The sequence below is a fragment of the Nocardia sp. 348MFTsu5.1 genome (assembly GCF_000383535.1).
Classification (GTDB): Bacteria; Actinomycetota; Actinomycetes; order Mycobacteriales; family Mycobacteriaceae; genus Williamsia; species Williamsia faeni.
Map to the genome: position 1 here is coordinate 173015 of NZ_KB911516.1, position 114049 is coordinate 287063.

The 114049-nt window shown below is 64.0% G+C and carries 112 protein-coding genes, 4 tRNA genes and 2 pseudogenes (1 of these 118 only partly in view); 77 read left to right on the top strand and 41 right to left on the bottom strand.

Translation table 11 applies throughout. From position 1 onward, the window contains the following. Positions 1-601: the 3' end of a DEAD/DEAH box helicase gene (locus tag H290_RS0116490; RefSeq protein WP_020107928.1), read on the top strand. It extends 2627 nt beyond the left edge of the window; 601 of the gene's 3228 nt are visible here — the last part of the coding sequence; its start codon lies off the left edge, out of view; it ends in the stop codon at positions 599-601. 83 nt (positions 602-684) lie between these two features. Here H290_RS0116490 and H290_RS0116495 read toward each other — a convergent pair whose 3' ends face one another. Further along, on the bottom strand, positions 685-1938 hold the full coding sequence (locus H290_RS0116495; protein WP_020107929.1) for a geranylgeranyl reductase family protein: 1254 nt from the start codon (positions 1936-1938) through the stop codon (positions 685-687). A gap of 53 nt (positions 1939-1991) precedes the next feature. On the opposite strand from H290_RS0116495, the gene H290_RS0116500 reads away from it, so the two are divergent. From H290_RS0116500 to H290_RS0116515, 4 genes are all read left to right on the top strand, one after another. Then, positions 1992-3002: a polyprenyl synthetase family protein gene (locus H290_RS0116500; protein WP_028463288.1), complete on the top strand. Its 1011-nt coding sequence runs from the start codon at positions 1992-1994 to the stop codon at positions 3000-3002. Between the two features lie 156 nt (positions 3003-3158). After that, positions 3159-4016: a zinc metalloprotease HtpX gene (htpX, locus tag H290_RS0116505; protein WP_020107931.1), complete on the top strand. Its 858-nt coding sequence runs from the start codon at positions 3159-3161 to the stop codon at positions 4014-4016. A 71-nt stretch (positions 4017-4087) separates the two neighbouring features. Next, complete coding sequence (locus H290_RS0116510; protein WP_028463289.1) at positions 4088-4987, top strand: ABC transporter ATP-binding protein; 900 nt, start codon at positions 4088-4090, stop codon at positions 4985-4987. After that, entirely contained in the window at positions 4984-6591 is a 1608-nt protein-coding gene (locus H290_RS0116515) for an ABC transporter permease (protein ID WP_020107933.1), read from the top strand. Before H290_RS0116510 ends, H290_RS0116515 begins: the two co-directional genes overlap by 4 nt. Before the next feature lie 95 nt (positions 6592-6686). On the opposite strand, the gene H290_RS0116520 is transcribed toward H290_RS0116515, so the two are convergent. Beyond that, entirely contained in the window at positions 6687-7178 is a 492-nt protein-coding gene (locus H290_RS0116520; RefSeq protein ID WP_020107934.1) for a YajQ family cyclic di-GMP-binding protein, read from the bottom strand. Positions 7179-7339: 161 nt separating this feature from the next. Between H290_RS0116520 and H290_RS0116525 the strand changes: the two genes are divergently transcribed. From H290_RS0116525 to H290_RS0116575, 11 genes are all read left to right on the top strand, one after another. Next, positions 7340-7420, top strand: a tRNA-Tyr gene (locus tag H290_RS0116525). A gap of 159 nt (positions 7421-7579) precedes the next feature. After that, positions 7580-7652: transfer RNA gene (locus tag H290_RS0116530), tRNA-Thr, on the top strand. A 65-nt stretch (positions 7653-7717) separates the two neighbouring features. Next, positions 7718-7794: transfer RNA gene (locus H290_RS0116535), tRNA-Met, on the top strand. A gap of 158 nt (positions 7795-7952) precedes the next feature. Next, complete coding sequence (rpmG, locus tag H290_RS0116540) at positions 7953-8120, top strand: 50S ribosomal protein L33 (protein WP_028463290.1); 168 nt, start codon at positions 7953-7955, stop codon at positions 8118-8120. Positions 8121-8280: 160 nt separating this feature from the next. After that, positions 8281-9366, top strand: coding sequence for a fused (3R)-hydroxyacyl-ACP dehydratase subunits HadA/HadB (locus H290_RS0116545; RefSeq protein WP_020107936.1), 1086 nt, complete (start codon positions 8281-8283; stop codon positions 9364-9366). A 214-nt stretch (positions 9367-9580) separates the two neighbouring features. Next, positions 9581-9653: transfer RNA gene (locus tag H290_RS0116550), tRNA-Trp, on the top strand. Between the two features lie 105 nt (positions 9654-9758). Beyond that, positions 9759-10238: a preprotein translocase subunit SecE gene (gene secE, locus H290_RS0116555; RefSeq protein WP_028463291.1), complete on the top strand. Its 480-nt coding sequence runs from the start codon at positions 9759-9761 to the stop codon at positions 10236-10238. 43 nt (positions 10239-10281) lie between these two features. Beyond that, positions 10282-11118: a transcription termination/antitermination protein NusG gene (gene nusG / locus H290_RS0116560; RefSeq protein ID WP_020107938.1), complete on the top strand. Its 837-nt coding sequence runs from the start codon at positions 10282-10284 to the stop codon at positions 11116-11118. Between the two features lie 104 nt (positions 11119-11222). Then, positions 11223-11657 (top strand): 50S ribosomal protein L11, encoded by a 435-nt coding sequence (rplK, locus tag H290_RS0116565; protein ID WP_020107939.1) that lies wholly within the window; start codon positions 11223-11225, stop codon positions 11655-11657. A gap of 116 nt (positions 11658-11773) precedes the next feature. After that, the gene (rplA, locus tag H290_RS0116570) at positions 11774-12487 is read left to right on the top strand and encodes a 50S ribosomal protein L1 (RefSeq protein WP_020107940.1); all 714 of its coding nucleotides are present in this window, start codon (positions 11774-11776) and stop codon (positions 12485-12487) included. 16 nt (positions 12488-12503) lie between these two features. Beyond that, positions 12504-12749 (top strand): hypothetical protein, encoded by a 246-nt coding sequence (locus H290_RS0116575; protein WP_020107941.1) that lies wholly within the window; start codon positions 12504-12506, stop codon positions 12747-12749. Here H290_RS0116575 and H290_RS0116580 read toward each other — a convergent pair. Then, positions 12715-13713: an LLM class flavin-dependent oxidoreductase gene (locus H290_RS0116580; protein ID WP_020107942.1), complete on the bottom strand. Its 999-nt coding sequence runs from the start codon at positions 13711-13713 to the stop codon at positions 12715-12717. The two genes, H290_RS0116575 and H290_RS0116580, sit on opposite strands and share 35 nt — an antisense overlap. A gap of 125 nt (positions 13714-13838) precedes the next feature. On the opposite strand from H290_RS0116580, the gene H290_RS0116585 reads away from it, so the two are divergent. Further along, positions 13839-14864, top strand: a complete 1026-nt coding sequence (locus H290_RS0116585; protein ID WP_020107943.1) for a phosphatidylinositol-specific phospholipase C — start codon at positions 13839-13841, stop codon at positions 14862-14864. 18 nt (positions 14865-14882) lie between these two features. Here H290_RS0116585 and H290_RS0116590 read toward each other — a convergent pair whose 3' ends face one another. Genes H290_RS0116590 through H290_RS31190 form a run of 3 tightly spaced genes read right to left on the bottom strand, consistent with a single transcriptional unit; the run spans position 14883 to position 16636 of the window. Beyond that, entirely contained in the window at positions 14883-15500 is a 618-nt protein-coding gene (locus H290_RS0116590; protein WP_020107944.1) for a flavin reductase family protein, read from the bottom strand. Continuing rightward, positions 15497-16048: a dihydrofolate reductase family protein gene (locus tag H290_RS0116595; RefSeq protein WP_020107945.1), complete on the bottom strand. Its 552-nt coding sequence runs from the start codon at positions 16046-16048 to the stop codon at positions 15497-15499. The genes H290_RS0116590 and H290_RS0116595 overlap by 4 nt, the downstream gene beginning before the upstream one ends. Positions 16049-16060: 12 nt before the next feature. After that, a complete protein-coding gene (locus tag H290_RS31190; RefSeq protein ID WP_020107946.1) occupies positions 16061-16636 on the bottom strand; it encodes a TetR/AcrR family transcriptional regulator in 576 nt (191 codons plus the stop codon). Between the two features lie 133 nt (positions 16637-16769). Between H290_RS31190 and H290_RS0116605 the strand changes: the two genes are divergently transcribed. Then, a complete protein-coding gene (locus H290_RS0116605; RefSeq protein WP_020107947.1) occupies positions 16770-17591 on the top strand; it encodes a DUF2786 domain-containing protein in 822 nt (273 codons plus the stop codon). A 10-nt stretch (positions 17592-17601) separates the two neighbouring features. After that, a complete protein-coding gene (locus tag H290_RS0116610) occupies positions 17602-18117 on the top strand; it encodes a TIGR04338 family metallohydrolase (RefSeq protein WP_028463292.1) in 516 nt (171 codons plus the stop codon). Positions 18118-18222: 105 nt separating this feature from the next. Here the strand turns inward: H290_RS0116610 and H290_RS0116615 are convergent, their stop codons facing one another. After that, positions 18223-20151 carry a CocE/NonD family hydrolase gene (locus tag H290_RS0116615; RefSeq protein WP_020107949.1) on the bottom strand — a complete coding sequence of 643 codons (1929 nt, stop codon included), beginning with the start codon at positions 20149-20151 and terminating at the stop codon, positions 18223-18225. 535 nt (positions 20152-20686) lie between these two features. Here H290_RS0116615 and rplJ point away from each other — a divergent pair. The 13 genes from rplJ to H290_RS30245 all read left to right on the top strand — a co-directional run bounded on the left by rplJ (position 20687) and on the right by H290_RS30245 (position 33685). Then, positions 20687-21226 (top strand): 50S ribosomal protein L10, encoded by a 540-nt coding sequence (rplJ, locus tag H290_RS0116620; protein ID WP_020107950.1) that lies wholly within the window; start codon positions 20687-20689, stop codon positions 21224-21226. A gap of 63 nt (positions 21227-21289) precedes the next feature. Beyond that, complete coding sequence (gene rplL, locus H290_RS0116625) at positions 21290-21673, top strand: 50S ribosomal protein L7/L12 (RefSeq protein ID WP_020107951.1); 384 nt, start codon at positions 21290-21292, stop codon at positions 21671-21673. A 318-nt stretch (positions 21674-21991) separates the two neighbouring features. Then, positions 21992-23215, top strand: a complete 1224-nt coding sequence (locus tag H290_RS28855; protein WP_020107952.1) for an ABC transporter ATP-binding protein — start codon at positions 21992-21994, stop codon at positions 23213-23215. Continuing rightward, complete coding sequence (locus H290_RS0116635; protein WP_020107953.1) at positions 23216-24022, top strand: ABC transporter permease; 807 nt, start codon at positions 23216-23218, stop codon at positions 24020-24022. It begins immediately after the preceding gene. Continuing rightward, positions 24019-24888 carry an ABC transporter permease gene (locus tag H290_RS0116640; protein ID WP_036519257.1) on the top strand — a complete coding sequence of 290 codons (870 nt, stop codon included), beginning with the start codon at positions 24019-24021 and terminating at the stop codon, positions 24886-24888. Before H290_RS0116635 ends, H290_RS0116640 begins: the two co-directional genes overlap by 4 nt. A gap of 4 nt (positions 24889-24892) precedes the next feature. Then, on the top strand, positions 24893-26242 hold the full coding sequence (locus H290_RS0116645; protein ID WP_020107955.1) for an MCE family protein: 1350 nt from the start codon (positions 24893-24895) through the stop codon (positions 26240-26242). Further along, positions 26239-27306: an MCE family protein gene (locus H290_RS0116650; protein ID WP_020107956.1), complete on the top strand. Its 1068-nt coding sequence runs from the start codon at positions 26239-26241 to the stop codon at positions 27304-27306. The genes H290_RS0116645 and H290_RS0116650 overlap by 4 nt, the downstream gene beginning before the upstream one ends. Positions 27307-27349: 43 nt before the next feature. Then, entirely contained in the window at positions 27350-28384 is a 1035-nt protein-coding gene (locus H290_RS0116655) for an MCE family protein (protein WP_028463293.1), read from the top strand. After that, positions 28384-29640 carry an MCE family protein gene (locus H290_RS0116660; protein ID WP_081631616.1) on the top strand — a complete coding sequence of 419 codons (1257 nt, stop codon included), beginning with the start codon at positions 28384-28386 and terminating at the stop codon, positions 29638-29640. The genes H290_RS0116655 and H290_RS0116660 overlap by 1 nt, the downstream gene beginning before the upstream one ends. Then, the gene (locus H290_RS0116665) at positions 29640-30956 is read left to right on the top strand and encodes an MCE family protein (protein ID WP_020107959.1); all 1317 of its coding nucleotides are present in this window, start codon (positions 29640-29642) and stop codon (positions 30954-30956) included. Before H290_RS0116660 ends, H290_RS0116665 begins: the two co-directional genes overlap by 1 nt. Further along, positions 30953-32194: an MCE family protein gene (locus H290_RS0116670; protein WP_020107960.1), complete on the top strand. Its 1242-nt coding sequence runs from the start codon at positions 30953-30955 to the stop codon at positions 32192-32194. The genes H290_RS0116665 and H290_RS0116670 overlap by 4 nt, the downstream gene beginning before the upstream one ends. 103 nt (positions 32195-32297) lie before the next feature. Then, positions 32298-32915, top strand: a complete 618-nt coding sequence (locus H290_RS0116680) for a hypothetical protein (RefSeq protein ID WP_028463294.1) — start codon at positions 32298-32300, stop codon at positions 32913-32915. After that, positions 32915-33685: a hypothetical protein gene (locus tag H290_RS30245; RefSeq protein ID WP_020107963.1), complete on the top strand. Its 771-nt coding sequence runs from the start codon at positions 32915-32917 to the stop codon at positions 33683-33685. Before H290_RS0116680 ends, H290_RS30245 begins: the two co-directional genes overlap by 1 nt. 73 nt (positions 33686-33758) lie before the next feature. On the opposite strand, the gene H290_RS0116690 is transcribed toward H290_RS30245, so the two are convergent. Next, entirely contained in the window at positions 33759-34472 is a 714-nt protein-coding gene (locus tag H290_RS0116690; protein WP_020107964.1) for a DUF4352 domain-containing protein, read from the bottom strand. Positions 34473-34794: 322 nt separating this feature from the next. Between H290_RS0116690 and H290_RS31195 the strand changes: the two genes are divergently transcribed. The 4 genes from H290_RS31195 to H290_RS28865 all read left to right on the top strand — a co-directional run bounded on the left by H290_RS31195 (position 34795) and on the right by H290_RS28865 (position 43872). Beyond that, complete coding sequence (locus H290_RS31195; RefSeq protein ID WP_155976885.1) at positions 34795-34938, top strand: hypothetical protein; 144 nt, start codon at positions 34795-34797, stop codon at positions 34936-34938. A 253-nt stretch (positions 34939-35191) separates the two neighbouring features. Then, the gene (locus H290_RS0116700; protein WP_028463295.1) at positions 35192-38680 is read left to right on the top strand and encodes a DNA-directed RNA polymerase subunit beta; all 3489 of its coding nucleotides are present in this window, start codon (positions 35192-35194) and stop codon (positions 38678-38680) included. 40 nt (positions 38681-38720) lie between these two features. Beyond that, positions 38721-42677, top strand: a complete 3957-nt coding sequence (locus H290_RS0116705; protein WP_020107967.1) for a DNA-directed RNA polymerase subunit beta' — start codon at positions 38721-38723, stop codon at positions 42675-42677. A 238-nt stretch (positions 42678-42915) separates the two neighbouring features. Further along, complete coding sequence (locus H290_RS28865) at positions 42916-43872, top strand: type IV toxin-antitoxin system AbiEi family antitoxin domain-containing protein (protein ID WP_036519260.1); 957 nt, start codon at positions 42916-42918, stop codon at positions 43870-43872. Positions 43873-44007: 135 nt separating this feature from the next. Here H290_RS28865 and H290_RS0116715 read toward each other — a convergent pair whose 3' ends face one another. Together H290_RS0116715 and H290_RS0116720 are read right to left on the bottom strand one after the other, a co-directional pair. Further along, positions 44008-45321 (bottom strand): glutamine synthetase family protein, encoded by a 1314-nt coding sequence (locus H290_RS0116715; RefSeq protein WP_020107969.1) that lies wholly within the window; start codon positions 45319-45321, stop codon positions 44008-44010. A gap of 56 nt (positions 45322-45377) precedes the next feature. Further along, positions 45378-45749: a VOC family protein gene (locus H290_RS0116720; RefSeq protein ID WP_020107970.1), complete on the bottom strand. Its 372-nt coding sequence runs from the start codon at positions 45747-45749 to the stop codon at positions 45378-45380. 110 nt (positions 45750-45859) lie between these two features. Here H290_RS0116720 and H290_RS0116725 point away from each other — a divergent pair, with 110 nt between their 5' ends. The 3 genes from H290_RS0116725 to H290_RS0116735 all read left to right on the top strand — a co-directional run bounded on the left by H290_RS0116725 (position 45860) and on the right by H290_RS0116735 (position 49330). Further along, on the top strand, positions 45860-47014 hold the full coding sequence (locus H290_RS0116725) for an NAD(P)/FAD-dependent oxidoreductase (protein ID WP_020107971.1): 1155 nt from the start codon (positions 45860-45862) through the stop codon (positions 47012-47014). Between the two features lie 107 nt (positions 47015-47121). Further along, positions 47122-48891, top strand: coding sequence for an amidohydrolase family protein (locus tag H290_RS28870; protein ID WP_020107972.1), 1770 nt, complete (start codon positions 47122-47124; stop codon positions 48889-48891). Further along, positions 48875-49330, top strand: a complete 456-nt coding sequence (locus H290_RS0116735; RefSeq protein WP_028463296.1) for a nuclear transport factor 2 family protein — start codon at positions 48875-48877, stop codon at positions 49328-49330. Before H290_RS28870 ends, H290_RS0116735 begins: the two co-directional genes overlap by 17 nt. Before the next feature lie 10 nt (positions 49331-49340). Here H290_RS0116735 and H290_RS31480 read toward each other — a convergent pair whose 3' ends face one another. From H290_RS31480 to H290_RS0116770, 7 genes are all read right to left on the bottom strand, one after another. After that, positions 49341-50138 (bottom strand): SDR family NAD(P)-dependent oxidoreductase, encoded by a 798-nt coding sequence (locus tag H290_RS31480; protein WP_020107974.1) that lies wholly within the window; start codon positions 50136-50138, stop codon positions 49341-49343. Beyond that, positions 50139-51356 carry an MFS transporter gene (locus tag H290_RS31485; protein WP_020107975.1) on the bottom strand — a complete coding sequence of 406 codons (1218 nt, stop codon included), beginning with the start codon at positions 51354-51356 and terminating at the stop codon, positions 50139-50141. It lies immediately after the preceding gene. Then, a complete protein-coding gene (locus H290_RS0116750) occupies positions 51353-52690 on the bottom strand; it encodes an LLM class flavin-dependent oxidoreductase (RefSeq protein ID WP_020107976.1) in 1338 nt (445 codons plus the stop codon). The genes H290_RS31485 and H290_RS0116750 overlap by 4 nt, the downstream gene beginning before the upstream one ends. A 30-nt stretch (positions 52691-52720) precedes the next feature. Continuing rightward, entirely contained in the window at positions 52721-53599 is an 879-nt protein-coding gene (locus H290_RS0116755) for an ABC transporter permease (RefSeq protein WP_020107977.1), read from the bottom strand. Next, a complete protein-coding gene (locus H290_RS0116760) occupies positions 53592-54398 on the bottom strand; it encodes an ABC transporter ATP-binding protein (protein ID WP_020107978.1) in 807 nt (268 codons plus the stop codon). Before H290_RS0116760 ends, H290_RS0116755 begins: the two co-directional genes overlap by 8 nt. Further along, positions 54395-55468: an ABC transporter substrate-binding protein gene (locus H290_RS0116765; RefSeq protein WP_020107979.1), complete on the bottom strand. Its 1074-nt coding sequence runs from the start codon at positions 55466-55468 to the stop codon at positions 54395-54397. The genes H290_RS0116760 and H290_RS0116765 overlap by 4 nt, the downstream gene beginning before the upstream one ends. Before the next feature lie 141 nt (positions 55469-55609). After that, entirely contained in the window at positions 55610-56359 is a 750-nt protein-coding gene (locus tag H290_RS0116770; protein ID WP_020107980.1) for an IclR family transcriptional regulator, read from the bottom strand. Positions 56360-56606: 247 nt separating this feature from the next. On the opposite strand from H290_RS0116770, the gene H290_RS0116775 reads away from it, so the two are divergent. The 5 genes from H290_RS0116775 to H290_RS0116795 all read left to right on the top strand — a co-directional run bounded on the left by H290_RS0116775 (position 56607) and on the right by H290_RS0116795 (position 61748). Next, complete coding sequence (locus H290_RS0116775) at positions 56607-57563, top strand: TauD/TfdA family dioxygenase (RefSeq protein ID WP_028463298.1); 957 nt, start codon at positions 56607-56609, stop codon at positions 57561-57563. 25 nt (positions 57564-57588) lie between these two features. Continuing rightward, positions 57589-58521 (top strand): TauD/TfdA family dioxygenase, encoded by a 933-nt coding sequence (locus H290_RS0116780; protein WP_020107982.1) that lies wholly within the window; start codon positions 57589-57591, stop codon positions 58519-58521. A 34-nt stretch (positions 58522-58555) separates the two neighbouring features. Further along, positions 58556-59611, top strand: coding sequence for an ABC transporter substrate-binding protein (locus tag H290_RS0116785; protein WP_020107983.1), 1056 nt, complete (start codon positions 58556-58558; stop codon positions 59609-59611). Positions 59612-59694: 83 nt separating this feature from the next. Then, positions 59695-60771: a DNA polymerase IV gene (locus H290_RS0116790; RefSeq protein ID WP_020107984.1), complete on the top strand. Its 1077-nt coding sequence runs from the start codon at positions 59695-59697 to the stop codon at positions 60769-60771. A 23-nt stretch (positions 60772-60794) separates the two neighbouring features. Next, positions 60795-61748: a triacylglycerol lipase gene (locus tag H290_RS0116795; protein WP_028463299.1), complete on the top strand. Its 954-nt coding sequence runs from the start codon at positions 60795-60797 to the stop codon at positions 61746-61748. 99 nt (positions 61749-61847) lie between these two features. Here H290_RS0116795 and H290_RS0116800 read toward each other — a convergent pair whose 3' ends face one another. Continuing rightward, positions 61848-62591, bottom strand: coding sequence for a type 1 glutamine amidotransferase (locus tag H290_RS0116800; RefSeq protein ID WP_020107986.1), 744 nt, complete (start codon positions 62589-62591; stop codon positions 61848-61850). A gap of 148 nt (positions 62592-62739) precedes the next feature. Between H290_RS0116800 and H290_RS0116805 the strand changes: the two genes are divergently transcribed. Both H290_RS0116805 and H290_RS31490 read left to right on the top strand, forming a co-directional pair. Continuing rightward, positions 62740-64359, top strand: coding sequence for an acyl-CoA dehydrogenase family protein (locus H290_RS0116805; protein ID WP_028463301.1), 1620 nt, complete (start codon positions 62740-62742; stop codon positions 64357-64359). Beyond that, positions 64277-64489 (top strand): annotated as a pseudogene (locus H290_RS31490) (hypothetical protein); the annotation flags it as partial. The gene H290_RS0116805 and the pseudogene H290_RS31490, both read left to right, overlap by 83 nt. Before the next feature lie 61 nt (positions 64490-64550). On the opposite strand, the gene H290_RS0116815 reads toward H290_RS31490, so the two are convergent. The 4 genes and pseudogenes from H290_RS0116815 to H290_RS0116830 form a co-directional block, all read right to left on the bottom strand. Beyond that, positions 64551-65015, bottom strand: a complete 465-nt coding sequence (locus H290_RS0116815) for a histidine phosphatase family protein (RefSeq protein WP_051122092.1) — start codon at positions 65013-65015, stop codon at positions 64551-64553. A gap of 62 nt (positions 65016-65077) precedes the next feature. Then, the gene (locus H290_RS0116820) at positions 65078-65392 is read right to left on the bottom strand and encodes a hypothetical protein (protein ID WP_231373719.1); all 315 of its coding nucleotides are present in this window, start codon (positions 65390-65392) and stop codon (positions 65078-65080) included. After that, positions 65389-65556: pseudogene (locus H290_RS31495) on the bottom strand (hypothetical protein); the annotation flags it as partial. The pseudogene H290_RS31495 and the gene H290_RS0116820, both read right to left, overlap by 4 nt. An 86-nt stretch (positions 65557-65642) precedes the next feature. Continuing rightward, the gene (locus tag H290_RS0116830) at positions 65643-68027 is read right to left on the bottom strand and encodes a phosphoketolase (protein ID WP_020107992.1); all 2385 of its coding nucleotides are present in this window, start codon (positions 68025-68027) and stop codon (positions 65643-65645) included. A gap of 175 nt (positions 68028-68202) precedes the next feature. On the opposite strand from H290_RS0116830, the gene H290_RS28885 reads away from it, so the two are divergent. Beyond that, positions 68203-69090 carry a DMT family transporter gene (locus H290_RS28885; protein WP_020107993.1) on the top strand — a complete coding sequence of 296 codons (888 nt, stop codon included), beginning with the start codon at positions 68203-68205 and terminating at the stop codon, positions 69088-69090. 51 nt (positions 69091-69141) lie between these two features. Next, a complete protein-coding gene (locus tag H290_RS0116840) occupies positions 69142-70503 on the top strand; it encodes an NAD(P)/FAD-dependent oxidoreductase (RefSeq protein ID WP_020107994.1) in 1362 nt (453 codons plus the stop codon). Between the two features lie 24 nt (positions 70504-70527). Here H290_RS0116840 and H290_RS0116845 read toward each other — a convergent pair whose 3' ends face one another. The 3 genes from H290_RS0116845 to H290_RS28890 all read right to left on the bottom strand — a co-directional run bounded on the left by H290_RS0116845 (position 70528) and on the right by H290_RS28890 (position 72306). Continuing rightward, positions 70528-71202: a hypothetical protein gene (locus H290_RS0116845; protein WP_020107995.1), complete on the bottom strand. Its 675-nt coding sequence runs from the start codon at positions 71200-71202 to the stop codon at positions 70528-70530. A 118-nt stretch (positions 71203-71320) separates the two neighbouring features. Beyond that, a complete protein-coding gene (locus H290_RS31690) occupies positions 71321-71626 on the bottom strand; it encodes a ketopantoate reductase C-terminal domain-containing protein (RefSeq protein WP_231373720.1) in 306 nt (101 codons plus the stop codon). After that, complete coding sequence (locus H290_RS28890; protein WP_231373721.1) at positions 71623-72306, bottom strand: ketopantoate reductase family protein; 684 nt, start codon at positions 72304-72306, stop codon at positions 71623-71625. Before H290_RS28890 ends, H290_RS31690 begins: the two co-directional genes overlap by 4 nt. A 196-nt stretch (positions 72307-72502) precedes the next feature. Here H290_RS28890 and H290_RS0116855 point away from each other — a divergent pair, with 196 nt between their 5' ends. The 3 genes from H290_RS0116855 (at position 72503) to H290_RS0116865 (ending at position 75580) form a co-directional block, all read left to right on the top strand. Beyond that, positions 72503-73432: a TauD/TfdA family dioxygenase gene (locus tag H290_RS0116855; protein WP_020107996.1), complete on the top strand. Its 930-nt coding sequence runs from the start codon at positions 72503-72505 to the stop codon at positions 73430-73432. Between the two features lie 51 nt (positions 73433-73483). Continuing rightward, positions 73484-74485 carry an aldo/keto reductase gene (locus tag H290_RS0116860; protein WP_020107997.1) on the top strand — a complete coding sequence of 334 codons (1002 nt, stop codon included), beginning with the start codon at positions 73484-73486 and terminating at the stop codon, positions 74483-74485. A gap of 174 nt (positions 74486-74659) precedes the next feature. After that, positions 74660-75580: a LysR family transcriptional regulator gene (locus H290_RS0116865; protein ID WP_028463303.1), complete on the top strand. Its 921-nt coding sequence runs from the start codon at positions 74660-74662 to the stop codon at positions 75578-75580. Between the two features lie 13 nt (positions 75581-75593). On the opposite strand, the gene H290_RS0116870 is transcribed toward H290_RS0116865, so the two are convergent. Further along, positions 75594-76964: an FAD-binding oxidoreductase gene (locus H290_RS0116870; protein WP_028463304.1), complete on the bottom strand. Its 1371-nt coding sequence runs from the start codon at positions 76962-76964 to the stop codon at positions 75594-75596. A gap of 31 nt (positions 76965-76995) precedes the next feature. After that, the gene (locus H290_RS0116875) at positions 76996-77445 is read right to left on the bottom strand and encodes a flavodoxin family protein (RefSeq protein ID WP_020108000.1); all 450 of its coding nucleotides are present in this window, start codon (positions 77443-77445) and stop codon (positions 76996-76998) included. A gap of 148 nt (positions 77446-77593) precedes the next feature. Between H290_RS0116875 and H290_RS0116880 the strand changes: the two genes are divergently transcribed. The 5 genes from H290_RS0116880 to mmsB all read left to right on the top strand — a co-directional run bounded on the left by H290_RS0116880 (position 77594) and on the right by mmsB (position 81943). Further along, on the top strand, positions 77594-78010 hold the full coding sequence (locus H290_RS0116880) for a toxin-antitoxin system YwqK family antitoxin (RefSeq protein ID WP_020108001.1): 417 nt from the start codon (positions 77594-77596) through the stop codon (positions 78008-78010). Between the two features lie 79 nt (positions 78011-78089). Next, on the top strand, positions 78090-78251 hold the full coding sequence (locus H290_RS31500) for a DUF5302 domain-containing protein (RefSeq protein WP_196809558.1): 162 nt from the start codon (positions 78090-78092) through the stop codon (positions 78249-78251). A 114-nt stretch (positions 78252-78365) separates the two neighbouring features. Further along, positions 78366-79886, top strand: coding sequence for a CoA-acylating methylmalonate-semialdehyde dehydrogenase (locus tag H290_RS0116890; protein WP_020108003.1), 1521 nt, complete (start codon positions 78366-78368; stop codon positions 79884-79886). 9 nt (positions 79887-79895) lie between these two features. Beyond that, positions 79896-81077: an acyl-CoA dehydrogenase family protein gene (locus tag H290_RS0116895; RefSeq protein ID WP_020108004.1), complete on the top strand. Its 1182-nt coding sequence runs from the start codon at positions 79896-79898 to the stop codon at positions 81075-81077. Further along, entirely contained in the window at positions 81074-81943 is an 870-nt protein-coding gene (mmsB, locus tag H290_RS0116900; RefSeq protein ID WP_020108005.1) for a 3-hydroxyisobutyrate dehydrogenase, read from the top strand. The genes H290_RS0116895 and mmsB overlap by 4 nt, the downstream gene beginning before the upstream one ends. A gap of 83 nt (positions 81944-82026) precedes the next feature. On the opposite strand, the gene H290_RS0116905 is transcribed toward mmsB, so the two are convergent. Further along, positions 82027-82929: a PfkB family carbohydrate kinase gene (locus tag H290_RS0116905; RefSeq protein ID WP_020108006.1), complete on the bottom strand. Its 903-nt coding sequence runs from the start codon at positions 82927-82929 to the stop codon at positions 82027-82029. A gap of 106 nt (positions 82930-83035) precedes the next feature. Here H290_RS0116905 and H290_RS0116910 point away from each other — a divergent pair, with 106 nt between their 5' ends. Next, positions 83036-84472, top strand: coding sequence for an aldehyde dehydrogenase family protein (locus H290_RS0116910; RefSeq protein ID WP_020108007.1), 1437 nt, complete (start codon positions 83036-83038; stop codon positions 84470-84472). A gap of 45 nt (positions 84473-84517) precedes the next feature. Here the strand turns inward: H290_RS0116910 and H290_RS0116915 are convergent, their stop codons facing one another. After that, positions 84518-85021, bottom strand: a complete 504-nt coding sequence (locus tag H290_RS0116915) for a MarR family winged helix-turn-helix transcriptional regulator (protein ID WP_020108008.1) — start codon at positions 85019-85021, stop codon at positions 84518-84520. Between the two features lie 145 nt (positions 85022-85166). Here H290_RS0116915 and H290_RS0116920 point away from each other — a divergent pair, with 145 nt between their 5' ends. Both H290_RS0116920 and H290_RS0116925 read left to right on the top strand, forming a co-directional pair. Then, a complete protein-coding gene (locus H290_RS0116920; protein ID WP_020108009.1) occupies positions 85167-86093 on the top strand; it encodes a diiron oxygenase in 927 nt (308 codons plus the stop codon). Further along, entirely contained in the window at positions 86090-86845 is a 756-nt protein-coding gene (locus H290_RS0116925; RefSeq protein WP_081631612.1) for a DUF4873 domain-containing protein, read from the top strand. The genes H290_RS0116920 and H290_RS0116925 overlap by 4 nt, the downstream gene beginning before the upstream one ends. A 15-nt stretch (positions 86846-86860) precedes the next feature. On the opposite strand, the gene H290_RS0116930 is transcribed toward H290_RS0116925, so the two are convergent. Next, positions 86861-87661 carry an alpha/beta fold hydrolase gene (locus H290_RS0116930; RefSeq protein WP_020108011.1) on the bottom strand — a complete coding sequence of 267 codons (801 nt, stop codon included), beginning with the start codon at positions 87659-87661 and terminating at the stop codon, positions 86861-86863. Positions 87662-87848: 187 nt separating this feature from the next. Here H290_RS0116930 and H290_RS0116940 point away from each other — a divergent pair, with 187 nt between their 5' ends. From H290_RS0116940 to H290_RS0116955, 4 genes are read left to right on the top strand one after another with little or no spacing between them, the layout of a single operon-like run. Further along, positions 87849-88046 carry a hypothetical protein gene (locus H290_RS0116940; protein WP_020108013.1) on the top strand — a complete coding sequence of 66 codons (198 nt, stop codon included), beginning with the start codon at positions 87849-87851 and terminating at the stop codon, positions 88044-88046. Between the two features lie 10 nt (positions 88047-88056). Beyond that, complete coding sequence (locus H290_RS32040) at positions 88057-88443, top strand: S4 domain-containing protein (RefSeq protein ID WP_020108014.1); 387 nt, start codon at positions 88057-88059, stop codon at positions 88441-88443. 42 nt (positions 88444-88485) lie between these two features. Then, positions 88486-89049, top strand: coding sequence for a DUF3558 domain-containing protein (locus tag H290_RS32045; RefSeq protein WP_369758830.1), 564 nt, complete (start codon positions 88486-88488; stop codon positions 89047-89049). After that, on the top strand, positions 89046-89612 hold the full coding sequence (locus H290_RS0116955) for a DUF3558 family protein (RefSeq protein ID WP_020108016.1): 567 nt from the start codon (positions 89046-89048) through the stop codon (positions 89610-89612). Before H290_RS32045 ends, H290_RS0116955 begins: the two co-directional genes overlap by 4 nt. Positions 89613-89624: 12 nt before the next feature. Here H290_RS0116955 and H290_RS0116960 read toward each other — a convergent pair whose 3' ends face one another. Next, a complete protein-coding gene (locus H290_RS0116960) occupies positions 89625-90434 on the bottom strand; it encodes an acyl-[acyl-carrier-protein] thioesterase (RefSeq protein ID WP_020108017.1) in 810 nt (269 codons plus the stop codon). Between the two features lie 281 nt (positions 90435-90715). Here H290_RS0116960 and H290_RS0116965 point away from each other — a divergent pair, with 281 nt between their 5' ends. The 4 genes from H290_RS0116965 to H290_RS28900 all read left to right on the top strand — a co-directional run bounded on the left by H290_RS0116965 (position 90716) and on the right by H290_RS28900 (position 95707). Continuing rightward, positions 90716-92434, top strand: a complete 1719-nt coding sequence (locus H290_RS0116965; protein WP_020108018.1) for an FAD-dependent oxidoreductase — start codon at positions 90716-90718, stop codon at positions 92432-92434. Between the two features lie 117 nt (positions 92435-92551). Continuing rightward, on the top strand, positions 92552-93859 hold the full coding sequence (locus H290_RS28895; protein ID WP_051122081.1) for a glycosyltransferase family 4 protein: 1308 nt from the start codon (positions 92552-92554) through the stop codon (positions 93857-93859). After that, complete coding sequence (locus H290_RS0116980; RefSeq protein WP_028463309.1) at positions 93860-94573, top strand: bifunctional 2-polyprenyl-6-hydroxyphenol methylase/3-demethylubiquinol 3-O-methyltransferase UbiG; 714 nt, start codon at positions 93860-93862, stop codon at positions 94571-94573. Between the two features lie 3 nt (positions 94574-94576). Then, the gene (locus H290_RS28900) at positions 94577-95707 is read left to right on the top strand and encodes a hypothetical protein (RefSeq protein WP_020108022.1); all 1131 of its coding nucleotides are present in this window, start codon (positions 94577-94579) and stop codon (positions 95705-95707) included. Positions 95708-95776: 69 nt separating this feature from the next. Here the strand turns inward: H290_RS28900 and H290_RS0116990 are convergent, their stop codons facing one another. Next, a complete protein-coding gene (locus H290_RS0116990; protein WP_020108023.1) occupies positions 95777-97030 on the bottom strand; it encodes a lipase family protein in 1254 nt (417 codons plus the stop codon). A 285-nt stretch (positions 97031-97315) separates the two neighbouring features. On the opposite strand from H290_RS0116990, the gene H290_RS0116995 reads away from it, so the two are divergent. Next, positions 97316-98176 (top strand): LLM class F420-dependent oxidoreductase, encoded by an 861-nt coding sequence (locus tag H290_RS0116995; RefSeq protein WP_020108024.1) that lies wholly within the window; start codon positions 97316-97318, stop codon positions 98174-98176. Here the strand turns inward: H290_RS0116995 and H290_RS31945 are convergent. Beyond that, on the bottom strand, positions 98173-98298 hold the full coding sequence (locus H290_RS31945) for a hypothetical protein (RefSeq protein ID WP_020108025.1): 126 nt from the start codon (positions 98296-98298) through the stop codon (positions 98173-98175). The two genes, H290_RS0116995 and H290_RS31945, sit on opposite strands and share 4 nt — an antisense overlap. 30 nt (positions 98299-98328) lie before the next feature. On the opposite strand from H290_RS31945, the gene H290_RS0117005 reads away from it, so the two are divergent. Beyond that, positions 98329-99381 (top strand): phosphotransferase, encoded by a 1053-nt coding sequence (locus H290_RS0117005; protein ID WP_020108026.1) that lies wholly within the window; start codon positions 98329-98331, stop codon positions 99379-99381. A gap of 15 nt (positions 99382-99396) precedes the next feature. On the opposite strand, the gene H290_RS0117010 is transcribed toward H290_RS0117005, so the two are convergent. Then, complete coding sequence (locus H290_RS0117010) at positions 99397-100002, bottom strand: TetR/AcrR family transcriptional regulator (protein ID WP_028463311.1); 606 nt, start codon at positions 100000-100002, stop codon at positions 99397-99399. Between the two features lie 100 nt (positions 100003-100102). Between H290_RS0117010 and H290_RS0117015 the strand changes: the two genes are divergently transcribed. The 3 genes from H290_RS0117015 to H290_RS28905 are packed head-to-tail and all read left to right on the top strand — an operon-like array spanning position 100103 to position 103310. Beyond that, the gene (locus tag H290_RS0117015) at positions 100103-101449 is read left to right on the top strand and encodes an NAD(P)/FAD-dependent oxidoreductase (protein ID WP_020108028.1); all 1347 of its coding nucleotides are present in this window, start codon (positions 100103-100105) and stop codon (positions 101447-101449) included. Then, the gene (locus H290_RS0117020; protein ID WP_081631617.1) at positions 101446-102411 is read left to right on the top strand and encodes an alpha/beta hydrolase; all 966 of its coding nucleotides are present in this window, start codon (positions 101446-101448) and stop codon (positions 102409-102411) included. The genes H290_RS0117015 and H290_RS0117020 overlap by 4 nt, the downstream gene beginning before the upstream one ends. After that, a complete protein-coding gene (locus H290_RS28905; RefSeq protein WP_020108030.1) occupies positions 102408-103310 on the top strand; it encodes an IclR family transcriptional regulator in 903 nt (300 codons plus the stop codon). The genes H290_RS0117020 and H290_RS28905 overlap by 4 nt, the downstream gene beginning before the upstream one ends. Positions 103311-103313: 3 nt before the next feature. Here the strand turns inward: H290_RS28905 and H290_RS0117030 are convergent, their stop codons facing one another. After that, positions 103314-104087, bottom strand: coding sequence for an SDR family NAD(P)-dependent oxidoreductase (locus H290_RS0117030; protein ID WP_020108031.1), 774 nt, complete (start codon positions 104085-104087; stop codon positions 103314-103316). A gap of 28 nt (positions 104088-104115) precedes the next feature. After that, entirely contained in the window at positions 104116-105099 is a 984-nt protein-coding gene (locus H290_RS0117035; RefSeq protein WP_020108032.1) for a zinc-binding dehydrogenase, read from the bottom strand. A 138-nt stretch (positions 105100-105237) separates the two neighbouring features. Here H290_RS0117035 and H290_RS0117040 point away from each other — a divergent pair, with 138 nt between their 5' ends. Genes H290_RS0117040 through H290_RS0117050 form a run of 3 tightly spaced genes read left to right on the top strand, consistent with a single transcriptional unit; the run spans position 105238 to position 108398 of the window. After that, complete coding sequence (locus H290_RS0117040; protein ID WP_155976887.1) at positions 105238-106110, top strand: alpha/beta fold hydrolase; 873 nt, start codon at positions 105238-105240, stop codon at positions 106108-106110. A 56-nt stretch (positions 106111-106166) separates the two neighbouring features. Then, positions 106167-107867, top strand: coding sequence for a class I adenylate-forming enzyme family protein (locus H290_RS0117045; protein WP_020108034.1), 1701 nt, complete (start codon positions 106167-106169; stop codon positions 107865-107867). A gap of 27 nt (positions 107868-107894) precedes the next feature. Beyond that, complete coding sequence (locus H290_RS0117050) at positions 107895-108398, top strand: metallophosphoesterase (protein WP_020108035.1); 504 nt, start codon at positions 107895-107897, stop codon at positions 108396-108398. 13 nt (positions 108399-108411) lie between these two features. Here the strand turns inward: H290_RS0117050 and H290_RS0117055 are convergent, their stop codons facing one another. Next, on the bottom strand, positions 108412-109101 hold the full coding sequence (locus H290_RS0117055) for a class I SAM-dependent methyltransferase (RefSeq protein WP_020108036.1): 690 nt from the start codon (positions 109099-109101) through the stop codon (positions 108412-108414). Positions 109102-109142: 41 nt separating this feature from the next. Between H290_RS0117055 and H290_RS0117060 the strand changes: the two genes are divergently transcribed. Together H290_RS0117060 and H290_RS0117065 are read left to right on the top strand one after the other, a co-directional pair. Beyond that, positions 109143-110111 (top strand): NADPH:quinone oxidoreductase family protein, encoded by a 969-nt coding sequence (locus tag H290_RS0117060; protein WP_020108037.1) that lies wholly within the window; start codon positions 109143-109145, stop codon positions 110109-110111. Between the two features lie 28 nt (positions 110112-110139). Then, positions 110140-110421: a DUF2277 domain-containing protein gene (locus tag H290_RS0117065; protein WP_020108038.1), complete on the top strand. Its 282-nt coding sequence runs from the start codon at positions 110140-110142 to the stop codon at positions 110419-110421. Here the strand turns inward: H290_RS0117065 and H290_RS0117070 are convergent, their stop codons facing one another. The 4 genes from H290_RS0117070 to H290_RS0117090 form a co-directional block, all read right to left on the bottom strand. After that, complete coding sequence (locus tag H290_RS0117070; protein WP_020108039.1) at positions 110422-111345, bottom strand: amidohydrolase family protein; 924 nt, start codon at positions 111343-111345, stop codon at positions 110422-110424. 246 nt (positions 111346-111591) lie between these two features. Beyond that, complete coding sequence (locus tag H290_RS0117080; RefSeq protein WP_020108041.1) at positions 111592-112806, bottom strand: HNH endonuclease signature motif containing protein; 1215 nt, start codon at positions 112804-112806, stop codon at positions 111592-111594. 225 nt (positions 112807-113031) lie between these two features. Beyond that, on the bottom strand, positions 113032-113304 hold the full coding sequence (locus tag H290_RS0117085; protein WP_155976888.1) for a hypothetical protein: 273 nt from the start codon (positions 113302-113304) through the stop codon (positions 113032-113034). A 9-nt stretch (positions 113305-113313) separates the two neighbouring features. Beyond that, the gene (locus H290_RS0117090; protein WP_020108043.1) at positions 113314-113574 is read right to left on the bottom strand and encodes a hypothetical protein; all 261 of its coding nucleotides are present in this window, start codon (positions 113572-113574) and stop codon (positions 113314-113316) included. Positions 113575-114049: the final 475 nt, after the last annotated feature.

Sequence of the window (114049 nt, forward strand, 5' to 3'; positions counted from 1 at the left end):
GAACCGCTTCCAGATCTTCCGCTCGCTGACGATGCTCCGGCAACTGAGTCTGCATGCGGGACTTGTCGACCCGGTCGACAATGACGTCGCTTCGGCCAAGGTCGAGTTCATCCGCGAACAACTTCCGGAACTGATCGCCGAAGGCCACAGCGCCCTCGTCTTCAGTCAGTTCACCGGGTTTCTCCGGATCCTGCGAAAGTCGTTGGAAGCGGACGGTATCCCGTACAGCTACCTCGACGGGTCGCTATCGGCAAAGGACCGGACGGTTGCCATCGAGAAGTTCACGTCGGGTGAAACGCAGGTCTTCCTGATCAGTCTCAAAGCCGGCGGATTCGGTCTCAACCTCACCGAGGCCGACTACTGCTTCGTCTGCGACCCGTGGTGGAATCCGGCCGCCGAGGCCCAGGCCATCGACCGCACGCACCGGATCGGCCAGACCCGCCCGGTGACCGTCTACCGACTGGTGTCCGCCGACACCATCGAAGCGAAGGTCGTCGACCTTCAGGAACGCAAACGTGCATTGTTCAACGCGGTGATCGACGACGGAGAGATGTTCTCGACAGCCGTCGAGGCCGACGACATCCGCAAGATGCTCGAGTAGAACCCATTTTGGTGAGTTTTGGTGAGGCCGACCTGCGGAAATGCTCGCCAAAACCTACCAAAATGGGCGGTCGGGGTCTGGGGTCAGGTGAAGGGCGGGCGGGTGTCTAGTTTGTTGCTGGTGAGGCCGGCGAGGTGCCAGGCGCGGGCGATCAGGTCGGAATCGTCTTCCGTGATCAGGTTGCCCATCACCCGGACCACCATCGACATCAGTGCGGCCGATCGGATACCTGGACGTCCGAGAATCGGGACCATCCGGGGGACCGTCAACACCGCGGCGAGGCGGCGGGCGGCTGAGAACGCCAATGCGTATTGCGACCGGAGAAGGTCCGGCCACAGCGTCGAAAAGTCGTTCTCACCAAGCACTTCCACGGCCAGCCGGGCGGTTTCCAGGGCGTAATCGATGCCCTCGCCGTTGAGGGGGTTCACACAGGCCGCGGCATCGCCGATCAACATCCAGTTCGCACCGGCCACCCCGGATACGGCCCCTCCCATCGGCAGGAGTGCCGACGCGATGCGCAGGGGCTTGCCGCGCAGTTGCCAGTCGTCGCGCTGGGAGTTGGTGTAGTGCTCGATGATCGGCCGCAGCGCCATGTGGGCCGGGCGCTTCTCGGTGGCGAGCGCACCGACCCCGATGTTCACCAGCCCGGACGCTCTGCCGAGCGGGAAGACCCAGCCGTATCCGGGCAGCAATTCGCCTGCGCCGTCGCGTAATTCGAGGTGCGATCCCATCCATGTGTCGTCGCAGCGGTCCGACTCCACGTAGGCCCGTGCTGCGACGCCGTAGGCGGTGGTCCGGTGCCAGCTACGGCCCAGCGACGTACCGAGCGCCGAGCGGACCCCGTCGGCGACGATCACCTTGCCGACCTCGATCTGCGCCGGACCGTCGGGCGTATTAACCTGTACCGCAGTCACTTTGCCGCCGATGATGGTGGCGCCGACGGCTTTGACCCCGGACACCATCAGGGCTCCCGCGTCGAGGGCGTGGTGCCGGATGCGGTCGTCGAGCTCGGTTCGGGTGACCGCGCTGCCGTACGCCGGGAAATGCCCGGACTTCTGTGGCCATCGCACCCGCTGGCGTCCGCCCCACCCCTGGAGGTCGAGGCCCTCGATCCGGGGGCCGCTGAAGGCGTCGCCGAGTCCGAGTCGGTCGAGTTCGGCAATAGCGCGTGGGGTCAGCCCGTCACCGCAGGTTTTGTCGCGCGGAAACACCGCCGAGTCGAGCAATGTGACCTCGCGGCCGGCGGACGCTGCGGCAGCGGCTGCCGCGGAACCTCCAGGACCTGCGCCGACGACCAGAACCTCGGTGCGCGCGGGAACGCGGATGGGTGCACTCACCCGGCAAGTATCCCGCACCATTAGGCTCTTGCTATGACGGGAGCAGGTCAGGCGTGAAGACAACGTTCGCAGGTCTTGAAATGGGATCCGAGGCTTTCGCCAAGGACGTGGCGCAGTCGCTGGAGAGTGTCGAGGAGCTGCTGCTCAAGGAACTCTCCTCCGGGGAGGATTTCCTGACCGAGGCCGCCACACATCTTGCGAAGGCCGGGGGCAAGCGGTTCCGCCCCATCTTCGCGATCTTGTCGGCGCACTTCGGTCCACAGCCGCACGCCGATGAGGTGATCACGTCGGCGACCGTTGTCGAGATGATCCACCTCGCGACGCTCTACCACGACGACGTGATGGATGAAGCCGAGCTGCGCCGCGGTGCGCTCAGCGCCAACAGCCGGTGGAGCAACAGCGTGGCAATCCTGGCCGGCGACTTCCTCTTCGCCCGTGCTTCGCGCCTGGTCTCGACACTGGGGCCGCATGCAGTCCTCATCATCGCCGACACCTTCGCTGAACTCGTGACCGGTCAGATGCGCGAAACCGTCGGTGCCCGTGGCAAGGCCGATCCGGTGGAGCACTACCTGCGGGTCGTGTGGGAGAAGACCGGGTCGCTGATCGCGGCCAGTGGCCGTTTCGGCGCCATGGCGTCGGGCGCGGACACCGAGCAGATCGAACGGCTCTCGCGTCTCGGCGACGCCGTCGGTGTGGCCTTCCAGGTCTCCGACGACATCATCGACATCAGCTCGGCAGCCGGCGACTCGGGCAAGAACCCGGGTACCGACCTGCGTGAAGGCGTGCACACGCTGCCCGTGCTCTACGCGCTGGCCGATCCGGCCGAGACCCGCCTGCGCGAGCTCGTGGTCGCCGCCGACGGCACTCCTCGCGCCCTCACCTCGGACGACGAGGTCGCCGAGGCCCTCGAACTGCTCAACAAGTCCGACGGTCTGGTGAAGGCGAAGGCCACCCTGCAGGGCTACGCCGATGCCGCCGACAAGGAATTGGCCCTCCTCCCGGAAGGTCCCGCCCACGACGCGATGAGCTCGCTGGTGCGCTACACGATCGCTCGCGTCGGCTAAGCCTCCCTGACCCGATGATGTGCCCTTCTGGCGGTGCTCACCTGGGGTTTTGTGCGCCAAAAGGCCACATCATCGGGGGGCGGCGGGCGCGCTTCGGGAACTGCCACGTGTGGTTCATTCGTTGACGGCTCTAGTGCGACGGAACAGGAGGGACCAATGGGCAGCCATGCCAACGGACTGAAGACGGTTCTGCTGCTGGGCCTGATGTCGGCGATCATCGTGGGTATCGGTGCGCTGTTCCAGAGTCCGGCGATTCTGCTGCTGTCCATCCTGTTGGCCATCGGCTTCAACGGGTACGTCTACTTCAACAGCGCCCGCATGGCGCTCAAGTCCATGCACGCGCAGCCGGTCACCGAAGTTCAGGCCCCGGTGCTCTATCGCATCGTGCGCGAACTGGCCACCACCGCACGTCAGCCGATGCCGGCGCTGTACATCAGCCCCACCGAGGCGCCCAACGCGTTTGCGACCGGTCGTAACCCCAAGAACGCGGCCGTCTGCTGCACATCCGGGATCCTCCAGATCCTCGACGAACGGGAACTCAGAGCCGTTCTCGGCCATGAACTCTCGCACGTGTACAACCGCGACATCCTGATCTCCTCCATCGCCGGCGCGATGGCAGCCGTGATCAGCGGTATCGCCAACTTTGCCTTCTTCTTCGGTGGCAACCGCGAGGGCGGCGCGAATCCCGTTGTGCTGTTGCTGATCACGATCCTCGGTCCGATCGCGGCGACGGTGGTCAAACTTGCGGTGTCCCGGTCACGGGAATACCAGGCTGATGCGTCCGGTGCCGAATTGACCGGTGATCCTTTGGCTTTGGCGTCGGCGCTGCGCAAGATCTCCGGTGGCGTCCAGAAGGCCCCGCTGCCCCCGAGCCCCGAGATCACCGCGCAGTCGCACCTGATGATCGCCAACCCATTTCGGACCGGCGAGAAAATGAGCAGGTTGTTCGCCACGCACCCGCCCATGGAGGACCGGATCAAGCGGCTCGAAGACATGTCCCGGGGACGCGGCTGACCCGTTTTGGTCACCTGCGGGGGATACGCTCACCATCGAAGTCTGAACTGCAGCGACTTTCGGAGGTGTTCATGGACAGTGTCATCGAGATCCGCGGATTGGTGAAACGATTCGGGCGGTTCACCGCGCTCGATCACCTCGATCTCGACGTCGCACCGGGAGAAGTGCACGGATTCCTCGGGCCGAACGGGGCCGGAAAATCCACCACGCTCCGAGTGCTGCTGGGGCTGCTGCGGGCGGACGAGGGAGCCGTCTCGATGCTCGGTGGGGATCCGTGGCGAGATGCCGCCGCGCTGCACACGAGGATCGCTTACGTTCCGGGCGATGTGAACCTGTGGCCGAACATGACCGGCGGTGAGGTGATCGATCTGTTCGGCCGTCTGCGTGGGGGAGTGGACCAGCGCAAGCGCGATGAGCTCATCGAACTGTTCGCGCTGGACCCGACCAAGCGGGCGCGGGCGTACTCGAAGGGTAATCGGCAGAAGGTCGCACTGGTCGCCGCACTGGCATCGGATGTGGAACTGCTGATCCTCGACGAACCCACCTCCGGCCTCGACCCGATCATGGAATCCAGATTCCAGGGGTTGGTCAACGATTTCCGGAACGCCGGTGGCAGTGTGTTGCTCTCGAGTCACATCCTCGCCGAGGTGGAACACCTGTGTGATCGGGTCACCATTATTCGTGACGGCAGGACGGTCGACACCGGAACCCTGTCAGAACTCCGGCACCTCACCAGAACGGCTGTGAGTGCTGAACTGGCAACTGCGCCGACGGATTTCGGAGACCGGGCGACGGTCGAAGACCTGGTGGTGGACGGCACCCGGATCAAGTTTCAGGTCGACGCCGATCAGCTGGGACCGGCCCTGGAGGTACTCGGTCAGTTCGGCATCCGCACACTGACGAGTTCGCCGCCCACACTCGAAGAACTGTTTTTGCGGCACTACGAAGATCCCGCCGGCGTGTCGTCATGAGCTCTGCTGCAACACTTTCGACTCCGTCGGTCACGGCCCACACCGGAACTCTGCTGCGCTTCCATCTCCGCCGCAACCGCACGATGGTGATGTGGTGGACCATCGGAATCGTTGCGCTCTACTATTCGACGGCCGCGGGCATCGAATCGCTGTATCCGACACAGGCGGACCTGGATTCGGCCGCCGCGACGATGGGCGCCAACAACGCATTCATCGCGATGGCCGGACCGGCGCGGGCGCTCAACACCGTTGGCGGGCAGACGGCTTGGCAGGCATCGGCATTCGGCGCGGTCGCCATGGGCTTGATGGCGATGTTCCTGGTCGGGCGTACCACCCGCGAGGACGAGGAACGCGGCCGAAGCGAGTTGGTGCTCGCGGCGCCGGTCGGGCGTCTGGCGACCGCCACGGCAGCCGCGATCCTGACCGCCGGTGCCACAGTGCTCGCCGGCGCATTGATCACCGCGAGTCTGGTGATCTTCGGGCTACCGGTTGCCGGATCGGTGTCGCTGGGACTGTCGGCCGCGCTCGCGGGCATGGTGTTCGGCTCGGCCACCGCAGTGATGGCGCAGGTCTTTCCGACCACCCGAGGCGTGTACGCCGCCTCGGGCGGGCTCATCGGTGCCGCCTACGTACTGCGCGCCATCGGCGACGTCGGCAACGGTGTGCTGTCGTGGCTCTCGCCGATCGGATGGGGCCAGGCGATGCGCCCCTATGCCGACGAGATCTGGTGGCCGGCGCTGCTGTCGGTGGCGGCGGTGGTCGTCTCAGCGGTGCTGGTGGTGCTGATGTTCGACCGGCGAGACGAAGGAGCCGGCCTCTGGACGCCGGGGCCCGGCCCGGCGAATGCCGGCAGAACACTGTCCGGGCCCGTCGGTTTCGCCTGGCGTCTGCAGCGGGGCTCGATCATCGGCTGGTCCTTCGGAATGCTGTTGGCCGGCTTCTCTTACGGGACCATCGGCGACGACGTGGAGCCGGTCATCGGCGATTCCGGTTATGCCAGTGACCTTTTCGGTGCAGCCGGACCGTCGCTGACAGACTCGTTCTATGCGTCGTCGGTGTTGATGCTGGCATTGATCGCCTCCGGGTTCGCGGTGTCGTCCGCGATGCGACCACATCGGGAAGAGAGCGAAGGCCGCACCGAGACGCTGCTCGCGACGAGACTCACCCGACTGCGATGGGCCGGCGCTCACGGACTGATGACCGTGATCGGTTCACTGCTGGCACTCGTGGCGACCGGAATCGGGCTCGCGCTCGGCTACGGGACGTTCACCGGGGATTGGTCCGGGACGGGGGAACTCGTCGGTGCCCCGATCACCTACCTGCCGGCGGTGCTCTGCCTCGCCGGTGTGGTCGCGGTGGTCTACGGCTGGGCGAATCGCTACACCCCGATCACCTGGATCGGACTGGTGTTCGCCGTCGCGATCTATGTCCTGGGACCGATCCTGCATTTCCCGGAATGGGTGACCAACATTTCACCGTTTTCACACGTGCCGCAGGTGCCCGCAGTCGACGTCGACCTGGTGCCGTTGTTGTGGCTCACGGCGGCGGTGGTGTTGCTCACCGCCGCCGGAGCCGTCGGGCTCAGGCGCCGCGATATGGATTGACGTCACTGACTGAACGCCGCCAACTTCAGTCCCGTGAGCACCCCTGCGGGGCAATATGCCCTCGACAGGCACTCAGGGGGACGAACTCGGGGGAGTCAGCGGTAGTTGACGAACTGCAGGGCGATCTCGAAGTCTTTGCCCTTGAGAAGGTTGATGACTTCCTGGAGATCGTCGCGCTTCTTGCTGGAGACGCGGAGCTCTTCGCCCTGGATCTGTGCCTTGACGCCCTTGGGGCCCTCGTCGCGGATGGCCTTGGTGATCTTCTTGGCCTTCTCCGAGTCGATGCCCTGGACCAGGGACCCGGTGATCTTGTAGGTCTTGCCCGAGCCCACCACGTCGCCGGCGTCGAACGCCTTGAGCGAGATGTCGCGGCGGATGAGCTTTTCTTTGAACACCTCGAGCCCGGCCTGGGCCCTCTCCTCGGCGTCGGAGGTGATCACGATGTTTTCTTCGCCGGACCACTCGATGGTGGTGTTGGTGCCGCGGAAGTCGTAGCGCTGAGACAGCTCTTTGGCGGCCTGGTTGAGTGCGTTGTCGACTTCCTGGCGGTCGAGTTTGCTGACCACGTCGAAACTGGAATCTGCCATAACCGACAAGGGTAGTCCGGTGCCTGTCCGAAACGTCGCATCCTGGCCCAAAGCGGTGAATTCAGTGCACCTGAGCAGCGCATTTGTGAATATGGGGGGTACTGGAGGTAATGTTTCCCGCGTTGCTTTCCGACGGTCCAAAAGACACCGGAAAGCGGCATGGCAGGTTGCCCGAGCGGCCAAAGGGAGCGGATTGTAAATCCGCCGCGCAAGCTACATAGGTTCGAATCCTATACCTGCCACTGCGCCACAAGACGGTCTCGAACTGGAAGTTTCAGTAAGAGGCCGTTTGGTGCGAAAAGGAGAGATGAACAGCGGATTTGGCACCAACCGGGCGCGCTGTGTAATCTCGATGAGGCCCTAACGCAAGGGTGCCGCAAGGCGCCGGAGCGAAGAGCCACGCCCCCTTAGCTCAGTCGGTAGAGCGTTTCCATGGTAAGGAAAAGGTCGACGGTTCGATTCCGTCAGGGGGCTCGCTGGACTCAGGATCGAGCGGTGGGACTGCGTACGCCGCCCCGCCGTCGTCGATTCCGGGCCATGGCGGTGTAGCTCAGTTGGTTAGAGCGAACGACTCATAATCGTTAGGTCGCCGGTTCGAGTCCGGCCATCGCTACCAGTGTCGCCTCCGGCAACGCGCTACAGAAGTGTCGCCTCCGGCAACGCGCTACAGAAGTGTCGCCTCCGGCAACGCGCTACCAGTATCGCTCCGGCGATGACCACCGAGTGTCTCCTTCCCCGGAGGCACACCAGACGATCCACCTGAAAGGCAATCCCGTGGCCTCCTCAACAGACGTGCGCCCCAAGATCACCTTGGCCTGCGAGGTTTGCAAACACCGCAACTACATCACCAAGAAGAATCGGCGTAACGACCCCGATCGTCTTGAGATCAAGAAGTTCTGCCCGAACTGCGGAACTCACCAGAACCACAAGGAATCGCGCTAGCCACCATCTGGTGGTCAGTCGCTGACTGCCTATTCGACCGGGGACGCGCAAGTGTTCCCGGTCTTTGGTGTTGAAGCAGAACGATCGGGCGGCGCCCACACGGCTCGACGGTCAGTCGCCGGCGCCCGAAAATTGATAGTCGAAAGTTGAGGTCGGTCGAGTGACGAATGTGAGCGAAACACAGGTCGGGCAGCGCGCCGAAGCGCTCCGGGACGTTCCGAAGCAAACTCCCGAACAGATCGCGGCGCACACCCAGACGATGGTCGGCTTCAAGTACACCGTCGACGACTACTACGAGGTCGGCCGCGAGAAGGTGCGCGAGCATGCCCGCGCCGTGCAGGACACCAACCCCGTGCACTGGAACGAGGAGAAGGCCCGTGAAATGGGTCACGACACCCTCGTCGCCGCCCCCACGTTCGTCTCGGTCCTCGGAATCATCGCTCAGCGCCGTCTGTTCGAAGACGTCGTCACCGGCTACGACCTCTGGCAGATCATGCAGAGCGATCAGCGGCTCGTCTTCCATCAGCCGATCAAGGTCGGCGACCAGCTCGTGTGCGACGTCTCCCTGGAGTCCTTCCGGCAGATGTCCGGCACCGACCTGATGGTGACCAAGAACGTCATCTGGAATCAGCGGGGCGAACCGGTGATGACCACCTTCACCAGCCTGGCCGCACGCGCCGCGGTGGAAGCGGATCCGGCGCTGGTCGACAAACTCGAGCACGTGATGATGCAGGAACCCGTGGGCATCGACCCGGGTAAGACGGTCGAGGGACCGTTCGCCCGGTACGACGAGCCGGACCCCACCACGTCCCCCCAGGCCTACGGTGCCATCAACTTCGATGAACTGACCGTCGGCCAGGAACTCCCGCCGCGGACCTTCAAGCTGACCCGCGGCAACCTGATCAACTATGCGGGCGTTGCAGGCGACCCCAACCCCATCCACTACAGTGATGAGGTCATCAAGGTCGCCGGCCTGGACGATGTGGTCGCCCACGGCATGCAATCGATGGGTCTCGGGGCAAGTTTCCTCGGAGAGTTCATCGGTGATCCAGCCGCGATCTGCGAGTACAACGTGCGCTTCACCAGCCCCGTGTACGTGCCCGCGGACGACTTCGCGGCCGTCGATTTCACCGGCAAGGTGAAGTCGCTCGATCCGGAAACCCGGCGCGGGCAGATCTCGATGGTGGCAAAACAAGGTGAGCGCAAGATCTTCGGACGCGCGCTCGCCACCGTGCAGTTCAACTGAATCTCTCGTACCGACCCGGGTAATTCACGGACAAAGCCCAGCTCACAGAGCTGGTTGGAGTTCGACCCACCTGGTGACGTACACTTCTAAAGTCTGAGATTTACTCAAACTTGCGCGCTGCCCTAAGGGTGGCGCGTTGGTTTTGTGTAGTCCAGACGCCGGGTCGACGAGGACTCGAGGGCCACACGTGGTCAGCGAAGCCGAGACGACCCAAAGGGGCGTAGCTCAACTGGCAGAGCAGCGGTCTCCAAAACCGCAGGTTGCAGGTTCAAGTCCTGTCGCCCCTGCCCTTGGCGGTGTGTTTCACACCGGAAGGGCAACCGATGTCAGTTGTTGTGTGGCAGGGCCCAGGCCCACACAGAGCAACGGACTTCAGCCACGAGAGGATCAAGTTGAGCAAGCGCGACCGTGCCGAACGCGCCAAGAACGCGGGCGAGTCGACCGATGAGGTCGAGCTCGACGCTTCTGTGGACTCCGCAACGGATTCGGTGGACGAAGCCGCCAGCGGTGACACCGCTACGCAGGCACGTCCTACGGGCAAGCGTTCGCCGCGTGGCAAACGAACCAACCTCACCAAGGACGACGACGCCGATTCCACGACTTCGGCCGTCTCAACCAAAGAGGCGGGTAAAGCCGAGAAGAAGGATGGCGCGCGCAAGCGGGCCAAGTCGGATGACAGCCGGAATCCGTTCAAGCGGCTCTATGTGTTCCTGACACAAGTTGTCGCTGAACTCAAGAAGGTCATCTGGCCGACGCAGAAGCAGTTGATCCAGTACACGATCATCGTGCTGATCTTCGTGGTCATCATGGTCACGTTGATCTCGGTACTGGACCTTGCCTTTGCAAAGGGAGTTTTGTGGTTGTTCGGGTAACCAACCCGAACGGCCGCTTCGATGAAAGGGAGCGTGGGCTGCAGTGAGCACCCCCGAGAACGACGCTGATTTCAGCGAGACCGAAACCGACACCATCGATCAGGCGGTCGGTGATTCGGGCGCTGTCGACAGCGGCATCTCCGACTCCGAACCGACCGACGAGGCCCCCGACGCCGAGGCGACCGACAGCGACGACGTCGCCGCCGAAGAGACCCTCGACGAGGCTGCCGACGCCGCTGAGGTTGTCGAGCCCGAGGAAGAAGAAGACCCGGTCGAGGCGCTGCGGAAGTCTCTCAAGAAGGCTGCTGGCGACTGGTACGTGATCCACTCTTACGCCGGGTACGAGAACAAGGTGAAAGCCAACCTCGAGACCCGCGTGCAGAACCTCGATGTCGGCGACTACATCTTCCAGGTCGAGGTTCCGACCGAAGAGGTCACCGAGATCAAGAACGGCCAGCCCAAGAAGGTCAACCGCAAGGTGCTGCCCGGCTACATCCTCGTCCGCATGGAACTCAACGACGAGTCGTGGGGCGCAGTGCGCAACACGCCCGGCGTCACCGGCTTCGTGGGACTGACCTCGCGTCCGTCCCCGTTGTCGATGGACGACGTGCTCAAGTTCCTGATGCCGCGCACCGAACCCAAGAAGGCTGCCAAAGCCGGCTCCGAAGGTGGAGCAGACCTGGCCGCGACCAATGCGCCGGTCATCGAGGTCGACTTCACCGTCGGCGAATCGGTCACCGTCATGGATGGACCGTTTGCAACGCTGCCGGCGTCGATCAGCGAGGTCAACGCAGAGCAGCGCAAGGTGAAGGTGCTGGTTTCGATCTTCGGTCGTGAGACCCCGGTCGAGCTCGCCTTCAACCAGGTCGAAAAGATTTAGCGGACGGTTCGCCGTCCCGACAACTTTCACGTCTCCAGCGGGCGTGAAACCGGGCTGAATCAAGATCACAGCCCAAGCGACATCAATCAGAAACAGGGAAAAGGATGCCCCCGAAGAAGAAAAAGAAGATCACCGGGATCATCAAGCTCCAGATCCAGGCAGGCGCCGCCAACCCGGCACCTCCCGTGGGTCCGGCACTTGGTCAGCACGGTGTGAACATCATGGAGTTCTGCAAGGCGTACAACGCCGCGACAGAAAGCCAGCGCGGCAATGTCGTGCCCGTGGAGATCTTCGTCTACGAAGATCGTTCCTTCGACTTCAAGTTGAAGACCCCGCCGGCCGCCAAGCTGCTGCTCAAGGCCGCCGGTCTGCAGAAGGGCTCGGGAGAGCCGCACAAGACCAAGGTCGGCAAGGTCACCATGGACCAGGTCCGTGAGATCGCAAAGACCAAGCAGGAAGATCTCAACGCCAACGACGTTGAGCAGGCTGCCAAGATCATCGCCGGAACTGCCCGCTCCATGGGCATCACCGTCGAGTGAGCTTGCGAACTCGCAAGCTCTGACAGTGGCCGATCTTATCTAATTCGAAATAGTGGGAGGGCCGGCTCGGTCCGCACCACCAAACCGCATGTGCTGCGGAGAAAGACAGAGCAACTATGAGCAAGAACAGCAAGGCATTCAAGGCCGCAGCTGAAAAGGTCGACAAGTCCAAGCTCTACAGTCCGCTGGAGGCTGCAAAGCTGGCCAAGGAGACCTCTTCGGCCAAGACCGACTCGACCGTTGAGGTTGCAGTCCGTCTCGGTGTCGATCCTCGTAAGGCCGACCAGATGGTGCGCGGCACCGTCAACCTTCCGCACGGCACCGGTAAGACCGCCCGTGTGATCGTTTTCGCCGCCGGCGACAAGGCCAATGAGGCCCTCGCCGCCGGAGCTGACGAGGTCGGCGCAGAGGACCTGATCGAGAAGATCCAGGGAGGCTGGCTCGAATTCGACGCCGCCATCGCCACCCCGGATCAGATGGCCAAGGTCGGCCGCATCGCCCGCGTCCTCGGACCGCGTGGCCTGATGCCGAACCCGAAGACGGGCACCGTCACCACTGACGTGACCAAGGCCGTCAACGAGATCAAGGGCGGAAAGATCAACTTCCGCGTCGACAAGGCTGCGAACCTGCACTTCGTCATCGGCAAGGCTTCCTTCGACGAGAAGAAGCTGGCCGAGAACTACGGTGCTGCGCTGGACGAGATCCTGCGTGCGAAGCCGTCTGCGGCCAAGGGCCGGTACCTGAAGAAGGTCACCGTTTCGACCACCTCCGGACCGGGCATCCAGGTGGATCCTTCGGTCAACCGCAACTACGTCGAAGAAGAAGCCTGAGCGCTTCTGATCTGACATGAGGCCGGGACTCCCTCAGGGGGTCCCGGCCTTTGTCATATCCGTCGAGCGGGCCCTAATCACCGCCGAGCGGGCCAACATCACCGTCGAGCGGGCCTCAATCACCGTCGAGCGTGCCGACATCACCGTCGAGCGGGCCTCAATCACCGTCGAGCGTGCCGAAATGCCCGCCGACCGTGCCGAACTGACGGTCGAGCGGGCCGAAGTCGTCAGACCTGAGCGGCTTTCATCGCGTCGGCGGTGAGTTCCAGTGAGCGCAAACGACCTTCGATGGTCACCGACTGATGGCAGACCATCAGTTCATCGGCCTGCGCGATCTCGGCGAAATTCTCCAGATAGCGCCGCGCATCGTCCCCGGTTCCGATCCCGGTGTACTTCATCATCGATGCGAGCTGATGGCCCTCGCGGGTGGTCAGGAACGCATCGATCTCTTCATCGCTGTAGTGGGGGGTCGCAGGCCCGCGGGAGATCAAGCTCCGCACCCGGATTCGTCGCAGCGCCTCGAAGTCTTCAGTGGCGACCGCCGGATCATCGGCGGCAACGATGTTCACACCGGCGATGACGTACGGCTCGGACAGTTGTTCCGACGGCTTGAAGTCGCGGCGGTAGAGGGTCGCCGCCTGCTGAAGGGCGTCGGGGGAGAAGTGTGAGGCAAATGCGTACGGCAGACCGAGGTGCGCGGCGAGCTGGGCTCCGAACAGCGACGAACCGAGGATGTACAGCGGCACGTGGGTGCCGGCGCCGGGGACCGCGCTGATCCCGGGAATCCGGGACTCGTCGCCCAGGAAACCCTGCAGTTCCAGGACATCCTGGGGAAAACGGTCGGCGGAGCTGTTGTCGCGGCGCAGGGCTCGCATCGTCGCCTGATCGCTACCGGGAGCGCGGCCCAATCCGAGGTCGATGCGCCCCGGATGCAGGGTTTCCAGCGTGCCGAACTGCTCGGCGATTGTCAGGGGCGCGTGGTTCGGGAGCATGATGCCGCCTGCGCCGAGACGGATGGATTCGGTATGGGCGGCGATGTGCGCGATCAGCACACTTGTCGCCGACGATGCGATTGTCGCCATGTTGTGGTGCTCGGCGTACCAGACGCGTTTGTAACCATGCCGTTCCGCGGCGCGGGCGAGTTTCACACTGCCTGCGAAACTTTCGCGAGCACTCTGCCCCGGGGCAATGGGGGCGAGGTCGAGCACGGACAACGTCACAGACATACAGGAGCCTTCTTCGTGGGGGGTCATGCTGACAGCGGTAGGCCAACGGGTTATATGGATGTCAACACGTTTCGACCCGGCTCCCTTCCCGGATCCCGAATCGATTTCTTAGAAGAAGGACAATTGTGAACACTGCCGGCATCGGCCGACGATCTGCGCTGCGCGCTCTGATCACACTTCCGGCAGTCGCATTGCTGCCGCTGACCGCGTCCTATACGGCGACTGCGATCACGACCGGGAGTACTGATGACCTGCCGACCGGCAGCGCAGGCGGCGATGACCTAGGGTCGCGGCCGGCGCCGGATTGGATGAAAGGCATCGCCGACGCGTGCTCGCTGACCGCGTTATCGGTTCCCGGAAGCCACGATACGATGGCATACCTCGGCACAATCCTCGCACAGACACAGAGCAGCGATCTGCCAACACAATTGGCGGCCGGTGTGCGTGCGATCGACATCCGGACCAGACATTTTCGGGACGGGTTTCCGATCCACCACGGGATCGAATATCTGCACACCGACTTCACGGACGTCGTCCGGCAGCTCTCGGTTTTCCTGCGGGCACACCCGGGAGAAGCGATCCTGATGCGGCTCAAGGAAGAAAGTACCCCGGCCGAAAACACGCGCTCCTACGAAGCGACCCTGAACTGGTACATCCACCAGAATCCTCAGACCCGGGATCTGCTGTCCGCATATCTGTGGAAACCGCCTACCGGATACGACGGAAGCATTCCGGCTCTCGGTGAGGTGCGCGGAAAAATCGTTGTCCTGCAGGATTTTTCCGCATCGAAAATTTACGGACCCCGGTGGGACGGCGCCCACATGGACATCCAGGATGACTACGAACTGGCGAGCCTGGCCGACGTGCCGTCGAAGTGGAACAGCGTGTCGCGTCAGTTCGATGCTGCTCGCGGGGGATCAGCGCAGACCCTGTTCATCAACCACCTCAGCGCCACCGGGACCGATCCGCTCGCGATCGCGCAGGGGACCGTCCCGGTGACCGTGGCGCGAGGCGCACCCGGGGTGGTCGGGATACTCGAGCGCACCCAGGGCCACCTGTCCTCCGATCCCACCGGACGAACCGGTGTGGTGATGGCCGACTACCCGACCACTGCAATCGTCGGAGCCGTCATCGCGCGAAACATGCCCTGACCCTGGCGGACCCGATGCTCAGGGGCGGGCGCGTTCGACGACTTCGCCGGGCAGGGCCCATTCGGTACGTCCGAGCCGTGCCAGCGGCGCCAGTTTGGCGAAATCGGGATGTCCGTCCGCGGCCGCGACACTGGTGGCGACACTGACCGCCACGACGCGTCCCATCACCACCTGCGAGTTCCCCACCTCGATGATCTGATGCAGAACGCATTCGATGGACACCGGGCTGTCCCTCACCCGTAGGCAGTCGACCACCGCAGCCGGCTCTGACGCCACACCCACCGCCTCGAACTCGTTGACATCCTCGTCGAATCCGGCGGACGTGGCGTTGACCAGGTCGATCATCGACTCGGTCGCGATGTTGATGACGAACTGACCGGTGGCCCTGGCGTTGTCGGAACTGTTCTTGAACCCGCCCACCGTGGTGAACTGCACGATCGGCGGATTCGTCGAACTGACCGAGAAGAAACTGAACGGCGCCAGATTGTCGACGCCGTCGGCGCTGCGTGAGGAAACCCACGCGATCGGCCGCGGCACCACCGATGCGGTGAGCAGTTTGTAGAACCCTCCCGCGGTGGTGTTGCTTTCGTCGAAGAGTGTCCGCTGCGCGGCGTTCGGGTCCAGGTCTCGATTCACCCTTCCAGCATGGCATCCGGGCTCACGCGGTACACGGACTGGACCAGACCCTTGCTGAGTGTGGTGGTTCGCTGGTGCTCGAGGAAGATGTCGTCGTTGATGAGCCCGAACAGGGGCAGCCCCGAACCGAGGATGACGGGAACCATCGTGATGGTGAGCTCGGTGATGAGTCCCCGATTCAAGAAACTGGTGATCAGCTGCCCGCCATCGACATACAGATGCTGTGCGCCCTCGCTCTGTGCCACCTCGAGGAGGTCGTCGATGCTGCGGTGCACGGTGACGCGGTCGTCGGCGTCGGGGTCGAGTTGTGAACTCACCACGAGGACCCGCATCCCCGTGTAGGGCCACGGCTCGAGTGTCAGTCCGACTTCATAGGTGTTGCGCCCCATGGCAATTGCATCGATGGTTGCGACGAAGTCGTCGTAGCCGGTTTCACTCAAGTCGTCATCGCGTCTGGTCAGCCAGTCGATGCCGCCGTCCTCGCGGGCGATGTAGCCGTCGACGCTGGTGGCGATGAATACTGCGCCGGTGATGGTGGTCGAAGTCATGGTGGTTCCCTTCTATGTCCAAGAGGCGATGAGGTTGTCGAACTCGGTGTCGAGGATCGACAGGAGTGCTCCGTCCGGGTCGACCGTCCAGCCCAGGAAGCTGCCCTCGAGGAGGGAGAACAGCGTTCGTGCGGCGGTGGCGGGAGTGGGAGCGTTGGGGAGTTCGCCGGCGTCGATCGCGCGGCTGATCAGGCGTTCGAGCTGCGAGCGTTTGCGATGCCAGCCCAGCGCGAGCAGCCGCGTCAGCTCGGGATCGCCGAGATCGGCAGCCAGCGACGACACATGATTGGCGGCATCGTCGGGACGCGAGTGGTCGGTATATGACCGCACCGACAGGCGGCGCAGCGTTGCCAGTGGTGTTTCGCCGGGCAATGACCCGGGATCGGGGTCGATGGAATCGATCCAGCGCTGCGACGAGGCAATGAGCAACCCGCGCTTGGATCCGAAGCGCTTGACCAACGTCGCCGCCGACACCCCGGCCTGTTGACCAGCGAGTTCGAGGGTGAAGCCGGCAGAGCCGGTTCGGGCGAGTACCGCCGCAGCCGCGTCGAGAAGGGCGGTATCGGTGGTTGCGCGAGGTCGGGCCACGAGAGTTAGTAAATCACCATTTCCTAATTCTGGCCACAAGATTGAGTGGCTTGTTGTCCACACCACCGGGTCCGGTCCCCAGCTCGGCGCGCGTCGACTGATGCGGTCGCTGCCAACGCCTAGGGTTGGTCGGGTGCAGGACAACAAACTTCTGACCAAGATCGCGGGTCTGCTGCGCCAAGCCGAGGGCACAGACAACGAACACGAGGCGCAGGCATTCATGCAGGCGGCCCAGCGGCTGGCAACTGCGGCGTCCATCGACCTGGCCGTCGCCCGCGCGCATGGCAACGGCAACCAGCGGTTGGCCCCGGAACAACGCAACATCGCAATCGGGGAGGCGGGCAAACGCGGCCTGCGCACCTACGTGCAGCTGTTCGTCGCGATTGCCCGCGCCAACGACATCACCTGCGACGTCGCGAGCAACTCGACATTTGTCTACGCGTACGGATTCCCCGGCGACATCGACTCCTGCGAGGCGTTGTACAGCTCGCTGGTGGTGCAGATGGTCGCTGCCAGCGACGGATACCTGAAGTCGGGGGACTACAAGGGCGAAACTTTCGCCCGCGTTGTCGCGCAGCGAAGAGGCCGGTTCTCGCGGCGGGTTGTCGAGGAGAAGCCGTTGTCGCCGATCACGGCCCGCCTGAACTTCCAGTCGGCCTTTGCCGAGCGGATCGGCAAGCGGCTGGTTCAGGCGCGCGACGAGGCGCGGGAGCAGGCTGTCGCCGCGGACGGCGGCAACCCCGACACCGGGACCGCATTGGTGCTGCGTAACAAGGAGATCGAGGTCCGGGACTTCCATCGGGAGGTCTCGACTGCTCGGGGAACGTGGCGTTCGCACAGTGCGTCGGCCGGGTATTCGGAGAGCGCCCGCCGCGCCGGCGATCGGGCCGGACGGCGCGCCCGTCTCGGTGAAGACATCGCACTCGGTGGCCCTCGCGGGGCACTCGAGGCATGAGCGCGTCCCGTTGACCGAGCGCGACAGCCAGCGGTCGGCGCTGTACGCGGCAGAACGTCTGGTCCACAACGTTTTTGAACGGTCCGCAAGCGGTGCAAACGTCCTCGCCATCGCCGGGGCCACCGTCACCCTGCCGCCGGAGGCGAGGTTCGGTTCGGTGGACTCGGTCCGCGATTACGTCGACCGGGTCCTCGGTATGGAGAGCGTGGCCGACCGTTTCGCGCGGGCCCGGACACCCGTCACCGTGAGAACCCGTCGCGGGCAGACCCAGGCGCACTACGAATACGACCCCGGTGGTGGTCCGGGTGTGATCGCCGTTCCGGTTGCGACGCATGGACGTTGGGCCATGCGGGAACTGGTGGTGTTGCACGAGCTGGCCCACCACCTGAGTCCGGGTTCGGCGCTCGACAAACACGGACCGCGCTTCGCCGGCACCCTGATCGACCTGGTCGGTCTCGTACTCGGCCCCGAGGCGGCACTGGTCTACCGGGTCACCTTCGGCGACAGCGGGATTCGGGTCGGCTGATGGGCACGGTCGACGGCGATGAGGGCCCGGTCGGCGGTCGCATTGGCACGCTCGGCGGTGGTTTGGGCACGCTCGGCGGTGGTGGGTGGGGTTACACGGGTGGGGTTACCAGTCGTGGGTGCCGACCGCCTGGAAGGTCAGGTAGCTCTGATGGAACGGGTCGAGAACGATTTTCTGCGTGCGGAATCCGGCTTTGATCAAGTCGGGGAGGACCGCCAGGAAGCGGGGCAGGCTCGCGGCGTACACGTCGACGCGCAGTCGATGTCCGGGCTCGAGGATGGCGTCGGTGGGGACCAGGTCGATGTCGAGGTCGACCGGCACGCCCGGTGTCACCTTGAGTTTGCGCTTGTGGCTCAGTGGGTGGTGGGCCATGAGCAGCGACCCGTCCTCGGCGTACTCGCACAACCCCGGATCGAGGGAGCGATTGGACGAGGTCAGTGCTCCGTTCGACAGGACCGTCGAGGTTCCGTCGGGCGCAACATCATTGAGAGTCACCGCCCACAGCGCGTCGGTTCCTTTACACGTGGTGCGCAGATGCAGGTTGATCGATCCGGAGATCTGGACCGGCTCGGACACCGGGGTCGTGGTGAACGACAATGCCCCACGTTCCTGGAACCGGGCGTCGGTGGTGAACCGTTTGCCCAGGATCCGCGTCGCGCCGGCGGTCACCTGAGTCATGTCCCGTGACACCAGACCCCGGGCGTCCGGGCGGACCGCCAACGCCTGCGAATCGGTGTTGACCGAGCTCCCCAGACTGCCGTCGTGAACGCTGTGCTTCGAGGTGTCGGAGTTCGCCGCCGACAGGTAGAGGCGTTGCACCCGGGATTCGTTGCGCGGGAACGACTGTCCCGACGTCCAGGAACCGCCCTGCTGCTGCAGGGTCACCGGACCGTATTCGTCGACCCCGTTGTCGATGCCCTTGAGCCAGCGGTCGAACCAGGCCCGCTCGAGGACGTCGACCCGCGGCGGTGAGACCCGTCCACCGAATCCGAGTCCGGCGTCGATGTGATAGCCGTCGGCCATGACCAGCTGCTTCTGGCCGGGCGGCAGGTCCAATTGGTTGTAGATGCGAGTTGCGCTGCGTCCGAACAGATCATGCCAGCCGCCGAATACAAAGGTGGGTGCGGTGATCTGATCGATGTTCGGGTCGCGCTCGTCGAAGTAGGGATCGTCGTAGATCCGGGGATCGGTGCCGGTGAGGAATCCGGTTGCCAGCGAGCCGATCTCGGTCGCGGGGGAGGCCAGGCGGTCCTTGAACCATTTCAGCGCGTTGGTGCCCATCAGGTCACCGAATGCGGTGGCCGGGTTGGGAAGCCATTTGAGCAGGTTCACCCCGGCCAGCCAGATCGGGATGAACGCCGAGGGCGCACCACCGGTGATGTAGATGTCGCGGACGATGTCTTCGCAACCTTCGACCGCAAAAACGGCCTTGAGGTGCGGCGATCCGTTGCCCGCGGCCTGCAGGGAGTTGATCGCCGAGTACGACCATCCGGTCATTCCGACATTGCCGTCGCACCACTCCTGGGCGACGGCCCAGTCGATGACCTCGATCGAGTCGCGTTGTTCGCGCTCACCGAGGATCTGCCACCGGCCGTGGGAGGCTCCGGTGCCACGAACATCGACAACCAGCTGGACGTATCCGCTCTGGACAAGCTTGCGGTTGATGCCGAAGACATCGAGGATGCCGCCGGACAGCGGTGGCAACGGCAGGTGATGGGTGACCTGATCGATGAGGTCGAGCACAGCGCGGTTGTAAGGATTGATCGAGACGACTGTGGGCAATGCAGTGGTGACGGCAACACCGGAGGCGTCGACCGGCCGGATGAGGGTGGCCCGCAACCGGACTCCGTCGCTCATCTCGAGATCAACGTCCCGGGTGATCGACACCGAAGGGAATTCGGTCTCGCCGTCGACCAGTTCGCGCCACCAGCGTCCATTCGCGCCGCCGGTCGGATCTCCAAGGGGGAGTGTGGGAGCGGTCCGGCTGACCCCACGCCTCACCGCGGAATCATACGAGCTCAACTGATAGACCATGGCGCTCCCTCTCCACTGCCGGGAGGGATGCCGGAGCCGACGAGTACCCAGGGTGGTGACCCAGGGCTCGCAGGTCGCGGCAACACTCCATCGTGTTGCTGGCCAGTGCTACCCGGTATTCGTGACCGTTCTCACACTGGATTGGTTGCACCAATGTAGCCGAGCGGGCGTTCGGTCTCCACATTGAGGTTAATCCGGGTTCACAAATTGACCTGTATGTGGCCGATTTGTGACCGGGGGACCCAGCATGTACTGTTTTCACTTGGTGTTCGTGGGTCATATGCCTGCGAACGTCAGTTCAACCAGAGACCGTTGGTTACCGGTGCGCGCTTGTCGCGAATCGGCCGAAGGCCCGACTTTACGTCGGCGGCCCACGCAGGGAGAACGAGGTATCGCCGTGAGGTGGCATTTTGCCGCTTCGCTCGTGTGCGCCCCGTGCCCTGTGCCGGGGCGTTTGTCGTTGGTGGGGCCCCCGGCCATTCGAGGAAATCGCGCTCCTACGTGCCAACCGACACGTCATGAGAGGAGGCGAAGTATGGCAAACACCGAAAAGGTCACCGCAGTTGCGGAGATCACCGAGCAGTTCAAGGGAGCCACCGCAGCAGTTGTCACGGAATACCGTGGCCTGTCGGTCAAGCAGATCTCTGAACTGCGTCGTTCACTCGGCGACGGCGCCGTCTACTCCGTCGCCAAGAACACCCTGGTCAAGCGCGCCGCAGCTGATGCGGGCGTGACCGGTCTGGACGAGCTGTTCACTGGCCCCACCGCTATTGCCTTCATCGAAGGTGAGCCGGTTGTGGCGGCCAAGGCGATCAAGAACTTCGCCAAGGACAACAAGGCTCTCGTCATCAAGGGCGGGTTCATGGACGGCCGCGCGCTGTCTGTGGCCGAGGTCGAATCGATCGCCGATCTTGAAACACGTGAGGTACTCCTTGCAAAGCTCGCCGGTGCCATGAAGGGCAACCTGGCAAAAGCCGCGGGTCTGTTCATTCAGCCCGCTTCGCAGATCGCGCGTCTTGCGGCCGCACTGCAAGAAAAGCAAGCCGCGGGCGCACCCGCAGAAGCGGCCGAATAAACCCCCAAAACCTCCCGGTCGCCGTCTTCGCGTGGACCGGGAAAGACAGAAAGGATTGCCACCATGGCAAAGCTCTCCGCTGACGAGCTCATCGATCAGTTCAAGGAACTCACCCTGCTGGAACTCAGCGACTTCGTGAAGAAGTTCGAAGAGGTCTTCGAGGTCACCGCTGCTGCTCCCGTCGCTGTCGCCGCTGCCGGTGCACCGGCCGCTGCTGAAGCTGCTGTCGAGCAGGACGAGTTCGACGTCGTCCTCGAGTCGGCCGGCGACAAGAAGATCCAGGTCATCAAGGTCGTCCGCGAGGTCGTTTCCGGACTGGGTCTGAAGGAAGCCAAGGATCTCGTCGAGTCTGCCCCCAAGGCACTGCTCGAAAAGGTCGACAAGGATGCTGCCGAGGCAGCCAAGGCCAAGCTCGAAGAGGCCGGCGCCAAGGTCTCCATCAAGTGATTCTGATCTGATCCCGGTCCGGTTCGCCAGATCCGGATCAGAGCGCACAACGACCCCCGGCTTCGGCTGGGGGTCGTTTTGTTTTCGCCTCAAAATATTTTGACACGAACTTACTGCAAGGGAAGTTACTCACCGGTAACAGAATTTTTCCTCTACCAGCGACAACTGCGACCGACCCCTCCAACTGACTTCCCGCCTGGATGTATCGGTGTCTGTGAAACCTGGACAGCGCGTTTATTCATAGGGGTCCGTGGGTTACAGTGAGCCGAACCACACGGTTCCGCGGCGGGGGCGGACTTCATTTGGAGGGACATTTCAGTGGGTGTTGAAGTCAGTGTCGAGGGACTTACCAAGTCCTTCGGGTCGCAGAATATTTGGCGTGATGTCTCGCTGACCTTGCCGCAGGGTGAGGTGAGTGTTCTGCTCGGTCCCTCGGGTACGGGTAAGTCGGTGTTCCTCAAGTCTTTGATCGGGCTGCTGCATCCGGAGCAGGGATCGGTGATCATCGATGGCACCGACATCACCAAATGCTCCTCGCGTGAGCTCTATGAGATCCGCAAGTTGTTCGGCGTCCTGTTCCAGGACGGTGCCCTGTTCGGGTCGATGAGCCTGTACGACAACATCGCCTTCCCACTTCGTGAACACACGAAGAAGAAGGAAGACGAGATCCGTCAGATTGTGATGGACAAGATCGAGCTGGTCGGTCTGACCGGTGCCGAGAACAAGCTCCCGGGTGAGATCTCCGGTGGTATGCGCAAGCGTGCCGGCCTGGCCCGCGCCCTGGTTCTGGATCCGCAGATCATCCTGTGTGACGAGCCGGACTCGGGTCTTGATCCGGTGCGTACCGCGTATCTGTCGCAGCTGCTGATCGACATCAACGCCCAGATCGACGCCACGATCCTGATCGTGACCCACAACATCCAGGTCGCCCGGACCGTGCCGGACAATATCGGGATGCTATTCCGCAAGGAGCTGGTCATGTTCGGCCCGCGCGAGGTCTTGCTGACCTCGGATGAGCCGGTGGTCGATCAGTTCCTCAACGGTCGTCGTATCGGGCCGATCGGTATGTCCGAGGAGAAGGACGACGCGCAGCAAAAGCTCGAGCAGGAGCTGGTCGACGCCGGCCATCACGACGGTGGTACCGCCGAAGACGTGCGGGGCATTGTGCCGCAGTTGCAGGCCACCCCGGGTATGCCCGAACGCAAAGCGGTCGCTCGTCGTCAGGCCCGCGTTCGGGAGATCCTGCACACCTTGCCACCGGCCGCCCAGCAGGCGATCGAAGAGTCGTTCCAGCAGGAAGATGAAGCGCAGGAGAACCAGCGTCGGGCCGCTCACCGGATGGCCTCGTCCGGTGCCCCGGGTTTCGAGGACAACGAGTCGTACAACGACCACGGCCAGACCCAGTCGTACGATCAGGGCAGACACGACCAGACCCAGTCGTACGATCAGGGCAGACACGACCAGACCCAACCCCAGTACGCCGATTCGGACGCTCAAACCGAACAGTTCCCCGCATACCGGCCAGGAGACAAGGCTCTCTAGATGACCAGTGCCACCACGCGTGGTGTCGATCGGGTTGCAAAGGCCGGTACGGGCGCGCTAGCCCAAACCGGCAACATTGTTCAGCTGTTCGTCGATGTCGCACGCCAGACTTTCGTGCGCCCTTTTCAGTGGCGTGAGTTCATCCAGCAGGCCTGGTTCATCGCCAGTGTGACCATCCTGCCGACTGCACTTGTCGCCATCCCGTTCGGCGCGATCGTGTCGCTGCAGACCGGATCGTTGATCCGGCAGCTCGGTGCCGAATCGTTCACCGGTGCCGCCAGCGTGCTGGTGGTGATCCAGCAGGGCGCACCGCTGGTGACGTCGCTGCTGGTGGCAGGTGCCGCCGGCTCGGCGGTGACCGCCGATCTCGGTTCCCGGACCATCCGCGAAGAGATCGACGCGATGAAGGTGCTGGGTATCAATCCGATTCAGCGACTGGTGGTTCCCCGAGTGCTGGCCATGATCCTGGTGGCCACACTGCTGTGTGGCCTGGTTTCGGTGGTCGGTATCGCCGGAGGATATTTCTTCAACGTGATCGTGCAAGACGGAACGCCGGGTGCCTATCTGGCGTCGTTCAGCGCACTTGCGCAGTTGCCGGACATATACGTGGCCGAGGTCAAGGCCGCCGTATTCGGTGTGATCGCCGGCGTGGTGGCGGCGTACAAGGGACTGAATCCCAAGGGCGGTCCCAAGGGTGTGGGTGATGCAGTCAATCAGGGTGTTGTCATCACCTTCTTGTTGTTGTTCTTCGCGAACTTGATCATCACTGCGGTTTACCTGCAGATCGTTCCGGCCAAGGGTTCATAGGAGAACAGGTGACGATCGCCAAAGGCCGAGGAGATCTCGGCTACCGCGCAGGCAAGATCGCGCGTGTCCCGCTGCGCGTCCTCGATGGCGCGGGCGACCAGATGTCGTTCTACGGACGCGCCATCGGCTGGTCGCCGCGCACCATCCGCCGCTACCCGAAAGAGGTGCTGCGGCTGCTCGCCGAGGTTGCCTTCGGTTCGGGCGGACTCGCCGTCATCGGCGGCACCATCGGCGTGATGGTGCTGATGTCCGGCTTCACCGGCGTGGTCGTCGGGCTCCAGGGCGCCAACGCGCTCGACCAGCTCGGCTCACAGGCCCTCACCGGATTCCTCGCGGCATATGCCAACACTCGTGAGGTCGCGCCGCTGGTCGCCGGTCTCGCGTTGTCGGCGACGGTCGGCTGTGGCTTCACCGCGCAGCTCGGTGCCATGCGGATCTCGGAGGAGATCGACGCCCTCGAGACGATGGCGGTGCCGTCGATCCCGTTCCTCGTGACCACCCGCGTCATCGCCGGATTTGTCGCGGTCATCCCGCTGTACGTTCTCGGGCTACTGTCCGCCTACTTCGCGTCGAGACTGATAGCCACGCAGTTCACCGGTCAGTCGTCCGGTTCCTACGACCACTACTTCAACCTGTTCCTGCCCCCGGAAGACGTGCTCTGGTCGTTCGGCAAGGTGCTGATCTTTGCCTTCGTGATCATCCTCGTGCACTGCTACTACGGGTACTACGCCACCGGCGGTCCCGCCGGCGTCGGCGTGGCGGTCGGGCACGCCGTGCGTGCGGCATTGGTGATCATCGCGATCCTCGACTTCTTCCTCGGCCTGGCGATCTGGGGCACCACGACCTCCGTACGAGTGGGGGGCTAACCCGATGCAGGCACTACGGCGCCGGGCCCTCGGTCTGGTGTTTTTCATCGTTGTCGCGCTGTTCTTCACGGTGACGATCATGCAGTACAACAAGTCGTTCACCAGCACGGTGGATGTGAAGCTCACGACCACGTCAGCGGGCAACGCGCTGCCCTCCAACGCCGATGTGAAGGCCCGCGGCCTCATCGTCGGTGAGGTCACCGGGGTGGAACCGAACATCGAAGACGGCTCGGTCACCGTCACCCTGTCACTACAGCCGGACAAGGCCGAGTTGCTGCCCACCGACACCACGGCGCGCATCCTCCCGAAGACCCTTTTCGGCGAGCGGTATGTGGCGTTGCAGATCCCCGAAGGCCAGGAGGCCTCCTCGGCGGATCATCTGTCCGGCGGATCGACGATCGACGAAGACACGTCGGGTAACGCCGTCGAACTCCAGGAACTGTTCGACAAGCTGCTCCCGGTCCTCGAAGCAATCCCGCCCGCCGACCTCAACGTGACACTGTCGGCGTTGTCGAAGGCGCTGACGGGTAACGGCGACAAGTTGGGGACGAGCTTCTCCGAGCTCAACACCATCTTCAAAGAGATCAACCAGAACATGCCCGAACTGCAGGGCACTCTGCGTGGGCTGGCGAGTTTCTCCCAGACCTACTCCGAGGCGCTGCCCGACCTTGTGGATTCGTTGGACAACCTGCGCACGACAACCAACACGCTGTACGAGAAGCAAGATGACCTGAAGACCACGATCGCCGCGGTCACCCAGGTCGCCATCGACGGCACCAACTTCCTGGTGACCAACCGGCAGGACCTGGTCGATCTGGCCATCGAGTCCGAACCGCTGCTCACGGCCCTGGCCAAGCAGTCACCGGCGTTTCCTTGCACATTCAAGAACTTCGCCGGACTCGTGCCGGAGGCCAACGTCATCACCGGCGCGGGCACCGAGAATCCCGGTGTCCGGGTGAGCCTGCGGTTCGTCAACCCGCGTGGCCGGTACCTGCCGAACCAGGACGAACCGCGATTGCTCGATGAGCGTGGACCGACCTGCTACCCCCTGGCGACCAACGGCCGGCCGTTCCCGCAGTACCCGGGTGGTTCGGTGAACGACGGTTCCTACCAGCCACCGTCCCGTAATGCCGGACCGCGCAATGTTCCCGAGTTGCCGCCTGCGCAGTACTCGACCATGCCCGCGGGAACCGCCACCGAGCAGACGCCGGTCAACTACAACGACCCGCGGAACAAGCTCCAGATGCAGGCCATCGTGGCTGCCTCGGCCGGTAAGGATCCCTCCGAGGTCCCGGGCTGGATCACGCTGCTCGCGGCGCCCACCGTGCAGGGAGCGCAGGTGAGCATCAAATGAAGGGCTTGATTGCGCCACTGATCAAACTGATCGTGTTCGCGGTGGTCACCGTGTTCGCGACGTCGGTGCTGGCTTTTGCCGTGGCAAACGGCGGAGGCGGGGGCGGTACCGACTTCAACGCGATTTTCGAGGACGCGACCCAGGTCGCCCCCGGCGACGATGTCCGGATCGCCGGCGTCAAGGTCGGCCAGGTCAGCGGCGTCGAGATCCACGATCGCTCCCAGGCCAAGGTCAGCTTCTCGGTCGACCGCGACCGGCTACCCGCCGGCGTACGAGTGGTGATAAAGCTCCGCAACCTCACCGGGCAGCGATACCTGTCGCTCGAGCAGGGGCCGGGCGATGCGACGCAGACCATCGGCAGCGGATCCACCATCGGACTGCCCAACACCGTCGAGGCGATCAACCTCACCGAGCTCTTCAACGGATTCAAGCCGCTGTTCCAGGAGCTGACGGCCGAGGACGTGAACAAGCTGTCGGCGTCGATCATCCAGGTCTTCCAGGGCGAGAGCGGCACGATCTCCGAACTCGTCCGCGACACCGCGAGCCTGACCAACACGATCGCTGACAAAGACGCCGTGATCGGCAGCCTGATCGACAACCTCAACGTGGTGCTGGGCAACCTCAACGCACACGATGACCAGTTCACGGCCCTGCTGACCAACACCGAAAAGTTCGTCACCGGGCTTGCCGCACAAAAGGACTCGATCGGGTCCGCCATCACTTCGCTGTCGAACCTGACCGCGGTGACGGCCTCGATCCTGCAACCCACACGGGCATCGATCCAGGGTTCGATCGCGGCACTGAACGACCTGGGAACGACGGTCGTGGAGCAGCAGGACTCGATCAAGCAGACGCTGACCAACCTGCCCATCAAGCTCCAGAAGATCGGCCGGGCCGCAACATTCGGTTCGTGGTTCCAGTTCTATCTCTGTGGATTGGACATCACAGCCGGTAACGGATCGAGTGTGCTGCTGACGCAGCCGCTGGTTCCGATCCCGAACATCAATCACGTGCTCTACACCAGCGCTGCGACGCGCTGCTGGGCGAACGAGGATCCACCGTGAACATGACAATCCGCCGGCAGGCACAACGCAGGGAGGTGATGCAATGAGTGATCGACCAGGTGAGGGCAGGAGCCCGGTGACCGTGGGATTCCTCGGCATCCTGATCCTGCTGATGGTGGCGACGTCCGCGTTCTTCCTCAGTTCGTTGCCGCTCATCGGGGCGGGTGTCACCTATGCCGCGAACTTCTCCGAGGCAGCCGGGCTCAAACCCGGCGCCGAGGTGCGCGTGGCCGGCGTCAAGGTCGGCGATGTCCGGACGGTCGACCTCGACGGTGACAAGGTCCGGGTCGAGATGCGGGTGACCAACGCCTGGATCGGAAACCAGACCAAGGCGTCCATCCAGATCAAAACCGTTCTGGGACAGAAATATGTCGCGCTCGATCCGCAGGGCACCAAGATCGCCGATCCCGACGAAGTGATCCCGCTCAGTCGCACCACGTCGCCTTATGACGTGATCGAGGCGTTCTCCGATGCCGCCGACCAGATCGACGACATGGATACCACCCAGCTCGCGACGAGCATGCGCACCCTCTCGGACGCGTTCTCGGGAACACCAGCCGACCTGCGGTCGTCGCTGGACGGTCTGACCCGGCTCTCGGAGACCATCTCCAGCCGCGATCAGAAGGTGCAGGAGTTGCTGGCGGCCACCAAGGACACGTCCAAGCTCCTCGCCGACCGCAACGACGAGTTCGAGCGCCTGATCTCCGGGGCGGGGGAGTTGCTGACCGAACTCAACAACCGCCAGCAGTCGATCTCGACGCTGTTGTCTAGCACGATCACGCTGTCGGACGCGTTGTCGGGAATCGTCAAAGACAACCAGGAACAGATCGGTCCGACGCTCAACACCCTCAACCAGGTGATCGCGATCCTGCAGGACCAGAACGAGAACCTGCGGCAGTCGCTGACCTATATGGCCCCGTTCTACCGGCTCTACGCCAACGTGCTCGGTAACGGCCGCTGGTTCGAGTCCGTCGTGACCAACATCCTGCCGCCGGCATTGCCGCAGCAGAACACCACGCGGCCGCCGGTCATGAACAACACCACACTCAACAGCGGCGGAACGGAGGCCGGCGGATGATGACCACGGCACGCGACCTCCAGGGCACCCGGGGACCCGGGCGCTGGTTCACTCCCAAACACATCGTGTTCATCGTCGTGGGGCTGATCTTGGCGCTACTGATCGCCGGCTCGTTGTGGTGGGTTTTCAAGCGCGTCACCAGCACGACGGTGACCGCATACTTCCGGAGCAGCGTCGGCATCTATGACGGCAGCGATGTCCGGGTGCTCGGGGTCGGAGTCGGTCAGGTGACCGAGGTGACCCCGCAGGGTGATCAGGTCCAGGTGAAGATGCGCGTCGACGGCAGCGTCGATCTGCCCGCCGACGTCGGCGCCGCGCAGATCACTCCGTCGGTGGTGGCCGACCGCTACGTGCAGCTGACCCCGGTCTATATCGACGGCCCCAAGGCCCCGAAGAGTTTCACCCTGCCCGTCGAGAAGACGATGGTCCCGGTGGAGGTCGACGAGCTCTACGCCAGCGTCCAGAAGCTGTCGACCGCCCTCGGACCGCAAGGCGCCAACAAGGACGGAGCCGTCTCCGAACTGGTGACGACCGGTGCCGAGAACCTCGCCGGTAACGGTGAGGCGCTGGGGGAGACGATCAGCGGATTGTCGAAGGCAGCCAACACCTTGAGCGAGTCGCGCGGCAACCTCGTCGACACGATCAAGAATCTCGACAGCTTTGTCGGAATGCTGGCCAAGAACGATGAGCAGGTGCGCCGCTTCAATACGCAGATGGCGTCGTTCAACACTTTCCTGGCCGGTGAACGTGAACAGCTCGGGACCGCACTGGACAAGTTGTCGGTGGCGCTCGGTGATGTCGCGGGATTCGTCCAGGACAACCGCGAAGCCCTTGACGACGCGATCGAAGGCCTGATCCCGACCACCCAGATGCTGGTGGACACGAAACAGTACTCGAAGGAAATCCTGGAAGTGCTCCCGGTGACCCTGTCGAACCTGGTCAACGCCTACAACGCGGAATCGGGGACACTCGACCTGCATCTGACGCTGCCCGACTTGCAGAACCTGCTCGGCGCGCAGTGTGGATTCCTGGATCTGGGCAAGCTCAAGCCCGGTGATCCGGCGTTCGAGCAGTTCAGCTCGACCGTCCAGCCGATCGTCGATGCGTGCAAGCACGTGGCCGATGAGATCAACTCACACATCCCGCCGAATCTGGTCCTGCCGTTCGGCATCATGAGCAACGAGAATCTCCAGAACGCCGGACCCGTTCCGGGCACCGTGCCCGGTACGCCCGCGCCGGGATTGGGGGGCAACTGATGAGCCGGTGGAGCAAGGCAGGCGCTGCCGCGCTGATCGGGGCCGCGGTGATCGCGGTCGGTGGTTGCGGTAGTCAGGGACTCCAGTCGGTCCCGCTCCCCGGCGGTGCGCCGCTGGGGGACAACCCGCGGACGTACAAACTCCAGTTCCTCGACGTCCTCGATCTGGTGCCGCAGTCGACGGTCAAGTTCAACGGCATCGAGGTCGGGCGGGTCCAGGAGATCAAGGTCGCGCCCGATCAGTGGACGGCGGAGGTCACCATCGAGGTGCAGGACCGCGTCGACCTCTCCGACGAGGCGCGCGCCGAGATCCAGCAGACCAACCTGCTCGGTGAGAAGTACGTCGCGCTGGAGGATCCGCAGGAGAACGCTGACCTGCCCCGGCAGAATCCGGACGAGGTCATCGGCTGTCCGAGCGTCGGGGACGGCGACTGCCGCACCCGGACCGCAACCGACATCGAACAGGTCCTGGGTGCGTTGTCGCTGCTGCTGAACGGTGGCGGCGTGGCCCAGATCAAGCCGATCGTCGATGAGCTGAACATTGCACTGGAAGGCCGTCAGACCGAGGTCAAGGGACTGCTCAACGAGACCGCGCGTCTGATCGACGGTCTCGATGATCAGAAGGACGACATCGTCACCGCGCTCGAGGGACTCGACGCGCTGTCGAGCCGGGCCCGCGCTCAGACCGACCAGATCAATCGGGTGCTCGACGAGCTGCCGAAGGGTATCCAGGTTCTCGAGGAGCAACGGCCGCAGTTCGTGACGATGCTTCAACAACTCGACCGCCTCGGTGAGGCCGGCGTTGCAGTTCTCGGAACCGCACATGACGCGATCATCACCGATCTCAAGGCCCTGCGCCCGGTGCTGCAGTCGCTGGCGCAGGCCGCTCCGGACATCATCACCGCGGCGCCGCTGCTGTTCACCTATCCGTTCCCGGACAGCCTGATGCCCGCGGTCATCGGTGATTCGACCAACCTGTTCGGCGACCTCGACCTGCGGCTGCTCAATCAGCTCGAAGCGCTTGGCGTCGGGCAGGGTGAACCGGTGTACAGCCCGCCGAAGACCGGGCCCACACCGATCATCGATCCGCAGAATCCGTACTACAACGGCAACGGACCGCGCCTGGGATGGCCGACGATCACGTTGCTGCCGCTGCCCAACGCGCAGCCGGGGCCGAACACCCCGCCGTCGGGTGGGCAGTACGCGCTGATGCCGGACGAACGTGGTCAGCAGAGCTTCATCCAGAGTCCGTTGAATCTGCTGACCAATGCCAACGCAGCTGCAGCAACTAGACCCGATTCGGGAGGTGGGTCATGACCTCCAAGGTTGTGAAGTGGCAGCTGATCGTATTCGTTGTCGTCGGTGTGGTGGCGCTGGTCTATGTCGGTGCAACCTATGCGAAGCTGGATCGGGTTGTCGGTGTCGGTTCGTACACGGTCAAGGCCCAGTTCGCCGATTCCGGCGGCATCTTCACCAACGGTGAGGTGACGTACCGCGGTGTGCCGGTCGGACGCGTCGGACCGTTGACGCTGCAACCGGACGGTGTCCAGGTCGAACTCGACCTCGATTCCGGTGGTCCGGACATCCCGGATTCGGCCATCGCGGTGGTCGCGAACCGCTCTGCGATCGGCGAGCAGTACATCGATCTGCGGCCGCCGAACAACTCGGGCCCGTATCTGAAGGACGGGTCGGTCATCACCGACACGAAGATCCCGCCACCGCTGCAGGATGTGCTGAAGTCGGCGGTCGATTTCACCGATTCGATCCCGGTGGACGATCTGCGGACCGTGGTGACCGAGCTCGGCAAGGCGTTCAACGGCAATGCCGACAACCTCGAGTCGTTGGTCGATTCGCTGGCGAACCTGTCCGAGGCCGGCCTCGACAATCTGCCGCAGACGATTTCGCTGATCCAGAACAGCAACACCGTGCTCAGTACCCAGGCCGAGCAGTCGGACGAGATCCTGGCGTGGTCACACAATCTGGAACTGGTGACCGAGACGCTGCAGGCCTCTGATCCGGCCATCCGGCGATTGCTGACCACCGGCACCGCCAGTGCCACCCAGATCTCGCAACTGTTGCAGGACAGCGGCGGCGACATCACCACGGTGGTCCACAACCTCGCCGAGACGGTCAACACGATCGCACCGACGTTCTATGGCATCAGCCCGGCGCTGGCGTTGCTCTCCGCGCTGTCGAGCGGCAGCTACAGCCCGGCGCCCGGTGACGGCACCATCCACTTCGGCATCGTGCTCGAGATCAACAATCCACCCGCGTGCACGGTGGGCTACGAGAGCACCGAGGCGATCATCGCCGCGGAGAAGGCCAAGAACCCCGACTTCGACGTCAACTACGACGATTTCCCTTTCAACACTGAGGCCAGTTGTCAAGTGGCACAGGGTAATCCGACCGGTGTGCGAAGCGCGGAACGAGCTCAGTTCGCTGATCCGAACACACCTCAGCCGTGGGACGACAACCCCAAGAAGATGCCGGACACCCTCAACCTGAATCCCATCGCACGACAGATGGCGTTCCTGCTCGGAGTGCGCCCGCAATGATCACGAAGACGAAGCCCAAGGCGAAGCTCGCCTTGGAGCTGGAGATGAAGCCGAAGGTGGAGCTCGACTTGGTAATGACAAAAGTGTGTACCTTGGGCGGGCGATGACTACGACTTCTCAGCCCAGCGGTAAGCGACATCTAGGTTCGCAGCAGCTGTGGCTACGAGTTTGTGCTGCCCTCGCGGTGGTCGCTCTCGTGGCTGCGGTGGTGTTCGCCGGCATCTTCGGTTACCGATGGATCGACGCCGCTTTCTTCGGTGTCCAGGACACGCAGGAGGTCCGGGACGACGCCCAGGACGGCGCCGAGCAGGTGATCCTCAACGTCACCAACATCGACCCGAAGAACCTGACGGCATTTCGTGAGCAGGTGGACTCGTCGCTGACCGGCAACGCCCGCACGCAGATCACCGCGGAAGACTTCGAGACGCTCACCAAGCAGGTCGATGCAAATGGTGACAAGACGGCGACGCTGACGTCCGTGGTCAAGCGCAGTGGTGTGGTCGAGTTCAACGAAGACGACAAGACCGCCAAGGTGCTCGTGTACGTCGATGTCACCAGTACGGTCCCCGGAGCCCAGCCGACAACGTCGAACATGGGGTTCTCGGTGGATGTGGTCCACGAGGACGGCGGCTGGAAGGCCACGGACATCCAGTCGATCGACGCGATCGGACTGCAGGATCCGGCCGGCACCACCACCGCCCCGACCACAGGGGGTAACTGATGACAGGCCCACGTAAGCCGGCTCGTCCCAGCGCACCGCGCGGCAAGATCCGGGTTGCCGGCACCGGTCCGTCCACCGGCAAGGTGACCGGTGAATCAGCCGACGAGACCGACGCGAAGCCGGTATCCGTCACGAAGCCCGCCTCGACCGATAAACCGGTCTCCACGAAGAAGTCGGTGTCCGCGGAGAAATCCGCGCCGGCGGAGAAGTCCGTACCGACCGAGAAGTCCCCGCTTCCCGGTGCGGCGCCTGCGGATTCCGGGTCCGGATTCCTGACCTGGCGCAAGGTCCTGATTGTTGCGGCCATCGCACTGGTGGTCGGGGTGTTTGCGGTCGTCGCCGCATTCAAGCCCGGGGTGACGGCCGCCGAATCGAACCTCGCGTTCACCGAGGCCTCGGAGACCAGTGCGCTCAAGGCCCAGGCCGGCGACCGGATCTGTGCAGTGCTGTCGGTCGATCCCACCAAGTTCGACGACTGGGCGAACAAGGCCAAGACCGGTCTCACGGGCGAAGCATTGACCCAGTTCAACGAGTATCAGAAGACCACCAGGGACCTGGCCGCACAGAGCGGGCAGGGTGCCGAGTGCAAAGTCGACATGGTTGCCGTGAGCTACCTGGACGACTCGAATGCAACCGTCATCGCAACCTTGATCATCAGCGGCACCCAGCAGGGTGTCGCGGTCCTGACCGGACCCGGCCAGGCGCGTACCGAACTCGGACTGCAAAAGGTGGACGGTCAGTGGCTGATCAGCCGCATCTCTGATTTCTGACCCCAGAACTGCGCGCAGACATCAAACAAGGCCGCGATCTCGAAAGCGAGATCGCGGCCTTGTTGTCGGAGCTTTAGGCCAGCTTGACCTCGACTCCTCCTGAGAACATCGAGTCGTGCAGTTCAACCTTTGACGGTGTGGCGTCAGCAGGCATGTCGAAGACCAGCTGAATGTTCACGCTGTTACCGGGATTGATTTTGTCCCAAACCGGGATGTCCGAACTTGTGGCGGCGATCATCGCTGTCGTGTCGGCCTCGAATTCGCGTCCCTGGGCGTCAAACAATTTTTGATCCAGGGGACTGAATGACTCAGGCTTGTCGGAGATGTTCTTCACCGTGATATTCACCAGAACGAACTGTCCGGAAGCCTGCTGATTGAGGTAGGGATTGTCGCCGACGTCGGCAACGCCGGCTTCAACACCGGCGACGACGAACTCGAACTTGCCATCGCGTACCGGAGTGTTCAGTCCCGCGGTCGTGTCCGCCGCGGGAGCAGAATCGTTCTGGGGTTCGTTGGCCTGCTGATTGGAGCCGGCGTCGGCCGGCTGAGTCGTGGTCGCCGCAGCAGTGGAGTCCTCGTCTTTCTTGTCGCCGCCTCCGGCAGCAATGGCGATGACGATGACGGCAACAATGCCGCCAACGATGAACGGCCACTTCTTGCGCTTCTTTTGCGGGGGAGGCGGAGGCGCCCAGTTGGGTGCACCGCCCTGATATGGCTGTTGAGGCTGCTGCCCGGGAACACCCTGCGAGTTGTTGCCTCCGACAGGAGCCTGGGGTGGGAATGTCATTTTTGTCCTTGTGTCGATCAACTATTACCCACCGATCCAGCACGGTCTGATCAGTACTCGCGGTTGGCGGGTGCGTTGGCGAGGCCTGTGCCGGAACGGAATTCCGAATGCTAGCGACCGCGTAGACGTTCATCTGAACGGACTACACGTACTGGTTCGCCGGGCGCGCGCGCCCGATCTGGCAGGGCGAAGGCGTGAGATTGCCATTTCGAGATCGGCCGCGTTCCAAGCCGGGTTCAAGCGATCGGTCGCCTTGATCGATCGACCGCACGGAGGTCGGGAGGTAACGTGGCGCCGCGATGGTGGCCACTCGGAGACTCAAATGCGACCGCCATCACATCGCTGGTGGTCAGCAGCACCCAGCTGGGTGCGGCGGGTCCTGACCGGACCCGGCCAGGCGCGTGCCGAACTCGGACTGCAAAAGGTGGACGGTCAGTGGCTGATCAGTCGCATCTCGGATTTTTAACCTCGAAAAACGCGCGTTCCTCTTGACGCGAGGCCATCTTGGTTGCAGTCTGTTCGCAGTAACCAAATGAGGTTGTTTACGTGCGCCCATTTTCTGGTACAGTTGGACGTTGCGCTGGCTGCGTCCTGTCCACCTCACGATTTCACCTTCCGACCACAGAGCTTGTGGCGTCCTGGTGATCGCCGTTGATCAGGCCGAACAGCAGCGAACACCACTAGGGCACAACGAGTAATTCGTGTTGGAAGGACATATCTTGGCAGTCTCCCGCCAGTCCACCTCAACCATTCCAGGTGCGCCTCGGCGCGCCTCTTTCGCAAAGATCAGCGAGCCACTGGAAGTACCCGGACTGCTTGATGTGCAGCTCGAGTCCTTTGAGTGGCTGGTTGGTGCCGCGGAATGGCGTGAGCGCGCTGCTTCACGCGGCGTTGGAAACCCCACCGGCGGCTTGGAGGACATCCTCGCCGAACTGTCCCCGATCGAGGACTTCTCCGGTTCCATGTCGCTGTCTTTCTCCGACCCGCGTTTCGACGAGGTCAAGGCCTCTGTCGCGGAGTGCAAAGACAAAGACATGACCTACGCGGCTCCGCTGTTCGTCACCGCCGAGTTCATCAACAACAACACCGGCGAAATCAAGTCCCAGACCGTGTTCATGGGCGATTTCCCGATCATGACCGACAAGGGCAGCTTCGTCATCAACGGCACCGAGCGTGTCGTCGTGAGCCAGCTGGTCCGTAGCCCCGGCGTCTACTTCGATGCGAGCATCGACAAGGCCACCGAGAAGACCCTGCACAGCGTCAAGGTCATCCCGGGCCGTGGTGCCTGGCTCGAGTTCGACATCGACAAGCGCGACACCGTCGGCGTCCGTATCGACCGCAAGCGCCGCCAGTCGGTCACCGTGCTGCTCAAGGCGCTCGGCTGGACCAAGGAGCAGATCGAGGAGCGCTTCGGCTTCTCCGAGATCATGATGTCGACGCTCGAGAAAGACAGCACCGCCAACACCGACGAAGCCCTCCTCGAGGTCTACCGCAAGCTGCGCCCGGGCGAGCCCCCCACCAAGGAGTCCGCGCAGACCCTGCTGGAGAACCTGTTCTTCAAGGAGAAGCGCTACGACCTGGCCAAGGTCGGCCGCTACAAGGTCAACAAGAAGCTCGGCCTGGTCGAGAACCCGATGGCCGGCGCCCCGGTGCTGACCGAAGAAGACATCGTCGCCACTGTCGAGTACCTGGTGCGTCTGCACGAGGCCGACCCCAACATCACCAGCACGATGACCGTGCCCGGTGGTGTCGAGGTTCCGGTCGAGGTCGACGACATCGACCACTTCGGTAACCGTCGCCTGCGTACCGTCGGCGAGCTCATCCAGAACCAGATCCGCGTGGGCCTGTCCCGCATGGAGCGTGTGGTCCGCGAGCGTATGACGACTCAGGACGTCGAGGCGATCACGCCGCAGACCCTGATCAACATCCGTCCCGTGGTCGCTGCCATCAAGGAGTTCTTCGGAACGTCGCAGCTGTCGCAGTTCATGGACCAGAACAACCCGCTGTCGGGTCTGACCCACAAGCGCCGCCTGTCGGCGTTGGGCCCCGGTGGTCTGTCGCGTGAGCGTGCCGGCCTCGAAGTCCGTGACGTCCACCCGTCGCACTACGGCCGTATGTGCCCGATCGAGACCCCGGAAGGCCCGAACATCGGCCTGATCGGTTCGCTGTCGGTGTACGCACGGGTCAATCCGTTCGGCTTCATCGAGACCCCGTACCGCAAGGTCACCGACGGTGTCGTCACCGACGAGATCCAGTACATGACCGCCGATGAAGAGGATCGCTTTCTCATCGGACAGGCCAACACCAACTTCGATGCCAGCGGTGTCATCACGGATGAGCGCGTTCTCGTCCGGAAGAAGGGTGCCGAGGTCGAGTTCGTGACGTCGTCGCAGGTCGAGTACCTCGACGTCAGCCCGCGGCAGATGGTGTCCGTGGCCACGGCCATGATCCCGTTCCTCGAGCACGACGATGCCAACCGCGCCCTGATGGGTGCCAACATGCAGCGTCAGGCGGTGCCGCTGGTTCGCAGCGAGTCGCCGCTGGTCGGTACCGGTATGGAGCTCCGTGCCGCCATCGACGCCGGTGACGTGATCATCAACGGCAAGGCCGGTGTGGTCGAAGAGGTTTCGGCTGACTACATCACCGTGATGGCCGACGACGGCACTCGCGACACCTTCCAGATGCGCAAGTTCGCCCGCTCGAACCAGGGCACCTGTGCCAACCAGCGTCCGATTGTGGACGAGGGTCAGCGCGTCGAGGTCGGACAGGTCCTCGCGGACGGTCCTTGCACCGAGAACGGTGAGATGGCCCTCGGAAAGAACCTCCTCGTGGCGATCATGCCGTGGGAAGGCCACAACTACGAGGACGCGATCATCCTGAGCCAGCGTCTCGTCGAAGAGGACGTGCTCACCTCGATTCACATCGAAGAGCACGAACTCGACGCCCGCGACACCAAGCTCGGTGCCGAGGAGATCACCCGGGACATCCCGAACGTCTCCGATGAGGTGCTCGCCGATCTCGACGAGCGCGGCATCATCCGCATCGGTGCCGAGGTTCGCGACGGCGACATCCTGGTCGGAAAGGTCACGCCGAAGGGCGAGACCGAGCTGACCCCGGAAGAGCGCCTGCTGCGCGCCATCTTCGGTGAGAAGGCTCGCGAAGTTCGCGACACCTCGCTCAAGGTTCCGCACGGTGAGACCGGCAAGGTCATCGGCATCCGCGTCTTCTCGCGTGATGACGACGACGATCTGCCTCCCGGTGTCAACGAGCTGGTCCGGGTGTACGTCGCCCAGAAGCGCAAGATCCAGGACGGCGACAAGCTCGCCGGCCGCCACGGCAACAAGGGCGTCATCGGCAAGATCCTGCCCGCCGAGGACATGCCCTTCCTGCCCGACGGCACCCCGGTCGACATCATCCTGAACACCCACGGTGTTCCGCGTCGTATGAACATCGGTCAGATTCTGGAGACCCACCTCGGGTGGATCGCCAAGACCGGCTGGAACATCAACGTGGCCGAGGGTGTGCCCGAATGGGCGTCGCGTCTTCCCGAGGACATGCTCTCGGTGGAGGCCAACACCAACACCGCCACCCCGGTGTTCGACGGCGCTCGCGAAGAGGAACTGACGGGCCTGCTGGCCTCGACGCTTCCGAACCGCGACGGCGAGGTGATGGTCAACGCAGACGGCAAGGCGACCCTGTTCGACGGTCGTAGTGGCGAGCCGTTCCCGTACCCGGTCTCGGTCGGTTACATGTACATCATCAAGCTGCACCACTTGGTCGACGACAAGATCCACGCGCGTTCGACCGGGCCGTACTCGATGATCACCCAGCAGCCGCTCGGTGGTAAGGCGCAGTTCGGTGGTCAGCGTTTCGGCGAGATGGAGTGCTGGGCCATGCAGGCCTACGGTGCGGCGTACACGCTGCAGGAGCTTCTGACCATCAAGTCGGACGACGTTGTCGGCCGCGTGAAGGTCTACGAAGCGATCGTCAAGGGCGAGAACATCCCGGAACCGGGTATCCCCGAGTCGTTCAAGGTGCTGCTGAAGGAACTTCAGTCGCTGTGCCTGAACGTCGAGGTACTCAGCTCCGATGGTGCCGCCATCGAGATGCGTGACGGCGACGACGAGGACTTGGAGCGGGCTGCGGCCAACCTGGGTATCAACCTCTCGCGCAACGAAGCTGCCACCGTCGACGACCTGGCCAACTGACCCACTTGCTACTCCTGACTGAGCTACTGAAAGGTAAATAGTGCTCGACGTCAACTTTTTCGATGAACTGAAGATTGGCCTGGCCACCGCCGACGACATCCACAACTGGTCGTTCGGTGAGGTCAAAAAGCCCGAGACGATCAACTACCGCACGCTCAAGCCAGAGAAGGACGGCTTGTTCTGCGAGAAGATCTTTGGTCCCACCCGGGACTGGGAGTGCTACTGCGGCAAGTACAAGCGCGTCCGCTTCAAGGGCATCATCTGCGAGCGCTGCGGCGTCGAGGTCACTCGCGCCAAGGTGCGTCGTGAGCGGATGGGTCACATCGAGCTGGCCGCACCGGTCACCCACATCTGGTACTTCAAGGGTGTGCCGAGCCGGTTGGGCTACCTGCTCGACCTGGCGCCGAAGGATCTCGAGAAGATCATCTACTTCGCCGCCTACGTCATCACCGCTGTCGACGACGAAATGCGTCACAACGAGAAGTCCACTCTCGAGGCCGAGATGGAGGTCGAGAAGAAGGGTGTTGCCGATACCCGTGACTCCGACCTCGAAGAGCGCGCCAAGAAGCTCGAAGAGGACCTGGCAGAGCTGGAGCGCGAAGGCGCCAAGGCCGATGCCCGCCGCAAGGTGAAGGATGCCGGCGAGCGCGAGATGCGCCGTATCCGCGACACCGCGCAGCGTGCCCTCGACGATCTCGACGAGATCTGGGACAAGTTCGTCAAGCTTGCTCCCAAGCAGATGATCATCGACGAGAAGCTCTACCGCGAGATCCAGGACCGCTACGGCGAGTACTTCACCGGAGCCATGGGTGCCGAGGCCATCAAGCGTCTGCTCGAGGACTTCGACATCGCGGCCGAGGCCGAGATCCTGCGCGACACGATTCGTAACGGCAAGGGGCAGAAGAAGCTCCGTGCACTGAAGCGTCTCAAGGTCGTCGCTGCGTTCCACCGGTCGGGCAACTCGCCGCTGGGCATGGTTCTCGACGCCGTGCCGGTGATCCCGCCGGAGCTGCGTCCGATGGTCCAGCTCGACGGTGGCCGCTTTGCGACCTCCGACCTGAACGACCTGTACCGCCGCGTGATCAACCGCAACAACCGCCTCAAGCGACTGATCGATCTGGGTGCGCCCGAGATCATCGTCAACAACGAGAAGCGGATGCTGCAGGAGTCGGTCGACGCACTGTTCGACAACGGCCGTCGTGGCCGTCCGGTCACCGGACCGGGTAACCGCCCGCTGAAGTCCCTGAGCGATCTGCTCAAGGGCAAGCAGGGTCGTTTCCGTCAGAACCTGCTCGGCAAGCGCGTCGACTACTCGGGCCGTTCGGTCATCGTCGTCGGCCCGCAGCTCAAGCTGCATCAGTGTGGTCTGCCCAAGCTGATGGCTCTCGAGCTGTTCAAGCCGTTCGTGATGAAGCGACTCGTCGACCTGAACCAGGCGCAGAACATCAAGTCCGCCAAGCGGATGGTCGAGCGTCAGCGTCCGGCCGTGTGGGACGTCCTCGAAGAGGTCATCGCCGAGCATCCCGTGCTGCTCAACCGTGCGCCCACGCTGCACCGTCTGGGTATCCAGGCATTCGAGCCGCAGCTCGTGGAGGGCAAGGCCATCCAGCTGCACCCGCTCGTGTGTGAGGCCTTCAACGCCGACTTCGACGGTGACCAGATGGCAGTCCACCTGCCGCTGTCCGCCGAGGCGCAGGCCGAGGCCCGCATCCTGATGCTGTCGTCGAACAACATCCTGTCGCCGGCTTCGGGTCGACCGCTGGCCATGCCCCGTCTGGACATGGTGACCGGTCTGTTCCACCTGACCACGCTCAAGGATCAGGCGGTCGGTGCCTACACGGCCTCGACCGACGACGACATCGAGCGCGGCGTGTACTCCACGCCGTCCGAAGCCCAGATGGCAGTCGACCGTGGCGTGCTCAGTGTTCAGGCTCCGATCAAGGTCCGGCTGACGCACCAGCGTCCGACCCGGGCGATCGAGCGGGAGCAGTTCCCCGAGGGCTGGAAGTTCGGTACCCCGTGGACCATCGAGACCACTCTTGGTCGCGTGCTGTTCAACGAGCTGCTGCCGAACGACTACCCGTTCGTCAACGAGCAGATGCCGAAGAAGCGTCAGGCCACGATCATCAACGACATGGCCGAGCGCTACCCGATGATCGTTGTCGCGCAGACCGTCGACAAGCTCAAGGACGCCGGCTTCTACTGGGCCACCCGCTCGGGTGTCACCATCGCCATGTCCGACGTGCTCGTGTCGCCGGACAAGGCAGCCATCCTCGACAAGTACGAGGATCGGGCAGACGGGCTGGAGCGCAAGTTCCAGCGTGGTGCCCTGACCGCTGCCGAGCGTCGTGACGCTCTGGTGGAGATCTGGAAGCAGGCAACCGAAGAGGTTGGCGCCGATATGGAGCGTCACTACCCCGACGACAACCCGATTCCGATGATCGTGCAGTCCGGTGCCGCGGGCAACATGACCCAGATCCGCTCGCTTGCGGGCATGAAGGGTCTGGTGACCAACCCGAAGGGTGAGTTCATCCCGCGTCCGATCAAGTCCTCGTTCCGTGAGGGTCTGACCGTCGCCGAGTACTTCATCAACACGCACGGTGCCCGTAAGGGTCTGGCCGACACCGCGCTTCGTACCGCTGACTCGGGTTACCTGACCCGTCGTCTGGTGGACGTGTCGCAGGACGTCATCGTGCGTGAGACCGACTGTGGCACCGAGCGTGGCATCAACACGATCATCGCCGAGAAGCAGGCGGACGGCTCGCTCATCCGCGACGCTCACGTCGAAACGTCAACGTTCGCAAGGACATTGGCCACCGACGCGGTCGACGCGAATGGCAAGGTCATCATCGAGCGCGGATTCGATCTCGGTGATCCCGCGATCGAGGCACTGCTCGCGGCCGGCATCTCGCAGGTCAAGGTCCGTTCGGTCCTGACCTGTGCCACCGGCACCGGCGTCTGCGCCACCTGCTACGGACGGTCGATGGCGACCGGCAAGCTCGTCGACATCGGCGAGGCCGTCGGTATCGTCGCGGCCCAGTCGATCGGTGAGCCCGGTACCCAGCTGACCATGCGTACGTTCCACCAGGGTGGTGTCGGTGACGACATCACCGGCGGTCTGCCGCGTGTTCAGGAGCTGTTCGAGGCCCGTGTCCCCAAGGGCAAGGCCCCGATCGCCGAGGTCTCCGGACGCATCCGTCTCGAGGATGATGATCGCTTCTACAAGATGACGATCATCCCGGATGACGGCTCGGAAGAGGTTGTCTACGACAAGATCTCCAAGCGTCAGCGTCTGCGCGTGTTCAAGCATGAAGACGGCAGCGAGCGTCTGCTCGCCGACGGCGATCATGTCGAGGTCGGCCAGCAGCTCATGGAAGGTGCTGCCGATCCGCACGAGGTGCTGCGTGTCATGGGTCCCCGTCAGGTGCAGGTCCACCTGGTCAACGAGGTCCAGGAGGTCTACCGGAGCCAGGGTGTGTCGATCCACGACAAGCACATCGAGACGATCGTTCGTCAGATGCTGCGTCGCGTGACGATCATCGATTCCGGTGCCACCGAGTTCCTGCCCGGTTCGCTCACCGAGCGCGCCGACTTCGAGGCGGCCAACCGTCGCGTCGTCGCCGAGGGCGGCGAGCCCGCGGCCGGACGTCCGGTGCTCATGGGTATCACCAAGGCATCGCTCGCAACCGAGTCGTGGTTGTCGGCGGCGTCGTTCCAGGAGACCACTCGCGTGCTCACCGATGCGGCCATCAACAGCCGTAGCGACAAGCTCGTCGGCCTCAAGGAGAACGTGATCATCGGTAAGCTCATCCCGGCCGGAACCGGTATCAACCGGTACCGGAACATCCAGGTGCAGCCGACCGAAGAAGCACGTGCAGCTGCATACGCGGTGCCGTCCTACGACGACACCTACTACAGCCCGGACGGCACCTTCGGTGCCCCGTCGGGTGCGGCTGTCCCGCTGGACGACTACGGCTTCAGCAGCGACTACCGCTAGGTAAACGCAACAAAAGCGGGCATCCCTTTCGGGGGGTGCCCGCTTTTGCGTTCCCCGCCAGCGCGCTCGCCCGGCCAAAATTCGCTCCACCTACCTGCGTTCGCTCCACTTCCAGCGCACTGCAAGTGGAGCGAATCAAAACAGGTGGAGCGGATTGGGTTATCCACAGTTCCTGGTTCTATCCAAAATTTGGCGCTGGCTCGTACTCGACGACCGCTTGTCCCGCGATGCTTGACCCATGGGGGACAACACTTCTGAAGACAACGGCCTGTTTCGACGACGAGACGCAGTGTCGATCGGCCAGCCCGACGCAGCGCTGCGACAGCGGGTGAAGAGTAGAGAGCTCAAGCGCCTGTACCGCGGCGTATACACCTATAGTTGCGATCTCAAGGACCTCGACGAGTACGAGCGGCAACGCGAAACCTACCGTCGGACGGTCCTTGCGGCCGCAGATTCCGGGGATGGCTCCAAAGCCATAAGCCACTACTCGGCGGCAGTCCTGCACGGACTTCCGGTCCTGTATGGCGATTTCACGCGCGTGCATTTCACCGCGAACCGCACCTCGGGTGGTCGTCGGAGGGGCCGCGCCAGCGTGCTGCATTCGACGCCGTGGCGATCGGGCGAGACAGTTGTGATCGATGGTCTGTTGGTGACGTCGCTGGCGCGAACTGCTGTCGATGTGGCCAGGAGCGGCAGCTTTGTGCAAGCCGTGTGCGCATTGGACGGAGCGTTGCGGATGGGTGTGGCTCACGATGAGTTGGCAAGGGTGCTGATGTCGAGTCGTGGTCGGACGGGGATTGCGATGGCCGGCCGAGCGTTTGCGATTGCGGATGGGGCCGCCGAGAGCGTCGGCGAATCCTACTCGAGGGCGCTGATGTATTCGTATGGGGATATCCCAATTCCCCGGTTGCAACAGGTTTTCCGCGACGCAGAAGGCGACTTCGTCGCCCGCACGGATTTTGACTGGGGCGGCGTCGTGGTCGGTGAGTTCGACGGATATGCCAAGTACATCCGTTATCTTCGCCCGGGCGAAACCAAGGAGCAGGCTCTTGAACGCGAGAAATTGCGGGAGCAACGCATTGCCCGCCTCGGCATCATAGTGATTCGATGGTGCTGGAAAGATCTCACGACGCCTGCCCGCCTGCACCGAATCTTGCGTGAGGCGCTCGGCAACGCCGGACAGTTGGCTAGCTAGGCCGAATCCGCTCCACCTATTTCGATTCGCTCCATTTCCAGTGTGCAGGAAGTGGAGCGAATCGAAACACGTGGAGCGAATTTCTTGTTTGGGGGTCAAGGGAGCGGCTTCACGTTGCGGTGACCGGAGCCACCGTCAGACGCTCCACGCCATGCGGAAGCGGTCGGTGAGTGCCTCGGGTGCGAGGTCGCCGAAGTTGTCGTTCTCGTAGCGGCGGACGGCGAGAATGGCGTCGACGGCCTGGTCGCCGAGGGCGGCCCGCAACCGCGTCGAACCGTCGAGCGCGGCGAGCGCCGATCCCTGGTCGGATGGCAGGAGCGCGGTGCCCGCGGCGGCGCGCTCCTCCGCGGTGAGGGTGGCCGGGTCGACCGTGGTCTCCGGGGGCAACGCGGATTCTCGATCGAGTCCGTCCAGCGCGAGCGCGAGGATGGCCGCCGAGGCGAAGTAGGGGTTCGCCGACGGGTCGATGACTTTGATTTCGACGTTGGCGCCGTGCGGTTTTCCTGGTCCGGCGGGGAGAAACCGGATGGCCGCCTCACGGTTTTCGGTGCCCCAACAGGTGTATGCGCCTGCCCAATGGCCGGGCTTCATGCGCAGCCCCGAGACCACAGAGCCGCAGAGGATCGCTTGCGCTTCCGGGAGCCCGTCGACCAGACCGGCCACGACATGCCCGCCACGTCGCGTCATCCCCGACGGTCCGTCACCACCCTCGAACAGCGAACCGGAATCGTCGGACAGCGAGAAGTGCTGGTGTGCACCCGAACCCACCGTGCCCGCGAAAGGGACCGGGGAGAAGCTGACCCGCAGACCGTACTTGCGTGCGGTCCGGCCGAGTACCAGTTTCGTCAGCACCAGCTGATCGGCCGCCGCCACCGGCGACTGTGGGGCGAGCGACAACTCGAACTGATTGGGTCCGTACTCGGGATGGAATTGTTCGATGCCGATTCCGGCGAGACCGGCGGAGGCGGTCACATCGCGAATGAATGTCTCGTGTTCGAGAACCCCGGCCAGGCCGTACTGCGCCCACAACGCGGATGGTAACTGGGCGCCGTCCGGTCCGACCAGGAAGAACTCGATCTCGTGCCCGATTCGGGCGGTCAATCCGGTGTCCGCCAGTCGGTCTTCGATCCGGCGCAGCGTGCCGCGACTGCAGCTGAGAGCGGGCCGGGTTTGCTGGTCGTAGAACGAGCCGGGCACCCAGGCAACCCCGTCGCCAAGGGTCCGCAGCGCATCGTGATCGGCCAGGATCCGGTAATCGCCGACCACCCCGATGTCGTCGTTGAAGGCGATACCGACCTGGTCGATGGCGAACCCGTGCCAGCTCGGGCTGGCCCCGAACCCGGCCTCGGAAAACGCCGTCAACCGCGACGCCGGAATCGTCTTGGCGAGGATGAGGCCGGCCGGGTTGACGACGGTGCCTATGACGAAGTCATATGCGAAAGCTGCCATGCAACCAGTTTGCGCCGGACAAGACTCGCGCGGTGTGGAACAGGGTCAGTCGGGGGTCAGGCATAGCGTGCGGGCACATACTGCACCGCCCAGGTGTTTCCGTCAGGATCGGCGAATCGGACGAAGTGACCCCATGGTTGGATGTCCACGTCACCGGGGTCGATGCCCACCGATTGCAGGTGGTCGTGGGCCTCATTGATGTCGGAGACGCAGATCTGCAGGCCCTTCACCGAGCCGGGTTCGGCGTCGGTGACGCCGTTGCCGAAGGCGATGGAGCAAGCCGAACCGGGCGGGGTCATCTGGACGAATCGAACCTCGTCGGAGACGACCTGATCGAAGTCGACGTTGAAGCCGACCTTCTTGTAGAAATCCCTCGCCCGATCGACGTCGGTGACGGGCAAGATGACCAATTCGAGTGTCCAGTCCATGATTCTTCCTCCTGATCGGTTGATGTGGTGTCTGTCACCAGTGTCGCAACTATTGCGGACACAAACGGTCCTCAATGTTCACCGCCGGGTGAATCGGGTACGCCACAGACATGGACAGTTGCGAGCTATTGATCATCGGCAGCGGGCCCGGAGCGATCTCGGCGGCGGAAAGCTTCCGCGACAACGGCGGCGGTGGACGGGTCCTGATCGTCACGACCGACACGGATGCGCCGTACTTCCGGCCGCCGCTGAGCAAGGACTTTCTCCGGGGAGAGAGCGAGTTCGACGACATCACCCAGCATCCACCGGAGTGGTACAGCGAACGCAACATCGAGATCCACAACAGCACAACAGTTTTGGGCCTTGATTCGGGCGCCCGGACTGCCGGACTCTCGACGAGCGAGACCATCGACTTCGAGACCGCGATCATCGCGACGGGTGCTCGCCCGACGCCGCTCCCGGTCCCCGGTGGCGAGCACGCACTGTTGCTCCGGTCGTTCGCCGAGGCGGCGACTCTGCGCACCGCGGCGAGTCAGGCCAGTTCGGCCGTGGTCATCGGAGCCGGATTCATCGGCTGCGAGGCGGCGGCGTCGCTGGCCGCTCGTGGTGTTGCCACGACTTTGGTTGCTCCCGAGCAGGTTCCGCAGGCTGCTCGACTCGGCCCCGACGCCGGTGCGCGCATTCTCACGATGCTCGACGAGGCCGGTGTCCGGTATGTCGGTGGTCCCGATGTCACACGGATAGAACCGGACGCCGTGACCCTCGATGACGGTGTCCGGATCGCCTCCGACCTGATTCTCGCGGCGACCGGCATCGCTCCCTGCACCGACATCGCAGAGGCCGCGGGGTTGGATCTGGAAGATGGCCGCATCGTCGTCGACGAGCACATGCGCACGAGTTCCGACGCGATACTTGCAGTCGGCGATGTGGCCACCGCCCACAACTCGACGGCCGGGCGCCGGATCGCGACCGAGCACTGGCAGGACGCCGTGGACCAGGGGGAGATCGCCGGCGCGACCGCTGCCGGGGTCTCACGCTCGTGGGATGCGGTGCCGGGTTTCTGGACGACCATCGGCGATCACACGCTCAAGTACGCCGCCTGGGGTGATGGCTTCGACACCGCACACCTCGTCGAACGGGACGGCGGCTTTGTGGTCTGGTACCAGAGTGCCGGGGTGACCGTCGGCGGCCTGACATACAACAGCGACGACGATTACGAGCTGGCCGAAAAGCTCGTCGCCGACCACAAACCGGCACCGGCCTGACGACCGCACCGCAGAATTATTTGCACTATGCCAACAAGGTTCGGCGACTTTCCGCCAGCTTGGTGATTCGACTGACGTGACCCGCCGGGCTGGGTTGTAATCCGACAATGAGCTACGACACAGTGATCCGTCGCGGGCGGTGGTTCGACGGCACCGGCGCCCCTTCGCACGTCCGCGACATCGGGATCCGCGATGGCCGCATCGTGGAGATCTCTGCAGAGCCCCTCGACGCCGAAGGCTGCACCGACGTCATCGATGCATCGGATTTGTGGGTCCTGCCCGGGATGGTCGACATCCACACGCACTACGACGTCGAGGTGCTCGGCGGTCCGGGCCTGAGCGAATCGCTGCGCCACGGCGTCACCACGGTGCTGCTGGGATCGTGCTCGCTCTCGACGATCCACGTGGACGCCGATGTCGCCGGTGACCTGTTCGGACGCGTCGAGGCGATCCCGCGGCAGTATGTCATCAGCGGCGTCGAACAACACAAGACGTGGGGGAACGCCGGCGAGTACGTCGAGGCGCTCGAGTCGCTGGCACTGGGCCCCAACGTCGCGGCCTTCATCGGCCATTCCGACATCCGTGCCGCGACGATGGGCCTCGACCGCGCCACCCGAGATGACGTCACGCCCACGGAGGTGGAGCAACTCCGGATGGAACGCCTGCTCACCGAGGCGCTGGATGCGGGCTTCCTGGGGTTGTCATCGCAGCAACTCCTCTTTGACAAGCTCGACGGTGACGTCTGCCGGTCGCGGACGCTGCCGTCGACGTACGCGAAGCGCCGGGAGTTGCGCCGGCTCAACGCGATTCTGCGGAAGCGGTCGCGAGTGCTGCAGTCCGGCCCCGACATCTCACGCCCACTCAACGTGCTGTCGCAGGTGCTCACGTCGCTGGGTTTGGGACGGCCGAAACTGAAGACGAGTCTGCTCTCCGCGGCCGACATCAAGGCTCGTCCGGAGGTGATCCACGCGATGGGTCCCATTGCGCGGGCAGTCAATCGGCTCGGCGCCGACTTCCGGTGGCAGCACCTGCCGGTTCCTTTCGAGGTGTATGCCGACGGCATGGAACTCGCCGTGTTCGAGGAGTTCGGATCCGGCGCCGCGGCGCTGCACCTGCAGGGCGAGATCGACCGCAACGAGCTGATGCGCGACGAGAATTATCGCCGCGCGTTCCGCAAGGACTACGACAAGAAGTACGGACCACGGGTCTGGCATCGGGACTTCTTCGATGCCGAGATCGTCGAGTGCCCGGACAGCGCCGTGGTCGGGAAGACCTTCGGTCAGGTCGGTCTCGACCGCGGCGGCCTCCATCCGGTCGACGCGTACCTCGACCTGCTTCTCGAGCACGGGACCAAGGTGCGTTGGCGCACAACCATTTCCAACCATCGGCCCGAACTTCTCAAGAAGCTCGCGAAGGACGCCGGGATCCAGATCGGATTCTCCGACGCCGGCGCGCACCTGCGCAGCATGGCGTTCTACAACTTCGGACTGCGGCTACTGCGGCACGTGTATTCGGCTGCCGAAGCCGGCGAGCCGTTCATGACTGTCGAACACGCGGTGCATCGCCTGACCGGCGAGCTCGCCGACTGGTACGGCATCGACGCCGGACATCTACGCGTCGGTGATCGGGCCGACCTGTTCCTGCTCGATCCCCGGTATCTCGACGCCTCGCTCGAGGACTACCGAGAGGCCGAGGTCGAGCAGTTCGGCGGACTGTCTCGGATGGTCAACCGCAATGACAACACCGTCCGCACCGTCATGGTCAACGGCGAGACCGTGTTCACCGGCGGTCATCTGGCAAATGAGCTCGGGCACAAACGAATCGGCCGATTCCTGCCGGCACGAACAACTGAAACGAGGAATGAGAGTGTCAGATGACAACAAGTCCGTAGTCCTGGGTCTCTGGGCGGCGTTGAGCAAGCGGGATTGGGAGGGGATCAAGGGATTTGTGTCCGACGACTGCATCTACGTCGACATGCCGCTCGGGCCCGCCGCAGCAGCGCGCGGGCCCGAGGACATCGTCAAACGGCTCAAAGTGGGTATTGAGCCACTGGCCGACTACATCAACTACGACGGGCTCCTGATCTCCAACGGCACCGACCTGATGTACGAGCACAGCGAGACCTGGACCTGGACCACCGGTGAGAGCGCGACACTCGCCTTCGTCACCGTGCACAAGGTCATCGACGGGAAGATCACGCTCTGGAAGGACTACTGGGACTTCGGTGGCCTCGCATCCACAGCCCCGACGGACTGGATGGAAACGCTGGCCGCTTCCGACATGTCCTGGATGTACGACGCCACCGGACAGATCTGACGGCGAAACCTCAGTAGAACACCGGCCCCGGAATGCCTCCGCCGACCGCGATGGCATCTCCGGTGATCCCGATACTGCGCGGGGAGGCCAGGAACGCCACCACGTCCGCGACATCTCCGGCGTTGACGATCCGCCGGATGGAGTTGGTGGCCAGGGCCTCCTCGAGTTCGGCGACGGGGGTACCGGATTCGGCCGACTGCGCAGCCAGTCGCTCGTCCAGTTTTGCCGTCCGGGTGAGTCCGGGATGGACAACCGTGACGTTGACGCCCAGCGGCCCCAGTTCGTCGGCGAGGTTCTTGGTCAGCGCGGACACACTCACATTCCGAATGGTCTGGGCGATCGAATTCGCGTGCCGCGCACCGAGACCGCTGATGTTGATGATGCGGCCCCATCCCTGCTCGATGAGATGCGGCGCAACCGCTCGTGCGGTGCGCAGGTAGCCCAGGACCTTGATCTCGACCTCGCGGCGCACGACGTCGTCGGTGGTACTCGCGAAATCGGTCGGACTCCCGGCACTCCACGGGGTCGCCGCCGAGTTCACCAGAATGTCGATCCCACCGAGTTCTGTGACCGTGCGGGCCACCAGCTCCTGCACCGAGGCCTCGTCGCCGGTGTCGACGGAGATACCGACCACCTTGCGTCCTGACTTCGCGGCGATGTCGTCGGCCGCCAGCTTCAGCGCCTCGAGATCACGTGCGGCGATGACAACATCGGCACCTTCGGCCGCCAGTTGGTGGGCGATGGCAAGGCCGATGCCTTTGCTGCCACCGGTCACGAGTGCGCGCTTGTCGGTCAATCCGAGATCCATTTATCCATCCTTCGTAGTTGCAGAACGCTTCCCGGTGTATTCCGGTACGTACTTCTTCAAAACAACCGCCCCGACGGCGGACAATCCGGCAGCAGCGAACACCGCCACCGACAGCGGAAAGAACGCGGCGCAGACGGCAATTGACAGTGGGCCGGCGAGGAAGCCGGCGTCATGGGTCAATCGCCAGGACGCCAAGAACTCGGCTCGTCCGGTCTCCGGGGCGACGTCGGCCCCGATCGTCATGATCACCCCGTTGCCGAAGCCGTTGCCGATCCCCATCAGCACGGCAACGGCGGTGAACGTGAAAGCCGTTGTGGTGAAAGGGATCAGCAGATACGACAGTCCCAGCACGGAGATGGACGGGACCGCGACGACGGTCCGGCCGAACCGGTCCATGAGATGTCCGGCCGGGTACGCGAACAACACGTCGGCGGCCGCACCGATGCCGAAGAGGAGACTGGCGATCGCGGGGGAGAGCCCGATGTGGATGGCCCAGAGCGGCAGGATCGCGTCTCGCGCACTTCGCGCGACTCCGAGGAGTAGCGATCCGGTTCCGAGCGTGGACAGCAACCGCCGGTGGCGCGCGAACACCGCCTGGAGGCTCATCGGCTGCGGCACCGCACCGGCGCCGGGAGGGTCCGGAAGGCGGGCCATCATCAGTCCGGCAGTGATGATCGCGACCAACTGCACCACGAAACCGCCGCGGGTACCGATCAGCCAGATCGCGCCGGCCCCGATCAGCGGCCCGATGAAGAATCCGAGCCGCATGGCACCGCCGAACAGTGACATCGCCCGGGCACGCCACTCAAACGGGACCGCCAGCGACAGGTAGTTCTGGCGGGCCAGACCCCACACCGCGTTGGCCAGGCCCACCGCCAGGATCCCGAGGCACAGCATCCAGACCCCGACGGCGAACAGGCAGGCCAGGGCGCCGGTCGCGGCGACTGTACTGGCCGCGATGATCGACCGGCGCTCGCCGAGCCGGGCGACGATCTGCCCGGAGCAGGTGTCACCGATGACCTGACCGAGCCCGACGATCGCCACCATCAACCCGGCGATCGCAGCCGACGCGCCGAGTTCGAGGGCGGCCAGCACGATGACCGGTGCTGCCGCCCCCTGCCCGATCCCGTATGCGGCTGCCGGCAGATAGACGGTGCCGGCCAGGGACCGCAGTGGTCGTTCGACGGAGCCCAGTTTCGGGTCGTCGAGCGACGTCATACGGAGGCCGTCTCCTTCGCGCGAGTGGTGCTGCCCGAGGGCAACTCGATCCCGTAGTGCCCACGAAGCGTCGACGAGGTGTAGTCCTCACGGAACCGGCCGCGGGCCTGCAGAATTGGCACGACGTGATCGACGAAGTCCTCGAGACCTCCGGGCAGATACGGCGGCATCACGTTGAAGCCGTCGGCTGCGCCGGCGTCGACCCAGGCGATGAGGTCGTCGGCGATCTGCTCGGGTGTGCCGGCGATGCTGCGGTGACCGCGACCACCGCCGAGCTGTCCGATGAGTTCACGAATGGTCAGGTTGCCGTCGGCGGCGAGCTGACGCACCAGGGTCGACCGGCTCTTCATACCCTCGATCTCCGACTCCGGCGGCAGCTCGGGGAGCTGGGCGTCGAGCGAGAGGCCGGTGAGGTCGACGTTGAAGATATTCGAGATCTGGCGGAGTGCGTAGTCGGGGGAGATGAGATCGGTGAACTCCCGCTCGAGAGCGAGGGCTTCCTTCTCCGTGCTTGCGATGAACGGCACGATGCCCGGAAGGATCTGCAGATCTTCCTGACCCCGGCCGTAGCGTGCCAGCCGACCCTTGAGGTCGCGGTAGAAGTCCTGGCCCTCGGCGATGGTGCGCTGTGCGGTGAAGACCACCTCGGCGTACCGCGCCGCGAGTTCCTTGCCGTCTTCCGATGATCCGGCCTGGACCAGTACCGGCCGGCCCTGCGGCGAGCGAGGCGTGGTCAGCGGACCGCGCACCGAAAAGTGCTCGCCCACATGGTCGATGGTGTGGACCAGATCTGGATTCGCGAACTCGGCCTGCTCGACATCGAGCACCACGGCGCCCTCATCCCAGCTGTCCCACAGCCGATTGACCACGTCGACGAACTCCTGGGCGCGACGGTATCGACCCGCGTGATCGGGGATCGAGTCGAAACCGAAGTTCAGCGCCTCCTGCTCCTGTCCCGACGTGACGATGTTCCAGCCGGCCCGGCCACCGCTGATGTGCTCGAGCGATGCGAATGCCCGGGCCAGCGTGTAGGGATGGTTGTAACCCGTTGAGGCAGTGGCGATCAGGCCGACCTTGCTGGTACCGCCGGCGATTGCCGACAACAGGGTGATCGGTTCGAAGATCGCCTGGGTGTTGCGCCGGATGTTGGGGCCCACGGCGAGCCCATCTGCGAAGAACACAGAGTCGAGGCGACCGCGCTCGGCGATCTGGCCGAGCCGGACGAAGTGGGCGACATCGAGTACGTCATGTTCCGCGGTGCGCGGATGGCGCCACGCGGCCTCGTGGTGCCCGACGCCCATCAGGAAGGCGTTCAGATGCAGTTGACGAGACATTTGGTCAGTTCCTTTGTTAGTGAGTGAGATTCAGTTGTTGGCGGGTGTGCGCCAGCGGGAGAACCGGCGCTCGATCAGGACCAGGACGAAGTTGAAGGCCAAACCGACCAGTGCGATGGTGAGGATGCCGGCGTACATCTCCGGGATCTGGAAGTTCAACTGGCTGGCCATGATCAGGTAGCCCAGTCCCGAACGGGCACCGACCATCTCTGCGGCGATGAGTACCAGAATCGAGGCGGCAGCCGAGAGCCGGATGCCGGTGAAGATCGTGGGCAACGCGGCGGGCAGGATCACCTTCTGAAACAGCCGATAGGACGGAAGCCCGAGGGAACGAGCCGATTTGATCAGCAGCGGGTCGACGGTGCGAACCCCCGAGATCGTGTTGAGCAGGATCGGGAAGATGCAGGCGTAGATGACCAGCGCCACCTTCGACGTCTCACCGATGCCGAGGATGAGGACGAAGACCGGCAGCAGCGCGAGAGCCGCAGTGTTCCGGAACAATTCGAGTGCCGGACTGAGGTATTGAGCCACCGGCCGATACCAGCCGATCACGATACCCAGCGGCACCGCGACGAGCACGGCGATGACAAAACCCTTGAGCGCCCGACTCAGGCTGGCGGAGATGTGCTCCCACAGCTGGCCGCTCTCGGCGAGGTCCACCAGAGCTTGAACCACCACCGAGAACTCGGGCAGGAACGTCCGGTCGACGAGGCCGATGCGGGGTGCGATCTCCCAGAAGGCGACCAGCACGGCAAGGACGATCGTGGATCGGAACACCGCATGGCCCGAATGTGCGGCCTTGCGCAATATTCGACGACTCGACGATGGCGACGGTGCCGCCTCCGGCGAGGCCGGTGGTTCGGCCGTGACGGTGGGCGTCGCTGCCTTGTTCAGCGTGACACTAGACATGGTTTCCTGCTCCGATCAGGTTCGTAGAACTCTGGAGTTCCGAACGCAACGACAACCAGATCCGGTGCCGGTAGTCGCGGAATGGTTCGGATGACCGGATGTCTTCCACTGAATCCCGGTCGATGCTGATGGGCAGCACTTCTTTGATGCGGCCCGGACGTTCGGTGAGCACGGCGACCCGCTGGCCGAGGTAAATCGCCTCGTCGATGCCGTGGGTGATGAACAGGATCGTCTTGCCGGTCGCCCGCCAGATGCGAAGAAGCTCGTCCTGCAACGACTCTCGCGTCTGGGCGTCGAGCGCCGCGAAGGGTTCGTCCATCAGCAGCACTTCGGGGTCGTAGGCGAGACTCCTGGCGATGGCGACCCGCTGCTTCATACCGCCGGAGAGTTCGTGCGGGTAGTGATCGCCGAATCCCCCGAGCCCGACCAACCCGAGGTATTCGTCGGCGATGGCATGGCGCTGACGCCGGGAGATCCCCTTGGCTTCCAGTCCGAACTCGATGTTGGCACGTGCGGTCCGCCACGGCAGCAGCGCGTACTGCTGAAACACCACGCCGCGGTCCAGGCCGGGACCGGTGATCGGTTTGCCGTCGAGGAGAATCTCGCCGGCGGTCGGCGTGGTCAGCCCGCCCACCAGGTCGAGCAACGTCGATTTACCGCTGCCGCTGGGGCCGACCAGCACCAGGAACTCACCTTCGGCCGCGGCGATACTGATGTCGTCGATGGCAACGAACTCTGGTTTTCCGGGGGAGGAGAACGACTTTCGAACGCCCCGCAGTTCCAGTTTCGGAGTGGTCATTGTGTCACCACCGGTTCGCCATTGGGCCCCGACTCCGGCTGGTATGTGCCGTTGGAATAAGGGTTGTCGTCGTTGGTGTACAGGTCAGCGGGTGTCAACTTGCCATCCTCCAGCTCCTTGTTGCGGACGAGCCAATCGATCCAGATCTGGAATTCCTCTTCCTTGATGACTCCACCGGCGGCCGGGATCGACGAGCTCTGCCAGTACTCGGCCAGTGCCGGATCCTCACCACGTCCCCGCTTGGTCAGGATGTCCTTGAACCGCGCGACGACCTCTTCGCGTGGTGTCACCTGGGTCCAGCGAATTGCACGGGCCGTACCCTGGACGAAGTCTTTGACGGCCTCTGGGTTCTTGGCGATGAAGTCGTCGCGCAGGACGAGGCTGCCGTAGCTGAAGTCACCGAATACCGCATCGGTGAACAGTTCACGCAGACCACCTGTTTTAAGTGCCTTGTCGCGGAAGATGTTGCTGAAGGCGCCGACGTCGATCTGTCCTTCGCGTAGCGCGGTCTCGGTGTTGATGGGTGGCACGACGAGCAGCTGCACCGAGGCGATCTCATCATCCGAAAGGCCTTCACGTGCAAGCCATTCCCGGATGATGAACTCGGCATGCGCCCCCAGGGTGTTGACGCCCACCTTCTTGCCGATGAGGTCACGTGCACCGTGGATCGGGGAGTCGTCGAGTACATAGAATCCGTTGTACGTCTTCTCGTCGGCGCCGTAGTAGTCGACAACCGCGGTGATGGGGGATCCGGCCGACTTCAGCTTGACGATGGCGCCGTTGAAGGCTCCACCGAAGTCGGTATCGCCGGTGGCGGTTGCCTGAATCGACTGCGGGCCACTGGTCGATTCGCCGACTGACTTGAGCGTGACCGTCTTGAAGTAGCCGAGATCGGCGGCCAGCTCCGGGAACTGCACGGTGGCAGGCACCCCGAGGTAGCTCAGTTCGGTCTTGCCCTCGGCAGTGACAGTGGCCTCGTCGGACGACGAACCACAGGCAGCAACGCTCACTCCGACGGTCAATGCAAGTGCGGCTGCGATGAGAACGCGCCACTTGTGAATGTGACTCACTGCTTTCCTTTCGATTGGTCCGGATTTGAGGCGCTCAAAAACAAGCTGACCACGGACACGGATAGATTGTGTGGACCGATTCTTTCCCTGGCCCCCACTGGCCTCCACAACGTATTTCACATTGTGGAAGGAAAGCCACCATTAAATCGTGGCGCGTATAAGTTGATCGATGTTGCTGCGCACCTGGCCTTCTGCCACCACACCGCGCAGCAACTCTGCGGTCTGCCGCATCGCCGGGTGGATCTGGTTGATCAGTTGTGGGTTGAGCCGGACACTGCGGGCCTGGACGCCGATCGATGCCCGGACCTGACCGTCACTGTCGAACACCGGGACCGCGATTGCCGTGACGCCGTCGGCGGAGGAAACGGAGTAGCCGCGTCGACGTGCTGCCTGGACGTCGGGAAGCGCCGAGATACGCCGGTCCCGGCGCTGACCGAAGGCGACGATCGCCTGACCCATCGCGCTGTCCTCGAGCTTGGCCCGGCGGGTCGGCAGTTGGTGGCCACAGAACATCGACGGCGGCCGCGCGGAGTAGAGCGTGACTGCCTCACTGTGTTCGATCACCCCGAGACTCGCGGTGATCCGGATGCCGGACGACAATCCGTGCAGGTGAGGGGCAGCGGCTTCGATATTGATCTGACGCGCGGCAGTTTGCGCCAGCGCGGTGATCCCGTCTCCGATCCGGTATGAACTCGCACCTTCTCGCGCCAGCAGCCGGCCGCGGACGAGCGCTTGGGCGATGCGATGTGTCGTGCTCACCGGCAACGCGGCCCGCCCCGCGAGTTCGCTGATCGAGAGCGAGTGGTCTTCGCCTTCCATTGCGTACAGCACCGCGATCGCCCGCTCGACCGATTGCGAGCCGGTTCGCCCGGTTTGCTCCGTCCCGGTCATCGGGGTCGAGCTCCGCTGCGCTTCGTCTCGGTCATAGAGTCCCCTTGGAGTTGCGTGCAGTCCTTGGTTGTCATGGTGGTGCCCGGGCAGGTCGCCGCATACATTTGTGCGCGCCGTGAACCTATCTAGCCCCTGATCTCACAATGTGGAAGCCGTCCTTGCCAGCAACCGAGCCTTCGGGGATCAATGTAATTCCATCGTAGAAAGCGGACAGCCCGCCTATTCGGATAAAAGAAATGGAATAGCAATGACGGCAGTTGTAAACACCAGGGAATCGGTTTCCACCACATTGTCTGTGGAGCCTATTGCCGGCTATATCGGTGCAGAGGTCTCGGGAGTGAACCTGGCTGACGCATTCGACGAGCGGACCCAGCAGGCCCTCCGAGATGCGTTGTACGAGTACAAGGTCTTGTTCTTCCGGGATCAGAAGATCGACCACGCCCAGCAGATTCGGTTCACCAGCTACTTCGGTCCGGTCACCGACGCGCATCCACTCGGGTACACCGACAAGTCGCCGGCCGGTTATCCCGAAGTGCTGGAAGTGGATTCGCGTACCTATGCCAGCCGGAGCGGCTCGCGCAAGTACAGCTACGCCAACTTCTGGCATCAGGACGTGACCGCGCTGGTCAATCCGCCGGCGGTGACGGTGCTGCGAGGAGAGCTGGTTCCGGAGGTCGGTGGTGACACCACTTGGGCCGATCTCGGTGCGGCGTACGACAATCTGCCGTCATCCCTGCAGCGTTTCCTCGAAGGGCTGTACGCCGAGAATCGCTTCGGCGGTCGCGAAAAGCGTTGGGAGAGTGGATCAGAGTCGGAGGCGGTGACGTCGGAAACCCCGATCATCAGCGAGCATCCGGTGATCCGGGTGCATCCGGTGACCGGCCAGCGACTGATTTACGTCAATCCGGGTTTCACCAGCCGGATCCTCGGCGTCAGCCCCTCACAGAGCGACCGGATCCTGGACCTGCTGTTCGCGGAGATCACCAACCCGGCCATCACCGTTCGCGTCCGCTGGACCCCCGACAGCATCGGAGTCTGGGACAACCGGGCGACCATCCACCAGGCGCCCACCGACCTCGACCATCTCGACGTGGTCCGAGTTTTGCATCGCACGACCGTGGAAGGCGATGTGCCACAAGGGGTCAACGGACTGCAGTCCAGGTCCATCTCGGGTGAACCCTTCTTCGCGCGCAAGAGCGCCTGACCAACAACCAGACAAGGAAACAGCTATGACGACCATCGAGAACACCACCCGCACCGACCTTCAATTCTTCCCCGTCGCCGGATATATCGGAGCCGAGGTCGACGGAATCGACCTGCGAGACCCGCTGACAGAAGATCAGTCCAAGGCTCTGATCAAGGGGCTGCACCACTACAAGGTGCTGTTCTTCCGCGACCAGCAGATCGATCACGCACAGCAGATCGCTTTTTCCCGCAACTTCGGCCGGGTCACGGCATCCCACCCGTACGACGACGAGGCCCCGACCGAGTTCCCCGAGATCCTGAAGGTCGACAACCGCGACTACGAGCGCAAGTTCGGTGTCAAGGCAGCCAGCTACACCAACGAATGGCACACGGATGTAACCGCTTTGGTGAATCCGCCGGCCGTGACGATTCTTCGTGCCGACGTCGCGCCGGTGCGCGGCGGTGACACCAGCTGGACCAACCTGGCTGCTGCCTACGAGGGACTGCCGGAGTCGTTGAAGGAACTCGTCGACGGGTTGCGGGCCGAGCACAGTTTCGGTGGACGTCACCCGATCTTCAAGTCCGACAGCACCTATGGGGCGAAAGTGAACAAGGCTCCGCTGATCAGTGAACACCCTGTGGTGCGGGTCCACCCGGTGACCGGTGAACGGATTCTGTTCGTCCAGCCCGGTTTCACGAACCGTATCGTCGGATACAGCCGGCGCCAGAGTGACGCGATCCTCGACCTGCTCTTCGACGAGGTGTCCAAGGCCTCGTACACGGTTCGCTTCCGCTGGCTGCCGGGCAGCATCGCGGTGTGGGACAACCGCGCCACCGCCCATCTCGCGCCGGGCGACATCAATCACCTCGACGTGGCCCGGACGCTGTATCGCACGACCATCGAGGGCGACATCCCCGTCGGAGTCGATGGCCGGCCATCGGTGTCGATCTCCGGCGAACAGTTCATCGGTTCGTAGACCACCGCACTTACAAAGCAGAAGGAATTATCAGATGACCAATCGACCGCACGTCGCCACCAGCGCCGTTGTTGCCGTCTTAGCCGCTCTCACGATGTTGTTGGCGTCCTGTTCGTCGGGCGCCGACGCGGAGGTTGGTCAGGACGGCAAGGTCTCGGTGCGGTATCAGGGGTCGGCGTCGCAGGTCCAGTGGCAGGAACTCGCCGAATCGCTCGGGTATTTCAAGAAGGTCAAACTCGAGTGGGTCGGTGACACCACCAGTGGCCCGCAGGACATCCAGGCAGTCGCGACCGGTGCGGTCGACACCGGTGGCGCGTTCAATGGGTCGGTTGCCAAACTCCAGCAGGCGGGATCGAAGGTGACCGGGGTCATCTCGGTCAACGGGTCCGACGATCAGACTTTCCAGGGCTATTACTCCCTGGAAGGGAGCGGTATCGAAACCGCACAGGACCTGGTGGGCAAAACAGTCGGCATCAACACCCTGGGTGCTTACCACGAGTACGCCATCAAACAGTGGCTCCATGATCAGGGGCTCTCGGACGATGACATCAAGAAGGTGGTGCTCACCGTAGTACCGCCGATCAACACCGAAGTGGCGCTGCGTCAAGGTCAGCTCCAGGTAGGCAATCTCGGAACGATCTTCAAAGACGTTGCCCTGGAGAAGGGTGGCCTGCATGAGATCTTCCGGGACACCGATCTGATCGGCAACCTGTCGATCGCCACTCAGGTCTTCCGGGACGACTACATCAAAGAGAATCCGGAGGTGGTCGAGGACTATGTGCAGGGTGTCTCGCGCGCCATCCGGTGGGCGCAGGTGCATCCCCGCGAGGAAGTGGTCAACAAGTACGTCGAGATCATCGATGCTCGCGGTCGCAATGAAAACACCAATTTCGTGAAGAAGTGGAAGAGCCCGGGTATTCCGGTGCCGGGCGGCGTGATCAAACCCGAAGAGTTCACCGTGTGGGTGGATGAGGCGGTTCGGCTCGGCGAACTGCCGGCCGGGATCAAGGTGGAGGACCTCTACACCAACGAGTTCAATCCGTACGCGAACGGAACGTATCCGCCGGACTCGAACGAGGACGGTGTGTAGATCCACATTTCGCGGGTTGGTCAGGCGTCTGGAATTCTCCAGGCGCCTGACCTCGTTCGTGCAGGGCACTACTGTCGGCAGGGATGACGTCGACTCCGATCCGGCGCTTTCGGGCGATCTTGCACATCGACCTGGATCAGTTCCAGGTCTCGGTGGAGCGCCGCCGGAATCCGGACCTGATCGGCGTTCCGGTGATCGTCGGGGGCACCGGAGACCCGATGGAACCGCGCAAGGTTGTCACCTGTGCGTCCTATGAAGCCAGGGATCAGGGCGTTCGGGCGGGTATGCCGTTGCGGTCTGCGTTCCGAAAGATGCCCGACGCGATCTATCTGCCGCTCGACCATCAGTCCTACGACGTGGCTTCCGATGAGGTGATGTCGACGTTGCGAAGCTTCGGGTACCCGGTCGAGGTGATCGGCTGGGACGAGGCCTTCCTCGGAGTACCGGCCGGCGATGCCGACATGGACATCCGCGAACTTGCCGGGTCGATTCGTGGACGCATCCTCGACGACAACAGGCTGTCGTCGGCCGTCGGCATCAGCGACAACAAGCAGCGTGCCAAGATGGCCACCGGATTCGCCAAACGTGAATCAGACCATGTCTTTTCGCTGGACAACCAGAACTGGATGCCGATCATGGGGGAGCGCGGTGTCGGCGACCTGTGGAGCGTCGGACCGAAGACAACGGCCAAGCTCGAGAAGCTGGGCATCATGACGGTGGCGCAGCTCGCCACCGAGGACCGCGAGCACCTGGTCTCGGAGTTCGGGCCGCATCTGGGCAACTGGTTGAACCTCCTCTCGCGCGGTGGTGGCGACATCAATGTCAGCACCGAGCCGTTCATCGCCCGCTCGCACAGCAAGGTCGAGACGTTTCCCACCGACCTCACCGAGCTCGCCGAGATCGACGACGCCGTCAGCCGGCTCACGCGCGAACTGCTGGAACAGGTGATCTCCGAGCAGCGCATACCTTTTCGGGTGGCGGTGACCGTGCGGACCAAGACTTTCTACACCCGGACCAAGTCGCACAAACTGCCGGCACCGACCACCGACCTCGCCGTGCTGGAAGCCGCGATGCTCGAGGTGCTGCACAAATTCGAGTTCGATCGTCCGATCCGGTTGCTCGGGGTACGTTTCGACCTGGTGATGCCGGATGACAACTGACCGCCCGGTGGAAGGATGGAATCATGCGGTGGACATGTCGATCTGTGTTGGTGGCGGCTGTGCTGGCACTTGGGGTGGCGGGGGCACCCATGGCGCACGCGGCGCCGTTGCCGGTGACCTACAACTTCCTCGCGGGTATCCCGGCCGAGCTCGCCAATCCCGGTGGATCGCTGCCCGGATCGAATGACTACACCTGTAAACCCTCCGCCGAGCACCCGAATCCGGTGGTTCTGGTCCACGGAACCGCGGGCAGTCAACAGACCAACTGGATCTCGATGGTCCCGACGCTGAAAAACGAGGGCTACTGCGTTTATGCGCTGACCTACGGTGAGCTCTCGTCGGTGTGGCCGGCATCCCGGATCGGCGGTCTCGGCCCGAAAGAGGTCAGTGCCTGGCAGCTCAAGGTGTTCGTCGACAACGTGCTGGCGACCACCGGCGCGGAAAAGGTTGACGTCGTGGGTCATTCGCAGGGCACGCAGATCCCGACGTACTGGGCCAAGTACTACGGCGGTGCTCCCGAGATCGACAAGTACGTGTCGCTGGCACCGTACTGGCAGGGTTCCGACGACGACTCGAACTATTCGGATGTCTCGGCCGCGTTTGTCGAGGGCCTGGGCCTGCCGCCGGCCGCGGTCCCGGATGCCACGTGCACCGGCTGTGCCGATGCGCCCGCTGACGCTGACTTCGAGGCGGCGATCAATGCCGGTGGCGGACCGTATATCCAGGGCATCACCTACACCAACATCGTCACCCGGGACGACCAGGTGGTGACTCCGTACACCAGGGGGATCCTGGCCGGTCCGGACGGCATCGATGTCACGAACATCGTTGTCCAGGAAACCTGTTCGGCCGATCGATCCGATCACTTGTCGATCGTCGCCAACCAGCGATCGGCCGCGATGGTCCTGAATGCGCTCGATCCGGAACATCCACGCGCGGTGCCATGCCTCGCCGTACCGCCTTACACCGGAGCCTGATCAGCCGGACCGCGCGCCGCTACAGGTTTTCCAACCGTATGCAGGTGAAGCAGTGCCGGTATCGGGACGAAAAACCTGCACGGAGCTGGCGATGAGTCGCTATACCGGCGCGGCAGCAAGTGTGAGGAACGAGTCCAGGAGGATGCCGCAGTTCGTGCGTGATTCTTCGGCGCGGGCGGAGATCTCGGCGGTGATCCGTCGAAGGTCGATGCCACGTTCGACGACCAATTGTCCTTCGCGGGTGGCGGCCCAACTGGCCTGCCATGTTGCCCAGACCGCCGGCGAGATCTCCGGGTGGAACTGGACGGCGAGATTTCTGCCGAACGTAAATGCCTGCAGCGCAGCCCCGTTGCGGGCGATCTCTCGCGCGCCGGGTGGCAGGGTGAAGCGGTCGAAATGCATCTGCATCCACGGTCCGCGGGAGACGAGTCCCGGGGCGACGGTGTCGATGGTGACGTATCCGTGTTCGGGTACCTCAGCGCGTTTGACGTTCCCGCCGAGAATTCGGCTCAACAACTGTCCGCCGAAACAGACGCCGAAAATCGGCACATTGGCGGCCAGGGCTGAACGAAGGTAGGCGATTTCGTCGGCGAGCCAGGGAACGGAGTCGTCGTATGCCGATTCCGAAGAACCCATGACGATCACGAAGTCGAATGTGGCCACCGCAGGGAACTCATCCGACGGATGGACGATCTCGATCTCGTATCCCCGGTCGGCAACGTGATCTCGGAGGGTGCCGGTGTCCGCGATCCCGCGATCGGTGTCGTCGTCGTGGACGAGGAACAGCGCTCGAGCCCGGGCAGCGCCTGATTGGTCAGTGGCGCTCGATGCTGGAGGCTTCACCGTGGCTGTTCTCCTGGTCGTTTGTTGGGTCGGTGTCCATTATGGCCGGACTTGCGATGGTTCGCCGGTCGTAAACCGATGCGAAGTGGACATGCCCCCTCTGACCCGTCCAAAACCGCACCAAGTCGTCGGATGGGACGATGGTGTGATGGTCGATACACATGAAGTGATCAATCAGGTTCCACCGCTGGTCGGATACAACCCGGCCACCAGTGCGGCGCTGTCGGAGGCCCTTGTTCGCGAGGGCGGAGGCTGGGGCGCCGACGAGGTCGCGGCGCTCGGTGCGATCGCCGCAACGGCGCAGGCGCAACGTTGGGGTGAGTTGGCGGACCGCAATGAACCGGTGCTGCGGACTCATGATCGATGGGGGCACCGCATCGATGAGGTCGAATACGACCCCGCCTACCACCAGCTGATGGAGGTGGCGGTCGGGCACGGACTGCACGGTGCGCCGTGGGCTGATGCCCGGGCTGGTTCCCACGTCGTGCGGGCCGCCAAACTCGGGGTCTGGAACGTCGAGGCCGGTCACGTCTGCCCGATTTCGATGACCTACGCCGTGGTTCCCGCGCTGCGCCACAATCCTGAGCTGGCCGCGATCTATGAGCCGTTGCTGAGTTCGCGTGTCTACGACCCGACGTTGTCGGTGCCGTCGGGCAAGGCCGGTCTGATCGCCGGGATGTCGATGACGGAAAAGCAGGGTGGCTCGGATGTCCGGGCCAATCAGACCACAGCTGCGCTGAATTCGGACGGCAGCTACACCCTGACCGGGCACAAGTGGTTCACGTCCGCGCCGATGTCAGATCTGTTCCTGGTACTCGCGCAGGCGCCGGGTGGGTTGTCGTGTTTCTTCCTGCCGCGAGTATTGCCCGACGGCACCCGTAACCGGATGCGTCTGCAACGCTTGAAGACCAAACTGGGCAACCACGCCAACGCGTCGTCCGAGGTCGAGTACGACGGCGCCACCGCGTGGCTCGTCGGGGACGAGGGTCGCGGCGTGCGCACCATCATCGAGATGGTCAACCTGACCAGGCTTGACTGCGCACTGGCCAGCGCCGGGAACATGCGGCACGGACTGACCCAGGCGATGCATCACGCGCAGTACCGAAAGGTGTTCGGCGAGTATCTGATCGACCAGCCGCTCATGCGCAGCGTGCTCGCCGATCTGGCGATCGAGTCCGAGGCCGCGACGATGGTGTCGATGCGGATGGCCGGTGCCACCGACGCTGCGGAACGCGGCGACGACACCGAGACATTGTTGCGGCGGATCGGCCTGCCCGCCACCAAGTACTGGCTGTGTAAGCGCGCGACCGCGCATGTAGCGGAGTCGATGGAATGCCTCGGCGGCAACGGTTACGTCGAGGATTCGGGAATGCCGCGGCTGTACCGGGAGGCACCGTTGTACGGGATCTGGGAGGGTAGCGGCAACGTCAGTGCGCTCGACACCCTGCGCGCCATGGCGACCGCACCGAAGTCGGTGGACGCCCTGTTCGACGAACTCGACCGTGCCACCGGGCTCGACGACCGCTACGACCGACACCTGACCGGGCTGAAGAATCAGCTGTCCACCGCGGGAGAAGCCAGTGCCCGTCGCATCGCCGAATCGATTTGTATTGCGCTGCAAGGATCATTGATGTTGCGGCACGGTCATCCGGCCGTCGCGGAAGCATTCGCCGCCACGCGTCTGGGTGGAGACTGGGCCGGAGCCTACGGAACCCTGCCCGCCGGACTCGACCTCGCACCGATCTTGGAGCGAGCCCTGGTCAAGTAGCCGCCGAGCCGTCGAGCGTGCCCATAAACCCGCCGAGCGTGCTCATAAAACCGTCGACCGTGCCCATAGAGCCGTCGAGCGTGCCCATAAAACCGTCGACCGTGCCCATAAAACCGCCGACCGTGCTCATAAAACCGTTGAGCGTGCCCATAAAACCGCCGACCGTGCTCATAAAACCGTTGAGCGTGCCGTCATTCCCTCGGTATCGACATCTGGATCATCCGGTTGCCGGGATCGGGCGTCAATCCGATCTCGGCCCAGGATGAACCGATCTGCAGGACCGCATATGCCGAAGTCGGGAATCGCGGGATTTGTGCATCGGGATCCAGTGTGAGTGCGGTCGTGGGCATACCGGGTTCGTGCCCGACAACCAGGATCGTCGCCGCGTCGGAGGGGGCGTAGAGACGGATGGCCTCGAGGACGTCGTCGGGATCACCGCCGTAGATGTCGTCGACGTAGGTCGTCGGAGCGTCGATGCCGGTGCGTTGCAACGTTTGTCGGGTGCGGGTGGCGGTGGAACACAGTACTGCGTCCACGGTGAACCCGGCATCACTCATCCATCGACCCGCCAGCGCGGCTTCGCGGCGGCCGCGTTCGGCCAGCGGTCGTTGATGGTCGACGACACCGTCGGGGTATCCGGACTTGCCGTGCCGCATCAAGATCAGTGTTCGACTCACGGGTTCGACGGTAACCCGCCGGTCGACGAAATCGGTGAAGGTCAGGCCGTGCGGCGATGCCGGCCGGTGTGCGATGACCTACCGGCGTCGGCCAGCGCGGTCCGAAGCAGGCGCACCGTTGCGTTCCAGGCTGAAGCCTCTTGTTCGAGATGTTGGGCGCACTCGGAGTCGCCGCGGAGCCATTCGAGTTCGGCGTTCTCGCGCAGTTCGACAACCTCATCGAAACCGAACTCGATCAGCTCGGCCAGCGCGGTGCTATCGGAGCAAGCCCATTCGATCTGTTCGCGGCTCAGCGTCATCAGCCGTTCCAGGTCATCACGAAGCATCGCGCGCGTCGATGCGGTCAGGCCACTCACCTGATCAAGGATGCCCTACATCGTGGACAACAACCAACCGCCGCGCCGACGGGTTCGCGGTCGCCGGAATTATCGGCACACTCGCCGGTGTTTGCGGCACGGTCGGCGGTTCGATGGGCACGGTCGACGGTTTGATGGGCACGGTCGACGGTTCGATGGGCACGCTCGGCGGTTCGATGGGCACGCTCGGCGGTTTGATGGGCACGGTCGACGGTGCGTTGGGCTGGTCAGCAACAGCTTTCGCCGGGCGTCACGACCAGTGCCATTCGCGGATCTCGGGCAGATCTTCGAAGTGTTCGCGGACGTAGTCGTGGTGCCGTCGCAGTTGGTTCTCGCAGAACTCCGCGAGGTCTCCGGCTTTCTCGGGTACCCGCCGAGTGCGGCGCAGCGCCTCGAGTACCAGGTGGTAGCGGCTCATTTTGTTGAGCACCACCATGTCAAAAGGTGTTGTGGTGGTGCCCTGTTCGCTGAATCCGCGGACATGGAACCGGTCGGGATTGGTGCGACCGTGGAGCTGTTGATGGATTGCCCGCGGGTAGCCGTGGAACGCGAAGACCACATCGGTGTCGGCGGTGAACAGGTCGATGAAGGTCTGTTCGGACAGGCCGTGTGGATGGTCGTTCTGTGGCAAAAGCACCATCAGGTCAACAACATTCACCATCCGGACCCGCAGCCACGGTACCCATTCGCGCAGCAGGTGGGCCGCGGCGAGGATCTCTTCTGTGGGTACGTCACCGGCGGCGGCCAGCACGATGTCGGGTTCTTCCTCGGCGCCGACGGCAGTGGGATGCTCTGTGCCGGCCCATTCCCAGATCGATGCGCCGGCGGCGCAGTGCTCGTTGGCCTGCTCGAGTGTCAGGAACTGCGGATGTGACTGCTTGTCGACGACCAGGACGTTCACGTGGTCGCGGCTGCGGAAGCAGTGATCGGCGACCGAGAGCAGCGTGTTCGAATCCGGTGGCAGCCAGACCCGGACCACCTCGGGTGACAGCGGGATGACGGCGTCGATCAGGCCGGGGCCCTGATGGCTGAAGCCGTTGTGGTCGTTGCGCCAGCACGTACTGGTCAACAGCACATTCAACGATGCAACCGGTTCCCGCCACGGCAGATCCACCGCGTGCTGCAGCCACTTGGCATGCTGCACCAGCATCGACACGCTCACCATCGCGAACGCCTCATAGGTGGCGAACAGACCGTGACGCCCGGACAGCAGATATCCCTCCAGCCACCCCTGGCACAGGTGTTCGCTGAGGACCTCCATGACCCGTCCTTCGGGGGAGATCCCGTCGTCGAACTCGGTGCGCGGAAGCTGCCAGCAACGGTCGGTCACCTCGAAGACGGCTTGCAGCCGGTTCGACGCCGTCTCGTCCGGAGAGAACAGCCGGAAGTTGCCGCCGTGGTCGGCGTCGGAGTTGTTGCGGTAGATGTCCCGCATCAGTTCGCCTAGCACCTTGGTCGTCTCATAGGACGTGGCACCGGGCGCATCGATCTGCAGTGCATACGATTCGAGCGGCGGGATCCGCAGCGGCACGAGGTTGCGGCCACCGTTGGCGTACGGCGTCGCGCCCATCCTCAGATCACCTGCGGGTGCGAGCTCGGCGAGTTCGCCCACGAGGGTTCCGTCGGCGTCGAACAGCTCTTCAGGACGGTACTTGCGTAGCCAATCCTCAAGGAGTGCAAGGTGTTCGGGGTTGTCCCGCACACCCGACAGGGGGACCTGATGACTCCAGTGCGTTCCCTCGATGAGTTTGCCGTCGACCGTGTGCGGGCCGGTCCACCCCTTGGGAGTGCGCAGGACGATGGCCGGCCACTTGTTGCCGCCGGGCCGGCCGGTGCGAGCGTCTGACTGGATATTCGCGATCTCGTCGTGGGCATCGGCGATCGCCCGGGCGAGGTCGGCGAACACCTCGCGGGGATCGCTCCCTTCGACAAATACCGGCGCCCAGCCCTGTCCGGACAGATACGCCTCGATATCGCGATCGCTGGTCCGGCCCAGCACCGTCGGGCTGGCGATCTTCGCGCCGTTGAGATGGAGGATCGGAAGCACCGCACCGTCGCGCGCCGGATTCAGGAAGGCGGGGATCTTCCACGACCCGGACAACGGGCCGGTCTCGGCCTCACCGTCGCCGACGACACAGGCCACCAACAGTTCGGGATTGTCGAACGCTGCGCCCGCGGCATGGATCAACGCGTAGCCGAGTTCGCCGCCTTCATGGATCGACCCGGGGGTCTGCACGCTGACGTGGCTGGGGATGCCGCCGGGGGTGGAGAACTGCCGGCACAGCGCGCGCACGCCGGCGGCGTCGGGGGAGATGTGTGGGTAGATCTCGCTGTAGGTGCCCTCGAGATAGGTTGACGCCACCAGCGCGGGGCCGCCGTGTCCGGGACCGGTGATGTACAGCCACTTCGACCCGGTCTCGCGGATCCGGCGATTGATCAGGGTATAGATCATCGACAGTCCGGGACTGGTGCCCCAGTGGCCCAGGAGTCGCGGCTTGATGTGTTCGTTCTTGAGCCGTTCGTGCAATAACACGTTGTCCTGCAAATAAATTTGCGCGACGGTCAGGTAATTGGCGGCGTCCCACCAGCGCAGGTCGAGGTCGAGCTCGGCGTCGGTGTAATCGGCCAATGACATTGGTGGTCACCTCTCGGATCTGAACGGGGCTACTCGAGTATGAGTCGCGGAGGCGACGGCTGCAGGAACACGAGTACCCAGATGTCAGGTGTTCATCCGGAGGTCGTTGCCGATTGGCTCGCGGAGCGCTGTTGCTCCGCGCTTTCTGCCACCACAGGCAAGTAGTGTCAGAACCGTGCAGTTGTTCCTCCCGGCGCTGTTGGCGACGTTGTCAGCTTTGCTCGTTGCCAGCGGAACCCTCGTGCGTCAACGTGCGTCGACGCCGTCGGGTGGCATCACCAAGCTTTGGTGGGTCGGGGTTGTGATCGCAGCAGGGGGTTTCGCGCTGCAGGCTGCCGCGCTGGGACTCGGTTCACTGCTCCTGGTGCAGCCGCTCATCGTGTTGTCGGTGCTGTTCGCACTGCCGATGGAGGCCTACCTCGACCATCGGCATCTCAATTTCCACGAGTGGAAATGGGGCATCATCCTGACGATCTGTATCGCCGCCTTTGTGGTGATCGCGCAGCCGGAACCGGGCTTGGACCACGTCTCGCCGGGGGTGCTCGCCACCACGATCGTCGTGGTGGTCGCGGTGCTGGCCGCGCTCGTCGTGTCAGCGCATTTTGTGTCGGCGCATCACAAGGCGCTCCTGTTGGGGTCTGCCTCCGGCCTGCTCACCGGTGTGCAGGCGTTCCTGCTCAAAGGCGTGATGACCCAGCTCGAAGATGGTTTCGTCAATGTCCTGGTCCATCCGGAGATCTACCTGATCATCCTGGTCGCAGCCGGCTCGGTGGTCACCCAGCAGCTCGCGTTCGCAGCGCACGACCTTCAGACGTCGTTCCCGGCGATGACCGTGTGGGAGCCCGCCGTCGCCATGGCACTCGGTGTGCTGCTCCTGGGCGAGCGCATCGACGTGAACTGGATCGAAGGCGTCGTCGCGGGCGTCGCTCTGGTGACGATGTTGCGCGCGGTATTCGTGCTGGCGCGTCACGCTGCCGAACGCGAAACCGAGTTCGAAGTCGAGCTGATCAAGAAGCCCGCGCCCGCGCCCGGCGGTAGCGCGATGGGACCCACGAACCACTGACGTTCGCCGGTCGGTCTGGAACCTGTTGCGGTGCAGTGGCAAGGTGGGGGCATGTCAGACAGCGAGTACGACGTCGTGGTGATCGGTGGTGGTCCCGCGGGGGAGGTTGCGGCGCAATATGCCATCGCCGGATCGTCGCGGACCGCAGTGATCATCGAGCACGAGCTCCTCGGCGGCGAATGCTCCTACTGGGCCTGTATGCCCAGCAAGGCGATGCTGCGACCGGTCGCCGTCCACGCTGCCGCCCGCCAACTCGACGGCATCAAGGTCGGCAAGAGGTTGCTCCCGGAAGAACTGCTGCGTCGTCGCGACGCCTGGGTGAACGACTACGAGGACGAGGGTCAGGTGAAATGGGCCCACGGGATCAACATCGACGTCGTCCGCGGCCACGGGATCCTGACCGGGAAACGGACGGTCGACGTCGACAACGGTGGACGCGTCAAAACCATCAAGGCCCGGCAGGCTGTCATCGTCGCCACCGGGAGTGAGCCCGTCATCCCGAAAATCTATGCGCCCGCGCAGCCCTGGACATCCCGCGACGCCACCGGTGTCCGTGAGATACCCGGATCACTGATCGTGGTCGGTGGCGGTGTGGTGGCCTGTGAGGCCGCAACGTGGATGGCCGCACTCGGCACCAAGGTCACGCTGTTGGCCCGCGGCACACTGCTGGCGAAGTCCGAACCGTTTGCCGGCGAACGGGTTGCACAAGGCCTGATCGACAGCGGCATCGACGTCCGGCTGAATGTGAAGGTGTCCGAGGTGGTCCGTCCGGTCGCGGCGGACACCGGCGTCGGTCGCATTCACGGCGACGCGGTGACGGTGACGGTGGACGGTGAGTCGATCACCGCCGACGAGATCCTGGTGGCCACCGGCAGACGCCCCACCCGGGAGGGAATCGGACTTGCGTCCGTCAACGAAGACGCATCGTGGCTGTACTGGGTCGGCGACGCCAGTGGTGGTCCGGCGCTGACACATTGGGGCAAGTATCAGGCCCGAAATGTCGGTCACACGATCGCGGCCCGCGCCGAGGACCGCAACCCACCACCGGTGCCCGCCGATGTCCCCGTCCCGCAGGTCGTGTTCACCGATCCGCAGGTGGCGAGCGTAGGGCTGACCGAACGCGAGGCCATCGCCAAGGGGATCGACGTGAAACTCGCCGACGTCGACATGACGTCGGTGGCCGGTTTCGGCTTGCTGCGGGACGACGCCGCCGGCCGGGCGCGCCTGGTGATCGACCGGGCTGCCGACGTCATCGTCGGTGCCACGTTCGTCGGACCAGAGGTCGACGAACTCCTCCACGCCGCAACCATTGCGATTGTCGGGCGAGTACCGGTCGCGTCTCTGTGGCATGCGGTCCCGTCGTATCCGTCGGTGAGTGAGGTCTGGCTCAAGTTGCTCGAGTCGCTCGATTGACCCGAATTCGGTCAAGGGGACGATTTACGCGCGAACCGAGAACCAGCCCTCGGCCTTCTCGATGGACGTGTCCAAGGGCTGCGGTGTGACGGTGGTGCTGGTGTCGAGACTGAACGGGCCGTCCTCGAACAGTGCCACGTCGGTGCATGTGAACGTGCCGGTGATTGTTTCTTCGTCGAAGCTGGTCAGGGTCACGTCGCAGCCGGTGTGCATGCTGTCGGCGAAGTAGCCGCCGTCCACCTGCAGGCCCATGAAGGCATCTTCGACCTGATGGGGGACCTCGCTGGGCAGATTACCTTCGGTCTCGCCGTCGATGGTGATCAAGATACCGGCGGAGACGTCGCCGAACCGGATTTCGATCCCTTTGTCGGTCGAGCTGAATTCGCCTGCGCTCGAATCTTCTTCGACGGTCACACACTGTGTGGTCCCGTCGGACAGTGTCACCGAGTAGGCGGCGGTTCCGGTGGTGTAGTCGACCGACGATGTCGGTAACGCCAGTTGGCCGGTCGACGGCTCCTCGCCGCAGTCGGATCCGCCGCTTGATGTTTCCCCGGTGGTCGACGACTCCTCGGTGGTTGTCGACTGCGCGACGGGGGAGCCGCTATCGGAGTCGTCCGAACAGCCGGTGAGGAGGCTCAGGCCGAGGACGCCCATACCGAATGCGGCGACGACCAAGCGTGAGGTTGGGTTGGCGGACACGGGATTCTCCTTCGACGACGTGCGGGATCGTCAAAAAATTAGCGCGCCGAATGCAGCCGTGGCCAGCAAATGAATTCGTTCGAATGTCACCGAATCTCGTCGTGTCGAGCGCGTGCGACTACCGGGACGTACGGGTCAGTTCAGTTCGGCCCAGCTCTGCCAGTGCGTCGGCTGCGTCGAGGCTCCTGGGCTCGCGACCCAGCCTGGCGTGCTCAAAGGTGGTGCGCTGGATCAGTTCGTTGACCGGTGCGAGGGTTCCGTGCAGTCGGGCCAGTAAGACGATCTCACCGTTGAACCAGTCCGTTTCCACCGAGGTGTGGCCGCGGGTGACGCTCTGCCAGGTGGATCCGATGAGGTCTTCGCGAAAGAACCCGTCGCGCCCCAGATCGCCGCGGTTCTCCTCATCCTTCTCGGCGGCGGTCACAGCGATGCCCGCGAAGTCCAGGACCGACTCCGCTTCTCCCGCGCGAGCCGGGTCAATAGATCGGACTCAGGTCCGGGCCGAAACGACGCGCTCACTCCGTTGGCGAGATTACCGATGAGCTTGCGGTACTTCCACGCCATGATGTCGGCGCGTGCGGTCGAACGGAACCCGGCGTGTCGAAGCGTGGCCGAAATGTTCTCGGCCCTCTCGTCCGTGCCCGCGGGAAAGCGACCGAGGTCGAGAACGCCTGCGGTCGGGTACGTCTGTTGCACAACCACTCCCGGCTCCAGGTGCGCCGCCGCGAGCACCACTGCCACTCCATACACGTCGCGGAACCGTCGTAGCACTGCCGATTCGTTGGCCACACCGTTCTGAGCGACGACGATGGACACCGTGTGCGGGGCATGCGCAGCGAGATCGTCGAGTGCCGCCTGCGTCTGGTGGCTCTTCACCGTGAGAAATACAACCGATTCATCGGTCCACTTCACTTCGCCGGCGTCAGCGGCGGTGTCCAGCGGAACTGCCTCGCTTCCCGCCGATGAGACGACGGTCAGGCCCCTCTTCCGGATTGCCGACAGGTGGGCTCCTCGTGCGACGGCGGTGACGTCGGCTCCGGATGTGTGCAGCCGGGCCGCGATCACGCCGCCGACGGCACCTGTCCCATAGATCACGTAGCTCATCTCACAGATTCTCCGCTTACCAACCGGTCGTGAACAATGCAGTCGCACTACGTGAACCGTGAAGTAGAAGCTCCCGAATGGCCGCCGAATCAACAATTTCTGAAGTATTCGGGTAGTCGGTGGTCATTGGTTGAGCCCCGCATGGGCAGCAGGGTTGAGGTGAAGCACCCACCGCGACATGACAGGAGCAGGACCCATGACAGCAGTTCCCGACACAGCCCTCGGGTTGGACGTCGTACCCCTCGCCGGCTACATCGGCGCACAGATCACCGGTGTCGACCTCCGGGACGACCTCGACGACTCCGTGGTGGCCGAGATCCAGCAGACGCTGAACAGGTACAAGGTGGTGTTCTTCCGTGACCAGGAGATCGGTCACGCGGAGCAGGTGGCCTTCGCGCGCCGGTTCGGTTCTGTGACACCGGCACATCCGCACGAGGAGAGCCCTCCCGAGGGGTTCCCGGAGATCTTGCCCATCGACAGCCGGCGTTATGACAAGAGCCTGGGACGTAAACGCACGTCCTACGACCACAGCTGGCACACCGATGTCACGGCACTCGTGAATCCGCCGGCCGCGTCCATCCTGCGTGCCGACATCCTGCCGCCCTACGGCGGTGACACCGCCTGGACCAATCTTGTTGCGGCCTACGAGAACCTGCCGAAGGAACTACGCGATTTCGTCGACACACTGGACATTCGGCATCAGTTCCAGACCCGTGCGGCCGAGGGCAGTCAGCGGGACCGCAAGGTCAAAGAGGCCAATCTCGTCTCGTACCATCCCGCCGTCCGAGTCCATCCGCTCACCGGCGAACGCGCGCTGTTCGTCTCTCCGGGTTTCACCCGGGGCGCGCAAGAGATCCGGGGGTTCAGCCCGGACCAGAGCGAGCGGCTGCTGAAGCTGCTGTGGGCCGAGGCCACCAAGACCGAGTACACGGTCCGATTTCAGTGGAAGCCCGGCAGCGTCGCCTTCTGGGACAACCGCGCAACCGCACACCTGGCCATCGCCGATGCCGGGCACCTGGGCCACGATCGGGTCCTCTATCGCGTCACACTGGAAGGCGACATCCCGAAGGGCGTCGACGGCCGGGAATCCGAATTGGTCACGGGCAGCCCCTTCCTCGGTTCGTGAGCAAGGCGCGGCCGGTGGTTTCCTCTCATCAACCGACACAAGGAGATTCGTATGACTGATACCAACAAGCGGCAGCTGGGAGCGAACGGCCCCTGGGTCTCGCCGATCGGCGTCGGGTTCATGAGCTTTCGTTCCGGAGCCGGCCCCGACGACGAGCGAGCCGCGAATGCCGTCGTCGACGCCGCGCTCGACTCCGGTATCTCGTTCTTCGACACCGCCGACGTCTACGGCCCCGAGCACAGTGAGATCTTGCTCGGCCGCGCTCTCAAGGGCCGGCGCGAACAGGTGACCATCGCAACCAAGTTCGGCAATCCCCTGGACCGGGAGACCAACCCCGATCACCGGATCGACGGCCGTCCGGAGTACGTGCGCGGTGCCATCGACGCTTCCCTGCGTCGCCTCGGCGTCGACCACGTAGACCTCTACTACCTGCACCGGGTCGATCCGACGGTGCCCATCGAGGACACAATCGGAGCACTCAAGGAGTTGGTGGACGCCGGCAAGGTGCTGCACATCGGCCTGTCCGAAGCGGGCCCACAGACCATCCGCAGGGCGCACGCCGTGCACCCGATCGCGGCGATCCAGAGCGAATGGTCCCTGTTCAGCCGCGACATCGAGGATGCGACGGTGCCGGTGGCCCGTGAACTCGGCATCGCGTTGGTGCCGTATTCGCCACTGGGGCGCGCGTGGCTCACCGGCGCCGTACGCACCCACGACGACGTGAAAACGTATCTCACCGCGCATCCCAGGTTCGCCGAGGAAAACTTCGGCACCAACCTCGCGCTTGCCGATGAGGTGGCCGCTGTGGCCGCCGAACTCGATGTGCGGTCCTCACAGGTGGCACTGGCGTGGGTGCTGGGTCGCGGCGACGACGTCGTTCCCATCCCGGGAACCCGTCATCCCGAGTTCGTTCGTGAGAATGCCGGAGCGCTTGCTGTCGAGTTGTCGGCAGATCAGGTCGCCCGGCTCGACAAATTGGCCGACCGGGTCGCCGGTCACCGCTCGCTCCAACCCCAGAACATCGGCACTGAGGCGCCGCCACTCCGGGACTGAAAGGGCGAACCTCTCGACGTCGATGGCTCGACCAGTGATGGAGAGAGGTTGTTTCGCCCCTTTACATTTCGCCTGGTTTCAATCGGTTGTGTAGGCAGCTTTCCCGGGTAATTTCGACGTCGTGCAGGCAATTCTCGCCGGCGCGACGACGATATCTCGACGGAAGGTGTTCATTTGCTTGACCTCCGGCGGATGATGCTGCTGTGCGACCTCGCTGACCTGGGTTCGGTGTCGGCTGTCGCCGCACGTCGCAACATAACGAGTTCTGCTGTATCCCAGCAACTCCGAGTGCTCGAGGACGAAGCAGATGCGGTTCTGTTCCGGCGGGACGGACGCACCCTCGGACTCACGCGCGCGGGAGACGTTCTCGTGGAGCATGTTCGCGTGGTGCTCGCGGCAGTCGACGAGGCCACCAGCGCCGTCGCGGCGACCCGGGCAGGTGTCTCGGGTCAGCTCACGATTGCGTCGTTCAACATGGGTATTTCGATGTTCGCGGCGCCGGTGGTCTCGCGGTTGGGCAAACAGCTGCCGGACCTGCATATCGAAGTCCAGCAAGGTGATGGCCCCTCCGCGCTTCGGATGCTGCGCCGAGGCGAACTCGACATCGCCATCACCTGCCGCTACGAGTTTGCGGCTCCGATGTCGTTGAGTGCACTGACCGAGGACAAGTTGCTCGACGAACCGCTGGTGTTGCTCGCGCCGTTGAGCCGGCATGCGCGTATCCGAAACGGTGGGCTCGCGGCGCTTGCCGATGTTCCCTGGGTCACCGGACCAGCCGGCTCCGGGTTGGGCATGGTGTTGCAACGGGCCGCTGACGCCGCCGGATTCATCCCGAAGGTCAAGCATCGGGTGATCGGTGCTCAGAACATCTGCATGCTTGCCGCCACGGAGGTGGCCTCGGCGATCGCTCCGCGGATGGCCATTCCCACAGAGCTCGAAGGCTTCATCGTGGAGGACATCGATTTCGGTTCCCGGGCGATCCATGCGGTGGTTCGCGAAGGGCGGCAACGCGATCCCAACATCAGGCGGGTGCTGCATGAATTGCACGCCATCGTCTCTGACAGTTGGCCGCAACCACTTCGCATCGCCGTTTGAGGTTGGGTGCCGTCTACAACATCGTCCCGGGGTTGAGGATGCCCAGCGGATCGAGGGTGTCCTTGATCCGCCGGGTCAGTTCGATGACATCGTCGCCGAGTTGGGCCGGCAGCCATCCCTTCTTCAGCCGTCCGACGCCGTGTTCGCCGGTGATGGTGCCGCCCAGGGCAATTGCCAGATCCATCACCTCTCCGAATGCCGCGTTCGCGCGGGCCGTCTCGTCGGGGTCGCTCGGATCGTGCACGATCAGCGGGTGGGTGTTGCCGTCGCCGGCGTGTGCGATCACCGAGATGAGCACGCGGCGGTTCGCGGCGATCGCCGCGATGCCGTCGATCAGATCGGGCAGCTTGTGCAGTGGGACGCCCACGTCTTCGAGAAGGAGATGCCCGATCTTCTCGATCGCCGGAATCGCGAACCGTCGTGCCGCGGTGAAGGCCTCGCCCTCGTCGGGGTCGGTGGTGGAGAAGACCTCGGTGGCCCCGCACTCGGTGAATGCCTGCTCCATGATGGCGACCTCGGTGGCGGCGGCAGCGCCGGGTGCATCCGACTGGGCGACGAGCAGAGCCCCCGCCGACCGGTCGAGTCCCATCTTCAGGTGGTCCTCGACCGCGTTGATCGCAACGGAGTCCATGAACTCGAGCATCGCCGGGCGAATGGTCGAGGTGATGGCCAGGACCGCTTTCGACGCGGCATGAACCGACGTGAACGACGCCACCACGGTCGATGCCGGAGGTTGTGGAGGGAGCAGTCGCAGGGTGACCTCGGTGATGATTCCCAGGGTGCCTTCGCTGCCCACGAACAGTTTGGTGAGCGACAGCCCGGCGGTGTCCTTGAGGCGGGGCCCGCCGAGTCGGACCGCACGTCCGTCGGCCAGGACCACTTCGAGGCCGAGAACGTAGTCGCTGGTGACGCCGTACTTCACGCAGCACAGGCCGCCCGCGTTGGTGGCGGCGTTGCCGCCGATCGAGCAGATCTCGAAGGACGAGGGGTCCGGCGGATACCAGAGGCCGTGTTCCTTGACCGCCGCTTTCACCTCGGCGTTCAGCAGGCCGGGTTGGCAGGTCGCCGTGCGGGTCACCGGGTCAACGGTGATGTCGCGCATCTTCTCCGTGGTCAGGACGATGCCGCCGGACTGGGCCGTGGCGCCGCCGGACAGCCCGGTCCCGGCGCCGCGGGGGATCACCGCGATCCGGTGCTCCGCGCACCAGCGGACCGTTGCCTGCACGTCCGCGGTGCTTGTCGCCGGGACAACGGCCATCGCGGTTCCGGCATCCGGATCGGCCGCCCGATCCTGCCGATAACCTGCGACGATGTCGGGGTCGGTGACCACCACGCCGTCAGGGAGTGCGGCCACTAGATCGGCTACTACGGTTGCTGTCGACATGGTCGCAGCGTAACCCGGCCCGAAGGCTGATTCAGGCGCCGATCACCTTGGTGAGGCCCTCGGCCCACTCTTTGGCCTGCACCTTTGCGGCAACCTTCGACGACATGTCGTGGCGTCCGTGCTCGCCGACCTGGCTCGCGCCGAGTTCGGTCAGCTTCTCGGCGATGATCTCGCCACCGCGATTGAAGGTGTCGTCGTAGACGCTGTCACCGAGACCGAAGACGGCAAAACGAAGGCCGGAGAGGTCAGGCTTCTCATCGTCCAGTCCCTCGGCAAACGGCTCGGCACCGGTCGGGAGTTCGCCTTCGCCGTAGGTGGAGCACACCGCGACGACGAAGTCATCGGCGCGGAGATCCTCGACCGCGAAGTCGGCCATGTCGTACATCGACACATCGTGTTGCTGGGCCAGGACGTCGGAGATCGCATCGGACACGAGTTCCGCGGTGCCGGTCTCACTGCCGTACAGGATCACAACAGACATTTACATCTCTTTCTACGTGGACAACTGGCGACCAAGGGTACCCTAATAGCCGGTTGGCTCGACCGTGGGCAGTCTTACCAGAGGAGTGACTTTAGCGAATAGGGGTCGGTAAGCCCAGTTCGCGATCGGCGCTCGGTAACCTGGGTGGATGAACCGCGATGATGGCGAACAGGCCGAAAATGCCCTTGATCCGAAGGGCCACAAGACGGGGCTGTGGCGGGAAGCCGACTCGCGGCGGGGAGATTTTGTCGGCAGCTACCACAACGGTCGCCGAGAGGGATTGTGGCGCCACTACTTTCGTGACGGGACGGTCCGTTCGGAGGAGAACTACCGCTTCGGGATCCTTCACGGCGAGAGTGTTTGGTATCGCGAAACCGGTGGTCTGCTGCAGAAGGGAACCTTCGTCGACGGCGAGAAAACCGGCCTCTGGGAACGGTGGAGCCCGGAGGGAAACCTCATCGATCGTGGACATCGAACCGACGGCAAGAAGACGGGGGAATGGCAGTACTTCGCCGCGGACGGATCAGTGGAGAAAACCACAGTTCATCGGCCACATGAGGCTTGAGTTCGGCGGCAAGAAAATCGCCTGACATCGCAACCTGCGATGGCTACGCTCGCGAAAGACCCAAGTGAAGGGAGACGGCATGACTGCCGATTCAGAAACCAAACGTAAGTTCCGCGAGGCCCTCGAGCGTAAGAAGAACAAGGGGAAGCTGGCCGAGGATCACAAGGATGCCGGGTCGAAGGCCGGTGGCCAGCACGGTGCGGAGGGTGGTCCGCACCAGTTCCGGCGCAAGACCGGGTAGTCCTTGTAAGACCGGGTAGTCCGTCGCACGGTCATCTACGAACGCTCGCATTACTAGGAGGTCCTAGTATATAGTGATGGAGACAACACGTTCGTAGATGACTGTGAGGACCCCATGACCAGGCAAATCGACCACTTCGTGGACGGCGCACACGTCGCCGGAACCAGCGGCCGCACCGCAGATGTGATGGATCCCAGCACCGGAAAGGTGCAGGCGACCGTTCCGCTGGCCAGTACGGCCGAGGTCGACGCCGTCGTCGCCGGCTCCGTCAAAGCCCAGAAGATCTGGGCCGCGTGGAACCCGCAGCGCCGCGCTCGCGTGATGATGCGTTTCGTCGCACTCGTCAATGAGCACATGGACGAACTCGCCGAGCTGCTCTCCAAGGAGCACGGCAAGACCGTCCCCGACGCCAAGGGCGACATCCAGCGCGGTGTCGAGGTCATCGAGTTCGCGATCGGTATCCCGCACCTGCTCAAGGGTGAGTTCACCGAAGGCGCCGGCACTGGCATCGACGTGCATTCGGTCCGCCAGCCGCTGGGCGTGGTCGCGGGGATCACCCCGTTCAACTTCCCGGCGATGATCCCGCTGTGGAAGGCCGGCCCCGCGCTGGCCACCGGCAACGCCTTCATTCTCAAGCCGTCTGAGCGCGATCCGTCAGTGCCCGTCCGCCTGGCAGAACTGTTCCTCGAGGCCGGACTGCCCCCGGGCGTGTTCCAGGTCGTCCATGGAGACAAAGAAGCGGTTGACGCACTGCTGAACAACGATGACGTCCAGGCCTACGGCTTCGTCGGCAGCTCCGACATCGCGCAGTACATCTACTCCTCCGCGGCCGCGAACGGTAAGCGCGCGCAGTGCTTCGGTGGCGCCAAGAACCACATGATCATTCTCCCGGACGCCGACCTCGACCAGGTTGCCGACGCCCTGATCGGTGCCGGATACGGCAGTGCCGGCGAGCGTTGCATGGCGATCTCGGTGGCCGTCCCCGTGGGCGAGGTGACCGCAAATCGCCTGCGCGAGAAGCTGGTCGACAAGGTCAACGCCCTGCGCGTCGGCCACAGCCTCGACATCAAGGCCGACTACGGCCCACTGGTCAGCAAGGCAGCGCTCGAGCGCGTCAAGGACTACATCCAGCAGGGTGTCGACGCCGGCGCCGAGCTCGTCATCGATGGTCGTGAGCGCACGACCGATGACCTGACCTACGACGGTCAGAGCCTCGAAGAGGGCTACTTCATCGGACCCACCCTCTTCGATCACGTGAAGAAGGATCAGACGATCTACACCGACGAGATCTTCGGACCAGTCGTCTGCATCGTCCGCGCCCACGACTATGAAGAGGCACTGGCACTTCCGTCCGAGCACGAGTACGGCAACGGTGTCGCGATCTTCACGCAGGACGGCGACGCCGCCCGCGACTTCACCGCCCGCGTCCAGTGCGGCATGGTCGGCGTCAATGTGCCGATCCCGGTGCCGGTGGCCTACCACACCTTCGGCGGCTGGAAGCGCTCCGGATTCGGCGACCTCAATCAGCACGGTCCCGCGGCGATCCAGTTCTACACCAAGGTCAAGACCATCACCACCCGCTGGCCTTCGGGTATCAAGGATGGCGCCGAGTTCGTCATCCCGACCATGGACTGAGGGCTTTCGATGCCAGATGAGACCTTTTCACCGTTCGATCTGAGCGCGGATGACAAGGTCATCGTCGATACCGCGGCGGCCTTCGCGCGAAAGCGCTTGGAGCCCAACGCCCTCGACTGGGATGAGCGCAAGCATTTCCCGGCCGAGGAGTTGCGCGAAGCCGCCGGGCTCGGAATGGCCGGGATCTACACGAGCGAGGATGTGGGAGGAAGCGGACTCCGTCGGATCGACGGTGTCCGGATCTTCGAGGAGCTGGCCAAGGCCGATCCCACCACCGCCGCGTTCCTGTCGATCCACAACATGTGTACCTGGATGGTCGATTCCTACGGCACCGAGGATCAGCGCCAGACGTGGGCATCGAAGATGGCGTCGATGGAGGCCATCGCCAGCTATTGCCTGACCGAGCCGGCTGCGGGAAGTGACGCTGCGGCGTTGCGTACCAAGGCTGTTCGGGACGGTGACCACTACATCCTCGACGGGGTGAAGCAGTTCATCTCCGGCGGTGGTGTCTCCGATGTGTACGTCGTCATGGCGCGCACCGGTGCCGAAGGGCCACGCGGGATCTCGACGTTCATCGTGCCGTCGGACACCCCCGGGCTGTCCTTCGGTGTCAACGAGCAGAAGATGGGCTGGAACGCTCAGCCCACCGCGCAGGTCATCATGGAAGGTGCCCGCGTCCCGGCTGCCAATCTTCTCGGTGGAGAAGAGGGCAAGGGATTCGGCATCGCGATGAACGGCCTCAACGGCGGCCGGATCAACATCGCGGCCTGCTCGCTCGGTGGGGCCCAGGCGGCGTACAACAAGGCGATCACGTATCTCTCGGATCGAGAAGCCTTCGGCGGCAAACTGATCAACGAGCCGACCATCCGGTTCACGCTTGCCGACATGGCGACCTCCCTCGAGACGTCACGGCTCATCCTCTGGAAGGCTGCCAGCGCGCTCGACGCGAACCATCCCGACAAGGTCGAGCTGTGTGCGATGGCCAAGCGCTACGTCACCGACACCTGCTTCGACGTCGCCGATCAGGCGTTGCAGCTACACGGTGGGTACGGGTATCTGAAGGAATACGGTCTGGAGAAAATCGTCCGCGATCTCCGGGTGAACCGAATACTTGAGGGCACCAACGAGATCATGCGGGTTGTGATCGGCCGGGCAGAGGCCGACAAGTCGACAAAGGGGCAGTACCTATGAGCACCATCGCGTTCCTCGGACTTGGCCACATGGGTGGACCCATGGCCAAGAACCTGGTCAAGGCCGGACACATCGTGCACGGATTCGATCCGTCGCCCGAGGCGAGTGCGGCCGCAACGGCCAACGGCGTCGAGGTTTTCGCCGGCGGGATCGAAGCGGTGGCCGACGCCGACGTCGTGATCACGATGTTGCCGCACGGTAAGGCCGTCGTCGACTGCTACTCGCAGATCCTGCCCGGTACCAAGACCGGTGCGCTGCTCATCGATTCGTCGACGATCTCGGTCGAAGATGCTCGCAAGGTGCATCAGCAGGCGGCCGACCACGGGTTCGCGCAACTCGACGCCCCGGTCTCCGGCGGTGTCAAAGGTGCGGACGCCGGCACCCTGGCCTTCATGGTCGGAGGCAGCGACGAGGCCTTCGTCGCCGCACAGGGCGTCCTGGATCCGATGGCAGGCAAGGTGATCCACTGCGGTGGTTCCGGTGCCGGTCAGGCCGCCAAGGTCTGCAACAACATGGTGCTCGCCGTGCAGCAGATCGCGATCGGTGAGGCATTTGTGCTCGCCGAGAAGCTGGGTCTGGAAGCGCAGGCCCTCTTCGACGTGATCACCGGTGCGACCGGAAACTGCTGGTCGGTGCACACCAATTGCCCGGTCCCCGGACCGGTTCCGACGTCGCCGGCGAACAACGACTTCAAGCCCGGGTTCGCCACCGCGCTGATGAACAAGGACCTCGGGCTGGCCATGGCCGCTGTCGAGTCCACCGGCGCGATCGCCCCGCTGGGCGAACACGCCGCGACGCTCTACGCCGATTACGCACAGGAGCACGGCGCCAAGGACTTCAGCGCCATCATCGAAACCCTGCGCTGATCAACCAGCAGGACAACGTCGCTCACTGAACTCATCTCTCTCGCAGGCACGCGAGCGTGAGAACGGTGAGCGACGTTGTTTGCCTACATACCGGCCCGCGCACCGACCTGCGAGACCGACCGTGCGGCGGCCACATTCGCGGTTCGCGCCGCCGCCATCACCGTGTCACCGGCAGCCAACTGGGCTGCGAAGACGCCGTTGAACGTGTCACCGGCGCCGGTGGTGTCGCGGACGACGGCCGGATGCGCGTCGAGGTGTTCGAAGCCGCTGCCCGGGATGCCGACCAGGACACCGCCGGAGCCCAAGGTGACGACCACCGGGGCGCCGGTCGCCTGCATGAGAGCATCGGCGGCCTGCCCGACCGTCTCCACGTCGTTGCCCAACATCGTCGCCAACGCATGACATTCGCCGGCATTGGGTGTGAAAATCGGACGGTATCGAATGACGTCCGCCAGTTCGGGGATCGGGGGAGCGGGGTTCACGATGCACCGGACTCCCGACGCCTGCGCAGCGCGGACAGCAGCGACCACCGCTCCGCCCGGTATCTCGGTGCTGACCAGAACACAGTCGCTCGTCGGGCTGCGTTTCGCGATGGCGTCTTCGACAAGGGCGGCATCGACCTCCGCGTTTGCCCCCGACCCGACCGCGATCTGGTTCTCACCGGCCTCATCGACGACGATCAACGCGACTCCGGTGGGTGAATCCTTCGACACGGAAACCGATCGGATGTCCACGCCGTCGGCTCGTAGTTCGGCGAGTGCCGATTCTCCGTTGTCGTCGGACCCAACTGCGCCGATCAGTTCCACCGCGGCACCGGCGCGGGCGGCGGCCACCGCGGCGTTGGCGCCTTTGCCGCCCCCGTAGCGGTCCATCCGCGGCCCGACCACGGTCTCTCCGGGGCCGGGCAGACGCGGTGTGACGATCACCAGGTCGACGTTGACCGCACCGACAACCTGAACGCGGCCGCCCCGGGCAGGAGTGTTCATGCGTGTCCGTTCTGTGGTTCGCAGCTTTGGTGCCAGCACTTACTTAACACCGGGACCTGTCACTGGTAGAGAGGTAGGTAACCCATCCAGGTGCGAGGAGAAACCGATGACACCCGCAAACACCCACAAGTTCTACATCGATGGTGAATGGGTCGAGCCTTTGTCGGCCAAAACCGTCGACGTCATCAACCCGGCAACCGAACAGACCATCGCCACCATCGCGCTCGGAGATGAAAAGGACGTCGAACGCGCCGTCACTGCTGCCCGAAATGCCTTCGACGGATTCGCGTCCACCACCCGCGAAGAGCGAATTGCGTTGCTGGAGCGAATTATCGAGGTATACAAGACGCGACTGGGTGATCTCGCCGATGCCGTCAGCTCAGAGATGGGTGCGCCCGCAGGTCTCGCCGCGAAGGCCCAGGCGCCATCGGGCCTCGGCCATTTCATGTCCACACTCAAGGTGCTGAAGAGTTACGAGTTCGAGGAAAAGATCGGCTCGACGACAGTGGTCCACGAGCCGGTGGGCGTCTGCGCCTTCATCACACCGTGGAACTGGCCGCTGAACCAGATCGGGGCCAAGGTCGCCCCGGCGCTGGCCGCCGGTTGCACGATCGTTCTCAAGCCCTCGGAGGTCGCTCCGCTCAACGCGCTGGTCTTCGCCGAGATCATGGACGAAGCCGGGGTGCCCGCCGGTGTCTTCAACCTCGTCAACGGTGATGGCCCGACCGTCGGCGTCGCACTGTCGTCGCATCCCGAGGTCGACATGGTTTCCTTCACCGGGTCGACCCGGGCCGGGGTCGAGATCGCCAAGAACGCCGCGCCGACCGTCAAGCGGGTGACCCAGGAACTCGGTGGCAAGTCGGCCAACATCATCGTCGACGACGATGCCTTCGCGGACGCGGTCGCGCGGGATGTCGCCGCGATGGTGGTCAACTCGGGGCAGTCCTGCAATGCGGGTTCGCGCATCCTGGTTCCGGCAGGGCGGATGGATGAGGCTGCCGAGATCGCCGAGAAGGCGTTGGCAGACATCGTGGTCGGGTCGCCTGATGATTCGAAAACCGCTGTGGGCCCGGTTGTTTCCGAGGCCCAGTTCACGAAGATCCAGCGACTGATCCAATCCGGGATCGACGAGGGAGCAACTGTCGCCGCCGGTGGTGTCGGACGCCCGGACGGCATCGACGCGGGATATTTTGTCAAGCCCACCGTGTTCGCCGATGTCACCAACGACATGACGATCGCTCGCGAGGAGATCTTCGGTCCGGTGATGACCCTGATCGGCTACCAGGACGATGACGACGCGGTCCGCATCGCCAACGACACCAACTACGGATTGTCGGGTTACGTGTCAGCGTCCGATCCCGAGCGGGCTCGGAAAATCGCCCGGCGACTGCGGACGGGCAACGTTCACCTCAACGGGGCACCGCTGGACCGGAACGCACCATTCGGTGGCTACAAGCAGTCGGGCAACGGGCGTGAGTTCGGCAAGTTCGGTCTCGCGGAGTTCCTGGAGGCAAAAGCGATCTTCGGCGACAACACGGACTAACAGCAACACGGAGTAGCAACAACCCGCTCCGGCGGCGTCTGGTCGTTAGATGTCGCCGGAGTGTTTGCGTACCGCGTTGATCGATTTGACCAGTGAGTTCGCCTGGGACTCGGTCATTCCGACGTCGCCGAAGACGTCGCTGTTGAGCGCGAGGGTGGCTTCTTCCACCGTCGCACGCCCGGAATCGGTGATCTCGACAAGCGTGGTGCGACGGTCGGTGGGGTGCGGAACGCGGCGCACCATGCCGGCCTCCTCGAGGCGGCGGATCGCATGGGTCACCGACGTCACGTGCACCTGGAGTCGGTCGCTGGCCTTGGTGATCGGCAGTGCGCCTCGGCGGCTGAATGCCAGCAATCGCAGGAGCTCGAATCTGGAGAAGCTCAGCCCCCACGGCTTGAGCACGGACTCGACGCGAGCGAGCAGGATTTGGTGAACGCGCATCACCGATGTCACGGCCTGCATACCGACGGCCACGTCACCCCAGCCGGCCGCCTCCCAGTTTCGGCGAGCCTCGGCGATGGGGTCGTCGTCTGGGAAGTCGCTGGGCATCCCCCTATTCAACAGCAGCGATCCCGCGACTCCCGGGAAGGTCTCGTCTCGATGTCGCCACTGGTTTATGTGACAGTGAGCATTGACACATTGTGAGGTGGCGCATAGCGTCGGGATCAGCAGGCAAAAGTCACCAGGAGGCCAGATGACGGCACCATCCCGATCCCATTCCACGGCACAGAACATTGACGCCGGCGGTCGTCAAGCGATCGCCGAAAGACTGTTGAGCGGTTCGGTCAAGCGGTCGTATTCGCCGGTTGTCGACCTCGACTGGGACGCACCACTCGATCCGGACAAGTACTTCCTGCCGCCGCGGGTCTGCAGCCTGTACGGCACCGACCTCTGGAACAGCCTCACCGAAGAGCAGCGGATCGAGATGTCCCGCCAGGAACTCGCCAACATTCTCTCGGTCGGTATCTGGTTCGAGAACCTGCTCAACCGGGCACTGCTGCAACGACTTCTGAATCAGGACCCGGCGTCCTCGGTCACCCACTACGCGCTCACCGAGATGGGCGATGAATGCCGCCACATGGTGATGTTCGGCCGCGCCATCGAACGCAGTGGTGCCCGGGCCTACGGCAATGCCGGATGGCAGCGACTGATCATGCTGCTGCTCCCGTTCGGCCTGCGTGGCTCCAGGTTGTGGGTTGCCGCGCTGGTGGGCGAGGAGATCTTCGATGCCCTGCAGCGCGAGATGCTCGACGATCCGCAGCTGCAGCCGCTGATTTCGCGGTTGATGCGGATCCACGTCACCGAGGAGTCGCGGCACATCGGTTTCGCCAGGGACGGCATCGCCCGGCGCCGCACCACCCGCGGGCGCTGGGAGACGTTCCTGGCCGCGAACCTGCACGGTGTTGCCGCGTTGCGGCTCAAGTACCTCTTCACCAACCCGGCGATGTATGCCCGGGCCGGCTTGAACAAGCAGGAGGCCACGAAGGCCGCGCGCACCAATCCCAACTTCCATCGCATGCAGGTGCTGGGATTTGCGAGTCTGGCGCAGTTCCTCGAGGAGAACGGGTTGATGACCCGCTTCTCCCGGCGGGCCTGGCGGCAGGCCGGATTCCTCGAATGAGCGTGCTAGGGGTGGGTCTGGTCGGATCGGGGCCGGCAATCGCGGCAATGCGTGCGCGACTGCGGCGATTGCCTGACGAGATCGAGATCGCGGACGTGGCGACGGTCGGGGAGTTCGACGTCACCTGCGATGAGTGGGACAACCGCGAGCGCAGCCACCTGCTCATCACTTCTGATCCAGCGCCGGACGGCAGCTACCTCGGGGTCGCCTGCAGTCGGCAGGCCAACCTCTTTCACGTCGGCTCCACGGACTCGTCGATCGTCGACTACGTCGGCGCGGCCATCGACGAGATGGCGCGCTCGGGTGCCACTCGGGTCCAGGTGCGGGTTCCCATCGAGCGATCCTGGCTGCGGTACGTCCGCGCGGGCGGCGGTGAACTGAAACTCATCCGCAAGCTCAAGCGGTTTGACGCTTCCGACTACGACTACACCTCCGCGGACATCCGGGACGAGGGCATCTACGACGGTTCGGTTGTCATCCGTCACGAGGAGGACGAGATCACCGCGCGGATCCGGGTTCAGGGGTACCTGGATCCCCTGGACGGTCGGTTCCACTGGGCCGGAATCGCGTTCGGCGATCAGGTTCGTGCGCTCAAGGACGCCAAGGCGAGCAGCGTGGAGGTTCTGGCCGACGGCGGTGAGCCGGCGCAGGCCCGCCTCACCGAGATCACTCCGTGGGGAACCGTCCGGATCACCGGCACCGGAACGCCCCCGTATCCGCTCGAGGACGCGGAGCTCCTCGTCCGTCCCTGACCGCGCGTGGTGTCGTCAGCGCCGGTCCGGTACACCGACGAGGAAGGCGCGCAGTGCCTCGTTGAACCGGTGCGGGGCTTCGATGTTGCAGAGGTGCCCGGTTCCCCTGAGCACGATCAGCTCGGAGCCGGCGATTGCAGCGTGGAGTGCCTCCGCGACGGATAGCGGGGCCCGCACGTCGTGATCGCCGTAGACCAAGAGCGTCGGAATCTCGATGCCGGGCAGTACCTCGCGTAGGTCCACGTCGGAGGCTCGCGCCATCGCTCGAAATCCGACAGGGTGAACCGCCAGAAGGCTCGCGCCGAACGCTTCGACCACCTCCGGTGGAGTCGACTCCGAGAACATCGTCGGGAGCAGTGCGTCGACGAGTTCCTCCGGCGGGAGGTCGGCCAACGCCAGGGCCTGCCGTAGACGCTGGTCGGCCACCTCGGAAGGCAATGAGCCGCGCCAGCCCGCGTAGGCGGATGTCAATGTCAGAGAAGCTGCGATGTCCGGGTGACGTCGGCACAACTCCAACGCCAGTGATCCTCCGAACGAGAGCCCTGCGACATGTGGTCTGTCGAACCCGAGGTTCTTGATGAACCTCGCTAGGTAGTCGGCGTACTCGCCCATGCCGGTGTCCGGAGGTGGATCAGAAGAAGATCCGGCACCAGGTGCATCCCAGGCGACCACCGTGAAGTCGTCGGCGAGGCCGTCCAATTGATGCCGCCACGTTCGTGGGCCATCGCCGACGTAGCCGTGAACGAGGACGAGCGGGGGTCCGTTGCCGGCCCGTTCGTATGCGATCCGAAGTCCTTCGACCTCGACCATGTCCATGGCTCGCCCTCCTGCGACGCAAGCGCTCGCCGCCCAGATTGCCCCGATCGAAGACGCAGGGCAAGGTCTTTCAACTCACGTCCCCTCCCGCACGCTCAGCACGCGCGGACTGTTCTCGTTTGCCCGATTCTCCGTAGACTCGGCAAGGTACGACCGCATCGGGTCGTGCGGGTCGAGGAGGAACACCATGGCCAAGGAAATCAACAGGGCCCGAACGCAGGCCGTCAAAGAGACATTCGCCGCCCATCCCGGCATGGTGTTGTTCGTGCTGGCGCCGGCGGCGATCGTATTCGGTCTCCTGTGGATCATCACGAACTTCTGGATTGCTCTGATCGTGGGGGTCGTCGCGGGCGGTGCCGCCCTCTGGAAGTTGCTCAGCGACTGATGCCCCACTGATGTCCGGCGCACAACCCAGCACCAGGGTCGACAGCTGGATCTGGTCGGTCCGGCTGACCAAGACCCGGTCGGCTGCGGCCACCGCCTGCCGCGGTGGCCACGTCAAGGTCAACGGCACCCCGGCCAAGCCGGCCCAGCATGTGGCGATCGGCGACGAGGTGCGACTCCGGGCCGCCGGTCGCGACCGCATCGTGGAGGTCACCCGGGTTGTCTCCAAGAGGGTCGGTCCACCCGCCGCCGCAGAATGCTTCATCGATCGCAGCCCACCTCCTCCTCCCAAAGAACTGCTGGCCGCGCTCCCGCAGCGTGATCGCGGTAGCGGCCGTCCCACGAAACGTGAACGGCGCGAGACGGACCGACTGCTCGGCCGGCCGGATGTCGGCTGATCAGCCGGCCGCGCGCCGCCTTTCTCTACACTGCAACCTGTGATGATCTCGGGGCGCAGGAATCGGATCGGGGCGGTGATGGCGGCGGCGATCGCGGCGATTCTCGTGGTGGGGGGTTGCTCGGACGACAGCTCCGCCGAAACCGGCCAGACCACCAAGGCGAACGAACCGGCAGGCCAGGCCGGCGAGGGTCCGTTCTTCGGTGAATGTGGTGGTGTCACCACCGAAGAGGTCTCCGCCGTGTCCAAGATCGGTGGACTGACCAACACGATCAACAACCCGTCGGTCTGCGAATGGGTCACGTCGCAGGATCAACTCGGGCCGCAGTTGTCGTTCAACTGGTACCGCGGCAGCCCCATCGGCCGCGAACGCGCCACCATTCAGCTGTCCCGCGACGTGGTCGAGGACATCACCATCGACGGCCACAGCGGTTTCATCGGGTCGAGCGAGGGCATCTGCGAGATCGGCATCGCGTTCGGCGCCGACTTCTTCGAATGGTCGGTCACTTATGGCCTGCAGTCGCCGGATCAGGCGTATCCGAGCCGGGTGGAGATCTGCGAGGTCGCCAAGACACTTGCCACGCAATCGATCGAGAGCGCCACATGAGCGGCCGCAACATGACTCGAAACGTCGCCGGACCACTCCTGGCACTGCTGGCCACCGTTGCCCTGCTCGCGGGCTGTACCCGCGCGGTCGACGGTGATGCCATCGCGATCGGCGGTGGCAGTGGCACCGCCGACGGGAACGTCAACACCGACGACTACAAGCGCCTGATGTACGAGTGCGAGATGGTCCCCCCGGAATCCATCGCCAAGGCGGCGGGCGGCACGCTCGCGGAGCCGGGGTTCTACGGAGCGATCTGCCGCTGGACCGTCAACGGTCCGGTCGTCACCGAGATCACCTTCAACTGGTTCGAGTTCGGGGACATCGAGGTCGAGAAGTCGACGGCCAAAAAACTCGGCTACACCACCGAGAACGTGAAGGTCGCCAGTGTCACGGCTTTCACGGCGGTGAACCCGGCCCGTCCGGCGGCGTGCGGTATCACCGCCCGTGCGCCCGGTGGCGGGATCTACACCTGGTTTGTCGAACCGCGCAGCACGACAGCGATCGGTGATCCCTGCGCTGCTCCCACCAAGCTGATGGAGCTGCTGCTCGGCGGGGGTCAGTGAGCGTGCAGGTGATCAGAGCGGACGTTTGGTGACGGTGACGGTTGCTGACACCTGATCACCCTCGCGCAACCACATCTGTAGCTGATCGCTCTCTCTGCGGCGCTGGATCGTCACCGTCGCGCCGGGTTCGATCGCGCGCAGATATTCGATAACGACTCGATGTGGGCCTTTGACGAGGTCCTCGTGGTCGACGAGTTCGTCTTCGACTGCTGCAAAGTAGGCAGCATTGTTCAGATGCTTGAAGGGGTCGAAGTCGGTGGCCCGGAGTGCATGGATGCGGTCGTCATCGGAACGCTCCGGCGGGGTGGCGGTGTTCATCGACTTCCAGCGCAGCCGGTGCTCATCAGTGGACCGGCTCAGCAGCTCGAACGCATCGTCGGTCAGCCGGGACGGCATGCCCTGGTCGTTGACATTGATCCAGAACGCCTCGGTCTCGATGAGACCGTCTTCGCGCGGTTCCGGATTGAATCGGTTGGTCTCGTGAGTCGAGGTGACCCGGACACGCATGTTGGTCCAGCGGGTCGACAGGGCGCCGCACCAGCGGTGGAGCGTGACGTCCGCCGGCCAGGAGATAGGACGGATCACGTCGATCACCGTGCGCCGGACGATCCAGAACGGGTCGGTCACGCGAAACTCGGTTGCCTCGAGGTTGTCGTTGGCGATGTCCTGGAGGTATCGGGTCAGTCCGTCGAACCGCAGTCGCATCTGCTGGTCGACGTCGCCGGTGCGCACCCGATAGTTCGATTCGAAGCAGCTGGCGCCTGCCTTGATGTCGGGCAGCTCGATGGGGTTGAGTGCGGCGTCGATCGGCGAGTCCGGCATATCGGTCCTCTCATTCGTCCCGGCGGTAAATTGGGTATGTCAGCACAGGTGGACACCAGGATGCAGCCTATGGACTTCTCGTTATAGGGCGGGTGGCATTACCTTTGTGGGACCGGCGTAACAGAAGTCGTTGAACATGACCTCTGACACGTCTGCTCGGCCGCGTCATTTCGGTGAAATGCCTTGTCGCGGCCTTGTAGTTGGCCCCTGGGCAAATTCAGGGTAAAAATTGGAACAGGTTCCTTTTTTTGGAACACGAGAGTAGTCGAGGTAAGGGCCGTATGGCACACGTGATCACGCAGCCTTGTTGCAACGATGCCAGTTGCATCAGTGTCTGTCCGGTGAACTGCATTCACCCGACACCGGATGAGCCGGATTTCACCAGCGCCGAGATGTTGTTCATCGATCCGGATACGTGCATCGACTGCGGTGCCTGCATCGATGAGTGCCCGGTGGAAGCGATCTTCCCGGACGACGCGCTCGACGAAGGCCAAGAGCGTTACCTCCAGATCAACGCGGACTACTACACCGACCACGACGTGTCGGGTGGTCTGGTCGCCCCGCGCAAGAAGCCGCCGCTGCCCGCCGGCAAAGAGCTGCACGTCGCGATCGTCGGGGCCGGACCGGCTGCGTTCTATGCCGCTGAGGAGCTCGTCCGGCACAGCGCGATCCGCGTCGACATGTTCGACCGTCTGCCGACCCCGTACGGGCTCGTCCGCGCCGGTGTCGCTCCGGACCATCCCTCGACCAAGGGTGTCGAGAAGACGTTCGCCTCGACCGCTGCCAAGCGGACGTTCGAGTACTTCCTGAACGTCGAGGTCGGCAAGCATCTCGACCACAGCGATCTGACCGACCACTACGGCGCCGTCATCTACGCGCATGGTGCCTCGACCGACAAGCATCTGGGCATCGATGGCGAGGATCTGCCCGGGAGCATTGCCGCGACGGATTTCGTGGCCTGGTACAACGGGCACCCCGACTACGCCGATCGCGACTTCGACCTGTCGGCCGAGCGCGCCGTCGTGGTCGGCAACGGCAACGTCGCCCTGGATGTGGCCCGCATCCTGCTGGACAGTCCGGAGAAGCTCGCCAAGACCGACATCGCCGATCACGCGCTGGAGAAGCTGCGGGACAGCAATATTTCCGAGGTGGTACTGCTCGGACGCCGCGGCGTGGCCCAGGGCGCTTACACCAACGCCGAGTTCCTGGCGATGGGCGACTTGCCCGGTGTCGACGTGATCATCGATCCCGACGAGCTCGTGCTCGATGCGGCCAGCCAGGCCGCTCGTGACGCCGGGACACTCGATTCGACGATCGCCACCAAGGTGCGCATCGCCGAGGAGTTCGCGCAGCGCGAGCCGACCGAGGGCAACAAGCGGGTCGTGTTCAGGTTTCTGGTCTCGCCGCTGGCGCTGAAGGGCTCGGATCAGGGTGTCGAGACCGTCCGTTGTGCTCGCAACGAGTTCGTGAACGACCCGGATGAGTCGGCCGACAACCCCGGCGATACCCCGCGGCCGGCCTCGAGCCGGGCTGCGATCAGGCCGTCCGGTGAAGAATTCGACCTGCCTGCGGGAATCGTGATGCGGGCCATCGGTTACACCGGTCTGCCGCTGGAGGGCGTGCCGTTCGACGGTGGCCGGGGTGTGGTGCCCAACGCCGGTGGCCGCGTGCTCGAAGAGCCCGGCGGTGCGCCGCTCGAAGGTGTGTACGTCACCGGCTGGATCAAGCGTGGCGCCACCGGCGGCATCGGCATGAACCGGCTGTGTGGCCAGGAGACCGCACTCGCCGTCATCGCCGACTTCACCGAGGAGAGGCTTTCCGATCCGGTGAAGTCACGCGAGGAGATCCCGGCGCTCATCGCCGAACGCGGTGCCGGCCGGATCGACGGTGCCGGCTGGAAGAAGATCGATCTCGCCGAACGGACAGCAGGCAAACCGGCCGGGCGTCGGCGGATCAAGATCGTCAGCATCGAAGCCATGGAGGATGCCGCGAACGCCTAGGCGATTCCCATGGGCCGACCGGTGATCCGGTCGGCCCCGGCATTGGTTCTGCCGATCAGCACGGCACGTTCTCGACGGATACGGTTATGGCCACCAGGCCACGGCAGAAAGGTCACAATGCGCGTAGCACTGCTGTCTTACCGAAGTAAGCCTCATTGTGGTGGACAGGGCGTGTACGTGCGTCACCTGTCCCGCGAGCTGGCCCTGCTCGGACATCAGGTCGAGGTGTTCTCCGGCCAGCCGTATCCCGACCTGGACGACAAGGCAGTGGCCGCCGGCGTGACGCTCACGAAGGTGCCCAGCCTCGATCTCTACAACGACGAGAATCCGTTCCGGACGCCTTGGCCGTGGGAGATCAAGAGCTGGATCGATGTCCTCGAAGTACTGACGATGTGGACCGCGGGTTTCCCGGAGCCGCTGACCTTCAGCCTGCGCGCCGCCCGATTGCTCAAGCACCGGACCGATGACTTCGACGTGGTCCACGACAACCAGTGCCTGGGTTACGGATTGCTGCAGATCGAACGCGATGGATTGCCGGTGCTCGCGACAATCCACCACCCGATCACCCGCGATCGGGAGCTTGCGGTGAAGGCGGCGAAGGGGTGGCGCAAGATCACCGCCCGCCGCTGGCACGGATTCCTTGCCATGCAGGGCCGGGTCGCGCGCCGGATACCCCGGCTCCTCACGGTGTCGCGGAGTAGCGAGGTCGACATCCGCAAGGCCTTCGGTATCCCCGAGGGCCGGCTCACGACCATCCCGCTCGGCGTCGACACCGAGCAGTTCCGTCCGTCGACCGAGCGGGTGCCCGGGCGCATCGTCTGCATCGCCAGTGCCGATGCGCCTCTCAAGGGTGTGTCGTACCTGCTCGAAGCGGTGGCCAAGTTGCGTGCCGAACGGCCCGTGGAGCTGAAGCTGGTGTCGAAGCTGGTGCCCGGCGGACCTTCTGACACGCGGATCGACGAGCTCTCGATCCGCGATTCGGTCGAGGTCGTATCGGGTCTGGACGACGACGAACTGGCCGCTCTGCTGGCGTCGGCCGAAGTTGCCTGTGTCCCTTCGCTCTATGAGGGATTCTCGTTGCCTGCGGTCGAGGCGATGAGTTGTGGGACGCCGTTGGTGGCCACCCGGGCCGGTGCCATACCCGAGGTCGTCGGGGAGGCGCAGGAGGCTGCGATTCTGGTGCCGCCGATGGATTCGGGTGCGCTGGCAACGGCTTTGGGTTCTCTGCTCGAGGACTCAGAGCTCCGAGACCGGCTCGGCGCCGGTGGTCGCGCGCGGGTCGAGGAACGGTACAGCTGGACGGCCGTCGCCGCGAAGACGGCACAGAACTACCAGCAGGCGATTGACGATTTCGCCAAGTCGGACTCGTTCGGGCAGTCAGACTCATTCGGGCAGTCAGCCACGTTAGGCCAAGGGGGGAATTGAGTGTTAACCGTTGATTTTGATCGACTCGACGTTGGTGTGGGCTGTAAGGCCATCGACATCGGAGCGGGTGCGGGCCGGCACTCATACGAGATGTTCCGGCGGGGCGCCGATGTGATCGCATTCGATCAGTCCGAGAGTGACATGGCCGCCGTGGCCGAGATGTTTGACGTGATGATCGCTGAAGGCGAGGTGCCGGCCTCGGCCAAGGCACGAGCCGAAGTCGGTGACGCGCTGCGCCTTCCGTACTCGGACGGTGCCTTCGATGTGGTCCTCATGTCGGAGATCCTCGAACACATCCCGGACGACACCGACGCCATCGCCGAGATGGTGCGGATCTTGAAGCCCGGTGGACTGGCCGCGGTGACCGTGCCCCGGTACTGGCCCGAGAAGGTCTGCTGGGCCTTCTCCGACGAGTATCACGCCAACGAGGGTGGACACATCCGGATCTACAAGGCGTCTGAACTCGCCGGCAAATTGCGTGACGCCGGCCTCGAGGTGACCGGAACCGGGCATGCGCACGCACTGCACGCGCCGTACTGGTGGCTCAAATGTGCTGTGGGCGTGGAGAAGAACGACAACCCGCTGGTGAAGGCGTACCACAAGCTGCTGGTGTGGGACATGATGAGCGCGCCGAAACTGACGCGGGTGGGTGAACAGGTGCTCAACCCGGTGATCGGCAAGAGCGTGATCCTGTACTTACAGAAGCCGGCTTGATCCATGGCCGACCTGCCGAACCTGACGGACCTGCCGAACACTGTTGACCTGCCGAACCTCTCCGGGATCCTCACGGTCGAAGAGTGGCTGGCGACCGGCCGGGCCATCGCTGCGATGCAGGAACCGACTGGTGCGCTGCCGTGGTTCCCGGGTGGGCAGACCGATCCGTGGGATCACATCGAGTCGGCGATGGCGTTGTCTGCCACCGGACTGATCGCCGAGGCGGAGGCGGCCTACGACTGGTCGCGGCGGATGCAGCGCGAGGACGGGTCGTGGCCGATCCGGCTGGTGGTCGGCGAGGTCACCGATGCCAACACCGACAGCAACTTCTGTGCCTACATCGCGGTCGGCGTCTGGCATCACTATTTGATCACCGGCGACGTCCGCTTCCTGGAGAAGATGTGGCCGATGGTGTCGTCGGCGATCGATCTGGTTGCCCAGTTCCAGGCGCCGGGCGGAGAGTTCTATTGGGGCGCAACATATCCCTTGCCGGCACAGACGGGTGCCCACGAGGGGATGTATCACACCGCGCTGATCACCGGGAACGCCAGCATTCATCAGGCACTGGGGTGCGCGATCCTGATCGGCAACGAGTTGGGTCGCCCGGTCGACGACTGGGAGTCGGCGTTGCTGGCCCTGGGCCACGCGCTGCGCAGCCATCCTGAGCTGTTCGAACCCAAGCCGGAGTACTCGATGGACTGGTACTACCCGGTGCTCGGTGGTGCGGTCCGTGGCCGTGCGGGTCAGGAGCTGATCGCGGCGCGATGGCACGATTTCGTGGTCACCGATCTGGGTATCCGGTGTGTCGATCACCGGCCGTGGGTGACCGGTGCCGAGACCTGCGAGCTGGTGCTGGCCCTGGATGCGTTGGGCGACACCGCCGATGCCACCTTGCTGCTGGGCGACATGCAGCATCTGCGTGACCCCGACGGTTCGTACTGGACCGGTCTGGTGTTCGCCGACGGCAAGCGCTGGCCGGTGGAGAAGAGCTGCTGGACCTCGGCGGCGGTGGTGCTTGCCGCCGACGCCCTGAGCCGCACGACGGCCGGCAACGGGATCTTCCGGGATGCACACCAGGTCGAGGCTCTTATCGAGGCGGCCGGTCAGACCGGATGCGGCTGCGCCACGGCGTGAGATGACGCAAACAACTCCGGCTCTGCACCTTCATCGGAAGGTGCAGAGCCGGAGTTGTTTATGGGCTCGCTAGTTGAATTGGCAACCGGATAGGGGCTTTCCGGCAAAGCGATCGAGGAGGTAGTCGACGCCGCCGCCGGGCAGGACTGCGTCGATGATCAACGGCAGCGCGTGGTTGGTCGCGGTGCCCGAAAGGATCGGCGGGATCCCGTTGCTGCGGAACTCGACCGTCGCGCCCTGGTCACACCAGCTTTGTGCGAGCCGGCGGGCCTGGGGGTACGGGATGACGTCATCGTTGACCGCATTGGTCACCAGCACGGGTGAGGTCGGCTTGAGCTTGCCGATCCGCTGGTCCTCGAGGATGGCGAGCGCCACGGGGATCTCTTTGAGGTTGTCGAGGATGGACCGCCCGTCCTTCGTCAAAGACGCTGTCGACATGAACGGGTGCGAGAGGATGCTGTCACCGATGCACTCGGTGGTGATCTGCTTCAGGACGCTGCGGCCCTGCGGGGTGACCCGGCTGTCGGTGATCGCTGCGAGCTCCGGATAGCGTTCGACGAACCCGTTCAATGCGTAGCCGATCGCTCCGCCGATGAGATTGCCGTCGATCGCCGGCACGACGTCGAGAAGGTCGGCCGGTGGTGCGCCGGCGAACGTCCCTTTGACATTCAGTTCTGGCGCATAGGTGGGCTGGAGTTCTGCTGCTGCAGCTGCCGCGCCGCCGCCCTGGGAGTAGCCCCAGAAGGCGATGGGGGCATCCGGATCGTCGCCGAGCGCGAGCGCCGCCCGGGCACCGTCGAGCATTGCGTGAGCCTCTTCGGCCCGGTTCACATAGGTGTGGAGGCCCGGGGTGCCGAGACCGATGTAGTCGGTCATGAAGACCCGCGCGCCTTCGGCGAGCCAGCGATCGGTGGCGATCACTTCGTAGTTGATCGACGCCGACAGCGGATCGTTCGTCACCCGCAGCGCAGTGGGGAAGTTGCGGGACGGCGCGCATTGATCGCCCTGGCCCATCGTTCCCGGGCCGATGACGATCGTCGGCCGGGGACCACCACCGGTCCACGGCACTCCGGGCTCGACGAGGCTGCCTGTGACGGCGGTCGGTGTGCCGTCCTGCAGCGCGGACGTGTACATGACCCGTTGGCCTTCGCCCGGCCACGAGCCGTTCAGCCCTGGTATCGACGCGTACAGCGGCATCGGCTGGGTCTTCAGTACGGTCCCGGCGCCAGCGCTCACGTCGGTGGGCGGCGTGTAGAAGCCGCCGAAGGTGTCGGGTTCGGCGTCTGCCAGTGCAGTCGCCCCCGCGACCTGCACCAATCCCACAATTGCAATAGTTGATATCCACGCTGATATCCGCATTCTTCGCCCCCATGGCGTTCTCCCCCGACAGCATTACCCGCCGGTAACTTATGTGAACCGGCACGCTATCAGATGGGGGTGTGGCGGGGAACACGGGTGGCGCGAACGACGCGAATTGAATGCCGTGGGTTCGGAGATCTGCCGCAGCGGGGGTAGAACGTGTTATATTTCCGGGAGTTGTCGGACTGGTGTCCAGGCACTCGTCCACATCGTTTCGGTCGGTCAGATTCTTCGCGAAAGGCTACAACCATGGACTTCGGGATCGTCCAGTTCACCAGCGATCGGGGGCTGGCTCCGTCGGTCCTCGCGCCGCTCATCGAGGAGGCCGGGTTCGACGCGTACTTCGTCCCCGAGCACAGTCACATCCCGACCCGGCGCGACGCCGCTCATCCGCAGACGGGCGATTCGTCGCTGCCCGACGATCGCTACATGCGCACGCTCGACCCCTGGGTGTCGCTCAGTGGTGCGGCCGCGGTGACGTCACGGGTCCGGCTCGGTACCGCGGTGGCGTTGCCGGTTCAGTCCGATCCGTTGACGCTCGCCAAGAGCATCGCCACCCTGGACCATCTCTCCGGGGGCCGGGTGACGCTGGGCGTCGGATTCGGTTGGAACCTGGACGAACTCGGCGATCACCATGTTCCGCCGAAGAGGCGTCGAACGATGCTGCGCGAATACATCGAGGCGATGCGGGCACTGTGGTCGCAGGAGGAAGCCGAGTACAGCGGCGAGTTCGTGAACTTCGGCCCGTCCTGGGCCTGGCCCAAGACTGTTCAGCAGCCCGGTCCACCGGTGCTGGTCGGGGCGTCGGGCAACGAGAAGAACTTCAAATGGATCGCCCGCAGTGCCGACGGCTGGATCACCACGCCGGGGGAGCAGGACATCGAGGGTTCGGTCCGGTTGCTGCAGCAGATCTGGGCTGACGCCGGACGCGAGGGTGCGCCGCAGATCGTGGTGCTCGACTTCAAACCGGTTCAGGAGAAGCTTGACCAGTGGCGCGAACTCGGCGTCACCACCGTCCTGTACGGAGTGCCCGACGACAACACCGAGAAGGCCGGTGCCTATCTGACGAAGCTGGCGGGCAAGCTGGGCCTGACCCCGGTCACCGTCTAGCCCAAGCCGTCGAGCGTGCCCAAACCACCGTCGACCGTGCCCAAACCGCCGCCGACCGTGCCCAAACCACCGTCGACCGTGCCCAAACCACCGTCGAGCGTGCCAAAGTTGCGGTACCCCAAGGGGTTCCAGCCGACCGAAGGATGTTGCCAATGAATGTTCCGGCCGGGTCCATCGTCACCTCGGCGGACGAGCTCACCGCATCCTGGCTCTCGACCGCTCTCGGGACGACAGTCGACACGGTGACGGCCACGCCGGTCGGTACCGGTCAGATCGGCACCTGCTATCGGCTCGAGCTGACCGGATCTGCTGTGCCCGAGCGGATTCTGGCCAAACTGCCGGCGGCCGATCCCGCGACCCGGGAGATGTTGGCGGGGGTGTACCGGTCCGAGGCGCGCTACTACACCACGATCGCGGCGACCGTCGCGATCAGGAGTCCACGGTGCTTTTACGCGGCGATCTCCGACAATGGCGCGGATTTCACCCTGCTGCTCGAAGACATGAGCCCATCCGAGCAGGGTGATCAGCTTGCCGGGTGCACGGTGGATCAGGCGCGTGATTCCGTGATCAACCTCGCCGGCCTCCATGGGCCGCGGTGGTGTGACCCCACACTGCTCGACATCGACGGACTGTCGGTCAACGGGCCCGACGACGCGGAGTTGCTGGCGCAGATGTACGGGCCCGCGACCGAGATCTTCATCGACGCACTCGGGCCGTTGATCCGCTCTGAGGATCGGGCGACGCTGCGCGATTGTGTTGAAGCCGCGGAGCATTGGGCGATGGGCAGATCGGAGCGATATGCGCTGGTCCATGGCGACTACCGGCTCGACAACCTGCTGTTCCCGCCGGGTGGTGCGCAGGGTGTCACCGCGATCGATTGGCAAACCCTGAGTCTGGCGCTGCCTGCGCGGGACCTCGCGTATTTCATCGGAACCAGTCTGTCGCCTGATGTACGAAGTGATCATGAAGCCGGTCTGGTCGGCGACTACCACCGCGCGCTGACGGGCCACGGCGTCGACAACTACGGCGTCGACGACTGCTGGGACGACTACCGGTATTCGATGATCCAGGGACCGCTGATCTCGGTCTTCGGGTGCGCCTACGGCACTCGTACCGATCGTGGCGATGAGATGTTCGCCGCGATGGTCGCCCGGTCATGTACTGCTATCCGGGATCTGGACACGCTGTCGCTGGTCGCCGGGTAGGTCTGAAACCGAAAACTATTGTGCGGGAGCGACTTGCAGCGCTGGAATCACATAGCGCCGGCAATACCGTGCGACCGCTGCCCGGTCGTCGGGGTCAAGGTTCTGGCTGTGGACGGTGGTCAGATTGATGAGCACTCGCGCGATCCACTCAGATGCTTCGTCGATGTCGGTGTCAGGATGGATCTGGCCGCGGTCGCGGGCCGTGACCACGTAGGTGCGCCAGAATGCGGTGAGGTCGGGGAGCAGCCCGATGACGCCGACGCCGGCGCACGCGGCGAACTCCTCGGGTTCGTTCATCCGCAGGGTCATCATGAGTGCTCCGGGGGCGTCGTACGCGTTGTGGCCATGGGCCACACCGGCAGCCAATTGGGCGTCGAACTCGGCGATGGTCGACAGTGTTCGGTGCGCGTCGGCCCAGAACGCGTCGCCCATGCGGACGATGGTGGCTCCGAGCAGGGTCGACTTGTCCGGATAGTGGCGATACAGCCACGCCCGGGACACCCCTGCTGTCTCGGCGATCTCCAGCACCGTCGTTGCCCGAATGCCCTTGGCCGCGAGGCATACCTCGGCGGCATCGAGTAGCCGTTCCTTGACGCTTCTGGTGTCCACGGAATCTGTCACGGGGCAAACATAGCAAAACCGATAGACAGATTCCCGGATCTGTGTACTGTCGGGTGAACAGATTCGCGAATGTGTCAACTCGATCTCAAGAGGAGCTCGCATGCAGGGTCCGACAACGGCTGTCATCGGCGCCGGTATCAGTGGTTTGACAGCCGGAAAGATGTTGAACGACTACGGCATTCCCTACACCTGCTTCGAGGTCTCGGATCGAGTCGGCGGCAACTGGGCCTTCAAGAACCCGAACGGGTACAGCAGCGCCTACCGCTCGCTGCACATCGACACCTCCAAGCATCGGCTCGCGTTCAAAGACTTCCCGATGCCGGCGGACTTCCCGGACTTTCCGCATCATGCCCAGATCAAGTCGTATCTCGATGCCTATGCCGACGCATTCGACCTCAAGGAGAACATCGAATTCCAGAACGGGGTGACCCATGCCCGCAGGCTCGACGGCGGCGGCTGGGAACTCCAGACCCAGGCCGGGGAGACCCGCAGGTTCGATCTGCTCGTCGTCGGCAACGGACATCACTGGGATGCGCGCCGCGCGAACTTTCCGGGAACGTTCAGCGGAGAGTCGATCCACGCCCACCACTACATCGACCCGCAGGATCCGCTGCCCCTGACCGGCAAGCGGATACTCGTTGTCGGACTGGGGAACAGCGCGGCCGACATCTCGGTGGAGCTGTCATCGAAGACACTGCGCAACGAGGTGACACTGTCCACACGCTCCGGTGCCTGGATCGTCCCGAAGTACATTGCCGGCAAGCCCGGGGACCAGTACTACAAGACCACGCCGTATCTGCCTTTGTCCTGGCAGCGCAAGATGATTCAGATAGCGCATCCGCTGATGTCCGGCCGCCCCGAGAACTACGGGTTGCCCACCCCCAATCACAAACTGTTCGAGGCGCATCCGACCCAGTCGGTGGAGCTTCCGCTGCGGCTGGGTTCGGGCGATGTGATTCCGAAGCCCAATGTTCGTGAACTCGACGGCACCACAGTGCATTTCGAGGATGGGACGAGCGGAGAGTTCGACGTGATCGTGTATGCCACCGGCTACAACATCACCTTCCCGTTCTTCGACGAAGATTTCATCAGCGCCCCGGACAACCACATCCCGCTGTACAAGCGGATGTTCAAACCCGGTATCGACGATCTGGTGTTCATCGGATTTGCGCAGTCGACCCCGACCCTGTTCCCGTTCGTCGAATGCCAGTCCCGCCTACTCGGCGCCTACGCTGCCGGGCGATACCGATTGCCGAGCCCCGAGGTGATGGAGGAGGTGATCGCGAGCGACCAGCAGAAATACACCGGGCACATGCTCGATCGTCCGCGGCACACCCAGCAGGTGGACTACTTCATCTACGAGCACGACATGCGGACCAAGGAACTGCCAGAGGGTTCGGTTCGGGCAGCCCACCTCGGCGCACCCCGTTGGGCGGTGGCAGCATGACCGCGCAGACTGTCACACCCGGCAGCGAGAGCTCGGATTCCGGGCAGTATCTGACCCGGACGTTCTACAGCGGCGGGATCGACTGCGACGCCTGGCACTTCCGGGCCGAGACCGACGACCTCAAGGGGCCGGCGGGCCGGCCGATAGTGGTCATGGCCCACGGACTCGGCGGGACAAAGGATTCCGGTCTCGAACCGTTCGCGGCGGCGTTGGCCGCGGGTGGTCTCGACGTGTTCGCCTTCGACTACCGAGGCTTCGGGTCATCGGGTGGGGAAGTCAGGCAAACGGTGTCGATCTCCGATCAGCTCGAGGACTACCGCGCCGCGATCTCGGCAGTGAAGACGCTCGAGGGTGTGGACCCGAACAGGATCGTCTTGTGGGGCGTCTCGTTGTCCGGCGGGCATGTCCTGTCGGTCGGTGCGAGGCGGGACGACGTGGTCGCGATCATTTCGATGACACCGCTGGTCAGCGGTCCGGCGGCCGGACGGCTTGCGTTTGCGAACCTGCCGGCCACCGCGATCGCACGATCCACCGCGCTGGGATTGCGCAGCCGGGTCCGTCGGAGCACCGGTCGGACACCGAAGATGATGCCGATCGTCGCCGAACCGGGTGAGATCGGTGCCATGACGCTCTCGGGCTATCGCCACGACTACCTCGCGATCGCCGGGCCGACGTGGCAGAACACCATCGACGCCGCGATCGGCCCGGAGATCGGTGGCTACCGGCCCGACCACGATGCCGGCGACATCCGGTGTCCGGTCCTGATGCAGATCGCCGATTTCGATCGGAGTGCACCGACATATCCGGCGGCGAAGGCCGCGGTGAAGGCGCGGGCGGAAGTTCGGCACTATCCGTGTGATCACTTCGGCGTCTACTCCGGTCAGCCATGGTTCGACGCCGCGGCGCGCCACCAGATCAAGTTTCTGACCCGCCATCTCGGCGGGCCGTCGCCGAGCGCATGACGGTACGCCGGTCGCCGCAGACCGAACGGCTCGTGGACATCGTCGAGATGCTCTCCGATCCGCCGGGCCGCCGCTGTAGTCTCACCGACATCGCGGCGGCCCTCGGGCTCGACAAGGCGACGGTGTATCCGATGTTGACCGAGTTGACGCGGGTCGGGTGGGTGGTCAAACATCCGAATACGAAGACGTATCGGCTGGGTCCGGCGCTGGTCCGCATCGGTGAGGCGGCCGGCCGCAGTATCGCCGAACTCGGCCCGACGTCACGCGCGATCTCCGAACTCGCCGACGCAACCGGTCAATTGTGTTGTGTGGTGGTCCCTTCCGGAGACGACCTGCTGATCGCGGGTGTTCGCGATGCCGGGCAGTCGCGGTCAGGCGGCCTGCATCTGCGAACGGGTGATCGGATCACGTTCCGGCCACCGCTGGGCTCGGTGCTGGTTGCGTGGTCCGATGACGTGGCCATCGCCACGTGGCTCGACCGGAATCCGGTGGCCGCTGCGGATGATCATCGCCTTCCTGAACGTCTTGCCGCGGTGCGGTCCCGGCATTTCGCGGTGGAGCAGTACCCGGCGAACGTGGGCGGTTTTCACGATCTGGCTTCGGCGGCGACGGGTGCGGGGGTGCGTGGTTCGCGACGTTCCACCGCGTTTGTCGAAGGACAGCAACAGACCCTCGATGCCGACGTCCTCGTCGGTGCCATCGACGAACGCGCCTGGTATCACCCGCTGTCGGTGAACGCGCCGATCTTCGACGTCGACGGGGAAGCCGTCGGGGCGCTCTGCGTGCTCGGGTGTTCGGCGCCGATGTCCGGTACCGAACTGAACAGGCGCGGTGAGCTCGTCAGTTCGGTGGCCGGCCGGGTGACCGATCACCTGGGCGGTAGTTCTCCCTGGAATTGACCTTCACAATGTCAGCGCTGCAACATGTTTGAGTAGATTCGGATAGCGCTGAGTGTGGGCGCCGCCGTTGATGTCGAAGGCCGACCCGGTGATCCAGGACGCTTCGTCGGACAACAGGTACGCCACCATCGACGCGATTTCCTCGGGTTTGCCGCTTCGCCCGAGCGGGGTGTTCTCGATGTAGTCCTCGGTCATGCCGGGGACCATGGAGAGTCCGGCCACCAGCGGTGTGTCGACGAGGCCTGGGGAGATGGCGTTGACCCGGATGCCGCGCTCGCCGAGTTCGAGGGCGGCAACCTGGGTCAGCATCAGCGCGGCGGCTTTCGCGGCGCAGTACGCACCGAGACCCACTCCGGGTTGCCGGCCGTTGAGCGAGGCGATCGTGACGATCGAACCGCCGTCGACGATATGTCGCGCAGCGTATTTGAACGTGAGAAACGTTCCGGTCTGGCAGACCGAGATGGTCGTGTTCCAGTCGGCCAGACTAAGGTCGGCCAGCGTGCCCGGAATGGTCAGGCCGGCGCAGTTGACCACAGATGTCAATTGTCCGTAGTCCTCGGTCACGGACTCGAACAACGCGCTCACCGAGTCTTCGTCCGCGACATCAAGTGTGGCGGCCACCGCATCACCGCCGAGGTCGGCGGCGCGTTCGCGTGCGGCGTCGGCGTTGATGTCGGCGATCACCACTCGAATACCCTTGGCGCTCAGCGCCTGTGCGCTGGCCCATCCGATTCCGGAGGCGCCTCCGGTGATGATGGCGAGTGTTGGTGAGACCATGTGAACTCCTGGCTGATGTGGCGGGACGCTAGCGGGGTGTGATGATGACCTTTTGCTGATCGCTCGGATGGGACAGTCCGTCGACAACCTCCTGGAGGTCGTCCAGTGTGGCGTATCCGCTGACAAATCCGCCGAGCTCCAGGCTGCCGTCGGTCAATGCTGCAGCCGCGGCACGGAATTCGTCGACGGTGTAGTAGCTGACGAAGCTCATCGTGACGTCTTTGATGATGCCGCCCAACGGCATGAACGTGTCCGGTTCCATGCAGACCCCGGCGATGACGATCCGACCGCGCGGACCGACCGCGTCCAGGCAGGCGGCGATCATTCCGGTTTTACCAACACATTCGACCACCAGGTCGAAGCCCGTTCCGATGTTCTCGGTGGTGGGGTCGTAGGCGTGGGTCGCACCGAGATCCAGTGCAGCCTGCCGCCGTAGGTGAACCGGGTCGCAGATTGTGATGTCGGTGATGCCCTGTGCGCGTGCCCAGATCACCACGGACAGTCCCACCGGACCGGCCCCGACAACCAGCAAGCGGTCGCCGACTCTTGCATCACCTCGGTTCATGGCGTGCAGGCCGACAGCCAGCGGTTCGACCAGTGCGCCGGACCGCAGGTCGAGGGACGGGTCGAGTGCAACAGTGCCGGACGCGGCCACCGTGACGTATTCGGCAAATCCGCCGGCGCGAATCCCGAGGCCCAACGCCTGTGGGGCCGGGCATCGGGCCGGGTCGCCGGCGATGCAGTGCACGCATGTACCGCAACCGATCACCGGCATGGACGCGACGGCGGTGCCATCGGGCCACTGCTCGGCAACGGCCTCACCGGCCGCGACGACCTCACCGGCGAACTCGTGCCCCATGATGGTTCCGTCGGGCAACAGCGGGTAGGTCTTGAGATCGGAGCCGCATACCCCGCACCCGTGAACCCGGATGAGGAGTTCGTCGTGCGCGGGTTTCGGCTCGGCGACGTCTCGGACAACAAACTTTCCACCTTCGATGACGGCTGCGCGCATGCGGTCGATTAGTTCACGAACGGCGAGCGCTGTCAATGAACTGCATCGATGTCAGACGTTGGCGCCCAATAACTTTCGGCATCTGTTCGCATAGTGCAAACCCTTGTGGAGTCGGCCCGGATCGATGAGACTTCGGGTATGCCCCATGACGACGCAATCGTTTCGACTGTGCCCGTCCGCGACCTCGAGTTCACGGTCGTCTCACGGACTGCCCGGTCGGGTTCTGGCGACGTGGCGGTGCTGCTGCACGGGTTCCCGGAGACTTCCGCCTCGTGGAGTGCGGTGGCGGCGCTACTCGCGGACGCCGGGATCTCGTCGGTGGCTCCCGATCAGCGTGGCTACTCGCCGGGAGCGCGGCCCGGGTCGATCAGTGACTATCGGCTTCCCGAACTGGTGGCCGACGTCGTCGGACTGTGCGACGCGCTCGACCTGCCGAAGGTGCATCTGGTCGGACACGACTGGGGCGCGATCGTCGCCTGGGCGGTCGCGGCCGCACATCCGGAACGGCTGCATTCGTTGACCGCGGTGTCGGTGCCGCATCCGGCGGCTTTTGCCTGGGCCCGCGAGAACGATCCGGACCAGCGGGAACGGTCTGGCTACATGACCTACTTCGCCACACCCGCGGAACCCGAGAAGGCGTTTCTCGCCGACAACGCGCTGGCCCTGCGGTTGGGATTTGGCGACGCGGTTCCGCCCGAGGCGGTCGAGCAGCACCTGGACGTGCTGTCGGCGCCGGGTGCACTGACCGCGGCGCTGAATTGGTACCGGGCAATGCCGCTCGACACCCATGACATCGCCGATGTCGCGGTTCCGACCACCTTCATCTGGAGCACAGATGACATCGCGATCACCGGTGCCGGACCGGCACGATGCGCGCAGCATGTGTCCGGGCCGTATCGGTACATCGAAGTGGCCGACGGTACCCACTGGATACCCGAAGAGTTCCCGCAGGTTGTCGCCGACGCGATCATCGAGCAGGTCGGCGCGGCAAGTTCCGGCATTTCTTCATGAACTAGAACGTGTTCTCATATGCTCGGTGACGTGTACAGCCAAGGAGGAAATTGAACGTGACGGCGGCCCTCGAATCGATATCGCTCTATCGCGAACTGGAATCTGAGCTGACCGGGCCGGACGGCCCGTTTGCTCTGGCAAACGCCGAGGTTCGCGGCGAGTCCATGCTGGTGTACCGCAACGCTCCGGCGGGGCTCGATGCGGTGTTCGGCGAATTGGTCGAGACGTATGCCGACAACACGCTCCTGATCGAGGGCGGCGTTGAATACACGTATCGTCAGGTTGCTGACCAGGCAGCACATCTTGCCGGTGCGCTGGTATCCGAGTACGGCGTCGGATCTGGCAGTCGTGTCGGCGTCCTGATGAAAAACCAGCTGGCCTATGTGGTTTCGATCATGGCCATTGCTCGATGCGGTGCGGCGGCGGTGCTGTTCAACAGCCGGGAGTCGGTTGTAGAGATCGGTCACGCGTTGGCCGACGCAGGCTGCTCGGTGGTGATTGCCGATGACAAACGAGCTCGGCTGGCGCGGTCGGCGGAATCCGATGTGCCACTGGTGGTTGTCGGTGAGGAACCGCCCAGTGGGGATACCCGGCTCTACAGCGAGGTGGTGTCAGGTTCGTTCGACCGCCCGGCGCCGGTACCGGCCGACCCGGAGTCGCTGTGCTTGATCCTGTTCACGTCGGGCACCTCGGGCCGGAGCAAAGGCGTTCTGCTGACGCAGCGCAACGTCTGCACGATGGTGATGAACCTGCGAATGATCAAAGAGATCAACATCCACACGAATGCCCGCAAGTACGGGATGGAACCCGATGCGTTGCGCGGGTTGATGCCGAGTCTCTCGGCGCTGCTGATCTTTCCGCTGTTCCACACCTCTGGATTGGTCTCCCTGCTGACGTCGTTGACCTCAGGCGGCTTTGTCGTGATCCAGGACCGGTGGGACGCCGAGGGCGCGATCGAGTTGATCGAGAAGCACAAGCTCGCGATGCTGGCGGGTCCGCCGATGGTGATCACGGACCTCCTGGCGGCCAACCCGCGGCCGGAGGCCGTCGCAAGTCTGGTCAACGTTGCGCCCGCCGGCCAGGCAACTCCGCCTGACCTGGTGAACCGGATCAATCAGATACTCCCGGCGGCCGGACGAAGTGTGGGCTGGGGGATGACCGAGGCGGCCGGCAGCGTGTGCACCGCGGGCGGTGATCTCCTTGCGGCATATCCGGGCTCGTCTGGACCACCCTGTCCGGTGATGTCGGTGCGGGTGGTCGGCACCGCCGGCACCATCCTCCCGGCCGGCGAGGTCGGTGAGCTGGAAGTTCGTGGACCGCTTGTCATGGCAGGGTATCTCGATCGTCCCGCCGAGACAGCTGCGGCCTTCGACGGATCCTGGTATCGCAGCGGCGATCTGGGCTACCTCGACAACAACGGCCTGGTATTCGTGGTCGACCGGAAGAAAGACATGGTGATCTCGGCGGGGGAGAACATCTATTGCGCCGAAGTCGAACACGCGCTGATGGCCTCCGACAAGTTCGTCGAGGTCACGGTATTCGGCGTCCCGGACAACCGACGTGGTGAGGTTGTGGTCGCGGCTGTTGCGCCACGGGAAGGCGAGAGCCTCACCGAAACGCAGGTTCAAGACATCGTGCGGGGTGCCCTGGCCGAGTACAAGGTGCCGGCAGCTGTCGTGTTCGACCTCGCACCCTTTCCTCGTAGCGCCACCGGGAAGATTCTCAAACGAAAAGTGCGCGAGCAGTATTCGGGCTGATGTCCCGAAGCGGGTTACCGTTGAGGTGTGGACCTTCTACTGATCTCTGACACCCACATTCCCAAGCGGGCCCGGGACCTGCCGGCAACGTTATGGGCGGCGGTCGAGCGCGCCGACGTGGTCATCCACGCCGGCGACTGGGTAGACCTGGCTTCATACGAAGCGCTCGAGGCGCGTTCGGCCAGGTTGATCGCGTGCTGGGGCAACAACGACGGTGACGATCTGCGCGCTCGGATGCCCGAGCGCGCAGATGTTGTGCTCGGTGGCCTGCGGTTCACCGTCACCCACGAGACCGGGGCCGCGACGGGTCGGGAGAAGCGCATGTCGGCGGCCTACCCGGACACCGATGTCCTGGTGTTCGGGCACAGCCACATCCCCTGGGACACCACATCCGAGACCGGGCTGCGGTTGCTGAATCCGGGATCGCCGACCGACCGCCGGCGGCAACCGCACTGCACGTATATGACCGCCACCATCGGCGACGATTCCGTGTTGCATGTGCAACTGCACCGATTGCCCGTGCCCGCGTAGAAACCAGACCAGCCTAGAACAACGGCTGACCTGGATCTCCGGAGTCGCGCCGCAGCACCCGCAGTGTGCCCTGGACGCCGACTTCGGTGAATTGTCCTGTCTTCAGCGCCTTTTCGTAGATCTCGAACGGAGGACGTCCACCGTCCGCCGGATCGGGGAACACGTCGTGGATCAGCAGCGCGCCGCCGAGACGGACCCAAGGTGCCCATCCGGCCAGGTCATTCTGTGCGGCTTCGCTGCTGTGCCCACCGTCGATGAACACGAAGTCCGCCGGCCGGCCCCAGATGCGGGCCGCTGCCGTCGATGTCGCAAGCAGGCCGATCACGGTGTCCTCCAGACCGGCGTCCCACATCGTCCGCCGGAATCGGGCGGAGGTGTCGAGCGTGCCGGTGTGCGGGTCGACCAGGGAGGTGTCGTGGTACTCCCAGCCGGGCTGGTGTTCTTCGGAGCCGCGATGATGGTCGATGGTGGTGATCGTCGCGCCCAGGGGTTGTGCGGCGGCGCCGAGAAAGACGGTGGATTTGCCGCAGTAGGTGCCGATCTCGACGCCGATACCCACCGCGTCCGGGGCTGACAGATACTGGGCTGCAACCCGATACAGGGCGATTGCCTCGTCGATCGGCATGAAACCGGGGGCATCTTTGGCGACCTGGAGTTGGAGCTCAGTGGGCTGGTCGTCGTGCGTCTTGGGTACAGATGTCATATCGGTGATCCTATCGGCGTGCCCGCGTAGGGTTGGGCGTTATGAAAGCTCAGATACTGAACGACGAGACCGGTCCGAGCGGGTTGGCCCTGACCGAGGTCCCTGACCTGGTACCCACGGACAATCAGCTGCTCATCGACGTGAAATCGTGCGGAATTTGCTTTCCCGATCTGCTGATGAGTCAGGGCAAATATCAATTGCGGGTTCCGACTCCGTTCACCCCGGGCACCGAGGTTGCCGGCGTGGTGGCACAGGCACCGAGCGGTTCCGCATACTCCGTCGGTGATCGCGTGCAGGTCATGTCGGTCGTGGGCGGATTTGCCGAGCAAGTGCTGGCCACCGACGAACAGTTGCTTCCGATTCCGCCGGAATTGAGCTTCGACGAAGGCGCGGCGATGGGCATCAACCTGCAGACCGCGATCTTTGCGCTGAAGATCCGGGCGAATCTGCAGCCGGGGGAGACCGTCGGTGTGCTCGGCAGTGCCGGTGGCGTCGGTGTTGCCACCATCCAGGTGGCGAAGGCGATGGGTGCGAAGGTCATCGCGATCGTGCACCGCACGGGTGCCGAGGAATTGCTGAAGAGTGTGGGGGCCGACGAGGTCGTCCAGCTCGAAGAAGGCTGGGGCACAAGGATCAAGGAACTCACCGGAACCGGCGTGGATGTCCTGATCGACCCGGTCGGCGGCGAGGTGTTCGACGAGGCGCTGCGGCAGGTGGCCCCCGACGGCCGGTTTGTGGTGATCGGATTTGCTGCCGGCGGGATTCCGACCGTCAAGCTGAACCGGGTGCTGTTCCGCAACATCTCCGTGGTCGGTGCAGCGTGGGGCGAATACGTGCGCGCTCATCCCGGCCTGCCGGCCAAGCTTCACCAAGATCTCACCGAGATGGTCGCTGCCGGAATGCGCCCACCGGTGAACCGTACCTACGCATTGGCCGATCTGCCGCAGGCCCTCGACGATTTGGCGAACGGCAAGATCCTGGGCAAGGCGGTAGTCAAGATCGCCGAATGATCAGAAAGAACGATGAGGAGTTGAGCCCATGTGCCGCAACATAACCGAGCTCCGGGGGCTGGAGCCGCCCGCAACGGCGGTCGAGATCGAAGCGGCGTCGCGACAGTACGTGCGCAAGGTGAGCGGCGTTCAGAAGCCGTCGGCGGCGAGTGTCGAAGCATTCGAACTCGCTGTCGAACGGGTCACCGCCGCGACCACGGAGTTGCTGCAAGCTCTGCCACCCCGGCGTCAGCCACCCAAGACGGTCCCGCCGCTGCGGCGGCCTGAGGTGCAAGCGCGGATTGCGGCGCAGGCGGCGCGCCAGAGTTAGTCAACCGGCGAGTCCGGGGAGTTCGATTCCGAACAGCCGTGCGGCGTTGTGGTGCAATACGCCTCGAACCCAGTCGTCGCCCAGGCCGAGGGCCGCGACGGCCTCCAGTGCACTCGTGTAGGTGTACGGGATGTTCGGAAAGTCGCTGCCCCACAAGATGCGATCGCCGAGCTCGATCAGCTTGTGCCTCGAATCGACCGGGAAGGGCGAGCTTTCCTCGGCAAATGCGGTGAACGCCATGGTCGTGTCGAGGTGGACGTTGCCGTATGTGTCGGCGAGCTCGAGGAAGTCGTCGTACTCGGGCATACCCATGTGGGCGATGATCAGAGGCAGCCGCGGAAAGCGTTGCAGCAGTGCGGCGATAGGCTCAGGACCGGTGTGAGTTCCCGGTGCCGGTCCGGACCCGCAGTGGATCACCACCGGTACGCCGGCGTCCGAGATGGTGCCCCAGACATCGTCGAGTAGTGGGTCGATGGGACTGTAATCGCCCACCTGGATATGCGACTTGAACACTGCCGCACCGGATTCGATGGCCTCGGCAACATACTTCGGCGCCGACTCCTCCGGATAGAACGTGGCCGTGTGCAGGCATTCGGGGGTGCGCGCGGAGAAATCGGCGGACCAACTGTTGAGCCAGGCGCCCATGTTCGGCTTGTGGGGATAGATCATCGACGTGAACGCCCGGACCCCGAAGTCCCGCAGGGTCTCGATCCTCTGGTCTTCATCGGCCCGGTAGGTGATCGGCCACTCGCGGCCGATCAGCGGTCCCGCCGAATCGAAGTACGCCCACACCTTGTCCATCACCGGTTTCGGCATGAAATGGGTGTGGACGTCGATGAGGCCAGGCAGGTCCAGCCCCTGCCAGACCGAACGAACGGCTTTCGCCTCATCCACCGACAGAGCTCCTGATCCGCACACAATCATTCACGTTACCGGTGGCCGCAAGTGCCGGATCGATGGCAGAGGGCGGTGCCGTTGAACGCACCGGTGTGGTGCTGCCGCCGCAGCCCGATCTCCGAATGGAGCGGACTTCGTCCGACGGCAGCACCACACCGTCCTCACACTATGGAGTTGTCAAGGTTCGATCGCGGTCCCGACGTCACATCGGGTGCGGCCGGTAGAGAGTTGGATTCGGGTGACTCGAGGCAGCGGGTCAGGTAGCGAGGTGAGTCAGGCGGCGAGGGTGAGTGTTCGTCGGTTGTAGGCCGGTAGCGGTCTTCGCTGCGGGTCGATGTCGGCCGGTGGGATCAGCCAGGGGTGTCCGTCGGAGCCCATGATCACGTCCCAGTCGGTGTGGTGGACCGCCCTGTGGCAGGTGCGGCACAGCAAGCACCCGTTCTCCAGGGTCGTGGCGCCGCCATCGGCGAAGTGTGTGATGTGGTGGCAATCAGACCAGGTGACCGAGGCGCCGCACTTCACACAGCAGGTATCGCGGATGATGATCGCTTTGCGGACCGGACCGGTGAACAGGCGTTTGGGTGGACTCAGATCGATCGGGACTTCTTGGCCGTCGAGGGTGATCTTGGTGATCGACGAATCACACGCCAGGGCCAGGGCGGTCGCTTCGGTGGTCGGCCCCATCCACCGTAGTGTCGCGGCTTGGGGATGATCGGCTGGGACGGTGACCATCACCTCGGTCCGCGGCGCCGACACCAGGTCTTGCCCACCGCCGCCGCAGTCGAGGAGTTGGTGCAGCGCATCGGCGCGGCGCTGGGTCGGTGTGCGTGGATCGTCGCTGCCGTCGGGTTCGGGACGGGCTCTGGACCAGAAATCCAACGCGGAGAACAACTTTTCCCCGATCACCGCATCCACATCGAACCTGCCGACACATCGTCCTTCAGGGTTGACGACGTAGTCCAGATTGTTCAACGACCGGTCTTCGGCCGGCGGCGGACCACCGGTGTCATTGGCAACCCGATTGCCCAGACCTCGCGCGACCGCTCCGATCTCCGACGGTGGTGCACCGGAGATGGCGTGGCTCAACAGTTTCCGCTCGAACTCCACCCGCTGCTCACCGGTCACCACCTCGTCGGATCGGTCCACGATATGCGCGACGCCTTTGACGATCGCATCGACATGTTCGGAGGACAGGTACCCGTCCCGCGAGTACCCGGCAGTGCGATCCAATCCTGCCAAACCGGACCCGACACGGATCCACCGATACGCCGCACCTGGCGGGGCGCCATTGGCCTGCAACAACTTTGCTGATGTCGATCCGGCTTTGCGTGCCATACCTGATTGATCGATCACCGCAGCACACACCGCGAGCTGATGCTCGCCGGCATTGCGCAGCGTGATCAGGTCTTTCGCCAGGGCGAGCAGATCGCCGGGGTCATCAGGAATGACCAGGTCAAACAGGGAATCGACGACATCGAGAAGCCGCATCACAGAACACCTTCCAGGCAGAAAGCAACAGGAAGTTGACCCGATTCACATGGGAAGGTGTTTGGCTCGACTCGTCATATCTTTGCGGTCAACTGACTTCATACTACAGACTCGAACGCATGTTCGCAAGGGCAATTCCGGGGCTTTTGCGGTGATTCTCGAGTCGCGAGATCTCCGGGTCGCAGTCGAGGGCGATCGATACTGCTGCGCACCTGAGGGTGCGTATCATCGTTGTTCCCAGATGAGGTCGTCGCGGATCTGTTGGGCGAGTTGTTCTTTGATGTTCTGTGGCATGTCGATGTGCCAGCCGTGGCGGCGGTGCCAGTCGTCGTGTGCGTCGTGGAGACGGGCGTTGAGTTCGGTGTGGTCGATGGGCGGTGGTGTGTAGGTGGGGCGTGCGTGGGGGAATTGTCGGTAGATGTCTTCGGCGGTGGTGCCTTGGGGTGAGCGCAGGGCAGCCATGATGTGTGGTGGGAAGGTGGGTTCTCTTGTAGTCATCAGATCTGGCTACTCGCTGCTGGCGGGCCAGCCGGGGCTGGGGGTGTGGATGTCCTGCGAGATGGGGGCGGGTGGGGTGTTGCAGCGTTCGGCCCGATCGGTGTGCTTGTAATCTTGGCTGATGCTGTCGAGGATCGTCCAGTCGCCGTAGACGTTGTGGGTCGGGGTTGGCTGGTTGCCGTGTTGATGTGCTGGGGGTGCGGCGCCGGTGCGTTGGTAGGTGAAGATCATGGCGTAGTCAATGTTCTGGCTGGTTCGTGAGCAGATCATGACTCTGCCAACGGCATTGGAGGGTGGAGTCCAGTCGGCGATGCCGGCGGGTCTGGGTCGATGAATGGAACAACCCAAGCAAAGATGGTGAAAGGGGGGCCATTGCGAGGGCCGTTGCTGCGTCTATTGGGCCAGTGGTACCAACTGTCTCCGGTGGCTTCGGCCCAGCCTGGGAAGTATGCGGATGGGCCGAGTTCTGATCGTAGAATGTAGGACTCGAAGATGGCTCGGGCGAAGGTGCCGTCGGGGGTGTCGAGGTCGAGGTGTGGGGTGTCGAACCAGACCACTGGGTAGTCATCGACGGTCCGTTGCGGCGAGCTGGTTGTGCTGGCTACTTCGGGCGAATCGGCGAGTCCGCAGCCGGTGATGGTCAATGTGAGAGCGATCGACACTGCTGCGCACCTGAGGGTGTGAATCATCGTTGTTCCCAGGCGAGATCGTCGCGGATCTGTTGGGCGAGTTGTTCTTTGATGTT

Bases quoted from the DNA above. Each gene is read 5' to 3' on its own strand.
- H290_RS0116690 (WP_020107964.1), bottom strand. From the start codon at position 34,472: ATGACATTCCCACCCCAGGCTCCTGTCGGAGGCAACAACTCGCAGGGT.
- H290_RS0116720 (WP_020107970.1), bottom strand. From the start codon at position 45,749: ATGGACTGGACACTCGAATTGGTCATCTTGCCCGTCACCGACGTCGAT.
- H290_RS0116815 (WP_051122092.1), bottom strand. From the start codon at position 65,015: ATGCGGCACGGCAAGTCCGGATACCCCGACGGTGTCGTCGACCATCAA.
- H290_RS0116920 (WP_020108009.1), top strand. From the start codon at position 85,167: ATGACGGCACCATCCCGATCCCATTCCACGGCACAGAACATTGACGCC.
- H290_RS28865 (WP_036519260.1), top strand. From the start codon at position 42,916: ATGGGGGACAACACTTCTGAAGACAACGGCCTGTTTCGACGACGAGAC.
- rplK (WP_020107939.1), top strand. From the start codon at position 11,223: ATGCCCCCGAAGAAGAAAAAGAAGATCACCGGGATCATCAAGCTCCAG.
- H290_RS0116905 (WP_020108006.1), bottom strand. From the start codon at position 82,929: ATGAACACTCCTGCCCGGGGCGGCCGCGTTCAGGTTGTCGGTGCGGTC.
- H290_RS0116930 (WP_020108011.1), bottom strand. From the start codon at position 87,661: ATGGACATGGTCGAGGTCGAAGGACTTCGGATCGCATACGAACGGGCC.
- H290_RS0116805 (WP_028463301.1), top strand. From the start codon at position 62,740: ATGGTCGATACACATGAAGTGATCAATCAGGTTCCACCGCTGGTCGGA.
- H290_RS0116840 (WP_020107994.1), top strand. From the start codon at position 69,142: ATGTCAGACAGCGAGTACGACGTCGTGGTGATCGGTGGTGGTCCCGCG.
- H290_RS0116660 (WP_081631616.1), top strand. From the start codon at position 28,384: ATGACCACGGCACGCGACCTCCAGGGCACCCGGGGACCCGGGCGCTGG.
- H290_RS0117005 (WP_020108026.1), top strand. From the start codon at position 98,329: ATGAATGTTCCGGCCGGGTCCATCGTCACCTCGGCGGACGAGCTCACC.
- H290_RS0117080 (WP_020108041.1), bottom strand. From the start codon at position 112,806: ATGCGGCTTCTCGATGTCGTCGATTCCCTGTTTGACCTGGTCATTCCT.
- H290_RS0117020 (WP_081631617.1), top strand. From the start codon at position 101,446: ATGACCGCGCAGACTGTCACACCCGGCAGCGAGAGCTCGGATTCCGGG.
- H290_RS32040 (WP_020108014.1), top strand. From the start codon at position 88,057: ATGTCCGGCGCACAACCCAGCACCAGGGTCGACAGCTGGATCTGGTCG.
- H290_RS0116725 (WP_020107971.1), top strand. From the start codon at position 45,860: ATGGACAGTTGCGAGCTATTGATCATCGGCAGCGGGCCCGGAGCGATC.
- H290_RS31485 (WP_020107975.1), bottom strand. From the start codon at position 51,356: ATGACGTCGCTCGACGACCCGAAACTGGGCTCCGTCGAACGACCACTG.
- H290_RS0117035 (WP_020108032.1), bottom strand. From the start codon at position 105,099: ATGCGCGCAGCCGTCATCGAAGGTGGAAAGTTTGTTGTCCGAGACGTC.
- H290_RS32045 (WP_369758830.1), top strand. From the start codon at position 88,486: ATGATCTCGGGGCGCAGGAATCGGATCGGGGCGGTGATGGCGGCGGCG.
- H290_RS0116595 (WP_020107945.1), bottom strand. From the start codon at position 16,048: ATGACTTCGACCACCATCACCGGCGCAGTATTCATCGCCACCAGCGTC.
- H290_RS0117070 (WP_020108039.1), bottom strand. From the start codon at position 111,345: ATGATTGTGTGCGGATCAGGAGCTCTGTCGGTGGATGAGGCGAAAGCC.
- H290_RS0116925 (WP_081631612.1), top strand. From the start codon at position 86,090: ATGAGCGTGCTAGGGGTGGGTCTGGTCGGATCGGGGCCGGCAATCGCG.
- H290_RS30245 (WP_020107963.1), top strand. From the start codon at position 32,915: ATGACAGGCCCACGTAAGCCGGCTCGTCCCAGCGCACCGCGCGGCAAG.
- H290_RS0116645 (WP_020107955.1), top strand. From the start codon at position 24,893: ATGCAGGCACTACGGCGCCGGGCCCTCGGTCTGGTGTTTTTCATCGTT.
- H290_RS0116575 (WP_020107941.1), top strand. From the start codon at position 12,504: ATGAGGCCGGGACTCCCTCAGGGGGTCCCGGCCTTTGTCATATCCGTC.
- H290_RS0116880 (WP_020108001.1), top strand. From the start codon at position 77,594: ATGAACCGCGATGATGGCGAACAGGCCGAAAATGCCCTTGATCCGAAG.
- H290_RS0117015 (WP_020108028.1), top strand. From the start codon at position 100,103: ATGCAGGGTCCGACAACGGCTGTCATCGGCGCCGGTATCAGTGGTTTG.
- H290_RS28890 (WP_231373721.1), bottom strand. From the start codon at position 72,306: ATGAGCTACGTGATCTATGGGACAGGTGCCGTCGGCGGCGTGATCGCG.
- H290_RS0116770 (WP_020107980.1), bottom strand. From the start codon at position 56,359: ATGACCGGGACGGAGCAAACCGGGCGAACCGGCTCGCAATCGGTCGAG.
- H290_RS0116670 (WP_020107960.1), top strand. From the start codon at position 30,953: ATGACCTCCAAGGTTGTGAAGTGGCAGCTGATCGTATTCGTTGTCGTC.
- H290_RS0116890 (WP_020108003.1), top strand. From the start codon at position 78,366: ATGACCAGGCAAATCGACCACTTCGTGGACGGCGCACACGTCGCCGGA.
- H290_RS0117040 (WP_155976887.1), top strand. From the start codon at position 105,238: ATGCCCCATGACGACGCAATCGTTTCGACTGTGCCCGTCCGCGACCTC.
- H290_RS0117090 (WP_020108043.1), bottom strand. From the start codon at position 113,574: ATGATCTGCTCACGAACCAGCCAGAACATTGACTACGCCATGATCTTC.
- H290_RS0116655 (WP_028463293.1), top strand. From the start codon at position 27,350: ATGAGTGATCGACCAGGTGAGGGCAGGAGCCCGGTGACCGTGGGATTC.
- H290_RS0117065 (WP_020108038.1), top strand. From the start codon at position 110,140: ATGTGCCGCAACATAACCGAGCTCCGGGGGCTGGAGCCGCCCGCAACG.
- H290_RS0116735 (WP_028463296.1), top strand. From the start codon at position 48,875: ATGAGAGTGTCAGATGACAACAAGTCCGTAGTCCTGGGTCTCTGGGCG.
- H290_RS0117060 (WP_020108037.1), top strand. From the start codon at position 109,143: ATGAAAGCTCAGATACTGAACGACGAGACCGGTCCGAGCGGGTTGGCC.
- H290_RS0116870 (WP_028463304.1), bottom strand. From the start codon at position 76,964: ATGTCGACAGCAACCGTAGTAGCCGATCTAGTGGCCGCACTCCCTGAC.
- H290_RS0116860 (WP_020107997.1), top strand. From the start codon at position 73,484: ATGACTGATACCAACAAGCGGCAGCTGGGAGCGAACGGCCCCTGGGTC.
- H290_RS0116580 (WP_020107942.1), bottom strand. From the start codon at position 13,713: ATGTCTGTGACGTTGTCCGTGCTCGACCTCGCCCCCATTGCCCCGGGG.
- H290_RS0116960 (WP_020108017.1), bottom strand. From the start codon at position 90,434: ATGCCGGACTCGCCGATCGACGCCGCACTCAACCCCATCGAGCTGCCC.
- H290_RS0116910 (WP_020108007.1), top strand. From the start codon at position 83,036: ATGACACCCGCAAACACCCACAAGTTCTACATCGATGGTGAATGGGTC.
- H290_RS0117030 (WP_020108031.1), bottom strand. From the start codon at position 104,087: ATGGTCTCACCAACACTCGCCATCATCACCGGAGGCGCCTCCGGAATC.
- H290_RS0116520 (WP_020107934.1), bottom strand. From the start codon at position 7,178: ATGGCAGATTCCAGTTTCGACGTGGTCAGCAAACTCGACCGCCAGGAA.
- H290_RS0116795 (WP_028463299.1), top strand. From the start codon at position 60,795: ATGCGGTGGACATGTCGATCTGTGTTGGTGGCGGCTGTGCTGGCACTT.
- H290_RS31500 (WP_196809558.1), top strand. From the start codon at position 78,090: ATGACTGCCGATTCAGAAACCAAACGTAAGTTCCGCGAGGCCCTCGAG.
- H290_RS0116855 (WP_020107996.1), top strand. From the start codon at position 72,503: ATGACAGCAGTTCCCGACACAGCCCTCGGGTTGGACGTCGTACCCCTC.
- H290_RS0116780 (WP_020107982.1), top strand. From the start codon at position 57,589: ATGACGACCATCGAGAACACCACCCGCACCGACCTTCAATTCTTCCCC.
- H290_RS31195 (WP_155976885.1), top strand. From the start codon at position 34,795: ATGCGACCGCCATCACATCGCTGGTGGTCAGCAGCACCCAGCTGGGTG.
- H290_RS28905 (WP_020108030.1), top strand. From the start codon at position 102,408: ATGACGGTACGCCGGTCGCCGCAGACCGAACGGCTCGTGGACATCGTC.
- H290_RS0116680 (WP_028463294.1), top strand. From the start codon at position 32,298: ATGACTACGACTTCTCAGCCCAGCGGTAAGCGACATCTAGGTTCGCAG.
- H290_RS0116785 (WP_020107983.1), top strand. From the start codon at position 58,556: ATGACCAATCGACCGCACGTCGCCACCAGCGCCGTTGTTGCCGTCTTA.
- H290_RS0116940 (WP_020108013.1), top strand. From the start codon at position 87,849: ATGGCCAAGGAAATCAACAGGGCCCGAACGCAGGCCGTCAAAGAGACA.
- H290_RS0116510 (WP_028463289.1), top strand. From the start codon at position 4,088: ATGGACAGTGTCATCGAGATCCGCGGATTGGTGAAACGATTCGGGCGG.
- H290_RS0116665 (WP_020107959.1), top strand. From the start codon at position 29,640: ATGAGCCGGTGGAGCAAGGCAGGCGCTGCCGCGCTGATCGGGGCCGCG.
- H290_RS0116965 (WP_020108018.1), top strand. From the start codon at position 90,716: ATGGCACACGTGATCACGCAGCCTTGTTGCAACGATGCCAGTTGCATC.
- H290_RS0116830 (WP_020107992.1), bottom strand. From the start codon at position 68,027: ATGTCATTGGCCGATTACACCGACGCCGAGCTCGACCTCGACCTGCGC.
- H290_RS31480 (WP_020107974.1), bottom strand. From the start codon at position 50,138: ATGGATCTCGGATTGACCGACAAGCGCGCACTCGTGACCGGTGGCAGC.
- H290_RS0116875 (WP_020108000.1), bottom strand. From the start codon at position 77,445: ATGTCTGTTGTGATCCTGTACGGCAGTGAGACCGGCACCGCGGAACTC.
- H290_RS0116635 (WP_020107953.1), top strand. From the start codon at position 23,216: ATGACCAGTGCCACCACGCGTGGTGTCGATCGGGTTGCAAAGGCCGGT.
- H290_RS0116775 (WP_028463298.1), top strand. From the start codon at position 56,607: ATGACGGCAGTTGTAAACACCAGGGAATCGGTTTCCACCACATTGTCT.
- mmsB (WP_020108005.1), top strand. From the start codon at position 81,074: ATGAGCACCATCGCGTTCCTCGGACTTGGCCACATGGGTGGACCCATG.
- H290_RS0116995 (WP_020108024.1), top strand. From the start codon at position 97,316: ATGGACTTCGGGATCGTCCAGTTCACCAGCGATCGGGGGCTGGCTCCG.
- H290_RS0116915 (WP_020108008.1), bottom strand. From the start codon at position 85,021: ATGCCCAGCGACTTCCCAGACGACGACCCCATCGCCGAGGCTCGCCGA.
- H290_RS0116650 (WP_020107956.1), top strand. From the start codon at position 26,239: ATGAAGGGCTTGATTGCGCCACTGATCAAACTGATCGTGTTCGCGGTG.
- H290_RS0116790 (WP_020107984.1), top strand. From the start codon at position 59,695: ATGACGTCGACTCCGATCCGGCGCTTTCGGGCGATCTTGCACATCGAC.
- rplJ (WP_020107950.1), top strand. From the start codon at position 20,687: ATGGCAAACACCGAAAAGGTCACCGCAGTTGCGGAGATCACCGAGCAG.
- htpX (WP_020107931.1), top strand. From the start codon at position 3,159: ATGGGCAGCCATGCCAACGGACTGAAGACGGTTCTGCTGCTGGGCCTG.
- H290_RS0116755 (WP_020107977.1), bottom strand. From the start codon at position 53,599: ATGTCTAGTGTCACGCTGAACAAGGCAGCGACGCCCACCGTCACGGCC.
- H290_RS0116955 (WP_020108016.1), top strand. From the start codon at position 89,046: ATGAGCGGCCGCAACATGACTCGAAACGTCGCCGGACCACTCCTGGCA.
- H290_RS0116515 (WP_020107933.1), top strand. From the start codon at position 4,984: ATGAGCTCTGCTGCAACACTTTCGACTCCGTCGGTCACGGCCCACACC.
- H290_RS0116715 (WP_020107969.1), bottom strand. From the start codon at position 45,321: ATGGCAGCTTTCGCATATGACTTCGTCATAGGCACCGTCGTCAACCCG.
- H290_RS28895 (WP_051122081.1), top strand. From the start codon at position 92,552: ATGCGCGTAGCACTGCTGTCTTACCGAAGTAAGCCTCATTGTGGTGGA.
- H290_RS0116615 (WP_020107949.1), bottom strand. From the start codon at position 20,151: ATGGTCTATCAGTTGAGCTCGTATGATTCCGCGGTGAGGCGTGGGGTC.
- H290_RS28870 (WP_020107972.1), top strand. From the start codon at position 47,122: ATGAGCTACGACACAGTGATCCGTCGCGGGCGGTGGTTCGACGGCACC.
- H290_RS0116760 (WP_020107978.1), bottom strand. From the start codon at position 54,398: ATGACCACTCCGAAACTGGAACTGCGGGGCGTTCGAAAGTCGTTCTCC.
- rplL (WP_020107951.1), top strand. From the start codon at position 21,290: ATGGCAAAGCTCTCCGCTGACGAGCTCATCGATCAGTTCAAGGAACTC.
- rplA (WP_020107940.1), top strand. From the start codon at position 11,774: ATGAGCAAGAACAGCAAGGCATTCAAGGCCGCAGCTGAAAAGGTCGAC.
- H290_RS0117085 (WP_155976888.1), bottom strand. From the start codon at position 113,304: ATGACTACAAGAGAACCCACCTTCCCACCACACATCATGGCTGCCCTG.
- H290_RS0116895 (WP_020108004.1), top strand. From the start codon at position 79,896: ATGCCAGATGAGACCTTTTCACCGTTCGATCTGAGCGCGGATGACAAG.
- H290_RS0116750 (WP_020107976.1), bottom strand. From the start codon at position 52,690: ATGTCTCGTCAACTGCATCTGAACGCCTTCCTGATGGGCGTCGGGCAC.
- H290_RS28900 (WP_020108022.1), top strand. From the start codon at position 94,577: ATGGCCGACCTGCCGAACCTGACGGACCTGCCGAACACTGTTGACCTG.
- H290_RS0117055 (WP_020108036.1), bottom strand. From the start codon at position 109,101: ATGACATCTGTACCCAAGACGCACGACGACCAGCCCACTGAGCTCCAA.